The organism is Enterobacter cloacae complex sp. 394I7 (assembly GCF_057320345.1).
Genome location: NZ_JBXWCR010000001.1, coordinates 1,882,188 through 1,997,530 on the forward strand (window position 1 = coordinate 1,882,188; position 115,343 = coordinate 1,997,530).

Below are 115,343 nucleotides of genomic sequence, written 5' to 3' on the forward strand. Positions count from 1 at the left end.
GGTTATGGCCAGTGGGAATATAAAACCTACGCCAATAATACCGAAAGTGCCGGTGATACTTCATTTAACCGTCTGGCGTACGCTGGCCTGAAATATGGCGAATACGGTTCATTCGATTACGGTCGTAATTACGGCGTCGTGTATGATGTTGAAGCCTGGACCGATATGCTGCCCGTATTTGGGGGCGATTCTTATACCTGGACCGACAACTTCATGGTCGGCCGTGCAAACGGTGTGGCGACCTACCGTAATGCCGATTTCTTCGGCCTGGTTGAGGGTCTGAATTTTGCGCTGCAGTATCAGGGGGCAAACGAAGGTCAGGACGCAACAGAAGATCAGGAAGGGACCAAGAACGGTCATAACGACGTGCGTTTCCAGAACGGTGATGGCTTCGGTATGTCCACTAGCTATGATTTCTCCGGCGATCTGTCTGGCCTGACCTTAGGCGCGGCCTACTCCTCTTCTGACCGTACCAATGAGCAGGAAGCGAAGGGTATACAAGACAGCGCACGTTTCGCCGGCGGTAAGACTGCGGAAGCGTGGACCGTTGGCGCGAAATATGATGCCAACAGCGTTTATCTGGCGATGATGTATGCGCAAACCCGTAATATGACGCCATATGGCGATACCGGGATTGCGGATGAGACGCAGAACTTTGAAGCCGTGGCGCAATACCAGTTCGACTTCGGCCTGCGTCCGTCCCTGGCATGGGTTTACTCCAAAGGCAAGGACATGACTTATCCTGGCAATGCGGGTAACCCACAGGGCCAGCATGGCGACATGGATCTGGTTAACTATATCGACGTCGGTATGACCTACAGCTTTAACAAAAACTTCTCCACCTATGTTGATTACAAAATCAACATGCTGGACAACGACGAAAGCTTCTACGAAGCAAACGGCATCTCTACAGATGACATCGTTGGCGTAGGTATGACGTACCAGTTCTAACTTCCCACTATGATAAAAGCCCGCATCGCGGGCTTTTTTTATTCAACAGAGAAATGTTACGGAGCTTCCTGCAGTGCCAAACGAATAAAGCCGTTGTTCTGCGCCAGCAGTTCATGCGCCTTCCAGGCATCCAGCCCTGTCAGCACCATCAGCACCGCTGTTTTACAGTTATGGTTGCAGCTCTCCAGCGCGGCTTTCGCCGCTGACCGGGTGCATCCCCCCGCTTCCATGACGATGGCAATTTGTCGTTCAGACCATTTGGTGTTGCTGGCGTCCAGATCCACGCGCAGGTTGCTGAACACGCGTCCGGTTCGAACCGCCAGGCCGGTGGTTATCATGGTCAGGATCATTTTTTGTGCGATCCCGGCTTTGGTATTGATATAACCCGCGATCGCGTCCGCGCCAAGCTCCGGGGCAATCACCATGCTCGCCAGCTGCGCGGCTTCACTTTGCGCGTCATCCGTAATAGCCGCGACCGGGGAACCCAACGACCACGCATGGCGCATCGCGCCCCAGACCCACGGTGTTTTGCCGCTGACGGTGACCGCCAGCATCATATCCTGTTCACCAAATTTGATGGCCTGCAGGTCAGCGACACCGCGCTCGTAGCTGCCCGCCTCCTCTCCCGCCGTTATGGCGATCACAGGCGTTTTTCCCGGGGCATACTCATCGGCTGCCTGCTGCACGACACGGCCTGACGGACCGGCGCCAACAATGACCAGACGACCACCGTGACTCAGGGTCGCAGCGGCGTTATCCACCACGCGGGCGATCGTTGTTAAACATGGGGTTATTGCAGCGGAGATGAGGGCATCATCCTGATGAATGACTTTCAGCATGTCCAGCGTGGACAATCTATCGATATTCATCGTGCTGGCGTGCCGTCTTTCCTTGACCGAACCGGTAAGCGTAATGCTCATAAACAACCTCCTTATTATGAGTACCCCTACACTATAAAGTGTTTTAGACAGGTGACCTGCGAGGAGGGTCACGAAAAGAGGACCGAATCCATGCCTTTACATGGCTTTAAGAAACGCGCGTCATCGGCGATAATTACCCCTTTCTTAATCATCGCGGAGTTTTGATGAGCGATTTGCAGCCCTTCCCCCTGACGCGCAAGCGCCCCATGAAACTGAACACCCTGGTCACGTTAATGGTGTGCGCGATTATCGGTTCTGTGCTGCTGTTGGTATTTGCGCTCTATTCCGTCCAAATCACCCGCGCCACCCGCGATGATGTTAAGGATACGGCCCTTGGTATCGCGCGAACGCTGGCCGACAGTCCCGAAATTCAACGCGGTCTGATGCAGGCTCCCCAGGCGGATATTATTCAGCCCATCGCCCAGGCGGTCACCAGGCGCAACGACCTGCTCTTCACCGTGGTCACCGACATGCGCGGTATTCGTTACTCGCACCCGAACGAAGCCCTGTTAGGTCTGCACTTTATCGGCGATGACCTGACGCCCGCGCTGGAAGGAAAGGAGCATGTCGCCGTTAACCGGGGTGCCCTCGCGGAAGCGCTTCGCGTCTTTACTCCCGTCTTTGATAGCCAGCACGAGCAGATCGGCGTGGTGGTGGTCGGCATCTCCCTTAAAAAAGTGGAAGATCAGATTGCCCGTGGGCGGCTTAACGCCGTCTGGACCATATTATTCAGTATATTGATGAGCTCGCTGGCCATCTGGGGTCTGGTTCGCGTGCTCAAACGTATCCTGTTCGGCCTTGAGCCGTATGAGATCTCTGCGCTGTTCGAACAGCGGCAGGCGATGCTGCAGTCGCTTCGCGAAGGGGTTCTGGCCGTGGATATTCAGGGGCGGGTGACGATGATTAACCACACCGCCAGAGAAATATTGCTTCTGCCTTCCGGCAAACAGACCGAAAATGCCAGTGCTCCCCTGCTGGCAAGCCTGCGGGAAGTCTCGAAGAGTGGCATTGCACGCAAGGATCAGGAGATCAGCTGCAACGGGCGACTCTTGCTGTGCAACATGGTGCCTGTTAAAAGCCAGGAGCGGGTTATTGGTGCCATCACCACTTTTCGCGATAAAACGGAAATCAGCCAGCTGATGCAGCGTATTGATGGCATGGTCAATTATGTCGATGCCCTGCGCTCCCATACGCACGAGTTTATGAACAAACTGCACGTGATCCTCGGGCTGCTGCATATGAAGCGCTACGACAAACTTGAAGAGTACATCATCCAGACGGCGCATAATTATCAGACCGATATTGGTACCATTCAGAGCAAAGTTAAATCTCCGGTGATAGCCGGGTTCCTGCTGGGTAAAATCAACCGGGCTAAGGAAGCTGGGATCGCCCTGACGCTGGCCGATGAGTGCCAGATACCGGATACCGCCAACGAAGAGCAGGTTGCGGTGCTGATTACCGTGCTGGGTAACCTCATTGAAAACGCGCTCGACGCGATGGCAGGACAGCAGGAAGGCGAAATTGGCCTGCTGCTACATTATCAGAATGGCTGGCTCAGTTGCGAAGTCAGCGACGATGGCCCCGGTATTGATCCGGCTCAGCTCGAGGCTGTTTTTACAAAGGGCTTCTCAACCAAAGGCGAAAATCGCGGCGTTGGGCTGTTCCTTGCTCGTCAGCAGATCCAGAACCTGGGCGGAGATATTACCGTCGAGTCTGAGCCTGGCGTATTTACCCAATTTTTTGTTCACATCCCCTGGGATAGCGAGAGGAATATCGCGTGATAAATGTGTTAATTGTCGATGATGACGCCATGGTGGCCGACCTCAACCGTCTGTATGTCAACCGTGTTGAAGGCTTTAGCTGCTGCGGCGTCGCCTCCACGCTCAACCAGGCCAGGGCCATCATTAACGACCCCAGCCAGCCTGTCGATCTGGTGCTGCTGGATGTCTATATGCAGCAGGATAACGGGCTGGATCTCCTTCCCGTCATCCGTGCCTCAGGCCGGCCGATTGATGTCATTATGATCTCCTCCGCCGCCGATGCCGCCACCATCCAGACCTCCATCCATTACGGTGTGGTGGATTATCTGATTAAACCGTTCCAGTTCCCGCGTTTTGAAGAGGCGCTGAACGGCTGGAAGGCAAAGCACAGCCTGATGGGATCGCATCAGTACTATGAGCAAGCCGACGTCGACAGATTGATCCACGGCGGTGCGCCGGAACTGGCGGACAGTAAAAAACTGCCGAAAGGGTTAACGCCGCAAACGCTGCGTACGATTTGTCAGTGGATTGATGCGCACCCGGAGACGGAGTTTTCCACCGATGATCTGGCAAACGCGGTTAATATCTCGCGCGTGTCCTGTCGCAAATACCTGATCTGGCTGGCGCAAATCAACATTCTGTTCACCAGCATTCACTACGGTGCCACCGGGCGGCCGGTGTATCGCTATCGCCTGCAGCCCGAGCAGACGGCACTGCTCAAGCAGTACTGTCAGTAACGCGGTAGCTGTTATCCAGTAAGGTAAAGCGGAAGTGGTGCGCTGAAGAGAGCACCACTTCTTTTGTTTTGGTCACGAAGATTGCTTCAATGTCGGGTCGTGCACGCAGCGCTGAACAGCCTTTACTGACGCCCATGCCGTACATCAGCGTGGTCCAGATATCACCGTCAATGGAGTTTTTCGAAATGATGGTGACGCTGTCCAGTTCATTATCCAACGGATAGCCGGTGCGCGGGTCAAGTATGTGGTGATAACGCCTGCCGTTCTGCTCAAAAAAGCGTTCGTAGGTACCCGATGTCACCACCGACATGTTCTCTACGTTCATCGTACCGATCAGCGCCTCCCCGGCGAACGGTTTTTTGAGCCCCACGCTCCAGCCCCCTTCCGGTGAACCCAGCGTCTGGATATTACCGCCAAGATTAATAAGCCCCAGTTGAGCGCCCTCTTTACGCAGGTAATCGCGCACTCTGTCGGCGATATAGCCTTTGGCGATGGCCCCCAGATCAATCTCCATGCCCGCCCGGGTCAGGAACACGCTGCTGCTGGCCTCATCAAGGACCACATCCTCAGGACGGGTAATGGCGAGCAACGACGCGATTTCATCGGCAGGCGGAACGCTATCTCCCCGAAAACCGATTTTCCAGCGTTTCACCAGTGGGCCGATGGCCAGGTTGAATGCGCTGTCCTTGAGCTGGCTTGCCGCTTTCGCACAGCGGATAAGCTCAAAAACCGGGCGACTGACGGTGACAGGATGCAGACCAGCAGCATGGTTGATATCCATCACCTGCGAGCTGGCACGGTTGACGGTCAGCAGGTCTTCATACTGTTTAATCAGTCTAAAAACGCGAGAAGCGAGGGCTTCATCATGAGCGAAAAGCTTCAGGAGAATGGGCGATCCCATCAGAACGGCGGAGTAACTGTAGACGCGGTGGTCAGAAGACATGGTGCAAGCTCCCTGGTTGAAATGCCGGATACACGGTGCGTATCCGGCATACCCTTACGGGTGACTTACGCCCTTTTCGCGCGCATCGCCGCCTGATGTCCGGCAAGCGTACCAAAAATAATGATATCTGCCACCGCGTTACCCCCGATGCGGTTACCACCGTGGATACCACCGACCACTTCACCGGCCGCAAATGCCCCTGGCAGCACGTTGTGGTTGCTGTCCAGTACGCAGGTTTCGGTGTTAATGGTCACACCGCCCATGGTGTGGTGCACACCCGGCGCAATCTGAATGGCATAGAATGGCCCTTCGTTGATTGGCGCACGCAGCGCGGTCGTACGGCCAAAATCGTCATCGTGCTGTTTTTCAACAAAGCCGTTGTAACGCTCCAGGGTCGCCAGGAAAGCGTGATAATCCATACCCAGGGCTTCAGCCAGCGCTTTAGGTGAGCTGGCGCTGGTGACAAACCCTTTGGCGATGTACTCATCTGCCGCTTTGTTTTTGGCGCGGACATGCTCATCAAAGACGATGTAAGCGTATTTCTCCGGCAGGGCGATAATTTGTGCAGAGACTTTATCGCGGGTTTCCATCTCGTTGAAGAAACGGTTCCCCTGCTGGTTCACCAGAATCGCCCCGCCACCGCGGATGGATTCGGAAATCAGGTACGAGGTTTTCTGCTCAACGGTTGGGTGGATCTGGATTTCACCCATATCGACCGTACCGGCGCCAATACGCTCCAGCAGCGCGATACCGCCCCCTGTCGCCCCTTTGTGGTTGGTGGTCACGAAACCTTCCAGGTCAGGACGGTACTTCACCACCATCTGGCTATTGGCGCTGAAACCACCGGTAGCCACAATGACGCTTTTGGTTGCTACGGTAAGGGTTTCGTTTTCTTCCGTGGTCAGACGTACGCCGGTGACTTCGCCGTTCTCGAAGAGAATGTCGCTGACCGACGTATCGAGCATGACCTCGATGTTGCGTTTGTTGACGTTACGCACCAGGCCGCTAATCAGATAGCCGCCCACCGCAGAACCGTCTTTTGGACGGTGAGTACGGTCGATGCTCATCCCGCCGGTAGTGGTGATGTCGTTGAGCATAATGCCGCGGGTCGCCAGCCACTCGATCGCCTGTGGGGCATTTTCCACAAAGCGGCGCAACAGTTCCGGGTTGTTCTTGTTTTTACCGCCTTTCAGGCTTTCCTGATAAAACAGCTCTTTGCTGTCCTGAATCCCTTTCACCCGCTGGAAGCGTGTTTCCGCGGCGTTCATCCCCGCAGACGCTTTAATGGTGTTACCGCCGATGGAGGGCATTTTCTCGACAATCAGCACGCTTGCGCCTTCGTCATGCGCCTGGATTGCTGCGGCCAGACCCGCGCCACCGCTACCGACCACCACAACGTCAACGCTTCGGGTCTCGTTCGGGTCGACACCCTCTTCGGCTGCCAGCGCTTTGCTGGATTTCAGCATGGCTTTGGACACCGCTTTTTTGACCGCTTCACTCTGGCTGGTTGCACCGGTAATGGCATCCACGTGCGGGGTGTTTGCATCCAGAATACGGGTGCGGATCTCTTCGAAGCTGGTGACAAACTCAACGTCCTGGGTCGGGCCAGAAGCCAGTTCAATGTCGGCGATGCGGTCGGTCTCCAGGCTGACGTTAATCACCAGTTCGTTGCTATCGTCCCGAACATTCTCAATAAACATGCCCGGTTTAAATTTCGATTCACCCATGCTCATATCGCGGATCATCGCCTCCACCAGCGAGAAACGCCACAGCGGCTCAGGGATGCTTAGCGCTTCGCGTCGGGTGCTGTCCATAAACAGTTCCAGCGTTTCTCCCGCCGCGATGCGGTCTGTCCAGTCCGGATAGGCGATGGTGGCGCGGCCTACGGCGATAAGATCGTAGCCATGTTCCAGCGCCTCGTTCGCATCCGCGGCATTGACCACGCCACCGACGCCCATGACCGGCACCTGCGCCAGCGTGTCAGAACGCATTGCGCGGTATTTTTCGATAAGCGGGGTCGGATCCTGCGTGTCGACAATAGAAGGACGCAGGGTTGCGCCAACGGAGAAGTGCAGGTAATCCACACCGCGCGCGGCCAGCTTTTCCAGCAGGTACATGGTGTCTTCAAAGCGGATGCCCGGCTCTTCCAGCTCTTCAGGGGAGAAGCGATAGCCGATGATAAAGGCGTCATCGGCGTACTGGCGCACCATTTTATGGGTGATGTCGAGCACGGCCAGCGGGAATTTCGCGCGGTTATCGCGGCTGCCACCCCACTCGTCGTCACGCTGGTTAGAGTTTGGAGAGTAGAACTGCTGAATCAAATAGGTGTTGGCCCCATGGATTTCAACGCCATCGAAACCCGCCTGAATCGCACGGCGTACTGCTTCACCGAACTTACCGATCATCCCTTCGACTTCTTCCCCCGTCAGGGCAACCGGCGTGGCGGCGCCGTCACGTGGCGCGGCAACGGCACTTGGCCCCACCGGCGTGCGGCCACCGATCAGTTTCGGATCAACCATGCGGCCGCCGTGGTAGATCTGCAGCAGCGCTTTAGATCCTTTGGACTTAATCGCCTCAGCGATCTTCGCCAGCCCGGCGATTTTCTCGTCGTTATCAATGCCAATCGCACCCGGGAAGGCGAGACCGAGATCGTCAACAAAGCAGCACTCAACAATAATGGTACCAATACTGCCTGAGCGGGCGCGATAGTACTCAACCAGCTCGCTGGTCACCGTACCGTCGTAATAACCGGTACAGGTCGTCATAGGGGCCATTAACAAACGGTTTTTCAGTTCGGTACCATTCGGTAATGTGAAGGGGCTTAGAATACGTTCGTTAGTGCTCATAATAGAAACTCCAAACTTTAAAATTAAGAATTCGTTATCGGGCTCAGTTTTATTTCGATTTTTTATTCCGATGTCATAATACTAATATAATGATTTTTTTAGTTTCTAAAGCTATTACGTTAGTTAAAAAACTATTTAATCCCCTCAATAACATTAATAACACATTGGTGTTAGCAATATTAATTACTCTATTCACAATCCTTTAAACACTGTTAACGTATCAATGACCTTTTCACGATCCCAAGAGACAAAAACAAACCATTAAAAACATATAGTTATATTAAAATGGTTATTTGAAATGTTAACAACATTGAGTAAAATACATATCAAAATAAATAATACCCACATACGCCAGAGTGGTTATTATCAGTTGAACAAAAACACCACCGCAACTCTATTTTCTTGATCGCGATCAAGCATCGAGACAGTCAAAGGCGCAATATATAAATATCATCAATTTTTAATTTAGCGCATCAAAAATGCGTTAAATCGCTATTACTGAAATAGCAAATGCGCACCTTTAGTAACTAAATAAAATAAAAACAAACTAAAGAAAGCAAATGAATATTTCAGCGCATAACCGAATTCCTGACAACTTAAGACGCGAAACTATGAATACAAAAACTGCTGTAACGCCCCTTGGGGCGAGTCACGCATCCAACGGAAAGGCAAAACGTCTGCTAATGATGGCATTGCCCGTTGTCGTTGCCGTGCTGTTACTGTTTGTTCCGGTCCCGGAAGGGCTTCCTCCTTACGCGTGGCACTACTTCGCTATCTTTGTCGGCGTGATTGTCGGTTTGATCTTCGAACCGCTGCCAGGCGCGGTCATTGGCCTGACCGGCGTCGTGGCGATTGCGCTCTGCAGCCAGTGGGTGTTGTTCAGCCCGGAACAGCTGGCTGACCCGAAATTCAAACTGGCGGGTGCCTCCTTTAAATGGGCCGTGAGCGGTTTTGGTAACTCTACCGTATGGCTGATTTTCGGTGCCTTCATGTTTGCCGCAGGCTATGACAAAACCCGCTTCGGCCGCCGTCTGGCACTGATTCTGGTGAAATATCTGGGTCGTCGCAGCCTGACGCTCGGTTACGCTATCACCTTCGCGGACCTGCTGCTGGCACCGTTTACACCTTCCAACACCGCGCGTAGCGGCGGGACCATCTATCCGATTATCGCTAACCTGCCGCCGCTGTATGGTTCGAAACCAAACGATCCAAGCGCGCGTAAAATTGGTTCTTACCTGATGTGGGTGGCGATCACCGCGGCCTGTATTACCAGCTCAATGTTCCTGTCTGCCCTCGCGCCGAACCTGCTGGCGCTGGCGCTGGTGAAAAGCACCGTGGGGATCGACATCTCCTGGGGCACCTGGTTTATCGCATTCCTGCCGCTGGGCGTGCTGCTGATTCTGACCATGCCGCTGCTGGCCTACTGGTTCTACCCGCCTGAAGTTAAAGTGAACAACGAAGTGCCACTGTGGGCGACCCGTGAACTGGAAAAACTGGGCAAACTGTCCCGTAACGAAATCCTGCTGCTGATTTTCGTCTGCTGCGCGCTGCTGATGTGGATCTTCGCCGCCGCGTGGATTGAACCGGCGATGGCTGCACTGTTAATCGTGGGTCTGATGCTGTGGACCGGGGTGCTGGAGTGGAACGATATCACCGGGAATAAAGCCGCCTGGAACACCTTCGTCTGGTTCGCCACCCTGGTTGCGCTGGCGGATGGCCTTTCCTCCACGGGCTTCATTAGCTGGCTGGGTAAAGAAGGCGGTCTGCTGATGAGCGGTATCTCGCCGGGTGTTGCCACCATCGTACTGCTGCTGGCGTTCTACCTGCTGCACTACCTGTTTGCCAGCACCACCGCACACACCACGGCGCTGCTGCCAGCGATGCTGACCATCGCCTCTACCATTCCGGGCATGAATATGGAGGTGTTCGTCCTGCTGATGGTGACCTCCCTGGGGGTCATGGGGATTATCACCCCTTACGGTACCGGCCCTAGCCCTATCTACTACGGTAGCGGCTACCTGCCAACCAAAGACTACTGGCGCCTCGGCACCATCTTTGGTGCCATCTTCCTGGCGGCCCTGCTGCTGATTGGTTATCCGTGGATGTCCATGATGTTCTGATCCCTGACCGCCGGGCTACCTCTCCGGCGGTTTTATTTTTTTGGAGCAATACGCTATGTCAAACAAACCGTTTAACTACCAGAACCCCTTCCCTCTCGCACACGACGATACCGAATACTATCTGCTGACCAAAGAACACGTCTCTGTTGCCGAATTTGAGGGTCAGGAGATCCTGAAAGTGGAACCCGAAGCGCTGACGCTGCTGGCACAGCAGGCCTTCCACGACGCCGCCTTTATGCTGCGCCCTTCGCATCAGAAACAGGTTGCCGCTATTCTTAACGACCCACAAGCCAGCGAAAATGATAAATACGTTGCCCTGCAGTTCCTGCGCAACTCTGAAATCGCGGCCAAAGGCGTGCTGCCCACCTGCCAGGATACCGGCACGGCGATCATCATGGGTAAAAAAGGCCAGCGCGTCTGGACCGGTGGCGGTGACGAAGCCGCGCTGAGTCAGGGTGTCTATAACACCTACATCGAAGATAACCTGCGTTATTCCCAGAATGCCGCGCTGGATATGTATAAAGAGGTCAATACCGGCACTAACCTGCCTGCGCAGATCGATCTCTACAGCGTCGACGGGGACGAGTATAAATTCCTGTGCATGGCAAAAGGCGGCGGTTCCGCGAATAAAACCTATCTCTATCAGGAAACCAAAGCGCTGATTACCCCGGCGAAGCTGAAAAACTACCTGGTTGAGAAAATGCGTACCCTGGGTACCGCGGCCTGCCCGCCTTACCATATTGCCTTCGTGATTGGGGGAACGTCGGCTGAAGCGACGCTGAAAACCGTTAAGCTCGCCTCAACGCGCTATTACGACGCGCTGCCCACCGAAGGCAACGAACACGGTCAGGCGTTCCGTGATGTTCAGCTCGAACAGGAACTGCTTCAGGAAGCACAGAACCTCGGCCTCGGCGCGCAGTTTGGCGGGAAATACTTCGCCCATGATATTCGCGTGATCCGTCTGCCGCGCCACGGTGCCTCCTGCCCCATTGGCATGGGCGTCTCCTGCTCCGCTGACCGCAACATCAAAGCCAAAATCAACCGCGACGGTATCTGGATTGAAAAACTGGAGCACAATCCGGGCCAGTATATTCCTGAATCCCTGCGTCAACAGGGTGAAGGCGACGTGGTCAGCATCAATCTGAATAAGCCGATGAAAGAGATCCTGGCCCAGCTTTCTGCTCATCCGGTCTCTACCCGCCTGTCACTGAATGGCACCATCATCGTGGCGCGCGATATTGCCCACGCGAAGCTGAAAGAGCTGCTCGACAACGGTGAAGAACTGCCGCAGTACGTCAAAGACCATCCAATCTACTACGCAGGCCCGGCCAAGACTCCGGAAGGCTATGCATCAGGCTCTCTCGGCCCAACCACGGCTGGACGGATGGATTCGTACGTCGACCTGCTGCAGTCTCACGGTGCGAGCATGATCATGCTGGCGAAAGGCAACCGTAGCCAGCAGGTGACCGATGCCTGTCATAAGCACGGCGGTTTCTACCTCGGCAGCATCGGCGGCCCGGCGGCGGTACTGGCACAAAACAGCATCAAGCGTCTGGAGTGCGTGGCCTATCCTGAACTGGGTATGGAAGCCATCTGGAAAATCGAAGTGGAAAACTTCCCGGCGTTTATCCTGGTGGATGACAAGGGTAACGACTTCTTCCAGCAGATCCAGAATCAGCAGTGCAATGGGTGTTCACAGCGCTGAGTTTTTCCACAACGCCGGTAACAGCGACAGCGTTTCAGCGATCCTCTCTCGCTTGTCGCTTCCCGGCTTCCAGATGGTCACCATCGTCTGACTTATCCCCTGGCTGCCCACTTCGGTGTGCAGCCTTTTTACCTTTTTCCACCCGGTCGGCTGGAAATGCGTCGGTAAAAATCCCCAGCCGCATCCCTGCTCCAGCAGGCCCCGCAACATCTCCAGCTCGTTGGTAAAAAGGGTGTGCCCCGAAATTTGCAGACGACGTGCCACCGGCTCATCCGAGGCGGCGTGCATAATCACCTGCGGCACCAGCGACAACTCAAGCAGCGACAGCGGCTGCGTGGCTTCAGCGAACAGCGTGTTGCAGGCGTAGAAATCCATATCGATCGCCCCGAGCGCCCGCCACTCCATTTCATTACCCACACTGCGATTACGTGCCTGGCAAATGCCCAGATCCGCCTGCCCGCTGGCCAGCATCGCTTCCGCCTCATCCCGGGAGGCGCTGACCAGGCTCAGACGTAAATGTCGCTTCGCCATCTCGCCAATTAGCGCCTGCAAAAATGGCCTCGAGGTAAAGGGATCGTAAACCAGCGTGATGTCCTGCGTAGCACGCTCCGGTACCGCGCTGGCAAATGCCTCAAAGGCTTTCACCTGGCGCATCAGCAGGTGCGCCTGCCGCTGCAGCTGCTCGCCCTCAGGGGTCAGACGCAGCGTGCGTCCTTCACGCACAAACAGCCTGTACCCTAATCCATCTTCGAGAAAATCAATCAGGTCGCGCAGCGTCGTACGATCTTTCCCGAGCTTCATCGCCGCTTTTGCCAGGCCACCGTATTCCACCACGGCGGTAAACGCTTCCAGTTGGGCAAAGGAATAAATTACCGTCGACACGCCACTCTCCATTCAGTTTTCGGGGGGAATTTCCCCCATTACGCGTTTTTTATTATAAGTCGCGGGTTCTTAAACTGAAGGCGTTCCTAATCACAGCGAGAAAAATGATGAATTATCCTTCACTGAACCGCACGCTGCTGGCGGGCGTTGTAATTAGCCTGTGCAGCGGTCTGTTTGCGCCTGTCGCGCTGGCTGCCTGCGACGGTACTGACCTGAACACCTGCCCTGCTCCGTTCGACAAACAGCTTCCTGACACGCACAAGATGCTCACCTGGAGTCAGGCGGATCGCGTGGTCGGCTTTCGAAATGACTACCGCAACTACGCGGGAGATGTGTTCCATCACGGCAACGCCACGCCGCTGCTCAGCGCAGAGAAACCGCTCACTGACGCCCGCTATCAGGTCAACGGCAAGACCTATAACCTGCAGGACTACCTGAAACGTCAGAACGTGAGCGGCATGCTGGTACTGAAAGACGGCAAAATCGCGTGGAAATATCTCGGTGAAGGCAATACGGATATGACGCTCTGGACCTCCCGTTCGGTCGGGAAATCCGTGGTCTCAACGCTGGTTGGCGTGGCTCTCAAAGAGGGAAAAATTCGCTCACTCGACGACCTGGTCACGCAATACGAGCCAGACCTGAAAGGCACCGCCTGGGACGGCGTGACGTTAAAACAGCTGATCACCCACACCTCCGGCGTGGCATGGAACGAAGACTACACCGATCCCGCCTCCGATTTCGCACAGCTCACCGAGTGTGAAGCGAAACCAGGCACCTATGGCTGCGTGCGTAAACTGGTGTCCGGGCTGAAACGTGAACACCCGGCAGGCCAGCACTGGTCTTACTCCTCCGGTGGCGCCTGGCTGTTGGGTGACGTGCTTGAGCGTGCAACGGGCATGACCCTGGCCGCCTATCTTGAGAAGAGCATCTGGCAGCCGTACGGCATGGCGAGCGACGGTGTATGGCATGCCTACCGTAAAGGTCAGCATGATGTCGGCGCGCATGGCTTTAACGCCACGCTGGAAGACTGGGGACGCTTCGGGGAGTTTATCCTGCATAACGGCACACTACCGAACGGTAAACAGATCCTGCCCGACAACTGGGTGAAAGACGCCTCACGCTGGACGCAGGCTGATGGATCTGTCTCTGACGCACACCCGACCGGCTTGTACGGCTATCAGTGGTGGAACAACGAAGTGCCCGTCACGGCCACGAAGGTGGTGCCCGCGGCAAATGAATCGCTGAAAGGCTCACTCTGGGCGCTGGGGATCTTTGGGCAGATGATCATGGTAAACCAGGCGGAAAATCTGGTGATCGTTCAGTGGTCCACCTGGCCGCAGGCCGAACCGTCGTTTAGCGCACAGCCGCTGGAAGCCTCACTGATGTTCAGTGCGATTGCCAACGCGTTGCGGTAAGTCGCGGTAAGTGATAGTTAACAGCCAGGCATCGCCTGGCTTTTGTATTCTCTGCAAACAAGGATGCCTCTGCGCGATGTCACAAAACGGCAATATCAGTGACTTACCCAAACTGGTGAATAAAAAATCAATTAATTGTTAAGTTGTTGTTACAGCAATCACTCCCGATCGACCACGCGCTATTGATGCGTTAAATGCATCAGTCCATGTATTAATTGCGCTTATAAATTTGGGGTTCTTGATCCAGTTTTCAGAAACAGACGAGCAAAACGTCAACAATAAACTGGAGATAACCATGTTTTCCTCAACCTCACCTGCAACCGTTCGCTCGAAAGCGGGCGCGATACTTCGCGTGACGTCCGGCAACTTTCTCGAGCAATTCGACTTCTTTCTCTTCGGCTTTTATGCGACCTACATCGCGCATACCTTTTTCCCGGCGAGCAGTGAATTTGCTTCCCTGATGATGACGTTTGCCGTCTTCGGCGCAGGATTTTTAATGCGCCCTATCGGGGCAATCGTACTGGGTGCCTATATCGACAAGGTTGGGCGCAGAAAAGGACTCATCGTGACCCTGTCGATTATGGCGGCGGGTACCTTCCTGATCGTGCTTATTCCGTCTTATCACAGCATAGGTCTGTGGGCACCGTTACTGGTTCTGACTGGCCGACTGTTGCAGGGGTTTTCTGCCGGAGCGGAGCTGGGTGGCGTATCGGTCTATCTGGCTGAAATTGCAACGCCCGGCCGCAAAGGTTTTTACACCAGCTGGCAGTCCGGCAGCCAGCAGGTCGCGATTATGGTTGCGGCAGCCATGGGGTTTGCGCTGAATGCGCTGATGGCAGAGAGCGCCATTCGTGAATGGGGCTGGCGTATCCCGTTCCTGGTCGGTTGTTTAATCGTACCGTTTATCTTTTTCCTGCGCCGCAAGCTGGAGGAGACAGAGGAATTCAACGCACGCCGCCATCATCTGGAGATGCATCAGGTCTTTAAAACCCTGCTCGGTAACTGGCAGGTGGTCATTGCCGGCATGCTGATGGTGGCAATGACCACCACGGCCTTTTATCTGATCACCGTTTACGCGCCGACTTTCGGGAAAAAAGTGCTGATGCTCAGCGCTTCGGACAGCCTGCTGGTTACGCTTCTGGTGGCAATTTCCAACTTTATCTGGCTGCCGATAGGCGGTGCGCTGTCGGACCGCTTTGGGCGTAAACCGGTGCTTATCGCCATGACGCTGCTGGCTCTGGCGACGAGCTACCCGGCACTGACGCTGCTGGCGCAGGCACCGAGCTTCTCAATGATGCTGAGCGTCCTGCTGTGGCTCTCTTTCCTCTATGGCCTGTACAACGGTGCGATGATCCCGGCGCTCACGGAGATCATGCCTTCTGAAGTTCGCGTGGCGGGGTTCTCTCTGGCCTACAGTCTGGCAACGGCGGTATTTGGAGGGTTCACGCCGGTAATGTCTACCGCGCTGATTGAATATACCGGTGATAAAGCCTCTCCCGGCTACTGGATGAGTTTCGCCGCGGTGTGCGCCCTGCTGGCAACGCTCTATCTGTACCGTCGTCGTGCAGTGACGCTGCAAAATACCGTGAAATCAGAGGGGGCGGCATGAGACTGATTCCTCGACTGACCACCGGCGCGTTGATACTGACCGTCCTGAGCTTCAGTGCCTCAGCGAAAGAGGTGACGGTCATGATCTCAGGCGGTTTTAAAGCCGCCCTTGAAAAGCTGGCACCGGAATATGAACGCCAGACCGGCGATAACATTGTGCTCATTCCCGGCCCGTCTATGGGAACGACTCCGCAGGCAATTCCTAACCGGCTTGCGCGCGGGGAAAAAGCCGACGTGGTGATCATGGTGGGCGATGCGCTGGCAACACTTGAAAAGGACAACCTGACTCAGCCAGGCTCACGCACGGAACTTGCGGACTCCCCTGTCGGTATGGTGGTAAAAAAAGGCGCTGACGTCCCGGATATCAGTAACGAGGCGAAACTTCGCCATACGCTGCTTCAGGCGGAGTCCATCGCCTACTCCGACAGCGCCAGCGGCAGATACGTCAGCCAGACGCTGTTCAAAACGCTGGGGATTGAAAAAGAGGTGATGGGTAAAGCAACGAAGGTTGAGCGCATCCCCGTCGCCGAAGAAGTGGCGAAAGGGAAATACACGGTAGGTTTCCAGCAGGTCAGCGAACTGCTGCCGATTCCGGGGGTGACGTTTGTTGGCAAACTCCCGGACAACCTGCAATACATCACCCGCTTTGCTGGTGCCGTAACCCGCCACGCCGACCATCCTGGCGAAGGGAAAGCGCTGCTGGATTACCTTTCCTCGACACAGTCCAGCGCCGTGATTCGCGACACGGGGATGAGCCCCGTCACGTCCCGCGGTACTGCTCAGTAATGTGTTTTTCCAGTTCAGCCGCAATGTAAGACTGGATACGCCCCCGGCGTCGAATCAGCCCCACAGTGCGTTTCACCTCCGGTGCCACGAGCGGGACAGACGTCAGTAGCGAGTGCTCTGACGTCGGCATCGACATGGCGGGCACGGCAGCAATGCCGATGCCCGCCTCTACCATACCGAGCATCGTGGTCACATGGCGCGTTTCGCAAACGCTGGGACGCGCAGGCACGATATCCCCCAGCATCCGGTCGAGCAGGTTACGGTTGCCTGACGTTTTGTCGAGGATGATATAGTCCTGCTGATAAAACGCCTGCCACGTCAGGTGAGTCTTTTTTGCCAGCGGGTGATCGCGCCTGCACGCGGCGACATAGCTATCTTCCACAAGGGGGAAAAACTCGATTTCAGAGGGCAAACTCCCGGCGAAACAGATCCCGAAATCCGCCTGGCTACGGGCAACCGCGTCAATGACATTCCCCGCGCTGCTGTCGATGAGCTTAATCCGGACACGCGGATAACGGGACTGAAAGCGACGAATGACATCCGGCATAAAGTAATAGGCCGCAGACGGTACCGTAGCGACGGTAATCAGCCCGGTCCGCTCTTCACTCACTTTATCAATATCAGCCAGCATGGACTCAACGTTATCGAGCAACTGCGCTGAACGTTCAGCAAAGTTCTGCCCGTACAGTGTCAGAGCCACGTGGCGGGTGGTCCGGTCAAACAGCTTCGCTCCCAGCGCCGCCTCCAGTTTTTCAATCCTGCGGCTCAGTGCTGACGGGGACAAACAGATAGATTCAGCAGCAACCCGAAAGTTGCCGTATTCCACTAACGCTCTGAAAGCATAAAGATCGTTAAGGTCAAAATTTACGGGCATAGCGTCTGAATGTCCTGTCTGGCAATACGAACGAAAGTCAAAAATAATAGCGGCTTATTGTCCAGCCGCAACCGGTGAAGCACCGAAATCCCTTAAGGAGTTGGTTTTCACGCTGACCATAATGGGGTAAGTGTCATAAGATTAGGCTTCGACTGAGTTCACAAAATGAAGGTGATACCAGCAAACCGCTATCCACCGTTACGTACGAAGTGATAGTTTATCCAGGCTGGAATTGAAGCAATGACCGAATGTCTGGCATTTTAACAGAACCTTACCTTCCCCTTTTGTTCAAGTGACGAGTTTGCGAGCAAAGCGATGATTAAGTGGCCCTGGAAAACGAATGACGCTGGCCGAAATATGGCGCTGCCGTGGGATGAAGCGCTGGCGATCCCTGTTCTGGCTAATCTTCAGCCGGATGAACAATCAAAACTGGTTCAACTGGCGGATCGCTTTTTGCAGCAAAAACGTCTGGTTCCGCTGCAGGGTTTCGAGCTGGATCCCCTGAAAAACGCGCGTATCGCCCTGCTTTTCTGTCTGCCGGTACTGGAACTCGGTATTGAGTGGCTGGATGGCTTCCATGAAGTACTCATCTACCCAGCACCGTTTGTGGTGGACGATGAATGGCAGGACGATTTCGGCCTGGTGCATAACCAGCGGGTGGTGCAGTCCGGGCAAAGCTGGCAGCAAGGGCCCATCATCCTGAACTGGCTCGATATTCAGGATTCCTTCGACGCATCTGGCTTTAACCTGATCATTCACGAAGTGGCGCATAAGCTGGATACCCGCAATGGGGATCGCGCCAGCGGTGTACCGCTGATCCCGCTTCGTGAGGTTGCAGGTTGGGAACACGATCTGCATGCGGCAATGGATAATATCCAGGATGAGATAGATCTGGTGGGCGAAAGTGCCGCCAGCATCGATGCCTATGCGGCAACCGATCCTGCGGAGTGCTTTGCGGTGCTGTCAGAATATTTCTTTAGCGCGCCTGAGCTTTTCGCCCCCCGTTTCCCGGCCCTCTGGCAACGGTTCTGTCAGTTTTATCAGCAAGACCCTCTGCTGCGTCTGCGGCAAAATGAGGATCCTGCCGGCAATTCATCTCACCAGCTCCATTAAGACGGGTCGACATGGGTACGATTGACCGCCCGTACCCATAGGCTCATCACCAGAAACACCAGCGCCATCACCCAGGCGGCCTGCGTTAAAAATACCTCGCCGAATAAACGCGTGACGACAGGCACCAGCAGCGCACTCAGGCCGTAGCCCAGCGTGTGGCTGGTGGCAATCACTCCCGCCCCTTTTCCGGTGGTCAGCCGTTCATTCAGCAGCAGCTGGTATCCCGGCGTCGCCATGGCGGCTCCCAGCGACGTCATGACAATTCCCACGTAGAACAACACCAGACCGGCAATACACATTAGCCCCAGTCCCGTCACCATCAGTACCGCGGCCAGGCAGAGCAATGTCACCGGGCTGAAATGCTGCGGACGGACCACCAGAAATTGCGCAGCGAGCGTTGCCAGCGCAGCCAGGCTCAGCAGCAGCGCGACATGATGGCTGACCTCTCGCGGGTCACCGTCCAGCAGAGGGCTGAGATGCGGTGACAGGCCAAGCTGCATCAGGCTCACCAGTGCGGCCAGAAGCAACGCCAGCACAAGGTACGGCAGCATTGAAACCTGCACACGCGTCGCCTGATGCGCGACCGGCGGCAGCGGCGGATCGGCGACCTCTCGAAGGACCAGCAGGAGAGCGATAAACGGTGCAATCGCCATCAACCAGAGGGGAGCCACCGGATTGATACTAAGCATCATCGCCGCCAGCGGCGGCCCCAGCAGACGACCACAGCTGAGGCCGGAGCTTATGGTCGCCAGCGCGGCCATGCGTTTATCCAGACCCGCGCGCTGAATGGCCCATGTCTGAGCCGCGGGCACCAGCCCTGAGACGGTCAGGCCGTACAGCGTACGCGAGAGGATCAGGCCCGCCAGCCCCCAGACAGCACTCATCATCCCGCTTGCCATCGCCCAGACCACCAGCGCCATCACGACGAAACTTGCCAGATAGCCACTTAGCGAGGCCAGCATCACGACCTTGCAGCCGTGTCGCTCACTTTGGCGTCCCCACCACGGCGATGCGGGTAAAAAGAGCATGGAGCCGAACATTAACAGCCCCGCCCAGACGGAGAGCGATAACCCGGTCAGGGTGACCAGTTGCGGCAGCATGACCAGCAAACCGTTTTGCCCAATACCTAGCAATCCGGCGCATAACGCCAGTGGCCAGTTCGCTTTCGGGGTGAGGTTTTCCGTCAGTGTTTCAGGGTAAGTGCGCATGAGAATGTGAACATAGTGTCAATAAATGTGTGGAAATCATGAAGTTTATGAAAACAAATATTGCAAAAATAGTTGCGACTGTAAACAGAATGCATATCATAACGATAATTATTATCAATCATGGAATGAGGTACACCTATGCGTACTCTGCCCCGCTCCGCCGGTACAGACGTTGCGGCCCAGTGTTTTTTGAACGCCCTGTTGCGTGAAACGAAGGACTGGCGCTATCTCCCCGCTACCGTTGCGGATGAGCTATCGCAGATTCATATTCCGCTCTCTTCAACCCAGGCCATTCGGGTTCCGGTACGCTATTTCTCTCCGACTCAGCATCATCAGTATCACTTTCCGGCGATGCTTATCCAGCGCGACAGCGACAGCGGTGACGCCGTCACTTTCACGCAACTGGTTGACTTAATTCTGGAAAAACCATCAGTTAAAGGCTCACTCGATACCGAAACGCTGGCGCGCTTTAAGCAACGCGCCCTTGAAAGCCATGCCCACACCTGGCAGGCCATAGATTTGCGCCACAACTGGGCAAACCTGCGTGACAAACCGCTGAATTTTGCGCAAGCAGAACAGGCGCTGCTGGTGGGCCATGCGTTTCACCCGGCCCCCAAATCTCACGAGCCGTTTAACGAAAGTGAAGCGCGCCGCTATTTGCCTGATTTTGCCTCCCGCTTCCCGCTGCGCTGGTTTGCGGTTAAGCGTGAATGGATTGCCGGCGACAGCCTGGGCGTCTCTCTTCGAGAACGCCTGCTGCGCTTCGCAGCGCAGAGTGCCCCTGAGCTCCTCGGTCACTTCACCGACACCTGCTGGCTGCTGCCGATGCATCCGTGGCAGGCCGAGCATTTGCTGGGTCAGGCCTGGTGCCAGCGTCTTGTGGCTAACGGCGACCTGCAGGATTTGGGCGAAGCGGGCGCGCAGTGGCTGCCCACCAGCTCCTCGCGCTCGCTCTACAGCGAAACCAACAGCGACATGATCAAGTTTTCCCTCAGCGTGCGCCTGACCAACTCCGTGCGCACGCTGTCGGTGAAAGAGGTTAAACGCGGTATGCGCCTGGCGCGTCTGGCTAAGACAGCGCGCTGGCAGACCTTACAGGCACGCTACCCGACCCTGCGAGTTATGCAGGAAGACGGCTGGGCTGGGCTGCGTGATGAAAATGGCGTCATCCAGGAAGAGAGCCTGATGGCCCTGCGCGTGAACCTGCTGTTCGGGACGCCAGACAACCAGACCAACGTACTGGTGAGCCTGACGCAGGCGGCACCGGACGGAGGTGACAGTCTGCTGGTTGCGGCGGTACGTCGTCTGAGCCATCGCCTGGATTTACCCCTCGCCGAGGCTGCGCGCTGCTGGGTGCAGGCGTATTGCGATCGCGTCTTACTTCCGCTGTTTAGCGCGGAAGCGGATTACGGCCTGGTTCTGCTGGCGCACCAGCAAAATATCCTCGTTGAGATGCAGCAGGATTTCCCCGTCGGGCTGATCTACCGTGATTGCCAGGGCAGCGCCTGGACTGAAGGGGCCGATGAATGGCTAAAAGAGGCGGGTGAACATGATGTGGAAAACCGTTTTGGCGAAAGCCAGCTGCTGCGCTACTTCCCCTACTACCTGCTGCTGAACTCAACGCTTGCCGTGACTGCCGCCCTCGCCGCCGCCGGTTTCGACAGCGAAGAGAGCCTGATGGCGCAGGTGCGTGACGCACTGGCCGAATTACGCAAAACAGCGAAACAGACCCGCTGCCTCGACTACGTGCTCGACAGCCCAACCTGGAACTGTAAAGGCAACTTTTTCTGCTATCTGCACGATCGCAACGAAAACACCATCGCCGATCCGGCAGTGATCTATTTCGACTTTAGCAACCCGTTTTACAAGGAGAAGGCGTGATGGCAAACGCGAATATCGTCCATTCTGGCTATGGCTTTCGCTGCACCGTAACGGAGAACACTCTGCCCCTGACGTTAGGTCTCGACGGCAGCGCAGTGCTTGAGCGCGTGAGTGGTATGCCAGAAGGCTGGTTAGTCGACGCGCTGGATCAGCTGTTTATCGCCGCGCCGGCTCTGACCGGCGTCACGCTCCCCTGGTCTGCCTGGCAGGATGAACCGCAGGCGCAGGCGCTGTTTACGCTTGCCAGCGGAGATTATCTGGCGCGCGAAACGTTCTGGCAGTTACCCCTGTGGCTGCAGGGAGAACGGCCCCAGAACCACGGCGGCATGCAGTTCGATGAAAGCCGTCAGCTTTACTTCCCGCTGCGCCCTCACCGCCCGCAAGGTGAAGTCTATCGCCGTTACGACCCGCAGATTAAACGCACCCTGAGTTTCCGCGTGGCCGATGTGGCGCAGGACGGCGAACGTTTCACCCGCTGGATGAACACCCCGCGCGTTAACGCCTTCTGGGAGATGGCCGGCCCGCAGGCGGAGCAGGAAAATTACCTGCGCCGTCAGCTCGACTCGACCTATTGTTATCCGCTTATCGGCTGCTTTGATGACCAGCCGTTCGGCTACTTTGAAATTTACTGGGCGGCGGAAGACCGTATTGGCCGTCACTATCGCTGGCATCCGTTTGACCGCGGCCTGCACATGCTGGTTGGGGAAGAAAACTGGCGCGGCGCGCAGTATATCCGCAGCTGGCTGCGCGGTCTGAGCCATTATCTGTGGCTGGATGAGCCACGCACAACACGCATCGTTGCCGAGCCGCGTTTCGACAACCAGCGCCTGTTCCGCCATCTTTCGTCTGCCGGTTTCGAAACCGTGAAAGAGTTCGACTTCCCGCATAAACGCTCGCGCCTCATCATGAACCAGCGTCACCGCTTCTTCAGCGAGGTGGGACTGTGAACGTGTACTGGCAGAAAGTGAACCGCGACATGGTGGCGAAAATCCTCGCCGAGCTGGAATATGAACGCACCCTGAGCGCCCGGCAGCTGGCAGACAATCGCTGGCAAATCACCATGGGCGCGGAGACCTGGCAGTTCCAGGCCACGCGCGGGATCTGGGGCTGGCTGCATATCGACCCCGAGAGCCTGACCACCGTCAGCGGTAAGGCAGTGGACGCAGAAACTGCACTGCTGCAGCTTGCTACGGTACTGGAGATGAGCGACGCGCAGACCGCGGAGCATCTGGAAGATCTCTATGCCACGCTGCGGGGTGATATTCAGCTGTTACAGGCGCGCGAAACGCTGGATGCTGATGCGCTCATTCATCTCGACCCGGACGAATTACAGTGCCTGATGAGCGGCCATCCTAAGTTTATCTTTAACAAGGGACGCCGCGGCTGGGGGCTGGATGCGCTACGCCAGTATGCTCCGGAATACCGTGGCCGTTTTCGCCTGCACTGGGTCGCCGTGCAACGTGCGCACCTGGTCTGGAGCAGCGATGTTGATTGCGATATCAATACCCTGCTGGCGAGCGCCATGGATAACGCCGAGCGCGCCCGGTTTGATGCCCGCTGGCAGGCGCTGGATCTTGATGATAACTGGCTGCCCGTGCCGCTGCATCCGTGGCAGTGGCAACAAAAGATTGCTGTCCATTTCCTGGCGCAACTCGCGCGCGGCGAAATGGTTGCGCTGGGCGAGTTTGGCGACGAGTACCTGGCGCAGCAATCGTTGCGTACCCTCACCAATGCCAGCCGCCGCGCGCCGTTTGACATCAAGCTGCCGCTGACCATTTACAACACCTCCTGCTATCGCGGTATTCCGGGTAAGTACATTGCCGCTGGCCCGCTGGCCTCACGCTGGTTACAGCAGCAGTTCGCCAGCGATGCCACGCTTATTCACTGTGGCGCGCAGGTGCTTGGCGAGCCCGCGGCCGGGTATCTTTCCCACCCGGGTTACGCCGCACTGCCGAAAGCACCTTACCGTTATCAGGAGATGCTGGGGGTTATCTGGCGCGAAAATCCGTCCTGTTATCTTCAGCAGGGTGAAGAGGCGGTGCTGATGGCTGCGTTGATGGAGAGCGATAACGCCGGACGCCCCTTGATTGACGCATGGATTGCCCAATCCGGTTTGACCGCTGAAGCCTGGCTGGAAAAGCTCTTTGACGCGACGGTCATCCCCTTCTATCACCTGCTCTGCCGCTACGGCGTGGCGCTTATCGCCCACGGCCAGAACGTGACGCTGGTGATGAAAGACGCCATCCCGCAACGCATCCTGCTGAAAGATTTCCAGGGGGACATGCGCCTGGTGGATGAAGATTTCCCGCAGGCAGCAAGCCTGCCTGAACAGGTGAAGTCCGTCACGGCGCGCCTGAGTGCGGATTACATCATTCACGATCTGCAAACCGGTAATTTTGTCACGGTGCTGCGGTTTATTTCACGCCTTACCCTGCAAAGCGGCGTCAGCGAAACCCGTTTCTACCAGATCCTGGCCGAGGTATTGCGCCGCTATATGGCCGCGCATCCCGATCTCGCCGAACGCTTTGCGAAGTTTGATCTGTTTAAGCCGCAAATTATTCGCGTGATCCTCAACCCGGTCAAACTGACCTTCTCCGAACACGACGGCGGCAGCCGCATGTTGCCGAACTATGTCACCGATCTTGATAACCCTCTTTTTCTGGTCTCCCAGGAGTCAGCGCAATGAAAACGTATGATTTCATCGGCATTGGTATTGGCCCGTTTAACCTCAGCATCGCCGCACTGGCTGAAGGACTGGACGGTTTTAGTTCGCTGTTTCTTGAACGTAAGCCGCATTTCTCCTGGCACCCTGGCATGATGGTGCCGGACTGCCATATGCAAACCAGCTTCCTGAAAGATCTGGTGAGCGCCGTGGAGCCCACCAATCGCCACAGTTTTCTTAACTATCTGGTGCAGCGTAAAAAGTTCTATCGTTTTTTGACCACCGAGCAGCGTACGGTCTCTCGCGAAGAGTTTGCCGATTACCTGTGCTGGGCCGCGGAAAATCTCACCAACCTGTCCTTCAGCCAGCAGGTACAGCAGGTCAGTTTTGATGAAAAAAACGGTCTGTTCGACGTGGTGACTCAGCGCGATCGCTTCCTGGCGCGTCACGTCTGCGTGGGAATTGGCAAACAGATTAACCTGCCTGACTGCGCTCCGGCGCAGGATGACAGCTGCTTCCACGCCAGCGAGATGATGCTGCGCACGCCGGACTTAGCGGGCAAGCGCGTCACCGTCGTCGGCGGAGGTCAGAGTGGTGCAGATCTGTTTCTGAATATCTTCCGCGGGGAGTGGGGTCAGCCACTGAGCCTGAACTGGGTTTCCCGACGCAACAATTATAACGCGCTGGATGAAGCGGCTTTCGCCAACGAGTATTTCACGCCGGAATATGTAGACAGCTTCTTCACGCTTGGCGAAGAGGCGCGTCGTCAGATGCTGCACGAGCAGAAGATGACCTCCGACGGCATCACTACGGAGTCTCTGCTGGCGATTTATCGCGCCATGTATCACCGCTTCGAAGTGCTGCGGGAAAAACCGTGGGCACACCTGCTGCCCTCTCGCTCGGTCACCGCGATCGCGCAGCAGGAGAACGGTAAGCGCCTGACGTTACAGCATCACCTTGACGGCGGCCGTGAACAACTCGATACCGACGTGGTGATTTTCGCGACCGGCTATCGCACCGTGCAGCCTGCGTTTCTGGCACCGCTCTCCCATCGCCTGCGTCTGGACGCCGACGAAACCTTCTGCATCAACAATGATTTCACCCTTGAATGGGACGGTCCGCAGAGCAACCGCCTGTTCGCCGTGAATGCCGGGATGCACCGTCTTGGCATTGCCGAACCCCAGCTCAGCCTGATGGCCTGGCGCGCCGCGCGTATTCTGAATCGCGCGCACGACGATGAGCCGTTTGAGCTGGCCACCACCCCTGGCGTGATCCACTGGCGAAGCACTCCCCGCCCGGACAGCAGCCAGGTTTATCAATCTTTAGCAAGAACCACCGAGTACTGACACACACATTCAGGAACTACATAACAATGAAACGTTCTCATCTTTGGGTTTTAAATCCTTGCTTGCTTGCAATGCTTTCTACCTCTGCGTGGGCGGAAGAACAAAAGGAAGAAAATATTGTTGTCTCCGCCAGCCGCGCGCACCGCAGCGTGGCGGAGATGGCGCAGACTACCTGGGTTATTGAGCGTGCTGAGATTGAACAGCAGGTTCAGGGTGGAAAAGAGATTAAAGAGGTGCTGGCGCAGTTGATCCCGGGCATGGACGTCAGCAGCCAGGGCCGCACCAACTACGGTATGAACCTGCGCGGTCGTTCCATGATGGTGATGGTGGATGGCGTGCGCCTGAACTCCTCCCGCAGCGACAGCCGCCAGCTCGACTCCATCGATCCGTTCAACATTGACCGTATCGAAGTGATCTCCGGCGCCACGTCCCTCTACGGCGGCGGCAGCACCGGCGGTCTGGTGAACATCGTCACCAAAAAAGGCCAGCCGGATACCGAAGTGGAGTTCCAGACCGGAGCAAAGAGTGGCTTTAACAGCCATAACGATCACGATGAGAACGTATCAGCCGCGGTGAGCGGCGGCAACGACAATGCCTCTGGCCGGCTGTCAGTATCGTATCAGCGCTACGGCGGCTGGTACGACGGCAAAGGCAACGAGGTGATTATTGATAACACCCAGACCGGATTACAGTATTCCGACCGTCTGGATGTGATGGGAACAGGCACCCTCAACATCGACGATCACCAGCAGCTGCAGCTTACGACGCAATACTACAAGAGCGAGTCCGACGGGAAGCATGGCCTTTTCCTCGGGGAAAACTTCTCCGCGGTTACGGGTGATGCCAAAGCCTACAATAAAGGCAACCTCAACTCTGACCGCCTGCCGGGCACAGAGCGGCATCTGATTAACCTGCAGTATTCCAACACCGATTTCTGGGGCCAGGATCTGGTCGCACAGATTTACTATCGTGACGAAAGCCTGACCTACTACCCGTTCCCGACACTGACCAAAGGCGTGGTGAGCAGCATCGGTGCGTCGCAGCAGAAAACCGATTTTTACGGCGGCAAGCTGACGCTGAACAGCAAACCGATGGATGATTTAACGCTGACCTGGGGTGTGGATGCTGACCACGAAACCTTCGACGCCAACCAGCAGTTCTTCAACCTGGACAAAGCGGCAGCAAGCGGCGGTATGGATCTGGAGAACGCCTATAACGTGGGCCGTTACCCGGGTTACAGCATTACCAACCTCGCCCCGTTCCTGCAGGCCAGCTACGACATTGATGCCATTACCCTGAGCGGCGGCGTGCGCTATCAGTACACCGAAAATAAGGTGGATGACTTCGTTGGTTATACCCAGCAACAGGCCATCGCCAACGGGAAAGCCACCTCGGCAGACGCGGTTCCGGGCGGGAAAACCAATTACAACAATTTCCTGTTCAACGCCGGGATCCTTGGCCGTCTGACCGAACAGCAGCAGCTGTGGTTTAACTTCTCCCAGGGCTTCGAAATTCCGGACCTGGCGAAGTACTACGGCTCCGGTACTTACCAGCTTGTCGACGGGCACTATCGCCTGCTGAACAGCGTGAACGTGAACGACTCGACGCTCGACGGCATTAAGGTTAACGCGTATGAGCTGGGCTGGCGCTACACCGGCGACAACCTGCGCACGCAGGTTGCGGCGTATTACTCGCTCTCGGACAAAACCATCACCATCAACAAGACGGACATGACCATCAACCTCGAAGACGACAAGCGTCGTATCTACGGGATTGAAGGCCAGGTGGACTATTTCTTCACCGACAGCGACTGGAGCACCGGCGCGAACTTTAACGCCATTAAGTCTGAAACCCGCGAAAACGGTAAATGGGAGAAGCTGACGGTAGACAGCGCCAGCCCGTCGAAAGCCAGCGCATGGGTCAACTGGGCACCGGGCGACTGGACCCTGCGCGTGCAGAGTACGCAGACCTTTGACGTGTCAGATGCCGACGGTAAGAAGATCGATGGCTATAACACGGTCGACTTCCTGGGCAGCTACGACCTGCCGGTGGGTAAAGTGAGCTTCAGCGTGGAAAACGTGCTGGACAAAGACTACACCACCGCCTGGGGTCAGCGTGCGCCGGGGCTGTATAGCCCAACCTACGGTGCACCAGGTCTGTATACTTATAAAGGCCGTGGCCGTACGTTTGGTCTGAACTACTCCGTACTGTTCTAATCCTGCGCGCCGCCTGCGGGCGGCGCAATTTACTGTGTAATTTCAGCGCGAATTTGCTATAAAATCAGCGATTTGCTGAAATTGTCGGCAAACGAACGAAAAGTGCGTTTTCCCCCTTTGACAAGACGAACTGAGGTCGATACTATGCGCCTCGTTCACACGATTCCTCTGTAGTTCAGTCGGTAGAACGGCGGACTGTTAATCCGTATGTCACTGGTTCGAGTCCAGTCAGAGGAGCCAAATTTGAAAAGCCTGCTTTTATAGCAGGCTTTTTGCTTTTCTGTTAGCCATTACTTTCCACAGCCCCTGTCAACTGACGCCAGGCCGCCACTTCCTCATCAAGCCACTCACTAAAGAGAGCCACCTCTGGTTTCGCTTCCGTTAACTGCGATGTCACCAGCCAGTAAGGCCAGGGATAAGGTGCAGTGAAAGAGGTAAGCTGGACCCGTTCGCCCCGGGTGATGGCATCCTGTACCAGAGAGCGACGCTCCAGCGCGATACCTTTACCGAGTCTGACAGCCTCAAGGACTAAATTTGAGTCGTTAATGCATAACCCGCCGGGCACAATATCTTTTTCCAGTCCCGCATTGAAACACCAGGTTTTCCACGACTCCATGGAGAATATGATTTTACTCTTCGCCACCTCAGTTGGCGTTACCGGGAGGACGCCGCCGTTATAACCGGGTGCTGCAACTACAATCAGTTCATCTGAAAAAAGATAATGGCAGTCGCTTCCTTCCCAATTACCTTTCCCCATGCGTATCGCCACATCTATCCCTTCCTGCTGCATGCGGGTGATCGTCAGACTGGCCTGGATCCGCAGCGTGATGTGTGGATATTTTTCCCGAAACCGCTCCAGACGCGGCAACAACCAGTGACAACCAAAAGACGGCACCATCGCCAGCGTCAGTTCCAGTATTCTCGGTTTCACCTGCACTAACCGGGTGGCATCTGCGATGTGATTCAGCGCTTCGCGCACCTGTAACGCGTAGAGACGCCCCTCTTCGTTGATCTGCACCCCTCGCCCATGACGGATAAACAGCTTCACACCCACCATTTCCTCCAGCACTTTAATCTGCTGGCTGCCTGTCGGGAATGGAACGCGCTGCTGGAAGCCCGTCCGGAAAACGCGGTGGCCGATCAGGTTGCTGTTACCAGTCCGGTTATCTGGACATTTATTCAGTCAATGATCCCTCACGTCGTTAACGCCGGGGATTTTAAAAAGATTCAAGCGGTAGCCGACGTTTTCGAAAAGCAGGCGGCATTTAAAAAATACCCTTTTAGTTAACGCTTCGCTCGGCGTGTTATGGGGCTTTTCAGCCCTTTTTTTGCCGCACGCGAATATTATCCTCATCTAAAAGAATCATATTTCTTTATTCTTATATGTAACCCAATGGAAAATATGAGAAACATTTCAATATAAAACAATCTTATGACGTCACAAGGTATCGTTATTCATCAGGGTATTCTTGAGAACCAGCGGTCAGGAAATTAAACGGTTTCAATAAAAAAGCCTGCTTTAATTGCAGGCTTGTGCTTCTTGTCGACGGGGACGGGTGCTCTAAGGGGCTTAAATCTGATAATCAATCGCCACTTCTTCTGGCTCCATCACCTGACGTTTAATCTCATCCACGGACAGCCCGGCGTTGCAGAGTTCGATAAAGCGCCACACATAGTTGCGCTGCAGTTGTCCACGCTTCAGGCCAAGCCATACGGTATTGGCATCAAAGAGATGACGCGTATCCAGTCGAACGAGGTTCTCCGTCTCGCGTTCACCACCGGACTGTTCCGCCACCAGACCAATGCCCAGCCCCAGCTCGACGTAGGTTTTGATTACATCAGAGTCCTGTGCACTCAGCACCACATCCGGCGTTAAGCCTTTGCGGTTAAAGGCTTCATCAATGCGCGAGCGTCCGGTAATACCCTGCCGGTAGGTAATCAGTGGCCATTTCGCGATATCTTCCAGCGTCAGAGGCGTAACCTGATTCAGCGGATGGTCGACGGGAAGTAACAGACTGTGGTACCAGCGAAACCACGGGAAAGCCACCAGCAGCGGGTCGTTGCTCAACCGTTCACTGGCAATGCCGATATCTGCCCCACCGTTTTGCAACAGCACTTCAATTTCCTGCGGTGTGCCCTGGATAAGCTCCAGACGGACGTCAGGGAAAAGTTCACGGAAGGCTTTAATCACCGGCGGCAGGCTGTAACGCGCCTGGGTGTGGGTGGTGGCGATAGTGAGGACGCCCGAGGCGTCATTGGTAAAGAGATCCGCCAGGCGACGCACATTGCTGGCCTCGTTGAGGATCCGCTCAGCGATGGTCAACAAGGCTTTTCCCGGCTCCGTCATGCCAAGCAGACGCTTGCCGCGACGGATAAAAATCTCTATCCCCAGTTCTTCTTCCAGCTCGCGGATATGGCGACTGACGCCGGACTGAGAGGTATAAAGCATATTGGCGACCTCGGTCAGGTTGTAGTCCCGCCTGGCCGCCTCACGGATAATTTTAAGTTGCTGGAAATTCACGATTCACTCCGGCGCATCTGACATAACGCTATTGTTAGAGTCAGCCGACCTGCAGAACAAATAATAAAAACCAGCATCTTATGCTTTTATGGAATATCAACTCACCAGCTGCAGCTCACGGTTCTCCAGAGACGGTTTGCTGACCAGCGACATCAGAATCTCTTTTACCGCCTGCGCCTGAGGTGACAGCGATCCGCGCGCGGACATATTCAGCGACAGCGGTAAGCTCATCGAAGGCGTGGTGATGCGCGCCATCCAGCCGTTTGCCGCGCTGCACAGCGAACGTGCTGCGGATTCAGGCAGGACGGTCACACCCATACCGCTGGCTATAGCGGCGGTTAGCGTGGAGATGGAATCAATTTCACCGATAATTTTTGCCGTCAGGCGGCGCAGGGAGAACGCTTCATCCACACGCACGCGCACCGCGCTGTAGTCACGTGGCAGGAAAAGATTCATTTCTGCTACGGCCGTCAGATCGACGCTCTGCCCCGGACAGTCGCGGGTGCCCACAAGGTAGAGATCTTCTTTCAGCAGCGGCTGGCTGGTGATCCCGGCCACCGGTGAGCGGTCGTACAGCACCGCCATATCCAGCTGGCCGCTAAGAAGTTTGTCATTCAGCACAGAACCGCTGTTCTCATGCAGGTAAACCAGTACTTCTGGCAGCTCTGCGCGGACGGCCTGCAGCAGCGGCATGGTAATAGAGGACGCGGCCGTTCCCGGAGCCAGCCCAATGGATACGTGGCCGCTCAGCGTCTGGCCCACGTTATTCACCGCCAGCTGCGCCTGTTCGCACTGGCGAAGGATGGTGCGCGCATGGGTATACAGGATTTTGCCTGCTTCCGTTGGCGTCACGCCACGTTTGGTGCGGATCAACAGCTGCTGATCCATCTCGCCTTCCAGAGTAGCCACCTGCTGGCTCAGCGCAGGCTGCGCGATGTGCAGCACTTCCGCCGCTTGAGTCAGGCTGCCGATATCGACGATTTTTACGAAGTATTTCAGTCGTCTTAAGTTCATTTTGCCCCCTGTTCGAAATGCTGTGCCGGTACTGGCTTTTCATTGTTGATAGGGTTTTGCAATATGAATGCCAGTTTTACGAAGAGGTCTGATTTGTCGCTAAGCGGCTGAAAATAAGGAAAGCTAATCATAAGCAGCGGTTTTATTACTGAAACAGCAGTTTATGATCTGCCCCATTAGGGGTATGTGCGCACCATTACGGTGCATTCCGGCGTCAAAAACGCCATTTTGCTGATTTTGTCAGCAAACGATCAAAAGGCGTTGATCCACCCTTTGACAAGGCCGGCTGACGTCGATAATATGCGCCCCGTTCACACGATTCCTCTGTAGTTCAGTCGGTAGAACGGCGGACTGTTAATCCGTATGTCACTGGTTCGAGTCCAGTCAGAGGAGCCAAATTTGAAAAGCCTGCTTTTATAGCAGGCTTTTTGCTTTTCTACGGCAGGTAAAATTGCCCTCAGTTGCCGAGCTTAACCGGCATCCCTGACCGACGTTCCAGTTCCGCGCCCGCCCCCTCGTTGACAAGCTCGGTTCGCAGCGAGGCAGATATCGGCAAAGGCACTTTCCGGGTCGATTCAAATTCCGCCCGGTTCCGTGATAGCGGTTCATGCACCTCTACCCAGCGGCTACCGTCCGGCTCTGTCGTCACTTTAACGGGCTGATCGATAAGCTGCACACGGGTGCCTACCGGGACGTTATCGAAAAGATATTTAATGTCGTTATTGCGCAGACGAATACACCCCTGGCTCACCCGCAGTCCGATGCCAAAATTGGAGTTTGTCCCGTGAATGGCATACAGCCTGCCAATATAAATCGCATACAGTCCCATTGGGTTATCGGGCCCAGCGGGCACGAATGCAGGCAGCGTTTTCCCCTCTGCCGCATAGGCACGGCGCGTATTCGGCGTAGGAGACCAGGTGGGGCCTTCCTGCTTACGTTCTACCGCCGTGACCCAGTTTCGCGGGGTTTCGCGCCCGGCCTGACCAATGCCGATGGGTAACACTTCAACGGTATTGCTGCCTGGTGGGTAATAGTAGAGGCGCATTTCTGCCGCATTAACGATAATTCCCTCGCGGACGGTGTCAGGCAAAATCAGCTGCTGAGGTATCACCAGTTGCGTACCGGATTTAGGCAAAAAAGGATCCACGCCCGGGTTCGCTTCCAGCATATTGCTCAGACCCTGCCCGTATTGCGCGGCAAACGCTTCGAGCGGTAGCGTATTGTGATCCGGCACGGTAATGGTTTGCGAAGTGCCCACCAGCCGACTGCCTGTCGGCGGTAAAGGATAACTTACCGCCTGAACGCTCTGGCTGATAAGTAATGCAGCAAGACAACTCAACACATTTATACGACACATATTCCCTTCCTCAGTCGCACCTCGATTTGCTAAGCATAGCGTAGCCGCTTTGCATTACCCATCAGGAAATAAAATCAGTTTGCACACGCGCCCTGGCGCGGTAGTCTCATACGTTCCGTTTATATGACGGTGGCTATGTGAGTGACCTTTTCTTATACCAATAATTAGAAATACGTGCAGACAGGACAACTATGGACTCCACTCTCACCTCCACACATCCCAACGAGGAGACACCTTCGCTCAATCGTGCCCGCCGCGCAGCCCTCGGCAGCTTCGCGGGTGCCGTCGTCGACTGGTATGATTTTCTGCTTTACGGCATTACTGCCGCGCTGGTGTTTAACCGCGAATTCTTCCCCCAGATTAGCCCGGCAATGGGTACGCTCGCCGCGTTTGCTACCTTTGGCGTCGGCTTCCTGTTTCGTCCACTGGGCGGAGTGATCTTCGGCCACTTCGGTGACCGTCTCGGTCGCAAACGCATGCTGATGCTCACCGTCTGGATGATGGGCATCGCCACCGCGCTGATTGGCGTTCTCCCTTCATTTTCCACCATTGGCTGGTGGGCGCCGGTGCTGCTGGTTACGCTGCGCGCCATTCAGGGCTTCGCGGTAGGCGGCGAATGGGGTGGCGCGGCGCTGTTATCCGTTGAGAGTGCCCCGAAGAACAAGAAAGCGTTTTACAGCAGCGGCGTGCAGGTGGGCTATGGCGTAGGTCTGCTGCTCTCCACCGGACTGGTGTCGCTGATGAGCCACTTCACCACCGATGAACAATTCCTGAGCTGGGGCTGGCGCATTCCGTTTATCTTCAGCATCGTGCTGGTTGTCGCTGCACTGTGGATCCGCAACGGAATGGAGGAATCTGCTGAGTTCGAACAACAGCGGCAAGAACCGCCCGTTGCCAGAAAACGGCTGCCGGTGATGGAGGCGCTTGTCCGGCATCCCGGCGCTTTTCTGAAAATTATCGCCCTGCGCCTGTGCGAACTGCTGACGATGTATATCGTGACCGCGTTTGCCCTCAATTATTCAACGCAAAATCTCGGTCTGCCCCGCGAGCTGTTCCTGAACATTGGCCTGCTGGTCGGCGGGATCAGCTGCCTGACTATCCCCTGCTTCGCCTGGCTGGCGGACAGGTTTGGTCGCCGTCGCGTCTATATCACCGGGGCGCTGATTGGCACCCTCAGCGCCTGGCCGTTCTTCATGGCGCTGGAGGCACAGTCGATCTTCTGGATTGTCTTCTTTGCCATCATGCTCGCTAACATCGCCCACGATATGGTGGTCTGCGTGCAGCAGCCCATGTTTACCGAACTGTTCGGGGCGAGCTATCGCTACAGCGGCGCGGGCGTAGGCTATCAGGTGGCAAGCGTGGTCGGCGGCGGGTTTACGCCATTTATTGCCGCCGCGCTGGTGACCTTCTCCGGCGGCAACTGGCACAGTGTGGCACTTTATCTGCTGGCCGGTTGCCTGCTGTCAGCGGCGACGGCGCTCTTGATGAAAGAGACGAGCCACACCTGATCTCACTTTTGTTTCACAGGCGTGTGACATACTATCGGGTAGAGTCGCACACCTGTGGAACAAGGAGACAGAGATGAATAATAAGGGCTCCAGCCTGACCCCGGCTCAGGCACTGGAAAAACTCGATGCACTGTATGAACAGTCCGTCAACGCGCTGCGCAGCGCCATCAGTGAGTATATCGAAACAGGGAAACTCCCCGACGAAAAGGCCAGAAGTAAGGGCCTTTTTGTTTATCCATCGCTTTCCGTCACCTGGGACGGCAGCGCGACTAACACGCCGAAAACGCGCGCCTACGCACGCTTTACCCACTCCGGCTGCTACAGCACCACCGTCACCCGCCCTGCACTGTTCCGCCCTTATCTTGAAGAGCAACTCACGCTGTTGTATCAGGATTACGGCGCGCACATTGCCGTTGAACCTTCACAGCATGAGATCCCGTATCCGTATGTGATTGACGGTTCGGCATTAACCCTCGACCGCTCCATGAGCGCGGGACTGACGCGCCATTTCCCGACCACCGAGCTGTCGCAGATTGGCGATGAGACGGCGGATGGTATCTACCACCCGGCAGAATTTTCACCGCTGTCGCACTTTGATGCCCGCCGCGTGGATTTCTCTCTGGCGCGCCTGCGTCACTACACCGGGACGCCCGTCGACCATTTCCAGCCCTTTGTACTGTTTACTAACTACACCCGCTATGTCGACGAGTTTGTCCGTTGGGGCTGTAGCCAGATCCTCGACCCGGATAGCCCTTACATCGCGCTGTCCTGCGCCGGCGGGATCTGGATCACCGCGGAAACCGAGGCACCCGAGCAGGCCATCTCCGACCTGGCGTGGAAAAAACACCAGATGCCTGCCTGGCACCTGATCACCGCTGACGGCCAGGGGATCACCTTAATTAACATCGGGGTTGGTCCGTCAAATGCCAAAACCATCTGCGACCATCTGGCGGTATTGCGCCCGGACGTGTGGCTGATGATTGGACACTGCGGCGGCCTGCGTGAAAGCCAGCTGATTGGCGACTACGTGCTGGCCCACGCCTATCTGCGTGATGACCATGTGCTTGACGCTGTGCTTCCACCGGATATTCCTATCCCGAGCATCGCCGAAGTGCAGCGTGCGCTGTATGACGCCACAAAAGAGGTAAGCGGTATGCCGGGTGAAGAGGTTAAACAGCGTCTGCGTACCGGTACGGTAGTGACGACGGATGACCGCAACTGGGAGCTGCGTTACTCCGCCTCCGCGCTGCGTTTCAACCTCAGCCGTGCCGTCGCGATTGATATGGAAAGCGCCACCATCGCCGCACAGGGATATCGCTTCCGCGTCCCTTACGGCACGCTGCTGTGCGTTTCCGACAAACCGCTGCACGGCGAAATTAAGCTTCCGGGTCAGGCCAACCGTTTCTATGAAGGGGCAATCTCCGAACATTTGCAAATCGGCATTCGCGCCATTGATTTGCTGCGTGCGGAAGGTGACAGGCTGCATTCCCGTAAATTACGTACCTTCAACGAGCCGCCATTCCGCTAACCAGAACAAGGAATAACCATGCACACCCCATCACGCTTATCGGCCCTGCGCCGATGGCTACAGGAAAACAATCTTGATGGCATGATCGTGCCGCGCGCGGATGCCTGGCAGAGTGAGTATTGCGCGCCGTACGATGAAAAGCTGGCCTGGCTGACGGGCTTTGATGGCTCCGCAGGTCTGGCGCTGATACTGAAAAACACAGCGTTGCTGTTTGTCGATGGCCGCTATCAGGTTCAGGCTCGCCTTCAGGTCAATATGGATGAAATTGAAATCCACCATTTGCACAATGAACCGCTGGCCGAATGGCTCACAGCCAACGTCGGGGCCGGCATGCGTATTGGGTTTGAAGCACTGCTGATGACCAATACGGAGTTCGGGCAACTGTCTGCAACACCCTGTGAACTGGTTCCGCTTAGTCAGTCGCCATTTGATACCTTATGGCACGATCGCCCTGCCGCGCCGGCGGGACGTATTCGAGAAATGCCGGTGGAGGTCAGTGGCGAAAGCAGCCTCGCCAAACGCCAGCGCGTTGCCGCCGTGCTGGCCGCACACGATGCCGATTATCTGGCCGTGACTCTGCCGGATAACATCGCCTGGCTGTTGAACGTGCGTGGCGCCGACATTCCATCCAGTCCTGTTCCCCTCTCCTTTGCCCTTCTTGACCGTGACGGTAGCGTGGAGTGGTTTGTTAACGACAATAAGCTCAGCGAGCTACCCGAGAGCGTGAGAAACGCGTTCAGAATTGCGCCACAGGATGCCTTTATCGAACGCTGCCAGCGACTGTCACAAGGTAAGCGGGTGATGGTTGATGCCGATTCCGCGCCGGTCGCCCTGCGCTTTGCCATTGAGCCCGAGGGCGAAATAGTCTGGCGAACCGATCCCATCACTCTGATGAAAGCCACTAAAAACCCGGTCGAACTTGCCGGGTACCGCGAGTGTCATCACCAGGACGGTGCTGCCTGGGTGAATTTCCTGGCCTGGCTAAGCCGTGAAGTCCCCCTGCGTGAGGCGGCGGGAAAACCGCTGACGGAGCTGGAAGCGCAGGCGCAGCAGCTTGCATTCCGTAAACAGCAGCCTGGATTTATTGAGCAAAGTTTTGCCACCATCTCCGCCTCCTCCAGTAATGCGGCGATGTGCCACTATCACTCAAGCGAAGCCAGCAATAAGCCCATCGGTCATCATCATTTTTACCTTAATGATTCCGGCGGTCAGTACCATAACGGCACCACTGACGCCACGCGTACGCTGGCATGGGGTAGCGTGCCGCCACAGCAGAAGTTGCACTATACCGCCGTACTGAGAGGGTTTCTGTCGTTGATAACCTTACCGTTCCCCTCCGGCAGCCAGGGCCATCAGCTCGATGCCTTCGCGCGTCGTCCGCTGTGGGAAATGGGGCTGGATTACGATCACGGGACAGGGCATGGGGTAGGACATCAGTTGCTTATTCATGAGAACCCGCATCGTCTCGCCAAAAAGGTTAACCCGTGGCCCCTGGTGGCCGGCACCATCATGACTATCGAGCCTGGATATTATCTGGCGGACAGCCATGGGATCCGCATTGAAAACCAGGTGGAGATTGTCGAAAGCCGTCCGGGATTCTGCACGTTTTCCTCACTGACGCTGATCCCGATCGACCTGAGCCAGGTCGAGTTACAGCTGTTGAACGAACAGGAAAAACAGTGGCTGGATGAGTATCATCAGCAGGTGCGTGATGCCCTGTTACCGTTGGTCGACAGCGACGCGCGGCAATGGTTGCTTGAGGCGACGATGCCGGTTGGGGTTAACCACTAGAAATATCAGGTGGATGCCGGGCGGCGGTTTCGCCTGACCCGGCTGTAAGCCCGTCGCATCGGACCTTTTCAGAACGCAGAAAAGCAAAAAGCCTGCTATAAAAGCAGGCTTTTTAAATTTGGCTCCTCTGACTGGACTCGAACCAGTGACATACGGATTAACAGTCCGCCGTTCTACCGACTGAACTACAGAGGAATCGTGTGAACGGGGCGCATATTATCGATGCTCCCCGATGATGTCAAAGGCAGAATGCATATTTCTGACTGTTTGCCGAATTATTCTCCACTTCGCGCATTTGTCAGGCATTCTGTTGATTCTGTGGTCGTTGGTTCCTGTTTTATTCGCGGGTATTTCCAGAGCCAGCGCCCACTGACCATACGCCAGTAGAACAACGCCCCACGCACCGCCCAGTCAAGGAACATCCCCAGCCAGACGCCGACTACCCCCATGCCAAGCATGACCCCGAGCGTGTAACCCACCACCACACGGCAACCCCACATGCCGAGCATCGACACCCACATCGCGAAGCGTGCATCGCGTGCCCCTTTCAGCCCGGCAGGCAGAACCCATGAAGCCGCCCAGATGGGCATAAAGGCCGCGTTCAGCCAGATCAGGATCTTAACGACCTCTTTGACATCATCTTCGTGGGTATAAAAAGAGGCCATAAGCCCGGCAAAGGGGGCGCTTCCCCAGGCGATCAGCGTCAGGCCAATGGTTGACAGCCAGAAGACGTGCCGCAACTGCCGTTCCGCCTGCCCTATCTGCCCTTTTCCCAGCCGTTTACCGGTGATGATGGTCGACGCCGAACCGAGGGCGTTGCCCGGCAGGTTTATCAGGGAGGCGATGGAGAAGGCGATAAAGTTACCGGCGATAACGTCAGTCCCCATCCCGGCGACAAACATTTGCGTCAGCAGCTTGCCCCCGTTAAACAACACGGATTCAATACTGGCGGGAATACCAATTCCCATCACTTCCCAGATAATGGCGAAGTTAAAGGGGCGGAAATAGCTCTTCAGCGTAAGGCGCAGTGACGGCGTGATCCCCGCCATCAGCACCCCGAGAATGGCGGCCGCACCGATATAACGTGAAATCGTTAACCCCAGCCCGGCACCCACGAACCCGAGCCCGTCCCAGGAAAACACGCCGTAGATCAGCACACTGCTGATAATGATATTCAGGATGTTCATCCCGCCGTTTATCAGCAACGGAATTTTGGTGTTGCCCGCCCCGCGCAGCGCGCCGCTGCCAATCAGCGCGATGGCTGCAGCCGGATAACTCAGGACCGTCATTTCCAGGTAGGTCAGCGCCAGGTCTTTAACTTCATTTGTGGCCTCACCGGCGACAAAATCGATAATTTCCCTGCCGAAATAGTGGATCACCGCCGCCAGCACGATCGAGAAAATGGTCATGATCATCAGCGACTGTCGGGCAGCCTCGCGCGCACGTTTAGGATCGAGCTTACCGAGGCTAAAGGCGACGACAACCGTCGTCCCGAGGTCAATGGCGGCAAAAAAAGAAATAACCACCATGTTAAAGCTGTCCGCCAGCCCGACACCGGCCATCGCCTCTTTACCCAGCCAGCTGACCAGGAAGGTACTCAGCACCCCCATCAACAGAACGCAGGTATTTTCCAGGAAAATAGGCACGGCAAGGGGGGTGATTTCACGCCAGAACAGAACACGATAGCTTTTACGCTTTGCATACCATGGCGTGCGCATAATCGCCTGGCGTAGGGGGGCAGTGACGTTCAAAATGGACCTTAACGAGAAAGTTGAAACTCCATTTCAAATGATGGGGGAGAAATGCTAAACCTGCAAAGTATTTTCCATAAAAAGATGTGTGGATTTACAACAAACTGTCGACAGAATCATCAATCGATCGCTAATCGCTAAGATCAGGTTTGACAAAACTTTTTTCGCCGCTAAGATAAGCCTCCACAACGATTCCTCTGTAGTTCAGTCGGTAGAACGGCGGACTGTTAATCCGTATGTCACTGGTTCGAGTCCAGTCAGAGGAGCCAAATTTAAAAAGCCTGCTTTTATAGCAGGCTTTTTGCTTTGCTGGTGAGGGAAAATGAACGCTCTGTTTGTCTACGGCACGCTACGCCCGGGTCACGCGAATGCACATATTCTTGAAAACATCGGTGGCGAATGGCAGGCCGGTTTTGTCACCGGGACGTTTTACGAACGTGGCTGGGGCGCGGCGGCAGATTTTCCGGGGATAGTGCTGCATCCGGACGGCCCACGCGTGGAGGGCTTTCTGTTTATCTCTGATAGCCTGAGTGCACACTGGCCAATGCTGGACGAATTTGAAGACGGCTACGATCGGGTTGAGGTCAATGTGACCACGCCGCATGGAAAACAGGTCAACGCCTGGATTTATCAGCTACAGCCGCGTACTGCGTAATAAAAAAGGCTCTCTGTCACCAGAGAGCCTTTTTTGTATTCATCGGCGATTACTCGCTTTTGGCTTCACCGTTTTTGATTTCGCCCATTACTTTCAGTTTCTTGGAGATATCACGGCGTTCTTTAGACAGCTCAGCGTTTTTGATGATGTAGTCATCAACGCGGTCTTCGTAGTCGCTCTTCATGCTGGCGATGATGCCCTGAATAGCCTCAACGCTCATGCCTGGCTTGATGTAGTCGCTCAGGTTATCGAGCAGCAGGACACGTTTCTGGTTGTCACGGATCTTCTTCTCAACGTCCTGGATTTCACGCTGCAGTTTGTTTTTGCGGCGGAACAGGCGGACGAATTCCAGAACATCCTGGAACGAAGGCTTGGTAGTTTCCATTTTTACACCCCTGATAATGTGAGATTCGGATTCGTTAAAGCAACCGTTGTAACAATAACCTTACTGACAGCGGCTGCGAATGACAATGAGTATATCGTTTAAAGCTATCATAACCCCAATTGATGCTGAATCGAAGCAGCAGGCGTCACATATGGAGATAGCTGCTCTTTATTTGCGCAGCGCCCGGCAAATGAGATGCGACAGTAGCTCCAGCTGCCGCGCCAGCTCCATACTCAGCCAGACATAACCATGAATAGGCGTTTCCGCAACGTTATCGCTCTGACGCTCATTCATTAACTGCTTCAGCTCCGCAACGATCTCATTCAGACGTTCACTGTTCGCCAGGATGGGCTGCGGGTTACCTTCATAAAGCGCGTGGGCGATGGTCAACAGCGTTTGCTGCGTCATCTGCTGCGTCTCTTTTAAGGTATGGGCGTTGAGCATTAAAAGGTGGCTGGGACGAGAAGCCCAGTGCGCGTTGATTTGCAACTCAAGCATGCATACCAGATTGCGGCTTACCGTCTGAATGGCTTCGAAAATGGATTTCTGGATATGGGTTTCTTTGCTGGCCGGGGTAATCAGCCCGCGCATCCTGACCACATCGTTGAGGATCGTTTGCAGGTGTTTTTCCAGCCGGGGACGTTCAACCAGGTTAGGGGAAAATCCGGCCTGATAGACACGGTTGAATGCGGTGACATAGTTAGCCATCTGAATACGCCAGTGCAGAAAAGCACGCTGTGGCCAGATGCCGGTAAAGAGCATAGCCAGCAGTGAGCCGAGGATAACGTCCCCGCTTCGCCACAGGGCAGTCGTCATATCCCCCGCCGGTGCACCGACCACCACCGACAGCGTGATACCAATCAGCAGCGCCTGATAGGGCCTTTTGCCTAAAGCCAGCCAGCCGCAAAGGAACATCGCGGCACCGCACCAGATCAACATAACCGGAAACGAGATAAGCTCAAGCTTCAGCGCGATAAGCCCCAGGGCAGAGCCTAAAACGGTACCGCCAATGCGCTCGAAGGCGCGTGGAACAACGTTCCCCCAGAACGAAATAGGCCCCATCACGACCACCAGCGTGATAAGCGGCCATGTTCCCTCAGGAACATCCAGCAAACGAACCAGCACAAACGTCAACACAAAGGCCAGCGCGATACGGCACCCATGTACCACGCGGTAGTGTTTGTACAGACGAATTTCAAAAGGGGTTAATGATTTGTCGGGACGCACACCCGCTCTCCAGCTACAGGGCAAATCACAATTGTACTGTGTTTTCAGCCGGGCGGATCACACCCGGCTGAAAAACCCTGTAATAACCAGGCTTAACCGGCTTTGTGCTCTACACCAATATACATTTCGATGTCCCAGTAACCGTCCGCGTTACCATCATTAAGGTAGCGCTCGAAGCAGGGTTTAGGGGCCATCTGGTAGCTGTTGTCCTGCAAGAGGGAATTAAAGAACTGGTTCCATGGGGTCGCGAAGTCATGGTTTTCAACGCGCGCCGTCGCCACCGCATACTCTCCAGCGGCGATTTCCGTCATCATGACGCCTTCGCTGTTTTCAGGAATGACAAAATCGTCCGGTACCGTTACGGCCGTGTCACAGCGCAATTTTTCTGCCGGGACCTCGTCCGGATTATCGTAGTAAACCGCAACCCACTCCAGCGGCTGAATGTGACGTCCATCCACCCACATGACTAACTGTTCGAAGCCCTGTTTTACCGTTTTGTCCCACGGCCCGACCAGATGAAAGCCGGCGATTTTACGTTTCTGTTGCTGCTTGATGCTGTAGTCCATGCTGCCTCCTTTTATTACTGTATATTTATACACTATAAAGCAGGTTTTAACTGTTCAGCAAACGAGGAGTGTTTATTATGTGAGCAGACTCGCAACCGCGCCAGTCTGCTCATGAGCTTTAACGCAGGCCGTTACAGCGTGTGATGCAGATAATCGCTCAGACGGGAGAAGAGGCCGCCTTTATTCACCGCTTCGAGCGTCACCAGCGGCCAGTGCGCCACGACTTTGTCACGATCGTAAAGCTGGATTTCCCCTACCCGCTGATGAGCCGCAATCGGCGCTTCCAGCTCTTTTTTATCCAGCACGTACTTGGCTTTGATGTTAGGAACTTCTGTTTTAGGCAAGGCCAGCCAGAAATCCTGGTCGGTGCCCAGTTCCACCTGCTCTTTATCGCCGTACCAGATACGCTCTGTTCCCACTTTTTTGCCGTTATGCAGGATCTGCACCGTATCAAAGTTCTGCTGCCCCCAGTGCAGCAGCTTCCGGGCCTGTTCCTCACGCCCTTTCGGGCTGTCAGCGCCCATCACCACCGCGATTAAACGACGCTGACCGTCAACCGCTGACGCAATCAGGTTAAAGCCCGCTCCCGACGTGTGCCCCGTTTTCAGGCCATCAACGTTCATGGTTTTATCCCACAGCAGGCCGTTACGGTTTTGCTGGGTGATCCCGTTCCAGGTAAGGCTCTTTTCGCTGTACATATGGTAGAACTCTGGCTCGCCGTGAATGATAGCCCGGGAGAGCACGGCCAGGTCATAGGCAGAGCTGTGCTGGCCCGGCGCGTCCAGACCGTGGACGGTTTCAAAGTGGGTATCGCGCAGGTTCAGCTTTTGTACATAGTCGTTCATCATCTTCACAAACTGCGGCTGACCACCCGCTACGTGATCCGCCAGCGCCACGCAGGCGTCGTTACCGGAATCCACAATCAGTCCACGGCTCAGGTCACGCACCGAGACGCGATCGCCCTCTTTCAGGAACATCAGCGACGATCCTTCAAACACCGGGTTCCCTTTTGCCCACGCGTCGCGGCCAACGGTAACGATGTCATCCGGGGTAATGCGGTGGCTGTCGATGGCCCGATCGACAACGTAGCCCGTCATCAGCTTGGTCAGGCTCGCCGGATTACGTTGTTGATGTTCGTTGCCCGCCGTTAAGATCTGACCAGTCGTGTAATCCATTAGCACCCAGGAGCCCGCCTGAATGGCCGGAGGCTGCGGCGAAAAATCCAGCGGATCGGCCGCGAAGGCAGAAGAGACACTCGAAGCGAGTAAAGAAACAGCAATAAACAGACGGCGTTTCAACGGTATATCCTCAGGTCATTAAAAATCGATGACCTTTTTACGGGAGTTCTGTTGTCGTTACCTGGCTTAATTGCAAAAAAATGTGACAGAAAGCAGATTTTACGCTGAAGCGGCCTCGCAAATTTGCACGGTGATGGCGCTTTTTATTCGGACTGACCTGCACGATCGTTTACCATAGAGACGTCATTTTTTAACAGGATGGTATTACTGGTGTCTGATTCAGCCGCGCGCCCTACATTTTTGTTCCACGACTACGAAACCTTTGGCACCCACCCGGCGCTGGATAGACCGGCACAGTTTGCGGCCATCCGTACCGACGATGAATTCAACATCATTGGCGAGCCTGAGGTCTTTTACTGTAAGCCGGCCGATGACTACCTGCCCCAGCCCGGCGCGGTAATGGTCACCGGGATCACCCCACAGGAAGCCCGGGACAAAGGCGTGAACGAGGCCGCATTCGCCCGGCGCATTCACGACCTGTTCACCGTCCCGAATACCTGCGTGGTCGGTTACAACAACATCCGTTTCGATGACGAAGTGACGCGCAATATCTTCTACCGCAACTTCTACGATCCTTATGCCTGGAGCTGGCAGAACCGCAACTCGCGCTGGGATTTGCTCGACATTATGCGTGCCTGCTATGCGCTGCGCCCGGAAGGCATCAACTGGCCTGAGAATGATGAAGGGCTGCCGAGCTTCAGACTGGAACACCTGACGCGTGCAAACGGTATTGAGCACAGTAATGCCCACGATGCGATGGCCGATGTCTACGCCACCATTGCTATGGCAAAGCTGGTAAAAGCCGCTCAGCCACGGCTGTTTGACTATCTGCTGACCCACCGCAGCAAGCAGAAACTCACCACGCTGATTGATGTGCCGCAGATGAAACCGCTGGTGCATATCTCCGGTATGTTTGGCGCCTGGCGCGGCAATACCAGTTGGGTCGCACCGCTGGCCTGGCATCCGGATAACCGTAATGCCGTGATTATGGTGGATTTAGCCGGTGATATTACACCGCTGCTCGATCTCGACAGCGATACGCTGCGCGAACGGCTCTATACCCCGAAAGATGAACTCGGCGATCTGCCCGCGGTGCCGGTCAAACTGGTCCATATCAATAAATGTCCGGTCCTGGCCCAGGCCAATACGCTGCGCGCAGAGGATGCCGACAGGCTGGGGATTAACCGTCAGCGTTGCCTGGATAACCTCAAGGTGCTGCGTGAAAACCCGCAGGTGCGTGAGAAAGCGGTGGCGATCTTTGCCGAAGCCGAACCCTTTGTTCCGTCAGACAACGTCGATGCGCAGCTGTACAACGGCTTTTTCAGCGACGCAGACCGTGCGGCAATGAATATTGTTCTGCAAACCGAACCGCGTAACTTACCCGCGCTGGATATTACCTTCGCGGACGCACGTATCGAAAAACTGATGTTTAATTATCGCGCGCGCAACTATCCTGGAACGCTGGATGAAACCGAACAGGCGCGCTGGCTTCAGCATCGTCGTCATGTGTTTACACCGGAGTTTCTGCAGAGCTACGCGCAGGAGCTGGAGATGCTGTATAGCCAGTATGAAGGAAATGCTGAAAAGCAGGCGCTGTTAAAAGCGCTGTATCAGTATGCGCAGGAAATCGTCTGACAGATTTTGGGCGAAAAAAAACCGGAGGCGATGGTCTCCGGTTTTTTTTTACTTAGTTCTTACGCAACGTCTTCGTACTGAGGAACCGGGTTACGGAAGCTCTTCGTGACGCACGCCAGGTAAACCAGGCCGATACCCGCCCAAATCAGGCCAAGCACCATGGAACTCTCTTCCAGGTTAACCCACAGCGCACCCACGGTCAGCGCACCACACATCGGCAGGAACAGATACTGGAAGTGGTCTTTCAGCGTTTTATTACGCTTTTCACGGATCCAGAACTGAGAAATAACCGACAGGTTAACAAAGGTGAACGCCACCAGCGCACCGAAGTTAATCAGCGCAGTTGCCATCACCAGGTCAAAGTTAATCGCCAGCAGAGCAATAGCGCCGACCAGGATGATGTTCATCGCCGGCGTACGCCAGGTTGGGTGAACGTAGCCGAAGAAGCTTTTCGGGAATACGCCGTCACGACCCATTACATACATCAGACGTGCAACGCCTGCGTGCGCGGCCATGCCGGATGCCAGTACCGTGATGGTGGAGAAGATCAACGCGCCAACCTGGAACGCTTTACCCGCCACGTAGAGCATAATTTCTGGCTGAGAGGCATCCGGATCCTTAAAGCGAGAGATATCCGGGAAGTACAGCTGCAGGAAGTAGGTCGCAAAGATAAAGATCAGACCACCAATCAGCGCCGTCAGGAAGATAGCACGCGGGATAACACGCTCTGCGTCCTTGGTCTCTTCAGACAGGTTGCTGATGCCGTCAAAACCGGTAAAGGAGAAGCACAGAATGGTTGCCCCGGTAATCATCGGGATCACATGCGCATCACCAGACCAGAAAGGCTTGCTGCTCGCCAGGGTACCTGCGCCTTCACCGTGGAAGACACCAAAGATAACCATGCCCAGAATCACGGCAATCAGGATGACCTGAAGCACAACAATAACGGAGTTAAAGTTCGCAACGGACTTGATGCTGCGCAGGTTGAACGCCGTCATAAAGGCCACCAGCGCCACGACGAACATCCACGAAGGGATCGACGGCACCAGTGCTTCAAAATAAATTTTAGCCAGCAGAATGTTGATCATCGGCGCGAACAGATAGTCGAGCAGCGAAGACCAGCCCACCATAAAGCCAACGGTCGGGCTGATGGATTTCTGGGCGTAGGTGTAGGCGGAACCGGCAGACGGATAGCGACGGACCAGTTTACCGTAGCTCAGCGCGGTAAAGAGGATCGCAATCAGTGCGAAGGCGTAAGCCGTCGGCACATGACCGTCTGTGAGGCCTGATACGATACCGAATGTATCGAACAGCGTCATTGGCTGCATATAGGCAAGGCCCATCATAACAACCGGAACTAACGTAAGGGTTTTACGTAATTCCACGCGAGAGGTGTTTGGAGTTGCGTTATGCGACATAGTTATTCTCCTTTACGGTGATAACCGCCACGTAAGCGAAAAATTGCCCCATTTCTGTATTCCTCAGCGACAACAACTGTCGGATTTTAGTAAATATCTATCCGGTACGAAGCCCGGCCTCTTGGTTTTTAGTTTCGTTTCATACGTGCAAAAAAAAATAACCGACGCCTTTTATATCGTCGATTATTCATTTGGTTGCAGCGGCGCATTTTGCCCCACATCGGATACAAAAGGCAATACTTTGCAACGCCCGGGGCGATTTTCTTTTTTCTAACTGGCTGATTTCTCGACGCTGCTTTGCGAGTAAACGGCAGCAATAGCACTATTTGCTAAAATTTCGTCCCGCCACCAGGCACTTGCCAGCCCCGCAGTTTGTTCATTCCAGCCGACCCACACCGATTCATTGCTGCTTTGTGCAAGCACCTGTTTTTCAACAAGCGCACCGCTGTCTAAAAACCGCTGTGCCAGATAGCGGGGTAAATAGCCGCACCCCAGGCCACTGATTTGCAGCTCCAGCTTGGTTTTATAGTCGAACACCGTGATCGCCTCCTGCTCATCAAGCAACTGCGTGGAGGCCGCACAGTCGGGACGCGAGCTGTCACCGACCACAATGGCGCGGTAGCCTTTAATCGTGCGCCGGTTAAGGGGTTCCGGCTCCTGCGCGAGCGGATGGTGTGGCGCGACGGCGAAAACCTGCTCCAGCACACCCAGCCGGGCGAAACCGAAATCGCTTAACTGGGGCGGTTCATGCAGCGCACCGACAAAAATATCTGCCCTGCCCTGAGTTAAGGCATCCCATGAATCGCCCAGCACGCCATTAATGAAGATTAATCGGGTTACGCTGTGGTGCTGATAGAACGCCTCAATCAGCGGCGTCAGAAGAGAAAACGGAAAAGTATCATCAACGCCGATGACCAGTTCATTCTCCCATCCCTGGTGCAGTTTGACGGCCTGTTTTTCCAGTTCGCGAACGGTATGCAGGACGTCGCGCCCCTTCTCCAGCAGCATCTGCCCGGTACGGGTAAAACGGGCGCGGTGACCAGAGCGATCGAGGATCTGGATATTAAGATCGCTTTCCAGTTTATGAACGGTATAGCTCAGCGCCGACGGGGTTTTGAAGAGCTTTGCCGAAGCAGCGGCAAAGCTCCCCTCTTTTTCCAGTGCATCCAGAATAATAAGAACATCCAGCAGCGGTTTCATGTTCGCCCCCTTCCGGTGTGCGATCGTTTCCGCTGAGAAACTTATTCCATCGGCATCACCAGCGGATCGGGATATTGATACTCAAACCCCAGTTCATGACAAATGCGATTGCCATCAACAATTTTGCCTTTACTTTCGTCCTTTGCTTCACCAAAAACAGGCGGAACCAGACCCAGCTGGCGTGCCATCAGCGGGTAAAACGTGCTCCGCGCTGGATGAGAAGGCGCACATATATTATAGATGTGCCCACCTTTTGGAGCCTGTAAGAGTAGTTCTATTGCGGCAATTACGTCATCAAGATGCACAAGATTGACGCCATGTTGTCCGTCTGGCGCGGATTTTCCCGCGAAGAAGCGCCCTGGATGTCGCCCGGGGCCAACCAGACCTGCCAGCCGTACGATATCGACCTGGGTGCCGGGAAGATGATGCAGCCAGTCTTCCAGCTCTTTCAGCATTTTACCGCTCGCGGTAACGGGATGACGCTCAGAGGTCTCTTTCACCACGCCGTCAACATCGCCGTAGACCGAGGTTGAGCTGGTAAAAATAATGCGTGGGACGTGATGCGCCAGCGCGCTGTCGACAATCTCCTGCATCGCCTGCAGATAAAATGATTCGCCCGGGCCACTGCGCCGTGCCGGTAACGTAATCACCAGCGCATCGACGTTCATCAGCGTGTCCAGATCGTCAGCATCACACACCAGTTCAGGTTCCAGACGCAGCTCGACGCCGTCAATACCGCACATGCGCGCCGCTTCTACCCCATCCGCCGTGGTTTTGCTTCCGGTCACCTGCCAGCCTTTTGCGGCTAATGACATCGCCAGCGGCATTCCCAGCCAACCTAAACCGACAATTGCGACCTTTTTCATGCGAATTCTCCTGACTTTTACTCGTCTTTCTTAAGGCTACGCCAGCCCGACAGAACACACAATTCATAGCGTCAATATGAAATGAATTAATGATCAAAAAAAGCCCTTGCAATCAGTCATACAACTGGTTTAGGTTAAAAGACATCAAATGAATAAGCATTCATCGAGAATTTTATGACACGCGTTCAATTTAAACACCACCATCATCACCATCATCCTGACTAGTCTTTCAGGCGATGTGTGCTGGAAGACGTTTGGATCTTCCAGTGGTGCATGAACGCATGAAAAAGCCCCCGGAAGATCTTCTTCCGGGGGCTTTTTTTTGGACCAAATTCAGACAGGTTAAAACAGGTTAACGAGGAAAACAGAATGTTAGATAACTCACGTTTACGCATAGCTATTCAAAAATCAGGCCGTTTGAGTGATGATTCACGCGAACTGCTCGCCCGCTGCGGGATTAAAATCAACCTGCACACCCAGCGCCTGATTGCCCTGGCTGAAAATATGCCCATCGACATTCTGCGCGTGCGTGATGACGATATTCCCGGCCTTGTGATGGATGGCGTTGTTGACCTCGGCATCATCGGTGAAAACGTGCTGGAAGAAGAACTCCTGACCCGCCGTGCCCAGGGTGAAGATCCACGCTATTTTACCCTGCGTCGTCTGGACTTCGGCGGCTGCCGCCTGTCGCTGGCCACGCCTGTCGATGAAGCCTGGGACGGCCCGGCCGCGCTGAACGGCAAGCGTATCGCCACCTCCTACCCTCACCTGTTAAAACGTTACCTGGATCAGAAAGGCGTACAGTTTAAATCCTGCCTGCTGAACGGCTCTGTTGAGGTGGCGCCGCGCGCGGGTCTGGCTGACGCCATCTGTGACCTCGTCTCTACGGGCGCCACGCTGGAAGCGAACGGTCTGCGCGAAGTGGAAGTGATTTACCGCTCCAAAGCGTGCCTTATCCAGCGCGACGGCGAAATGGCCGATGCGAAACAGCAGCTGATCGACAAACTGCTGACCCGTATTCAGGGCGTGATTCAGGCCCGTGAATCGAAATACATCATGATGCACGCGCCAACCGAACGTCTTGATGAGGTCATAGCCCTGCTGCCAGGCGCAGAGCGCCCGACCATCCTGCCTCTGGCCGGTGATCAGCAGCGCGTCGCCATGCACATGGTCAGTAGCGAAACCCTGTTCTGGGAGACCATGGAAAAACTGAAGGCGCTGGGCGCAAGCTCAATTCTGGTGCTGCCAATTGAGAAGATGATGGAGTGATGGCCATGAGCTTTAACACAATCATCAACTGGAACGATTGTTCGCAAGAACAACAGCGCGCGCTGCTGATGCGTCCGGCGATTTCCGCCTCAGAAAGCATTACCCGCACCGTGGCCGAGATCCTTGATAACGTCAAAGCCCGTGGCGACGATGCGCTGCGGGAATACAGCGCAAAGTTTGATAAAACCGAGGTTGGCGCTTTAAAGGTAACTGAACAGGAAATCACGGACGCGGAAAACCGCCTCGGTGACGAGATCAAACAGGCGATGGCCGTCGCGGTGAAAAACATTGATAGCTTCCACACCGCGCAGATATTACAGGCGGTCGATGTGGAAACCGTGCCCGGCGTACGCTGCCAGCAGGTCACGCGTCCGGTAGCGTCGGTGGGGCTTTACATCCCCGGCGGTTCCGCCCCGCTGTTCTCTACCGTGTTAATGCTGGCAACCCCGGCACGCATCGCCGGTTGTCAGAAAGTTGTACTGTGCTCGCCGCCTCCGATTGCCGATGAAATTCTCTATGCGGCAAAACTGTGTGGCGTACAGGCGGTGTATAAAGTGGGGGGTGCACAGGCAATTTCCGCGCTGGCGTTTGGTACCGAATCCATTCCTAAAGTGGACAAAATTTTTGGCCCGGGCAACGCGTATGTGACCGAAGCCAAGCGTCAGGTCAGCCAGCGTCTGGACGGTGCCGCAATTGATATGCCTGCCGGTCCTTCTGAGGTGCTGGTGATTGCCGACAGCGGTGCAACGCCGGACTTCGTCGCCTCCGATCTGTTATCTCAGGCAGAACATGGCCCGGACTCACAGGTTATTTTGCTGACGCCGGATGCGGATATGGCAAGACGCGTGGGTGAAGCCGTTGAACGTCAGCTTGCCGACCTGCCGCGCGCCGACACGGCACGCCAGGCACTCTCAGCAAGCCGCCTGATTGTGGCGCGCGATCTGGCGCAGTGCATTGCCATCTCCAACCAGTACGGCCCGGAACACCTGATTATCCAGACCCGCAATGCGCGCGATCTGGTTGACAGCATTACCAGCGCAGGTTCGGTCTTCCTTGGCGACTGGTCACCGGAATCCGCCGGCGATTACGCTTCCGGCACCAACCACGTTCTGCCAACCTACGGATATACATCAACCTGTTCGAGCCTCGGGCTGGCGGATTTCCAGAAACGCATGACCGTACAGGAGCTGTCCCGCGAGGGGTTTGCCTCTCTGGCCTCCACCATTGAGACCCTGGCCGCCGCCGAACGTCTGACCGCCCACAAAAACGCCGTTACGCTGCGCGTTGCAGCCCTGAAGGAGCAAGCATGAGCATTGAAGAATTAGCCCGCGAAAATGTCCGTCGCCTGACGCCTTATCAGTCTGCTCGTCGTCTGGGTGGCAACGGTGATGTCTGGCTGAACGCTAACGAATACCCAACGGCCGTACAGTTCGAGCTGTCGCAGCAAACGCTGAACCGCTATCCGGAATGCCAGCCGAAAGCGGTTATCGAAAATTACGCCCGGTACGCAGGCGTAAAGCCTGAGCAGGTGCTGGTCAGCCGGGGTGCAGATGAAGGCATTGAACTGCTGATCCGAGCCTTCTGCGAACCGGGTAAAGACGCGGTGATGTACTGCCAGCCAACCTACGGAATGTACAGCGTCAGCGCAGAAACCTTTGGCGTGGCGTGCCGTAACGTGCTTTCGCTGGAAGACTGGCAGCTCGATCTGCAAGGGATTGCCGACAATCTTGACGGCGTGAAAGTGGTGTTCGTCTGCAGTCCAAATAACCCGACCGGGCAGATTATCAACCCGCAGGACATTCGAACCCTGCTGGAGATGACGCGCGGTAAAGCGCTGGTGGTGGCTGACGAAGCCTATATTGAGTTCTGCCCGCAGGCGACGCTGGCTGGCTGGCTCGAGGAGTACCCGCACCTGGTTGTACTGCGTACGCTGTCAAAAGCTTTCGCCCTCGCTGGCCTGCGCTGCGGCTTTACGCTGGCCAATAAAGAAGTCATCGACCTGCTGATGAAAGTGATTGCGCCATATCCACTCTCTACGCCGGTTGCCGACATTGCGGCGCAGGCTTTGGCCCCTCAGGGGATCAAGGCAATGCGCGGACGCGTGGCACAAATTCTTGAAGAACGGCAGTATCTGGTCACTGCCCTGAAAGATATTCCCTGCGTGGAGCAGGTATTCGACTCTGAAACCAACTACATCCTGGTACGCTTTACCGCGTCGAGTGCCGTATTTAAATCTTTATGGGATCAGGGCATTATCTTACGAGACCAAAATAAACAACCATCCTTAAGCGGCTGTTTGCGTATTACCGTAGGCACCCGTGCAGAGAGTCAGCGCGTGATTGACGCCCTGAAAGCGGAGAAAGTATGAGCCAGAAGACCCTCTTTATCGATCGTGACGGTACCCTTATTTCGGAGCCGCCAACCGATTTTCAGGTCGATCGTTTCGACAAACTGGCTTTTGAACCCGATGTAATCCCGGTGCTGCTCAAGCTGCAGAAAGCCGGCTATAAGCTGGTGATGATCACGAACCAGGACGGACTGGGTACCGACAGTTTCCCGCAAGCGGATTTTGACGGCCCGCATAACCTGATGATGCAGGTGCTGACCTCTCAGGGCGTTAAATTTGATGAGGTGCTGATCTGCCCACACCTGCCTGCCGATGAATGTGACTGCCGCAAGCCGAAGGTAAAGCTGGTCGAACGCTACCTGGCGGATGACGTGCTGGATAAAGCCAATAGCTATGTCATTGGCGATCGCATGACCGATATTACGCTGGCGGAGAACATGGGTATCTCCGGGCTGCGCTATGACCGTTCCACCCTTAACTGGGCAAAAATTGGTGAGCAGTTGACCCAGCGTGACCGCTACTCGCACGTTGAGCGCAACACCAAAGAGACGCAAATCGACGTTAAGGTCTGGTTGGATCGCGAAGGCGGCAGCAAGATCCACACCGGTGTGGGTTTCTTTGACCATATGCTGGACCAGATCGCGACCCACGGTGGTTTCCGCATGGAGATCGCCGTGAAAGGCGATTTGTATATCGACGATCACCACACCGTGGAAGATACCGGCCTGGCGCTGGGTGAAGCGCTGAAGCTGGCACTCGGCGACAAACGCGGCATCAACCGTTTTGGTTTTGTGCTGCCGATGGACGAGTGCCTGGCGCGCTGCGCAATGGATATCTCCGGGCGCCCACACCTGGAATACAAAGCGGATTTCACCTACCAGCGCGTGGGCGACCTCAGCACCGAAATGGTTGAACACTTCTTCCGTTCATTGTCCTACACCATGGGCCTGACGTTGCACCTCAAGACCAAGGGCAAGAACGACCACCACCGCGTGGAAAGCCTGTTCAAGGCCTTTGGCCGTACCCTTCGCCAGGCGATTCGTGTGGAAGGTGACGCCCTGCCCTCATCGAAAGGAGTGCTGTAATGAATGTGGTGATTCTGGATACCGGATGCGCCAACCTTAACTCCGTAAAATCGGCAATTGCCCGTCACGGCTATGCACCGGACGTGAGTCGCGACCCGGACGTCGTACTGCGCGCCGATAAACTTTTTCTGCCCGGCGTAGGGACAGCGCAGGCGGCGATGGATCAGATCCACGAGCGTGAGCTGGTGAGTCTCATCAAAGCCTGTACTCAACCGGTGCTGGGAATTTGTCTGGGCATGCAACTCTTGGGCCGACGCAGTGAAGAGAGCAACGGCGTTGATCTGCTCGGGATTATCGACGAAGACGTGCCGAAAATGACCGATCACGGTCTGCCTCTGCCGCACATGGGCTGGAACCGTGTTTATGCCAAAGCCGGTGACAGACTGTTTCGCGGCATTGAAGACGGGGCCTATTTTTACTTCGTGCACAGCTACGCCATGCCGGTAAATCCGTACACCATTGCCCAGTGCAATTACGGCGAAGCATTTACCGCGGCGGTGCAGAAAGATAACTTCTTCGGCGTGCAGTTTCACCCGGAACGTTCGGGTGCCGCAGGCGCACAGTTGCTGAAAAACTTCCTGGAGATGTAATGATTATTCCCGCTTTAGATTTAATCGACGGCACGGTTGTCCGTCTCCATCAGGGCGATTACGGGCAGCAACGCGACTACGGTAACGACCCCTTGCCACGTTTGCAGGATTACGCCGCCCAGGGCGCGCAGGTGCTGCACCTTGTGGATTTGACAGGCGCAAAAGATCCGACAAAACGTCAAATCCCACTTCTTAAAAAACTGGTGGCCGGCGTAGATGTGCCCGTCCAGGTAGGCGGTGGCGTGCGTACGGAAGATGACGTTGCGGCGCTGCTGGACGCTGGCGTGGCGCGCGTGGTCGTCGGCTCGACTGCCGTTAACGATCCTGAAAAGGTTAAAGCCTGGTTCCGCCGCTTTGGCGCTGACGCGCTGGTGCTGGCGCTGGATGTTCGTATCGACGAACAGGGTAACAAGCAGGTTGCAGTCAGCGGCTGGCAGGAAAATTCCGGGGTGACGCTGGAAGAGCTGGTCGAGAGGTATCTGCCCGTTGGCCTGAAGCACGTGCTGTGCACCGATATCTCCCGCGACGGCACGCTGGCAGGCTCTAACGTTTCTTTATATCAAGAAATCTGCGCGCGTTATCCGCAGGTGGCCTTCCAGTCGTCGGGCGGTATTGGTGATATCGCTGATATTGCCGCGTTGCGCGGAACGGGTGTACAGGGCGTGATTGTGGGCCGGGCCCTGCTGGAAGGTAAATTTACTGTGACGGAGGCGATTCAATGCTGGCAAAACGGATAATCCCTTGCCTGGACGTACGTGACGGCCAGGTAGTGAAAGGCGTGCAGTTCCGCAACCACGAAATCATTGGCGATATCGTCCCGCTGGCAAAACGCTACGCTGAAGAAGGCGCAGATGAGCTGGTGTTTTACGATATCACCGCCTCCAGCGATGGCCGCGTCGTGGATAAAAGCTGGGTGGCGCGCGTGGCAGAAGTGATTGATATTCCCTTCTGCGTGGCAGGCGGGATTAAATCTGCGGAAGACGCGGCAAAAATCCTCTCCTTTGGTGCCGATAAGATTTCCATTAACTCCCCTGCTTTGGCAGACCCGGAGCTGATTACCCGTCTGGCCGATCGCTTTGGCGTACAGTGTATTGTCGTGGGGATTGACACCTGGTATGACGCCGCAACGGGTAAATACCATGTCAACCAGTACACCGGCGACGAAAGCCGGACCCGCGTAACCCAATGGGAGACGCTGGACTGGGTGCAGGAAGTCCAGAAACGTGGCGCAGGCGAAATTGTGCTGAACATGATGAACCAGGACGGCGTGCGTAACGGTTACGACCTGGAGCAGCTGAAAAAAGTCCGCGCGGTCTGCCACGTACCGCTGATTGCTTCCGGCGGTGCAGGCACCATGGAACACTTCCTCGAAGCCTTCCGCGATGCAAACGTTGACGGTGCGCTGGCGGCCTCCGTGTTCCACAAACAGATTATTAATATTGGTGAGTTAAAAACGTACCTGGCCGACCAGGGCGTGGAGATCAGGGTATGTTAACAGAGCAACAACAGGCACAACTGGACTGGGAAAAAACTGACGGATTACTGCCGGTGGTTGTACAGCATGCCGTCTCAGGTGAAGTACTGATGCTGGGATATATGAACCAGGATGCATTAACCAAAACCATCGACAGCGGCAAGGTCACCTTTTTCTCGCGCACCAAACAGCGCCTGTGGACCAAAGGGGAAACCTCTGGCCATTTCCTGAATGTGGTCAACATTACGCCGGACTGCGATAACGATACGCTTCTGGTACTGGCGAATCCGATCGGCCCAACCTGCCACAAGGGCACCAGCAGCTGCTTCGGCGACGCAAGCCACCAGTGGCTGTTCCTGTATCAACTGGAACAGTTACTCGCTGAGCGTAAAACGGCGGATCCTGAAAGTTCGTATACGGCGAAACTCTACGCCAGCGGAACCAAACGTATCGCGCAAAAGGTGGGGGAAGAAGGCGTTGAGACAGCGCTGGCCGCGACCGTGCATGACCGCGAGGAGTTGACCAACGAGGCGTCGGATTTGATGTATCACTTGCTGGTACTGCTGCAGGATCAGGAGCTGGATTTGACGGCGGTGATTGAGAATCTACGTAAGAGACATAAATAAAAAACCGGGGAATTTCCCCGGTTTTTTATCTGATGAGAATCACGCTTTTGGTTTGTAGTTCCGCAACGCGTTGCGACCCAACACCACACCTGAACCGATAATCCCGCCAAGGAGTACGGCAAGGATTAGAGTGATGGCCTTTTTCGGACTGTCACGTTTGATCGGTAAATCTGGCTTCATCACATAACGGTAGACGTGGATAGTGTCAGGGTTAACGTTCAGCTTTTCGATATCCAACAAGTTCTGCTTGGTCTGGTAGTACGCTCCTGAGAACACCAGCGGACGAGACGCTTCGTTTTCAATCATCGATTTTAACGCTTCGCTGCCCAGCAGGAACATGGTTTCCTGCGTCACGTCCTGAGTTTGCTGAATCTGTGGAGAGGTGATTTTCGCTGCTTCTGCGTTCTTCAGCGCTTCCGTAATCTGTTTGATACGCAAATCTTTTTGCTCCTGAGAGACTTTCTCCTGGTTCTCCAGGGAGTCATTCAGGGTTGTGATCTGCTGCTTAATGTTATCTTTAAGGTCTACTGTTAACTCTTTCGCGGTTTGCTCGTCAACCTGTTGAATATACTGGGCTAGCTGCTTTTGAGCTGCTTCAGCAGATTCACCAACATAGCTGACAGTCAATGGAAATGCTTGTCCCTTAACCGTGGTATCGATGGTCAGCTTTTCCGGAATTTCCTGATTTTCAAGCGCCTGCGCTAATGCTGAAAAAGATGAATTAAAACGACTAATTGCACGAGTTTGGATATCCAGAATCGATGGTGCGGCTCCACCATAAAGGATATTCAACGCGTTTGCATACGTTGCAATCTGCGCGGCATCCGGCTGGGCTATGATGGCGGACGATGTCCATTTCTCTTTTGCTACACTGATGTAGATCCCAGCCAATATGATAAATACAGCAACAAAAGCTCCAACAACCCACTTCCCACGCCACAATTGCAGCACTAAATCAAGTAAATCAATTTGCTCCGGGTCATTACTTCTGCTGACCAGGTTATTGTTGTTCTGCGTCATACAATCCCTAACAGATGATAAAGGGCAAAATTAAACATGTTCACATAGTGTATCTTTTGCTACGGATTTTTCTATAAGAATCCGATGAGTTAAATCGGAAAGATGGGTTATGTAACTGACATCCGCCGCGCTATGATAGACGCAATGTGATGCGTGATGGCATCAGTAAGAACACATGTTTATGAGGGAAGATATGAAATTTCTGGTAACGGGTGCAGCAGGCTTTATCGGCGCAAATGTCAGCAAACGACTCCTGGATGCCGGTCATCAGGTCATCGGTATTGATAACCTGAATGACTACTATGATGTCAATCTTAAGCTGGCACGTCTGGATCTGCTGACATCTGACAATTTCGCCTTCCACAAACTGGACCTGGCCGACCGTAAAGGCATGGCCACACTGTTCGCCAGTGAGAAATTTGATCGCGTCATCCATCTGGCCGCACAGGCAGGCGTACGCTACTCGCTTGAAAATCCTCACGCCTATGCAGATGCCAACCTGGTAGGGCACCTCAACGTGCTGGAAGGCTGTCGCCATCACAAGGTACAACATCTTCTATATGCATCTTCCAGCTCCGTTTACGGTCTGAATCGCAAGATGCCTTTTTCGACTGACGATTCGGTCGATCACCCTGTCTCACTTTATGCCGCGACCAAAAAAGCCAATGAACTGATGTCGCATACCTATTCCCACCTGTACAACCTGCCCACAACGGGCCTGCGTTTCTTTACCGTGTACGGTCCGTGGGGTCGTCCGGATATGGCGCTGTTTAAGTTCACCAAAGCGATGATTGAAGGCAAAAGCATTGATGTCTACAACTACGGTAAGATGAAGCGCGACTTCACTTACATTGATGATATCGCCGAAGCCATTATCCGTCTGCAGGATGTTATCCCTCAGGCCGATGCAAACTGGACCGTTGAAACCGGTTCACCGGCAACCAGCTCTGCGCCTTATCGCGTCTATAACATCGGAAACAGCTCTCCGGTTGAACTGATGGATTACATTACGGCTCTTGAAGAAGCGCTCGGGATAGAGGCAGAGAAGAATATGATGCCAATCCAGCCGGGTGACGTACTGGAAACCAGCGCAGATACTAAAGCGCTGTATGACGTTATTGGCTTCAAACCGCAGACTTCCGTTAAAGAAGGCGTGAAGAATTTCGTTGACTGGTATCGCGACTTCTACAAAGTATAAAAGTAAAAGACCACCTTCTTAGAAGGTGGCTTTTGAGAATGCCCCCTGTAAGGGGGGCTACTATCACTTTCCACTAACTACTCTAACAATTCCATCTGCTGTTCATGTGTCTGTTCCGTTTTCTCCTGATGCCGCACATATCGTCTGATTATTTCTTCATTTACCCCCACCGTATCTACAAAGTATCCGCGGGACCAAAAATGATTGCCCCATAGCTTCTTTCTTATGTGCGGAAAACGATTGTAGAGCCTGATAGCGCTGCGGCCTTTCAGATGCCCCATCAGAGTGGATATAGAAATTTTCGGTGGGACAATGACAACGAGATAAACATGATCTGGCTGAACATTTAGCTCCAGAACCTCACAATCTTTGATTCCGCAGAGAATGTAGATTGTCCTGTAAAGTTCTTTACCCAGCTTATCTTTCAGGATCCTGAAACGGTACTTCGGCGTCCAGACTATGTGGTATTTGCAACGCCAATATACATGTGATGAACTCCTGTAAAGCCCCATGTCGGTTTGTCTCCTCTTACTTGTGGTGAGTAAGCAAAGATATTTCGACATGGGCATTCTTCAGGCTAGAGCCTTACAGGAACAATCACCACCTCCCCAGGAGGTGGTTTAGGGATGACAACAAAAAAACCGGCAAGTGCCGGTTTTTTTATGCGCCTTAAGCAGAGACTCAGTCGCTACCAAACAAATCGCGGGTATACACTTTATCCGCCACGTCGGCCAGTTCTTCCGCCATACGGTTAGAGATAATCACATCCGCTTCCTGTTTGAATGCATCCAGGTCACGAATCACACGGGAATGGAAGAAATCATCTTCCTGCATCGCTGGCTCATAAATAATCACCTGAACGCCTTTAGCCTTAATACGCTTCATGATCCCCTGAATGGAAGAGGCGCGGAAGTTATCAGAACCGCTCTTCATGATCAGGCGATATACACCCACCACTTTCGGCTGACGCGCGAGAATGGAATCAGAAATGAAGTCTTTACGCGTACGGTTTGCATCAACAATCGCTGAAATCAAATTGTTTGGCACAGCCTGATAGTTCGCCAGCAGCTGTTTGGTATCTTTTGGCAGGCAGTAGCCGCCGTAACCAAACGACGGGTTGTTGTAATGGTTGCCGATACGCGGGTCGAGGCAAACACCTTCGATGATCTGACGGGTGTTCAGGCCCAGACTCTCGGCATAGCTGTCCAGCTCGTTGAAGTAAGCCACGCGCATTGCCAGGTAGGTATTCGCGAACAGTTTGATCGCTTCGGCTTCAGTGGAGTCGGTAAACAGCACCGGGATATCTTTCTTGATTGCGCCTTCCTGAAGGAGAGCAGCAAAACGCTCCGCACGCTCAGAGCGCTCACCGATCACGATACGGGATGGGTGCAGGTTATCGTATAACGCCCTGCCCTCGCGCAGAAACTCTGGCGAGAAGAAGACATTATCAATACCCAACTCTTCTTTGATTGATGTAGTGAAACCGACCGGAATGGTCGACTTAATGATCATCACTGCATTCGGATTAATCGCGATAACGTCTTTGATCACCGCTTCAACCGTCGAAGTGTTGAAATAGTTGGTTTGTGGATCGTAGTCTGTTGGGGTCGCAATGATGACAAAGTCCGCATCACGATAAGCATCTTCTTTATCGGTGGTAGCACGGAAATTCAGCGGTTTGTTCGAAAGGTAATCCTGGATTTCTTTGTCTACAATCGGCGATTTCTTCTGATTCAGCATATCCACTTTGGACTGTACGATGTCCAGCGCAACCACTTCATGGTTCTGCGCAATCAAGATACCGTTTGAAAGGCCAACATAGCCTGTTCCGGAAATGGTTATTTTCATTCGTTTGGCTTCTTCAGTATGAGTTTCTGGTGACATCTAAGGGTCACCACAATGAATAACTGGTGGTTTTTTATCGCTAATGCTAATTCACTGTCAAGGTGCATGCCTGGCTGAAGAATACGTTGACTCCACAGATATCGTTATCACAACAGAGCATGAAGTACCGGATTTCCAGCAATAGTGGGGCACTTAACGCTTATAGACCCATAAAATGGATAAATAGCGGACTGACTCAAATCAGACTAATCCCTTGGTAAGGTTAAGCAGATATTGACCATATCCCGTCTTTTTAAGTGGCTCTGCAAGCAGCAGAAGTTGTTCCGCATTAATAAATCCCCTACGAAAAGCGATTTCCTCTGGGCAAGAAACCTTTAGTCCCTGTCGCTCCTCTATCGTTGCGATAAAATTACTCGCCTCAATCATACTTTGGTGTGTTCCGGTGTCCAGCCAGGCGTATCCTCGTCTCATCATTGCAACAGACAATCTGCCCTGTTGCATATAAAGACGGTTGATATCGGTGATTTCCAATTCACCCCTATCCGATGGGCTCAAACTTTTAGCCATCTCAATGACATCATTGTCATAAAAATAAAGACCGGTTATGGCGTAATTACTTTTTGGTTGTTGAGGTTTCTCCTCAAGGCCAATTACGGTCCCTTCTTTGTCAAATTCAACAACACCATAACGTTCCGGATCGCTGACATGATAGGCAAAAACGGTCGCCCCTCCTTCCTGACTTGCAGCCCCTTCAAGGAGTCGCGGAAGGTCATGTCCATAGAAAATGTTATCCCCTAACACCAGAGCACAGTTGTCGTTTCCGATAAACTCTTCGCCAAGGATAAAGGCCTGAGCAAGCCCGTCGGGGCTCGGTTGCACTTTATACTGCAGACGCAGCCCCCACTGGCTACCATCACCCAGCAGTTGCTCAAAACGCGGCGTATCCTGTGGCGTGCTGATAATAAGGATGTCCCTGATGCCAGCAAGCATCAGTGTTGATAGCGGATAATAGATCATCGGCTTATCGTAAATCGGCAACAATTGTTTACTTACCGCCATCGTGACGGGGTAAAGACGTGTGCCAGATCCGCCAGCTAAAATGATACCTTTACGCTTAATCATTACTTACGTTCCCCATAATTCTGATCAATCCAGCTTTTATAGGCGCCACTTTTAACATTAGAAACCCATTTCTGATTGTTCAAATACCACTCAACGGTTTTGCGAATACCACTTTCAAAGGTTTCAAGCGGTTTCCAGCCCAGTTCGGCACTGATTTTGTGAGCGTCGATCGCGTAACGGCGGTCGTGCCCTGGACGGTCAGTAACATAAGTAATTTGTTCCCGATAGGATCGTTCCTTGGGCACGATTTCATCCAGCAGATCGCATATGGTGTGTACAACCTCGATATTTTTCTTCTCGTTGTACCCTCCAATATTATACGTTTGCCCCACGACACCCGTTGTCAGAACGGTATAAAGTGCACGCGCATGATCTTCCACGTATAACCAGTCGCGGATCTGATCGCCCTTACCGTAAATGGGTAAGGGTTTACTTTCCAGAGCATTCAGGATGACAAGTGGAATGAGTTTTTCCGGAAAATGGTAAGGCCCATAGTTATTGGAACAGTTTGTCACAATTCCCGGCAGGCCGTAGGTACGTATCCACGCGCGCACTAAATGATCGCTGGAAGCTTTTGATGCTGAGTAAGGGCTACTTGGTGCATATGCCGTTTTTTCAGTAAAGAGTGGCAACGGAGTAGCTTCATGATATTCGTCTGGATGAGGCAAATCACCATAGACTTCATCAGTTGAAATGTGATGAAAACGAAATGCAGCTCTTGCTGCTCCGTTCAGTGACGACCAGTAAGAACGGCTGACCTCTAACAAAACATAGGTGCCAACAATATTGGTTTCAATGAATTCAGCCGGTCCAGTAATAGAACGGTCAACATGGCTTTCAGCCGCCAAATGCATCACCGCGTCAGGCTGATGAGTGGAAAATATACGTTCTATGGCATTTTTATCGCATATATCAGCATGCTCAAAAACGTAACGTTCACTATCACTTACTTCACGCAAGGATTCCAGGTTACCGGCATAGGTTAATTTATCAACGTTAACAACGCTATCCTGAGTATTGCTAATAATATGTCGTATAACCGCGGAGCCAATAAACCCGGCACCGCCAGTAACTAGAATTTTCACGCAGTCTATTCCGTTAAAGTGAGTTGAGTGGATTTTACAAGATAAAAAAGCCCGGTATCGCTACCGGGCTTTATGGAATGGCAGAATCAGATTAATCCAACCATTCTGTGTGGAACACGCCTTCTTTATCAGTGCGCTTGTAGGTATGCGCGCCAAAATAGTCGCGCTGCGCCTGAATCAGGTTCGCAGGCAGAACGGCAGCGCGGTAGCTGTCGTAGTACGCCACTGCTGCGGAGAAGGTTGGTACTGGAATACCGTTCTGAACGGCATAAGCAACCACATCGCGCAGCGCCTGCTGGTATTCGTCGGCAATCTTCTTGAAGTATGGCGCCAGCAGAAGGTTAGCAATACCCGAGTTTTCCGCATAAGCATCGGTGATTTTCTGCAGGAATTGTGCACGAATGATGCAACCTGCGCGGAAGATCTTCGCGATCTCACCGTAGTTCAGATCCCAGTTGTTCTCGTCTGACGCGGCACGCAGCTGAGAGAAGCCCTGCGCGTAGGAGACGATTTTACCCAGGTACAGAGCGCGGCGAACTTTCTCGACGAATTCAGCTTTGTCACCCGCGGGTTTAGCCTGTGGGCCAGACAGCACTTTGGATGCCGCAACACGCTGCTCTTTCAGGGAAGAGATGTAACGCGCAAATACGGATTCGGTGATCAGAGACAGCGGTTCACCCAGATCCAGAGAGCTCTGGCTGGTCCATTTACCGGTACCTTTGTTCGCAGCTTCGTCCAGAATCACATCAACCAGGTATTTACCCTCTTCATCTTTCTTGGTGAAGATATCTTTGGTGATGTCAATCAGGTAGCTGTTCAGCTCACCTTTGTTCCACTCGGTAAAGGTTTCAGCCAGCTCTTCGTTAGAGAGGTTCAGGCCGCCTTTCAGCAGGGAGTAAGCTTCTGCGATGAGCTGCATGTCGCCGTATTCGATGCCATTGTGAACCATCTTCACATAATGGCCTGCACCGTCTGGACCAATATAGGTCACACACGGCTCGCCATCTTCCGCAACAGCAGCGATTTTGGTCAAGATTGGCGCAACCAGTTCGTATGCCTCTTTCTGACCACCAGGCATGATAGATGGGCCTTTCAGTGCGCCCTCTTCACCACCGGAAACACCGGTACCGATGAAGTTGAAACCTTCAGCAGAAAGCTCACGGTTACGACGAATGGTGTCCTGGAAGAAGGTGTTACCGCCATCAATGATGATGTCGCCTTTTTCGAGGTAAGGTTTCAGAGAGTCGATAGCAGCATCGGTACCTGCGCCCGCTTTCACCATTAACAGGATACGACGAGGCGTTTCCAGAGACTCAACAAACTCTTTCACCGTATAGAAAGGAACCAGTTTCTTGCCCGGATTCTCGGCAATCACTTCTTCGGTCTTATCACGGGAGCGGTTGAATACGGAGACGGTATAACCACGGCTTTCGATGTTGAGCGCCAGGTTGCGCCCCATCACTGCCATACCGACAACGCCGATCTGTTGTTTGGACATTACATACTCCTGTCAGGTGTGGTCACCGCGACTTATGCGCGGCTTGAAATGTATGCCTGATGTTAATCTATGAATATCATTTTAACCAGTGGTTAAGACATGAAAAACGCACACAATGGAAAATATAGGCATGTGACAAGATGACTATTTCCTGAGCGCCTTATATACAAGACCTAATAATGGGGTAGGTAATAATCGAGGAACTATTCTCATGACTGAACAAACAAAAATATTGAAAATATTATCAATTTTTAATTCGTATTTTAATTTTGCAAGGCGAATCTCGCTTTTAACGTAAGTCAGTCCCCTTCTACGACTAATCATGTTTTGACCAGCACGAACATTCACGAGTACTTTATTCAAATTAAGGGTTTCATGCCCAGCAGCAATTACTCTCAACCATAAATTATAATCTTCCATTAAAAAATGATGCTGATAGCCACCGACGCTTTGAATGACATCTTTTTTAAAGGCAACAGTCATATGGTTAAATGGGCTTCTTTTTTTGGCATATTCTTTTATTTGCTCATGACTACATACTGAAAAACGGATCCCTTGAGAACATGTCATATCCTCACTGAATTCACTAATGGCTCCTCCAGATAAAGCAACGTTCGGATGTTGTGTCATAAGAGAAACTTGATGTTCAAAACGATCCGGCAGGCAAACATCGTCAGTATCCATTCGTAAAACTAAATTATTCTGACAAAAATTCATTCCATGATTAAGAGCCTTGCCCAACCCAACATTTTCAGGCAATTCAACAATATTTATATTAAGTAGTGGAATAAATTCATTCACAACTGCTGAAAGATCTTCACCAACCGGACCGTCGTAAACTATAACAACTTGGTCAGGTTCAAGTGTATTATTATTAATGCTTTGTAAACACTGATAAAGATACTCTGGTTTTTCTTTATAGTATAAAGAAAGTAGCACTGTGAATTTCATATTATGACACATCCGGATAAATATTCATGGCTGATAGTTAATTAAAACACATCAGCACATGTAATTAAAAAGCAAAAAAACTAGGCATCCATTTCCAAGATGTCAGCAATCCTTTTGCTCGCAAATCCATCGCCATATGGATTACTCGCTTTACTCATATTATTATATTCATTCTTATCATCAAGTAATTTTCTGAACGCGTTATAAATAACATCTTCATTAGTACCTACTAATTTCAGCGTACCTGCATCAATACCCTCAGGTCGTTCGGTAGTATCGCGCATGACAAGAACAGGCTTGCCCAGACTTGGGGCTTCTTCCTGAATGCCGCCACTGTCAGTTAAGATGATGAACGATCGCGAGAGGAAATTATGGAAGTCAAAGACTTCGAGTGGTTCGATTATTCTGACACGATCGCAGTCACCAAGGATCTCTTGTGCCGCTTTTCTGACGTTCGGATTCAAATGAATCGGATAAATAGCTTTAATATCAGAGGTTTCGTCAATAATGCGTTTAATTGCGCGGAACATATTACGCATTGGTTCACCCAAATTCTCTCTGCGGTGTGCCGTAATCATAATAAGCCGGCTATCGGACGCCCATTCCAGATGTTCATGTGTATAGCTATCTTTAACAGTAGTCTTTAGGGCATCGATAGCTGTGTTACCTGTCACATGAATTGAAGAAGCTTTTTTCCCTTCCTGCAACAAGTTTTCCCGCGAAGTATTGGTAGGTGCAAAATGATATTTCGCTACAATCCCAACAGCCTGTCTATTAAACTCCTCCGGGAATGGGGAATCAATATTATAAGTTCTTAATCCAGCTTCAACGTGTCCAACTGGAATTTGCAGATAGAAACAAGCGAGTGCAGTTGCAAAGGTGGTTGTCGTATCCCCATGAACCAAAACAATGTCAGGTCTAACCTCAGCTAAAATAACCTTCATTTTATCAAGGATATTTGCGGTTACATCGAACAAAGTTTGCTGATCTTTCATTATAGAAAGATCATAATCCGGGACAATTTTGAACGCACTTAGAACCTGATCAAGCATCTGACGATGCTGTCCAGTAACACAAACAATCGTTTCAATTTTATTTCTTGTTTTTAATTCCTTAACCAAGGGGCACATTTTAATTGCTTCAGGTCTGGTGCCAAAGACAACCATTACTTTTTTCATTATTTTCCCTTAAAACTTTTAAGCAAACGCTTTATATACCCACTGATTTTTGGGCCCAGAAAAACAGCGATTCTGTGTTTTAATTTATCAGATTTAGAATACCAAGAAGCGGAAAAATGATGAATTGTATGCGTATTTTCAGTTACGACAATTTCACCTGTCCGCCATTGCTTAGCACAAAATACATCAAATGGATAAATAGCTAACCCTTCACTGAGATGCTGGAGTTCATTTTTAGGCTTCCAGCCAAAATCGCGAATAGTTAAGTCTGTTATTACACCTGTATTAGGTGTTTTATCAAAGTTTCCATCAGGTAAGATAAACGCTCTGGTATCATAACCGGATAAAAGATCGCCAATCCATTTATGACCTTTCACTGAAGCCATTGTGCCAGTTACACACATCATGTCATCTTCACAACCGGTAAATGCATCATGCATCAAGAAAGGATCCAATGATTTTACCACTTCAACATCGGTATCCATGTAGATGCCACCATGATGATAAAGCGCATAAAGCCGTACATAATCTGTAACGAAAGCAAACTTTCTCGATTCATAGGCCTCTTTGACATACCTGTTGCTATTTATGTCAAACGAATCTTCATTCCATTCTACGATCTCGTAATCAGGAAGTTTTTCTTTCCATGACTTAATACAATTTAAAGCCAACTCAGGCATTTGCCCACGCCCAAACCAACAATAATGAATTTTTTTAGGAATCACACAAAACCTCATAATAAAATTTTAGTATATGCATATATAATAAAAATCACAATTCACTAAGCAATATTTTATTTTTTATCAAACTGGAATTAATCGCTGTAGAATTATAAGTTAGCCCAACATCAAACTGAATATTATAGATTGCCAATAATTCAAAGGGGAATTTTCCATTAATGCGGTGAACACCTTCTTTAATATAGATATCTTCTTTTTCTCTGGGGTGTAATTTCAAATAAACATCAAAATTATTTTCTTTGAGTTTTATTATCTGTTCGTTGAAAAGGGCCGCTAGTTCTTCTTTAGAATGCATACCATAAAGATAAGTTGGCTGAGTTAAAACGATAGCTTTTTTAGACTTATCAGATGAGAAATCATAATCAAAATCCTTGAAGAATATAGCTTTAATTATATTCTTATCATAATCAGATAAATTTTTAATGGCTTGAATATCATTAATTTCTTTAATTGGGAATTTATATGTAAAATCTTTCTTTTCCGAAAATATTTTTTTTAGACGTTTTTCATCTCTGACATAAAAACCCGAAATGTCATTAATAGAATTTTTCGGGACAGAGAGTGTTTTTTTTATGAAGGTATTTATAATGCTTTTTAATTGTGGCTTTGTTTTTTTTTCAAAAAGCACATCATCGCAATATGTACTTTCCCCTTCCTCATAAAAGAAAATTTTATCCGGCCGACCTAAATTTGATAAGATTAAGGGATAGTAACCAACAAAACCATCAAGATAAAAATTAATGCTATGGTTATTCTTTCTAAAAGGGTAAAGAGATATTCTTTTTAAGACATTGAAGAAATATTCAGTTACATTATTCTTGAAGAGAATTACATCAGTAATCTTATCTAACCTCCTAAGTTCAAGCAAGCTTGCATAGAGGTCATTACAATCCTGAGTATTGATTACTAGTATATTTCTCTCATCTTTGCTCATCAATGAGTATACAAAAGGAAATTTATTATAATTCCATAAAAAGAAATAGTTTACATTCATTATCTATTTATCCCAACCACTGCTTTTTTCATAAGGCTGTAAGCCATATAGGCAATAAATATTGCATAAGTTCTTGGTTCAAAGAAAAGATTTATATCGCCCTGGGCTACGACTCGAATGATTAACTCAAGGATAGGCCCTAAAAAAAGAAATGAAAGAACATCACCACTTTCAAATGATGCAAGGATATCCCTTTTTATGGCTATAATAATGCTGCCAAAGATAACCAAGAATATTGTGACGCCTGTATATCCAAAGTAATAATATCCTATAGCTGGGAACCCATTTGCAAGACTTCTCCCACGGTCCTCTGTTGAGCGCCATTCGTCTAGCGTTTTAGGCGGAACCACAACATTCATAAGCTCATTCATTCCCTGATCAAATTTATTATTTCCAGCAGAAAAGTTTTGCGTGAATTTATCCCAACGAATTTTTTCAGGTACCTGACTATGGTCATTAATTACCCACCAAACTTGCCCAGCAGCTTCAATACGCTTTTGAATTTTTTGGATTGCTGATGTACCGCTGTCGTAATTTTCGACCGTTTGATAGTTGATAAATATTACTGAAAAAATACCGACTACGAAAAATAATAATGTCGTCCGTATTTTTTTATAAAGCTTTTGCTTCTCGGCTTCTGCATACCTTGTTGCATAATGAAGGGTAATAGGCAAATAAAAACAGTACAGGATTATTAATAACTCGCCACCCTTGATCGAACATAAGATATGGTAAAGAACGATAAGCACAAAGTAGATTAAATAACGTTTGTATTTAGTATTAAAGTAATACATACCCAGAGCCAAGCAAACGAAACTTAATCTCCCCTTGATCAAATTGACATAGCCGGGCACTATAGAACTAAAATATACAGTTCGGTGAGTACCATTAAAAAGAGGCACGCCTGTTTTCAGAAATGTTGCATATAATATGACGATACATGTAATAATTATTATCTCTATATAAAACCGATTAATTTTCAAAACTAATTTGGAATGATTGGGCGCAAAATTTACCAACAAAAACTCGATAAAAATCATTGAAAAAAACAAATTAACTATAAATGTGCCATTCCAATAGCTATATGCGTTTATTTCAAAAAGATAAGTTCCACTTTCAATCAAAGCCCCGCCAATTAGCATGGCTATAAGGATAACAAAAAAAATCAAATTATTGGCAAATTCAATTGGACGATAATAAAATACGACGAATAAATAAATGAGTAAAACAATAACCCCTGCTATATTTACATCTTGTCCAAAAGCGTTAATTAGGGCAAGAATACCTGTCAAAGACAGCAAAATCATTCTGTAAAACAAGAATACGCTTATATTCACCAGGTATATCCTTAAATATAGTAAAGGTGTATTATGGTGTTTTAAAAAAGTTTTTATAAAAGGCAATACAACAATTCAGTATGTATGTAGCATTACGCCTTTTTAAAGATGTTCCATGATACAAGTTTTAATTGCCAAACAAGAGTCCATGTAGCAATAAATCTTATACACATTGATATTGAAAAAGCCATAGCAACACCAATTATCCCATTGGTTTTCATCATTATGAGTAAAAGCACAATGTTAAATACCCCACAACTAATCGTAATGATCGATAAGCGGCCGGTCTTTTTTGCATAAAACAGATAGTTTGTAACCATCAAATACATTCCGTTAAACGCTTGTCCAAGACAGAGCCATCCTATTACGCTCGTTGCTTTCTGGTATTGAGGGCCTGCGAATAAACTTACGACAAACGGGCCAATCCAAAAAGATAAAATTCCAAGAAAAGATAAAAGAACAAAATAGCAATATGAAAATTTAACCAGTTTTCTTAGTTTAACTACATCATTAACGGACAGGATTCTAAAGAGCCATGGAACCAAAGCCTTGTTAATTGCATCAAATACTACGACCATTCCAAGACTTAATTGAACCCCCAGCATGTAAACCCCGGCTTCCTCTATGCCAAGCTTACCGCTAATCAGTATTCGGTCAATCGCGCTTAGAAAGAAAATTCCAACAATATGAGGAACGAGAGGTATACCAAACTTCAGTGCATCTTTAATATAAGAGATATTGAAGGTCGTAATTGTCAATAGATGCTCTTTAAAGAGAGTGAATAAAGAGACCAGAACATAGACTAACGTGCCAAAGAGCAAAGCATTGATTCGACTAACTGCGCCTTGCTTAACCAAGAAAAGAAGAACTAATGTTAATACGAAAATTAAGATACTTTGTGTTACTTGCAGAAAACCATAACTCCAGGCTCTCTCACGAATTTGCCATTGCGCTAATCGTAACTGAATTATAAATGTTCCTGCTGAAACAATTATCGCTAAGTAAATCCAATAGGATGGTATATTTAACAAATCACTTAATTGCGTGCTGAATAATGCCGCAACTAAAAAAAGTATTATCGAGCTTAACAGAAGTACGTGTATACATGCCCCATTGTAGATACTAAGTTCCTCTTGAGTCTGGACATCATAAAAACGGCGATTTGCAGCACCGATCGTATTGAGTCCTGTTAGGGCTGCCAGTCCACTTACAAGAGTCTGAAACATAGCAATCTGACCATAATCTCCCGGATTGAGATTATGTGTTAAAATTGGTAGCAACAGGAAAGGTACTAACGCATTTAATATATTCGAGGATAAATATATCGTTGAATTCCTGACCAAACTCATTTTCGAGGACCAACGTTTAGAATAAAGTTATAGATCATAAAAGTCCTTGTATTCTGAACTTTGATTTCTCATGAAATCTTTTATGACTGTCAATGCTGCTTTCAAAACATCATTTTTATAATAAGGATTTTTTGCCGTTTTAATTTTCTCAAGGAAATCACTTCCTTGACTTGCATTGATCGCTTGAATAATTTCTTCGGTATTGCATAAGCAATCAATGACGCTCTCTCCACGGACCCTCCCTTTTTGGCGATCGCCAATATTGATGGTTGGGATATGTAAAGACGGAATTTCAATCAAGCCGGATGAAGAGTTACCTATAAGGCCCTGTGAATATTTATTCAGCGCAAGATAATCTTCAGGTTTTACAGAGGTAAAAATCCTTGAATGCGTAGAATGACAAAACGCGGTTATTTTTGCCATTATTTCCTCTGAACCAGTATCTGAGTTTGACCCTATAAATATATAATCATAGTTATTGCTAAATTTTTGTAATGCATTGAGTAGCTGCGTAACTTGATAACCTGGTGAAACTGAATTTAAAGTTTCAGGATGGAAGACAACTACAAAATAAGGTCTGTTCAAAGAACCGAAATTCTCTTCAAGTTCAACTTTTGAAGGCAAATTCATGGAAAGCGCATTTTCTGCCCCAAGTGCTCCAACATTAATCACACTTTCAGGATGCTCTCCCATCTGAATTATTCTATTCCGGTACTCCTCAGTAGAGGCCAAATGAAGACGAGCCATTTTGGTTATAGCATGCCGTATAAATTCATCATAATTTCCTAAGGTTTTTTCTCCACCATGAAGATGAATAATAGGCATATTATGCATAGCGGCTGCTACCGCGACAGAGAAAATCTCATAACGGTCTCCAAGAATCATCACCGCATCAAATTTGTTATCTTGAAAATATAAACCAAATTCTTCTTGGCAGACAGACATTGCGCTAATGACATCAGCGTTAGTTGAATTAATAATGTTGATATTAATAAGTTTGTTAACAACCAACCCATCATTTTCAATATTTTTATAGGTCAAGCCATATTTTTCATCGCAATGCATTCCAGTCGCAACGATTGTTAATTCTATATCTTCGTCATCTCTCAGAGCCAAAAGAAGGCGCTTCATGATACCATATTCGGCTCGTGAGCCAGTAACATACAGAATTTTCTTTTTCATTCTAAATAACTCAAAATTAATTTTTCAAGGCACTCATACGCTTTATTACTAAAATGCAATCCGTCATATGTAAATTCAATATTTAGATTGCCGTAGGCATCATAAAATTCTTGGCTTAACTGAAGCCATTTAATATTGTGTTTACTTTCAATACCGGTTTTGAGAACTTTGTTCAGATTTTTTATGGTATTGTTATTGCGTTCTATTCTACCAATGACGGGTGGGACGCTAAGCACATAGATTTGAACGTTTGGATTTAAATTCAATAAATAGTGGATAGTCTCTTTAACCCAATGCACGGTATCATAAGGACTCCATCCATCGATAACAATATCGTTGGTACCAGCCATAATAAACGCGACATTACCAACAGTATCGATTAATCCATTTTTCAATACCAAGTTATAATATTGCTCTGACGTAATTCCAGCTATACCGAAATTACTTACCTTTTTGTTAGCTAAAAGATCAATATCCCAAAAATCGAAAATTGAATGACCAATTAATGTCACTGGTTTGCAATGTTTAAACGCGTCTTTCTTTTCATGTATACGCCTGTTTACTGAATTTAATAAGAGTTTGTCTTTAACTCTTTTATTCATCAGCATAATTGCAACATCAAAATCAAGCCTATCATCAATATCAACAGAATCCTCTTTCGACATAATATATGCTATGCTGTCAGCGCCAAAAAAATGCTTCTGTCGGAGGTAATCGTCATTATAACCAATAAATATGGCTCCATTAGGAGTATATTGTTTGTAATTCTGACGTCTGTAATTACTAAAATCTAAATCAAAATTGGCCATGCTTAACGATTCGGATATCGGCTTTATTAAATCAATACTTTTACTGCTTTCGACAACCGATGAAAGAAATTTAGCATGCGTTGCTTTTTCAAAGAGATTCACAGCCTCACTAATATGTTCGGCTGTGCGGAAAGGGGATGTTGGTTGTAATAATACAAAGTAATCAAAGCCTTTATATTTTTGCAGTACATCTTCTACAACCATAAAAGAGGTAGCTGCATCAGAAGATAATTCCTCACCGCGCATCACAACCTCTGCTCCATAATACTCGGCGATGGCTTTATATTCATAAGAATCAGTCGAAACGATGATATGTTCGAATAATTCAGATTTTTTTGCCGCTTCAATAGTATAAGCTATTAATGGTCGATCTATCAACATTAATATATTTTTATTAACTAATCCTTTAGATCCAGAGCGTGCAGGAATGATTGCTATCTTCTTTAACATTCCAAACTATACCTCTTGTTCTTTAAAACCAGAATGTACAATCAACTGATCTTCTTCAAAATCTGTTTCTGCGGTTTGGCCTAATAAATCATACCAATACATAGGGCTAATTCCATTCCCAGGACGTTTTGTTGTAACATTTTCGGTAGAGAATACTTCACCTTTTTTGATTTTGCAGTTTGCAACAATAGACTTCCTTGCTACTATTTTATTTTTTCTTTCTGAAGGCGTTACTAATTTTTCAAAACTGCCTAAGGACTGTTCAACCGCTCGAATTCCTTCACATAATAATTTCAATTCGTCTGGAGTGACCGATGCCTTGTGATCTGGGCCTTCGAAATCTTTATTAAGAGTAAAGTGTTTCTCAATGAAAGTGATGCCATATGGAACAGATGCGATACCCGCAAAATATCCAGGAGAATGATCGGAGAAACCGATATTATAATTACTGAAGATTTTTTTAAATCCTGCGATAGTGTTCAGGTTCACATCTTCAAAAGGTGTTGGATATTCCGTGTTACAATGAAGTATTGTAATATCCGAAGATGGGATGCCATTATCACCAAGCACCTTAAGTGCCATTTTAACTTCTTCAGTAGTTGCCATCCCCGTAGAAATGACTATTTTTTTATCTTCGATGGGCAGCCGTGCAATTTTTTCCAGATATGGTAAATTAAGCAATTCACCAGAAGGAATTTTCCAAATCTTTTGAAGCCTTGACGCGAGGAAATCAATAGAATCAAAATCGAAGGGAGTAGAGAAAACATCCAGGCCTAATGATTTGGCATAATCTTCAAGCTTAATAAACTCATCATACGGCAGTTCCAGCTTCCTTGTCATATCCAACTGTGATTCATCATTACCGGTAACTTTAATTTGATATTCAGCTTTCGGTGCATATTTCGAAATCAGTTGATCAGCTTTGAAAGTTTGAAACTTTACAGCATCAACGCCTGCCTTCTTTGCTTCATCAACCATTTGCTTAGCTAATTTAAAATCACCATTGTGATTGCAACCGATTTCAGCGACAATATAAATATTAGCCATTTTTATTCCTTTGTTTTAATAATCGAGTTGGGGACCCAGCGACAACCACATTATTGGGTATATCACGTATAACAACCGAACCTGAGCCAACTATGGTTGAGTTTCCGATAGTTAATTGTCCATTAACGACTGTACAACTACCGATAAATGTTTTTTCACCCACACGAACATCACCATTGAGGACGACATTTGTGGAAATATTTGAGCAGTAGGAAATATGGTTGCCGTGTTCAACCAAGGCGCGTGTATTTATAACAACTCCGTCTTCGAGGTAAGAGTCGCAATTTACAATGGCCATTTTTCCGATATATATACAGGTTCCCAGAGTGGAGCGAGAAGATACGATAGACGTTTCATCTATTACATTGATTGTTTCAAGCTCAGCATCTTTAATTTTCTGGAACCATAATGCCCTGTCATCGGGATCCCCGATTGCAATAAAATACTTATAATCTTTACACTGCTGAATATCATCCAACGAATGCCCCAAAATCGGATATCCTTGATGGGTTCCCGTCTTCATGCTGTCCAAAAAACCTTCTAAAGCGAACTGATTATGATCCAGGCTATCAATTACAGCTTTAGCAAATCCCCCAGCCCCAATAATGATCAATTTATTTTTCATTTAGCACCATTATATAGATAAACCCGGGCCAAATCAGAAGGTGATATGGATAAAATCCATGCTACCGCCCCTGGCTTTACAGCTACCAGTGCACTGAACCGCTTACGGGCATATGTCATAACGCATGAAACCGAATCTAACCAAAAACAAGATTCGATTGTGATCCTAAGGCGCAACAGATACAAGTGAAAACATGCTTTCTATCGCACAGAAATTAGACATAGAATGCAGTTGCTATACGTAACAAATGACAACAAATATTCTTATGTAATATACACTTATAGAATATCCGTTGTCATTCAGTTAGTTTAGATTTGTACTGGGGAAGTTAATCTTTTACCAGCAACTTCTCAATCCGGCTTCTGAACTTCTGACCTTCCTTCAGGTTACGCAGGCCATACTTCACAAATGCCTGCATATAGCCCAGTTTCTTACCGCAGTCGTAGCTGTCACCGGTCATCAGCATCGCATCAACAGACTGCTTCTTAGCCAGTTCAGCAATCGCATCGGTCAACTGGATACGGTCCCAGGCACCCGGCTCGGTTTTTTCCAGCTCGGCCCAGATATCCGCGTTGAGAACATAACGGCCAACGGCCATCAGGTCAGAATCCAGCGTCTGCGGCTGATCCGGTTTCTCGATAAACTCAACGATACGGCTCACCTGCCCTTCCGTCTCCAGCGGTTCTTTAGTCTGGATAACAGAGTACTCGGAGAGATCGCCTTTCATGCGCTTAGCAAGCACCTGGCTGCGGCCCGTTTCGTTGAAGCGCGCCACCATTGCCGCCAGGTTGTAACGCAGCGGATCGGCAGATGCGCTGTCGATAATGATATCCGGCAGAACAACGATGAACGGGTTGTCACCCACGACCGGGCGTGCGCAAAGAATGGAGTGGCCCAGACCCAGCGGCTGTGCCTGACGCACGTTCATGATGGTTACGCCAGGAGGGCAGATAGACTGCACTTCAGCCAGCAGCTGGCGTTTTACGCGCTGCTCAAGCAACGCTTCGAGTTCGTAAGAGGTGTCGAAGTGGTTTTCTACCGCATTCTTGGAGGAGTGCGTAACCAGGACGATTTCTTTGATCCCTGCAGCAACAATTTCATCGACAATGTATTGAATCATCGGTTTGTCGACAATCGGCAGCATCTCTTTAGGAATGGCTTTTGTGGCTGGCAACATATGCATGCCCAGGCCTGCTACCGGAATGACTGCTTTCAAATTAATCATTATTTCTTCCACCTTAAAATGGTTGACGAATTATAGCTCTTTAACCTGTTTTCGCCAGCATGATTTGCCGTGATTCTTATATGATGTTAGGGGACCACATCACAAAAAACAGTAGTTGTAATCTGAATAGATCGCGTTTCTGTGCCAGGAATAGTCGCAAAAAAAGACAATTGTCGATTATCTGTGCGGGAGCGCAAAATTCAGCCGCTCCGTATTCACCACCTGCTGGTCCACGCGGTCAATATCCACGGAGCTCTGCCCTTTCTCATTCACAGCCTTGATGTTCGCCAGCGACAGTAAGGTCTCATCTTTAGCCATAAACTTGCCTCGCACATCCTTACGCAGGTCGAAATTCATCTTCAGCGCCGGGCCGACGGCAGCTTCCTGCATCACGTTGATATTACGCAAGAAGAGGTGTTGCGGTTTGTTGTGCAACTCAAGCGTTGCCCGCTGCATCTCAACGTTGGTGATGGCCACAAAGGAGGTGGCGTTGCCGGATGAAATTTGTATTCCGCGCAGTTTGTACGCAAGCTGGCGATTATCCAGGCGAATGTCGTTCAGCTTAAAGTTCTGAGGTATCGAGAGATAGTCACCTTTTATTACACCGTAGCCGATCAGCATGCCAGCACTATTGACCATATCGACATTATCAATAATGAAATTATCACAGCCATAAATGGCTACCGTGGCGTTGTCTATTCCCGCCTTCTTGCTGAAGTCAGGAGTGATATTCTTGGCCTTAATATTGCGAATAATAAAGTGCTTACCGTTTTCGACGTGGACTAACTGACGACAGTTGCTACCGGTGATATTTGCCACCACGAAGTTCTTCACGGTTTGCTTTTCCGGATAATCGTTGTCGTAGGTGCTGCCGGCGAGACCAATGCCGATGCCCCAGTTGATCTTGCCGTTTGTACAGTTAATGTTGTCAATCACATGATCGGAGATCAGGATGTTACGGTCATTAATGGCGACGTTCCACTCAATCGCGTCGCCCTGCAAATGGCTGAATTTACTGTTGGTGATGCGCGCGCCATCTATCTGATTATGGAATCCCTGGCGCAGGATGGCGTAGTTAGCCTGGCTTACGCTGATGTTATCAATCAGCAGGTTGCGCATGACGCGAGGCTTTTTGCCGCCAATGTAGATCTGCGTCACCGGTCCAAAGCCGCTCATTGCCAGCCCTTTGATCACACAGTCTGAACCGCGAATGTCCAGCGTAATGTTCTCCGTGCGGCCGTCACCTTCACCAATCACTTTACTGCCTTCCTGCAGCACAAAGCGTCCGCGACCATTTCCCGTTAACGCACCGCGGATCAACAGCGTTTTACCGTCAGGAATGAAAATGCCCGTATTGATGTTTTTACAGGTGAGCCCGGCAGGGACAACAACGGTGTCGCCTTCGTTAAATGCCTGCTTAAAGGCGGCGATCCAGTCGTTGTTGTTGTACTGGTTAACAGAGACCGTCTTTCCGGTTGCCGCCCGCGCAATGCGGGACGACAGCAGCGGCGTAGCCGCCAGGACGGATAAAGAAGAGACAAAGGTGCGTCGGGTAATCTTTTTCAGCATACAACCTCGGCGTTACAACGTTTGCAGCAGGCTCGCTAACTGGCGATTAATCACCTGCTGGTTAAAATCTGCTTCAACTTTTTGTCGGGCGTTGTGGATAACGGGCTCCAGCGCCTGTTGGTCGATGCCGCTAAATTCGGCTAAACGATCCGCAAGGGCCATCGCATTATTCTCCGGTACCAGCCAGCCGGAGTAATCAGACTTGATTAACTCCGGGATCCCGCTGTGCAGGGTCGACACCACCGGAATACCGACGGCCATCGCCTCCATTAACGCAACCGGGATCCCCTCCATATCGCCATCGGCGCCGGTGACGGAAGGCAGCAGGAATACATCCGCCTCATCCAGCATGGCCTTCACCTCGTGGCTTGGCTTAAAGCCTGGCATCTCCACATAATCTTCCAGCTGATACTGTTCGATAAGCGTGCGAAGACGACGCTCCCACGGGCCAATACCGAGAATGCGATAGCGGAAATCCACGCCGCGCGCTCGCAGCTGGCGGCAGGCTTCGATGGCCACGTGCAGACCTTTTTTCTCCGTCAGACGCGCAACAGAGATTATCTGCAGCGGTTTTCCCGGTACCTTGACCGGGCGGCGGGTAAAGCGCTCTAAATCCACGCCCATACGCGAAACGGTGATTTTTTCCTGCGGACAGCCCATGTTTTTCAGACGCCCGGCCCACAGGTCGCTGATGGGCAGCATCATGTCGCCACGGCGGAAAAGCTGCTGATACTCCGGCGTGTAGTGGTTCAATACCTCGCGGCTGGAGATGTCGATACCGTGGAAGATGGTCGCAATCTTACCGTCAATCACCCCCAGCTCACGCAGTTTGGCGGCGGTCACGCCCGCCGGGCCAAAGTGAGCAATAAACACATCGGCGCGGTACGGCTGCGCCGTTTGACCACAAATGGCAGACAGGATCAGGTTGCGAGATTCCGCGCCATAGCGGGAAACATTCAGCGCGCGCCAGGTCGACGCACGATGGATCCCGCGTAAGGTCTGGCTGGCCCGGTGGCGCAGCTTATTTACTCTTCCTGAGGGCTCGTCCTGCAGCCAGCGGGTTTTCGCCTCCAGCCCATACTGCGTATACGCCGCATGGGTATTTTGTGTATCGCCCTTTTGCAGGGCGATGATCTCCACGTCGTATCCCATATCGATAAACGCGGTGATTTGGTTCAGCACAAAGGTTTCAGACGACAGCGGAAATTTCAGTAAGAAGAAACCAACCTTCATTTCCCCTCCCGGACGCGGTCGAGCACCGATTTCACCATCCCAATTCCCTTCTCGCGCTCGGCTTTCACCGCGACGGCCAGGCGTTCATTGATGGCAGGCAATTGCCCCAGGGTATCGCCCACCATCGCGCCAAGCGAACCATCCAGCAGATGACGAATATCAACGGCCATTTCAGGCATGCCAAGCTGCTGCATAATGCCGGCTGACTTGTGCTCGTAGTTAATCGCAATGGCCGGCGTGCCAAAGTTCATCGAAATGATCGCCGAGTGCAGACGCGTGCCCACGGTGAGGTCACAGGCTGAGAGCAATTTGCCCATCTCGAGATCGTTCAGTTCGTCCATCACCACGTGATAACGGGACGGATCGTTTACCAGGTTGCGCAGGTTCAGCGCCACCATGCGGTCATCTTTGTTATAGCTGTCGATGCCGGTACAGGTTGAAAGCGCCAGCACCTGGTATCCGCTGTCCAGCACACGGTTCACTACGTCAGCAAACGCTTTCTCATACGCCGCCTGGGTGGTGCCTAAACGTTTATCAAACGGTGCGAGTTCGCGCAGGGTGATGGCGACCGTTTTCTGTTTCGCCGCCACGTCCAGCCAGTGCTGCACTGCGTAGCTCGCCTGGAAACTGTCGTCCTGATGATCCACCAGCCAGGCGGTGTCCACCCCGTGTTCCACTTTAGAGGTGTCAATCTCACTGCGTTTCATCATATCGAGGCTTACCGACTCACGCAGGATCAGAGCATCGCAGTGGCCGAAGACATAGTTTGCCAGCTGGTTAAACTGCGGATCCTGGAACGGCCCGACGCTGTGACCAATCATAAACAGCGGTTTTTTCGCCATGAATGTGCAAAGTGCGTGCTCAAACTGAGGCACACCGTAAAGATCGACGAAGAACGATCCGCCGACCTGAATAATGGCGTCGTAGCCCGACAGCAGTCGAACGAAATCCGTGAAGCCCTGAGCAATGGCGATGTTACGCAGCTTGCCGGTATCAGTTACACGGGACAGCAACACCTGGTGCTGATAGCGACGGCGCAGAACTTTCTTCACGCGTCCCATCACGCCGGCAGCGTTGTTGTGCTGCTTCATCTGGCTGTAGAGCGGGTCGCCCATTACCGGGCGGTTCAATAACCAGGAAGAGCTGACCGGATAACGGCTCATCACGTCCACTTCAGTCTCAGGCTTAAGGGTGTTAATCGCATCCAATAAACCGCGCAGAATGGCGCTGTCGCCACGGTTGCCGCAGGTATGGTTGCCAAGAATAAGTAATTTCATAATGGCCTCTTAAATAACTAGCCTGCGCGAAGCAGCGTTTTCATTTTTTCGTTACGGCAAAACTGGCGCTTCATCTCCACCACCAGCGCATTACGTGACAGCACAATCATCACGCCAAACGCCAGTGCACCTGCTGCGACCTGTATTGCCAGCATGGCCGCGAGCGGCAGATGGCCAGTGAGCACGATGCCCAGGCCATAGCTCACCGCAAGGGTAGGCAGTGACAGATAAAACGGCAGCCACAGGCTCAGAATGTACTGCCGGTAGCTGGAGCCCAGCACCGGCTTGATCATCACGAAGTAGCTCAGAACGGTGTTGATGATCTGCACCAGCAGAAAACCAAGCGTGACCCCAATGGCGCCGGCCATATGTCCACCGACGATAATCGCCGGAATAAACAGGAACGTTTTAAACACGTTGAATTTGAAGCTGATATCAACCCGCGCTTTAGCCATCAGCAATGAGCCAATCGGGTTGCCAACGGATCGCAGCAGCCCCACCACGCACAGCAGCTGCAGGATCGGGATAATGCTGTTCCACTTCTCGCCAAACACCAGCGGCACGAAGTTGCTCGAGACAACCATCAGCCCCAGCAAAACCGGGAAATTGATAATGCCCACCACAGAGAGCAGCTTGTAAAAATTGACGCGCAGCTTCTCGGTGTCGTCCTGAATTTTGGCGAACGCCGGGAACAGTACGCGGGTGATAATCGGGTTGAGCTTCATTGGTGGTACTACCGCGACGTTATATGCCAGGTTGTACCCCCCTGCGACGCTCGCCCCGAGGATGCGTGCCAGCACCAGCGTGGAGAGGTTGGTGTTGACATAGTTGATGATGCTGTCGGCGGTGAGCCACGCGCCAAAACGCAGGTTGGATGACACCGAAGCGAGAGAGAAATGCAGCCCAGGACGGTAAATCTTGCGGCCAAAGTAGCCGAACAGCAGCGTACGCACGGCAGAGTTAACCAGATACCCGAGGATAGCGGTCATGGCCAGCGGCCAGAAATGGGCGCTGACCACGGTAAAGGTAAACCCTGCGAGAACGGCGCTGGTCTCGATCATCCCAATCTTGTTGAATTCCAGCTCTTTCTGCATCAGCGCGCGGAACTGTTGCCCGTGCGGGATCACCACAAAAGCAAACGAGAGCGTACGCATCAGCGGTGCCAGATCGGGGTTGTGCAGCACGCTGGCGATGGTATCGCTCAACAGGAACACCAGCACGAAAACGAACACCCCCAGCCCAACGTTCAGCCAGTAGAGCGTGGTCAATTCCAGATGGCTGATCTCTTTGCGCTGGATAATCGAGTTAGCAATGCCGAAGTCAGACAACGTATCGGCCAGCGCGATAATCACCAGCGAGACGGTCAGCAGACCGAACTGGTGGTTATCGATAATGCGCGCCAGCACCGTCATCTGCACCAGGCCGAGGCCAATGATGACAATGGTCGCCATCGCTGACCATTTGGCGCCGCTGATGGTTTTTTCACGTAAGCTCATCTTAGTACGCCGCTTTGTTCACGAAACCTTTGAAGATGGTCAGAAAGACGATCTTGATATCGAACCAGAGGCTCCATTCACGAATGTACTCCAGGTCGAATTCGATGCGTTTTTCCATTTTTTCCAGCGTGTCGGTCTCGCCGCGCCAGCCGTTGATCTGCGCCCAGCCGGTAATGCCTGGCTTCACTTTATGGCGCAACATGTAGCCTTCAATCAGCGAGCGGTACTGTTCGTTGTGAGCCACGGCATGGGGACGGGGTCCGACAATCGACATGCCACCGGTAAAGACGTTGATAAACTGCGGCAGCTCATCCAGCGAGGTACGGCGCAGGAAGTTCCCCACCCGCGTCACACGTGGATCGTTCTGCGTCGCCTGGGTCACGACCTTATCGTTCTCCATCACCTTCATTGAGCGGAATTTCCACACCATGATGGGCTTACCGTCCATGCCGTAGCGGGTCTGACGGAAGATAACCGGGCCCGGGGAGCTCAGCTTCACCGCCAGAGCAATGCAGCACAGCACCGGGGAGATCAGCAGTAAGATCAGTGAAGAGAGCACGATATCTTCCAGGCGCTTGAGCACGCGATTGATACCCGACAGCGGGGTGTCATACAGCGGCACGACCGGCACGCCGTTCACTTCTTCAATACGGGAGTGGAGGATGTTAAAGGTAAAGACGTCCGGGATCAGGATCACCGAACAGGTGGTATCGGCCAGTTCACGCATCAGTTTCTTGATGCGGGATTCATCTTTCATCTGCATCGCGATGTAGACGTTATGAATTTTGCCGGCTTTCGCGTCCTCAATAAGCTGTTCGTAATTACCGGCCCAGTCTGAAGGCACGCCGCCAGGCTTCGCGTCGTGATAAATCCCGACCACTTCAAAACCTAACCATGGCTCTTTGCGGAAGCTATCGAGAAGCACCTTCCCTACCGGCAAATCCCCCGCCACGGCGACAAAGCGACGGTTATAACCGCGGTTACGCAGCCAGCCGGCGCCAAAACGGATCAGGGTGCGGCATACGACCATGCCGACGCTGGTAATCAGGTACCAGCACAGATACGTCACCAGGCGATTATCAAAATCATGGCTGAATGCCACCAGCCCTGCGCTGAAGATCAGGCTTAATGTCCAGTTCTGCAGCAACAGCATCAGTTCGGTGGTCATTTTCACACCACGCCACGAACGGTAGAAGTCGGTCATCCCCCCGATCATCTGGAACACAACCAGCGCAATCAGCGCCATGAGCAGATGCATGTAGAAGAAGGATTGCCCGCTTACCCAACTCACCACCCATAATCCGCCGACCATGATGGTGATATCAGAAAAACGCTGCACCATGGAGATTAACGATGCATTCGTTCTCGCTCGTTCGCGTTTTTTTAGATTCGTCATCGTTGTTCCTTTAGTTCAACACCTGCCCCCTCACCCCACATCAGGGTGAGAGGGAAAGCTATTTACTGATTCAACAGCGCCAGAATGTCCTTCGTTCGCGCTTCCATCAACGCGGTATCCGCGCGGGATTCCACGTTCAGGCGCACCACCGGCTCGGTATTTGAAGAGCGCAGGTTAAAACGCCACTGCGGGAACGCCATGCTGATGCCGTCGGTACGGTCAATTTCCAGCGCATGGAGGGCAAAATGCTGCTCCACGCGGGCAATGGCCTCGGCCGGCTGCGCCAGTTTGCTGTTGATTTCGCCACTTGCCGGGAAGGCCGCCATGCGGTCGCGTACCAGCTCGCCAAGGGTCTGCCCTTTCAGACACAGCAGCTCGGTCACCAGCAGCCACGGGATCATCCCGCTGTCGCAGTAGGCAAAATCACGGAAATAGTGGTGGGCGCTCATCTCGCCGCCATAAATGGCGTCTTCTTCGCGCATACGCTCTTTGATGAAGGCATGACCGGTTTTGGACATCACCGGCTGGCCGCCCGCGGCGTTCACCACATCCACGGTGTTCCAGGACAGACGCGGATCGTGAATGATCTTCGCGCCCGGGTTCTTCTCGAGGAACGCTTCCGCCAGCAGACCGACAATGTAGTAGCCTTCGATGAACTGGCCTTTTTCGTCGAACAGGAAGCAGCGGTCGAAATCGCCGTCAAAGGCGATACCCATATCGGCACCGTGTTCGATGACCGCGTTACGGGTGTCGTCGCGGCACTCCGGCAGCAGCGGGTTCGGGATACCGTTCGGGAAGTTGCCGTCCGGGGTGTTATGGACCTTAACGAAGGTTACCGGCACGTTCAGGGCCTTAAAGCGGGCTTCGAGCGCATCCACCACCGGGCCGGCCGCGCCGTTACCGGAGTTGATCACCAGCTTCAGCGGTTTCAGGTTTGCAACGTTGATGTAGCCCAGCAGGTGGTCGATGTACGCTTTACGCAGGTCGATCTGCTTATAGCTGCCGCGTTTCGCTTCATTCACCGGCGGGAAATCGTTAGCTTCGGCGAGACGCTGCACGTCACGCAGACCGGTATCGCCGCTGATAGGACGCGCGCCCTTGCGCACCAGCTTCATACCGTTGTAGTCCATTGGGTTATGGCTGGCTGTCACTTCGATACCGCCGTCCACGCCGAGGTGGAAGGTGGCAAAGTAAATCTCTTCGGTGCCGGACAAGCCGATATCCAGCACGTCCACTCCCGCATCCTGCAGCCCTTTTGCCAGCGCCAGCTTCAGGGACTCACTGGTCAGGCGTACATCGCCGCCCAGGACAATCGTTTGTGGCTTAAGATATTCGCCGTATGCGCGGCCAATGCGCCACGCAATGTCTTCATTCAGCTCTTCGCCCAGCTTGCCGCGAATATCGTAGGCTTTAAAACAGGTTAATTTTTCCATGATGACCCCTTTTTCAGGCAACAGTTGGCCCGCCCGATTAACAGGCAAATTTGTTTTTATTCATTCGCAGGCCGGATGCGCGAAACGCTATCCGGCTTTAGAGACGGCGCTATACCCGCCCGTAACGGTCCTGGAAACGGACAATATCGTCTTCTTCCAGGTACGAACCGGAGCGCACTTCAATTAAGTCGAGAGGAATTTTCCCCGGGTTTTCCAGACAGTGCGTGGCTCCCAGCGGAATATAGATTGACTCGTTTTCGCCCAGCAGTTTCACTTCGCCATCAATCGTGACTTTGGCGGTACCCGCCACCACGACCCAGTGCTCGGCACGGTGGTGGTGCATCTGTACCGACAACCCCTCACCCGGTTTCACGGTGATGCGTTTCACCTGGTAACGTTCACCGGCATCGATGGAGTCATATTTGCCCCACGGACGATACACTTCGCGGTGGATATGGTGTTCATGGCGACCATCGGCCTTGATCTTCTCCACCACTTTTTTAACGTCCTGCACGGCATTACGGTCAGCAATCAGCACGGCGTCTTTCGTCTGTACGACCACCAGATCCTTCACGCCAACTGTGGTCACCAGACCGGACTCGGCGTAGACATAGCTGTTTTCCGTTTTGTGGCTGATAACATCACCGTGGTGGACGTTACCCTCCGGGGTATGGGCGCTGATCTCCCACAGGGAGGACCAGGAGCCAACATCACTCCAGCCCGCATCCATCGGTACCACAACGGCATCGGCCGTGCGTTCCATTACCGCATAGTCAATTGACTCTTCCGGGCAGGCGAGGAAAGACGCTTCGTCAACGCGGATAAAATCGAGATCCGGATCCACTACCGCCATCGCTTTCTCGCAGGCGTCCAGAATATCCGGGCGATATTTGCGCAGCTCTTCCAGGTAGCGGCCAGCGCGGAACAGGAACATCCCGCTGTTCCAGTAATATTCACCGCTGGCCACATACGCCTGCGCGGTTTCAAGATTCGGTTTTTCGACAAACTGCGCCACGTCAAACGCTACGCTGTCGCCTTCGCCCGGGGTCACATTGCCACGACGAATATACCCGTAGCCGGTTTCCGGAAGGTCCGGCACGATGCCGAAAGTCACCAGTTTGCCGTTTTCGGCGTAAGGAATAGCCGCGCGTACCGCCTCGCGGAACGACTCTTCCTGTTGAATAACATGGTCTGCCGCCAGAACCAGCATCAGCGGATCGCAATCCGGGCTGCTGCGTTTGGCCGCCAGCGCCGCCAGCGCAATCGCGGGGGCGGTGTTACGTCCGGCAGGCTCCAGAATGATATTTTCTGTGAGTTTGTTCAGCTGGCGCAGCTGCTCGGCGACAATAAAGCGGTGTTGTTCGTTACAAATCACCACCGGGCTTTCACACTCCACACCCTGCAGGCGGTTAACCGTCGTCTGCAGCATGGTGAGCTCCCCTTTCAGGCAGAGGAACTGTTTTGGATAGAGCACGCGGGACAGCGGCCACAACCGGCTACCAGAGCCACCTGCCATCACAACCGGATACAAAGTGGTTTGACTCATGATTTATCCCCGTATATCTGCAATAAATTGGCTCAGCACGTTCTCTTTCTCGAGCGTGCGTTCGGCATATTCACGTGCCACCGTGTTCGTTTTTGGCATGGCAAGTGCCCGTTCAATGCCAGTGACCAGCGCCGGGACCGATTCCGGTTCCACGCAAACGGCGATCCCCGGATAGCTGTCGCACAGCTGGCCTAATTCTGTTTCGGCTTCCGCCGTGATCACCGCGTTACCGCCCACTGCCAGAATGTTGGTCAGCTTGGACGGCAGCACCGCGTCTGCCGCGCCGCGCTTTTGTACCACCAGATGGCAGTCGCCCATCTTCAGCAACGCAGGCAGTGCCTCGTAAGACTGAAGCGGGAAAAATTTCACGTTCGTCAGGCCGCGTTCGTTGGCCATTTTTTCAAGTCGCGCTTTTCCGCCGCCCTGCCCGACGATGACAAACATCCAGGGTTGATGGCTCAGTTGCTGTGCGGCGTCGATGACGCTCTCAAGCCCCTGCTTCTCGCCGATGTTGCCTGAGTAAAGAATAATTTTTTGGTCGTCAGGCAAACCGAGCTGAGCGCGTAGCGCCTGAGCGTCACTGTCTGTCACGTCGCGAAAACGCGCCACTTCAGACCAGTTGGGGAAAAAGATCACTTTTTCCGCCGGTACGCCCTTCTCCTGCGCTTTGTTCATCATTGAGCGCGAGATGGTCGAGACATAATCCACGTTATGCAGGCCGCTGCGCTCGAAGGCGCTGGCGAGTTTCGCCACCTTCCCGCTCTTACCTTTGCCGGCCATTCCCAGGCCGAGCATGGCGTCCACTTCATAATCCTGAATGTGAAGCAGCGTGCGCGCGCCGGAGAGTTTGCCCAGCAGGCGCATACCTGGGGTGCAGAACAGCGTTGGCACCACACCGATAATGCGATCCGGCTTCCAGCGACGTTGCGCCATCAGCGGGAAGAAACTGCTCAGGGCAAAGCTGCCCAGATGAAGTAACCGCTTCAGCGTTGAGGGCTGTTTCGGCACGTACAGCGGGCAACGCCAGACGGTCGCGGCACCCTCTTCGCGACGGTAGCGCCAGCCTGAATAGCGCTCACCTACTTTCCATTCCGGGTAGTATGGCGGCGCGGTAATGACCCGCACGTCATGTCCCTGGCTCGCCATCCACTCGACCATTTCGCCGGTGTATTTACCGATTCCGGTTAACTCCGGCGAATAGTTGATTCCGTACACCAGAATTTTCATAAGCCCGGCACTCCGGACTGACGATCGGCCAGGAAATAGGCACGACTGTTGTCATGCACATTGTCACTGGCCAGCAACGCCTCTGGCGTCTGCCAGCGGTAGTCGTCATGCTGAGAATCAGGCAGACGCAGGTCTGCCTCACTCACCTTCAGGCGAAAACCGAGCACCACATAGTGCGTGGTGAAACCGGTGCCCGAAAAGTTATCGTCATAGAAGTGCTGCCAGACCCCGTAAAACTGGCCTGCCGCCATCGGCAGTTGCAGGCCCAGTTCCGCCAGAGTGAGACGCTCAAAAGCATTTTCCAGCGTCTCATCCTTCTGCACGCGCCCGCCGGGCACGAACCAAAAGCCCTGTGCAGGACGGTTGGTTCGTTTTCCCAGCAAGAACTCGCCGCGTTCGTTCTCCACCACCAAATCAATTGAGATGAGCGGAGTGGAACGCACTACCGTGGCAAAATCTTCCTGACTTAAAAACATCATTACCCCCGGAAGCGGTGCTGGTTTTCAAGGAACCACTGGTAGGTGCTTGCCAGCCCCTGCTCCAGAGATACCTCGTGATACCAGCCCAGCTGATGCAGACGGGTCACGTCCAGCAGTTTGCGCGGCGTGCCGTCCGGTTTGGTGGCGTCAAAGACCACGCGGCCTTTGTAACCCACCACCTGCGCGATGGTTTGCGCCAGCTCACGAATGGTGCAATCCACGCCAGTACCGACGTTAATGTGCGACAGCATCGGTTCGGTGTTTTCCTGCCACACCTCACGATCCAGCTCCATTACGTGGATGCTGGCAGCCGCCATGTCATCCACATGCAGGAATTCACGCATTGGCGTACCGCTGCCCCACACCACCACATCCGGTGCATTTTCGGCCGTTGCCTCGTGGAAACGACGCAGCAGCGCCGGGATCACGTGCGAATTGCTCGGGTGGAAGTTGTCATGCGGTCCGTACAGGTTGGTCGGCATCACCGAACGATAGTCGCGGTTATACTGACGGTTGTAGGATTCGCACAGCTTGATCCCGGCAATCTTGGCAATCGCATACGGCTCGTTGGTTGCTTCCAGCGTGCCCTGCAGCAGTTCGCTCTCAGCGATCGGCTGCTTCGCCATTTTCGGGTAGATACAGGATGAGCCGAGGAACAACAGCTTATTCACGTTGTGCAGATGCGCTGCGTGAATGATGTTGCTCTCAATCATCATGTTCTCGTAGATGAAATCCGCCGGATACGTGTTGTTGGCAACAATGCCGCCCACTTTCGCCGCCGCCAGATACACCTGGTCAATACGTTCACTGGCGAAGAAGTCCTGTACCGCTTTGCTGTCGAGCAGGTTCAACTCGTCACGGGTACGGACAATCACATCGACATCACCGCGCTGTTCAAGCTGGCGAACAATCGCGGAACCCACCATTCCGCGATGACCCGCGACAAAAATACGTTGTTTTGTCATTCTCAGGACTCCAGCGCGATGGCAACCTCGTAGCCATGAGACTTGAGCAGGGAGTGTTTTTTCGCTGCTTCAAGATCTTTGGCAACCATCTCGGAAACCATCTCCTGCAGAGTCGTTTCTGGTTTCCAGCCCAGTGTTTCGTGTGCTTTGGTTGGGTCGCCCAGCAGGGTTTCCACTTCAGCAGGACGGAAGTAACGTGGGTCAACCTGTACAATCACGTCGCCCGGTTTCACGCCCGGTGCGTCATGGCCGGTTACGGAAACCACGATGCCTTTCTCTTCCACGCCGGTACCTTCGAAGCGCAGTTTGATACCCAGCTGAGCGGCAGCCATCTCAACAAACTGACGTACGGAGTACTGCACGCCGGTTGCGATGACGAAGTCTTCTGGTTTTTCCTGCTGCAGCATCATCCACTGCATTTTTACGTAGTCTTTGGCATGGCCCCAGTCACGCAGGGAATCCATGTTGCCGAGGTGCAGGCAAGATTCCAGACCCTGTGCGATGTTAGCGATAGCGCGGGTGATTTTACGGGTAACGAAAGTTTCACCACGACGTGGGGATTCGTGGTTGAACAGAATGCCGTTACAGGCATACATGCCGTAGGATTCACGGTAGTTCACGGTGATCCAGTACGCGTACAATTTCGCCACGGCGTACGGAGAACGTGGGTAGAACGGGGTCGTCTCTTTCTGAGGAATTTCCTGCACCAGACCGTACAGCTCAGAGGTGGATGCCTGGTAGAAACGGGTTTTCTTCTCAAGGCCGAGGAAGCGAATCGCTTCCAGCAGACGCAGCGTACCCATTGCGTCAACGTCAGCGGTGTATTCCGGAGATTCGAAGGAGACCGCAACGTGGCTCATCGCGCCCAGGTTGTACACTTCATCCGGCTGCACTTCCTGCAGAATACGGGTCAGGTTGGAAGTATCGGTCAGGTCGCCGTAGTGCAGATGGAATTTCGGGTTCGCCGCATGAGGATCCTGATAAATGTGATCCACACGTTCGGTGTTGAATGAAGAAGCACGACGCTTAATACCGTGTACTTCATAACCTTTTTCCAGCAGCAGTTCTGCCAGGTAAGAACCATCCTGTCCGGTAACGCCGGTGATGAGAGCGACTTTAGACATGTTTATATTCCTCTACTTATGAATTTAATCAGTTTCAACGCGTTCGCGTATCACCACTGCGGGGTTGCCACGGCAAATTTTATTTGCCGGTAGCGATTTAAAAACGCTGCTGCGGGCACCGACTACCGTGCCATCGCCAACAGAAACACCAGGTGCAACAAAAACATCTGTCGCCAGCCAGCATTTTTCGCCAATCACAATCGGAGTGGCGGTAATATCAAAATGCTGACTCATAAAATCGTGACTGCCGGTGCACAAATAACACTTCTGTGAAACCACTGAATTTGCACCAATCGTAATATCGCCAAGGGTATATAACACCGCGTCATCCCCTACCCACGCATAATCCCCAAGCGTTAATTTCCACGGGTAGGTAATTTTTACCGACGGGCGAATGACTACGTTTTTTCCTATTTTTGCGCCAAACAGACGCAATAAAAAAGCTCGCCAGCGGTACAGTATTTGCGGTGACCAGGCAAATAAGGTGGCCTGTACGGTCCACCACAACTGCACTTTAATACCGCTCCCGCCCCGAAAGCCTTTCGGCACGGAGAAACCTTTAAGATCCTGCATTACGTTTCCTTATATTCAGGCTTTGTTATATAAGGTTTTCGTTTTACCCGTGGTACGCAGACGTAATAAATAAGATAATTCCGCCCAGAACCCCGGCACGCCTAATATTTTACGCTGCACATTTCTGGCATCCTGGCACAGTTCCAGATTATTAGACGTTGACACGCCGCCCATTGAAAATTCAGATACCAGCCCTTTAATTCGACGGAACGGGTAACCTGATTTATACAGGCTGGCAGTCAGCGCATAATCTGAAGAAACTTTATACTGCAGATCGTAAGGCTGTTTTTTCAGACCTTTTACCGGGAAGAAAATGGCCTGATGGCTGGCAGGCAAACTGTGGTAGATATACCAGCCGGGTTTCGCACTGCGGCAAACTTTATGGCCATCGCCAAAATCGAGCAGCGCGTCGCCAATGTACATCGCATCCTCTTTCTGGCGCGCCAGCTGACGGGCAAATAACGCCACATCCTCATGGAATACGTCACCGGAATTCAGGAAGATGGCATAACGGCCTTGCGCCATGTCGATGCCTTTATTCATCGCATCGTAGATGCCTTTATCTTTCTCGCTGATGAAACGTAAGTTGAACTCACCGTTGAGTTTTTCCAGAAACTCTGCCGTACCATCGTTCGAGCCGCCATCGACCACAATCCACTCAAAGGTGAGGCTTGGATCGCGCGCCAGGTTGCGCAGCGAGCGCCAGGTTTTTACCACCCCTTCGTAATTACGAAAAGCGACAGTAATGACGCTAAGAAACATAAATCACCTCATTTCGTCATACGTTCGTAATATTAAGCGCTTTGCGCAGAATAAACGGACAGACAATCAAGAAAGCATATTCCGGGCTAAATATTGACCCGGTAAAAAACAACGACACCGGTGTAAACAGATAAAGCTGAACGCGAAAGTTCTGGTTATCACCAAACGCGTTAATCATCATTTTGAAAACTTTAAACAGATACCACAGTGTCAACAGTACGGCGAACCACGAAAAATAGATAATTAACAGATACAGGCCATTGTCTATGGTTTTACCGACATCCGCACCGTTAAAGATTCCGAATGATGCAACATATTCGTAAAGTGAGCCGAATCTTACTACACCATCGATATGGGTTAAGGAATAACCCACCATCACCAGTGGACCAATGATACGATAATAGGATGACGAGCCTTCGGTTCCCAAATCTCCCAGGCGTTCTGAGATGTATGGGAAGGCAAATATCACGCCAACCATAAATACTGTCAGAGAGATAATCGCCAGCGGCAGTTTTTTCTTAATCGCATCTTTGTTCAGGTACTGGAACGCCCACTCCAGCAGGTAAAACAGGATAAATGTCATTACCCCTGAGAACGATCCTGACAGAACAATTCCTGCAAGAATCATAGCATCGGTCTTAGGGGTTTTGATACCAAACTGTTTGATGCTGAGCCAAATTGAGATTAGTGCCAGAGCAAAAAACGCCGGTTCAAAATAGAGGGCTGTCGTACGCTTTCCGCCAAACTTGATGAAGTTCAATACATAGCTGTTACTGTAAATGAGATATTTCGAAATTATCTCCATCAGGCTACTGCCACCGGTCAAAATAATTTGCGCCATTTCCAGTGCAGCAAGCATAACAATTAACGCAACGGCAATATAAAAGAACCTAAGGATTTTCCGATAATTGTGTGGCGAAATAACCTTGAAACGAATACTCCAGACCATGCCAATAATAATGACGATATAAACAAACAGCATGGTGGAGGTGACGTATTTACTGGCATCCAGAGACTGACCAAAGATGTAGTTAAATAGCGTCAGACCCACGCCCAGCCCTAAGGCCATCATCAGCTTCTTGAGGTTGATTTTGTCGACATACAGCAGAAGCAGAACGGGCAAGAAGGTCACTATGGTTATCGGGAAGCTTTCGCCAAGCTGGGCAATTTTGACGTTGACCAGCAGGTAAATCAGCGGCAGCAGCAGATAACTACAGACTCTGATAGAACGAGACATATTCCTCCAGCATCTGTTGTCCACTGTAGGCCTTGCGGCTGCGGTTGCGGAACGATTCCAGGTCGGTACCAAAAACGGCCTGCGCGATCTGCGCCTTCGGCAGTTGCACCAGAGGCAGCACCTCATGCTCCGCAAACGTGGTCCCGCCCGATTTTTCCAGCACTTCACGTGCCGCATCGCTGTGGGTGGCAATCACCGGCACACCGATGGAGAGCGCTTCGCACAGGATCAGCGGGTAGTTATCCACGCGCGAACTGAATACCAGCGCATCCATCCCATTGAGGGCGCTCATCAGTTTGCGCTTGTCTGTTTCAAACCCGTGATTCACCACGTTAGCCCCTTCGAACGGCGAGAACTTGCCGAAGGTGTGCAGTTCAATCTTGTCACCCAGCGCCATCATGTCGCGCACCAGCTGCTGATTGGTTTTGCCGTCGTAACGCAGGTCATGCGCAACGATAGCGATTTTTGGTTTACCCGGGGTTTCTGCAACCGGGGTAAGTTCGGCCAGAATCGCTTCCGTCGCCACGTCGATACCGTTATTGATGATCTGACAGCGCCCTGCCCCATACAGACTGTTAAAGGCATCGGCCACGTGCTGGCTTGGAGAGATAAACGTACAGCCGAGCGAGAGCATGTCGCGGAACAGCTGGCGCTTTCCGGCCACCAGCTGATGGGCACGATCCACTTTCACCGGCGGATAGTTGCTCAGCGTCGGGCACTTCTGGCAGTTGCTTTTCCAACCTTCACACCCGTCGGTAAAGGCGCAGCGACCGGTCACGCTCCAGTGATCGTGCAGCGTCCAGACGAAGCGGGTATCCGGTTTGTGGGCCTGCACCTTCTGGCAAAACGCCACCACCTCTTCCAGATTCAGCCAGTAGCTGTGAAGCACGTGGAAATGCAGCACAACCGGCCCCTGGGAGCGCGTCACGGTGCGATAAAGGGTATTAAGATTGCCAAACAGATCGCGATTAAACAGGCGGAACAAGGCAATGTTGGCCACGGAAGTCAGGCGCGGCGTGTGCTTATGTACCTGCGGGTAGTTATCGTGGCTGACGCTTTTCTTACCGCCTTTGCCATAACCGTAAATAAAACGAGACTGAAGTCCTTTTTGCAGCGCGCGCTGGTGAAGATCCAGCGCCACACCGGCCGCCCCGCCCTCTGCGAGACGGACGTTAAATTGCAGAATGTTCATTTGATCACCTTCACGCGGGCTTTCTCACCCACCACCAGCGCGTTATCCGGAATACTGTCCAGCACCACGCTGCCTGCGCCTATCGTGACGTTGTTACCAATCGTGATGTCGCCAATGATGACCACGTTCGCGCCCAGCTCGACGTTATTGCCAATCACCGGGCAGGCCAGGCTGTCGGGCCCACGGTTACCGATGGTGACCGCGTGGCGAATAGTGAAATCATCACCGGCTACAACGAATTTGTTGATCACCACGGCATAACCGTGATGAATGGTAAAACGGCGACCAATGGTGGCAGCGGCCTGAATTTCATAACCAAAAAAACATTCAGTAATGATGCGGTACAGCACCAGCACCGGTGCTGCCCAGAGATTGTTTAAAACATTTTTCTTGCGCCACACCGAGCAAAAATGCGCGATGCGGTACGCCAGAACCATGCAGCACGGGCGCAGGCTCCAGCTGTTAGCGCGGCAATCTTCCAGAAACATTATTTCCCCCGAAGTCCATCAGCCAGACGCTTGCCGTTACGCACGGACAACAACGTGAGCAGCGTGCGCCAGTTCATGCGCTTATTGCGGATCTGATAGAGGGTAAACAGCTGATACTTCCGGCTGGCACGGTCGAACTTGTCCTTGTGCTTGCGGTAAAAGTGGAAGTAACCAGAGAATTTCTTCGGCGACGAGGTGATTTGCATCTCCCCGTGATTGATATGCAGGATCTGCGTCGCCTCTTCCACCTTCCACGGCTCGCCATACTCCATCACCATGCGCAGGAAGATGTCGTAATCCTGCGCAGCCTTCAGCTCGGTATCGAACAGGCACTCCTTAAAGCGCCACGCCCAGGTAAAGACCTGATTACCAATGATGTTGCGTTTAAAGAACAGGCGGCGTGAGTAAGGCGATTTCGGGTACAACGGCAGGCTGGCAGGCTGCGAGTAAACTTCACCCTGACAGACATAGTCGTTGGCATACAAAAACGCATGCGTCACCAGCTGTGCTTTGTGCGACAGGAAGATCGACAGACGGTTCGGCGTCCATTCGTCATCGTCGTCGATGCCGGTCAGATACTGTCCTTTAGCCTGCATAATCGCCTGGTTACGCACCGCGCACGCACCGGAGTTAATCTCGTTGTGCGTGTAAACCACGCGCGGGTCGTTAAGGTCAGTCACAAACTTTTGCAGCTGTTCGTACGAGGAAGAACAGTCATCAACGATGATCAGTTCCCAGTTATCGTAATCCTGTCGCAGCACAGATTTTATTGCGCGGATCGCCAGCTGCTGACGATTCCATGTCGGCATATAAATAGAAACTAAAGGGCGTTGTGTAGTCATGGTCTTCCCCGAAAGCTAACGATTAGTGACTGTCAGACTTGTATTCGTACTCGTAGTAACCGTAGTCCTGGTAACCGGTCGCACGACGGAAGATGGAGTTCAGGATCACCCCTTTCACTTCAATTCCGTTTTGCTCGAAGCGGCTCAGGCTGGTTTCCACTTCCTTCAGCGTGTTCACCGCGTAACGCGCCACCATCAGCGTGGTGCCCGCATGGCGGCCCACAATGGCGGCATCGGTCACCGCCAGAATTGGTGGGGTATCAATCAACACCAGGTCATAGTTTTTGCTCGCCCACTCCACCAGCTCGCTAAAACGTTCACTCATCAGCAGCTCTGATGGGTTTGGCGGCACCTGACCACGCGGAATAAGGTCAAACTTCGGCACCGTCGTCGGTTTTGCACTCTGGCTAATCTCACCTTTGCCCAGCAGGATTTCCGACAGCCCGTTGACGTTATTGGTACCCAGCAGTTCGTGGGTATAGCCCTTACGCATATCGCAGTCGATCAGCAGCACCCGTTTATTGGTCTGGCTCACCACCGCCGCCAGGTTGGCACAGACAAAGGTCTTACCAATTGACGGGCTGACACCGGTCAGCATCAGAACATTGTTTTTGGCCTGCATCATGGCGAAGTGCAGACTGGTACGCAGACTACGAATTGCTTCGATGGCCAGATCGGTTGGGTTACCCACGGCCAGCAACTGACTTTGTTTGTAACGCTTAACGCCTTTGGTGGTTTTGACGCTGTCACGCGATTTTTGCCACTCCGACAGCGGGATGCTGGCGTAGACGTTGATACCGCTCTCTTCCAGTGCCTGCGGGCTTTCGATTCCACGGTTGAACAGCGAGCGAAGCAGCACGCCAACGATGGAGAGGATAAGACCCAGAATAATGCTGCCGAGAATGATGAGGGCTTTCTTCGGCTTCAGCACCCCAGGCTGGGTGATGGCCGGGTCAACGATGCGCACATCACCAACGGTACTGGCTTCGGTGATTTTCAGCTCCTGCTGTTTATTCAGCAGTTGCATGTACACCTGCTGTCCGGATTCCACATCGCGGGTCAGACGTACGATTTCCTGCTGCGTTTTAGGCATCGCAGTGACGCGGTCGTTGAGTTTCGCCTTCTCTTCTTCCAGCGTGCGGCGTTTCTCAAGCAGCGTACGGTAGGCCGGGTGACGCTTGGTATAAAGCTTGGAAATCTCCGCCTCTTTGAAGGTCAGCTCGTTAAGCTGCGCATCAATGTTAACCATCGAGTCGAGAACGGATTTCGCTTCCAGCGGCAGGTCGACAGAGTCTTTATCCTGACGATAGGCGTTCAGCTTGTTCTCGGCATCATCCAGACGGGCGCGGACCTCCGGAAGCTGTTTGGCGAGGAATGCCAGGCTTTTCGCTGCTTCAGCCGATTTACGCTCAACGTTCTGCTCAAGATAGTTACGGGTGATGCTGTTGAGGATGTCGCGGATCTGATCCTTATCTTCACCGGTAAAGGTCATGCTCAGGACACCGGTGTCCTTGCCGTTTTCAGTGACGGTCAGGTTGTTCTGCAGATTGTTAATCATTCCCAGCGTGGAGAATTTGGTCACGGTAAATTCACCGCCCTCCTGGGCGTGGATCGCGCTGACCATCATGCTGACACCCTCTTTCGTCAGCATCTGCCCCACCTCACCGCGCGCGCTAAAGCCCGCATCGCTGGTCAACTGGTACTGTTTCGGGCCTAACACCGTCAGGGTAAAGGTCTGATCCGCGCTTCCTTTTGGCAGCACAAAGTCAGTCACTTTGACCGTGTCGTTGCTGCGTCCCATCAGACGGTCCCAGCCGGCACCAAAGATCGGGAAGGTATTTTTGGTGACGGAGATATCAAGGCCGAGGTCGTGAACGGTTTTACCCAGAACCAGGCGCGACTGGATCAGCTGAATTTCCGCATCGGAGGCCGGCGGTTTGTTCGCCAGTGCGGAGCCAATGTCCTGCACCAGCGAGTTACCGGTATTTTGCTCAATCTGCACCAGCGCATCGGCACTGTAGATTGGCGTCGCAAACAGCGTATAGACGACGGCCGCCGCGGCAAACACGGCGGTGATCCCAAGCACCCACCACTTTGCCTCTACGACGGTGCCGACCAGGCGACCAATATCGATTTCATCACTGCCCGAAGTCGGGGCGGCAGAAGGTTTTGTTTTTTCTGTCATTGTTATCCCTGCTGAACTTTCAGTGCCTGCGCCCACTGACGGGCAGACTGGTCAAGTAAGGTGTATACCGCCTCGAAGGCCTCATGGCTTTTGCGATATGGATCGGGGATTTCGCGTTCATTGTCCCAGTGACCAAACAGCATCACCTTGCCGCGCATCTCCGGTGCGATATCACACAGCGCATGGATATGGCGTTTTTCCATCGTCAGGATCAGGTCATACTCCCGGCACATACGGCCGGTGACCTGACGGGCGATGTGCCCGTCGAGCGAAAGGTTATGATCGCGGGCCACGCTCGTTGCGCGCTCATCGGCACCTTTACCGACCAGCGCACCCAGCCCTGCGGATTCAACGGTCAGTTCGGGCTGGTAGAGTTTCAGCAGCCGTTCAGCCGTAGGGGAACGGCAAATGTTCCCCACGCATACCACCAGAATTTTGTTAAACATCGCGGATTACCAGGTATGAATGTCGCGCGCCGTATCCGTCATGTAGCGAACGCCACTGATGGTTGGCAGCAACTGGTTGATCAGACGGTTCCAGCGGGCAACCGGTGCGGTGGTGACATACACCACATCGTATGGCTGGAGACGGAACTCCGTTGCCATCACCAGAGACGTCGCATCGGACATATCCAGCTGGTAGATGTTGGCAATCTTGCCTTTCGCACTGCCCTCACCTTTCAGCGGACGGATCACGAAGATACCGGTGGCGTTGGAGGTGGTCAGATCAATACCCTCTGCATTACCCAGCGCTTCGGTCAGGGTCATGCCGCTGAAGTCCATTTTGAGGGTGCTCTGTTTCTTAACTTCGCCCATCACGAACACTTTCAGATCGTCATTGCGCGGTACGTAGAGAATGTCGCCCGGATAGAGCAGACGGTTCTGAGTCAGGTCACCGTTTTGCATCAGCGCCTGCAGCGAAATGCGCTGCTCTTTGCCGTTGTGCGTCAGAACCACGTTGCGCCAGTCGGCACCGTCGGTTAAACCGCCGGCGGCGTTAATGGCATCCAGAACGGTCAGCGGTACGTTGGTGATGGCCTGTTGACCGGATTTATTCACCTGTCCGGAGATATAGGCTTTTTGCGAGCGGAATGCGGCGATATTAACGTCCACCTGCGGGTCGGCGATGTACTGCGCTAAGCGGCCGGTAATATCACTGCGGATTTCGGCGAGCGTTTTCCCGGCAACGTGTACCTTGCCAATATAGGGATAGAACATGGTGCCGTCTGACTGTACCCAGTTACCGGTGTCGCTTGAGCTACGGTACTGGCCCGCTGGTGTGGTCAGTTCAGGGTGGTCCCAGACGGTGACGTTGATGACATCACCCGGCCCCACGCGGTACTGGTAGGAGGCAATCTCCTGATCCAGAGACATATTCGGCTGAGCAACATTCGGACGTGGGCGTAATTGTTCGACCAGACGTGGCGTGAGTGGATAAACATTCACCATTTTGTCGAGATCAAAATCGGCATCCTGCTGCTTGATCACATCCTTACCCATTGTTGACATATTGCTGCCGGGAAAGACCGTACAACCACTCATCAAGGTCACAGACACCAATAATGGCATCAATTTCATTTTGGATTTCATCATTGATTATTTATCACTTTGGCAGAGTAATTATCCTGTGCAATTTAAAATAAGCCGGGTCGTATTGGGTTTCAGCATGCAGTTAATCAAATAGAAATATAACTGGCATCAGTCCTAAAAAAAGCTTATTCATCCATTGGCTATTGACAGAATAATCGAGGCTGATTCACACGCTTTCAGGCACGCTACCGCCCTTGGCTTTCAGTTACCAATCCACTGACTAAACAATGTGTTATGGATAGACACCCTCTTGAACAAGGTCTTCTGGAAATATATCAGCCGCAAAAACGCCCGACGGATAATCAATAACCATTCCTGAAGACCGAAACAATAATAGCAACAAGGAGATTTAACATTTGATGCTGGAGGAATTGTTGCAGCTAACCTAATAGCAGGCAAGGAGACAACTGTCCTAATAACTGTTTTTAAGATTAATATTAAGAGCAAAGTTTTGACCTTTTAGGATTTTCTTTATATTGACAAAGCAACAATAAAAACCATTAATTGCGATATATCCTAAAATGTACTGTGCGTAATAAAATATACGTAATTACCTTATTTACAGCGCCAGCGTATTGCTCTCTTTTTGTTCGGCCTTATTAAGAGAAATCTCAGCCCGGCATTGCAATTTCCCGCCGCTTTATCCATGATCGAAGTGTGACATTCGTCATATAACAGAAGGTATTGCTATTACTATGGAATGGATTGCCGATCCATCAATCTGGGCCGGACTGGTGACGCTGGTTGTCATCGAATTGGTGCTCGGTATTGATAATCTGGTCTTTATCGCCATCCTCGCCGAAAAACTGCCCCCTTCTCAGCGTGACCGCGCTCGCGTAACGGGCCTGCTTTTGGCGATGGTGATGCGGTTGCTGCTGCTGGCCTCTATCTCCTGGCTGGTCACGCTGACACAGCCTCTGTTCTCCGTTCACGGCCTGAGCTTCAGCGCCCGTGACCTGATCATGCTCTTCGGTGGCTTGTTCCTGCTGTTTAAAGCGACAGTTGAACTTAATGAGCGGCTCGAAGGCAAAGACAGTGAAAACCCGACCCAGCGACGCGGGGCAAAATTCTGGCCTGTGGTGGCGCAAATCGTGGTGCTGGACGCCGTCTTCTCACTGGACTCGGTGATCACCGCCGTCGGGATGGTTGACCACCTGGCCGTGATGATGGCCGCAGTGATCATTGCCATTACGCTGATGGTGATGGCGAGTAAAGCCCTGACCCGGTTCGTTAACAGCCACCCGACCATTGTTATTCTCTGCCTGAGTTTCCTGCTGATGATTGGCTTTAGCCTGGTGGCAGACGGGTTTGGATTCCACATTCCGAAAGGCTATCTGTATGCCGCCATTGGTTTCTCAGTAATGATTGAAGCGCTGAACCAGCTGGCGATATTCAACCGTCGCCGTTTCCTCTCAGCGAATCAGACGTTACGTCAACGCACGGCCGACACGGTCATGCGCCTGCTGAGCGGGAAAAAAGAGGATGCGGAACTGGATGCGGAATCCGCCGCGATGCTTGCCGATCACAGTGACGGGCTGATCTTTAATCCGCAGGAGCGACTGATGATTGAGCGAGTGCTCAATCTTAATCAGCGGACGGTCAGCAGCATCATGACATCACGGCATGACATTGAGCATATCGACCTGACGGCACCGGAGGAGCACATTCGCGCCCTGCTGGATAAAAACCAGCACACCCGCGTGGTTGTCACCGGTGGTGAAGAGGAAGAGGAGTTACTGGGCGTGGTGCACGTCATCGACCTGCTGCAACAGCAGCTGCACGGTGAAGCACTCAATCTGCGCGCTCTGGTGCGCCAGCCGCTGGTCTTCCCTGAAGGACTGCAGCTGCTTTCTGCCCTTGAGCAGTTCCGTAACGCGCGCACTCACTTTGCCTTTGTGGTGGATGAATTCGGTTCCGTTGAAGGACTGGTCACGCTCAGCGACGTCATGGAAACCATCGCCGGTAATTTGCCCAACGAGGTGGATGAGATTGATGCGCGCCACGACATCCAGAAAAATGCCGACGGGTCGTGGACGGCGAACGGCCATATGCCGCTGGAAGACCTGGTGCAATATGTGCCGCTGCCGCTGGATGAAAAACGCGAATACCACACTATTGCCGGTCTGCTGATGGAATATTTGCAGCGTATCCCGCAACCGGGAGAAGAGGTTCAGGTGGGCGACTATCTGCTTAAAACGTTGCAGGTTGAGAGCCACCGTGTACAGAAGGTGCAGCTCATTCCACTGCGGGATGAAGAAGAACTGGACTATGAGGTTTAGTGAGTTGTTTTGCCCGGTAGCATGTGCGCTACCGGGCGCCCGGGCATCAAAGCTTATCTAACAGCTTCTTCACATCCTTCCCTGACTGTGAATCTTTATTCCGATCCGCCCAGTCGTTCAGACGACGTTTCGCTTCGTCCTGCAGATGTTTGCGCAGGATCTGATCCACCTGAAGGCTGTAATTCAGCGCCTGCCATTTGCCATAGACAGTGAGTGGAACCGGCGTCTCTTTAAGGAAGTCGATCAGTTTACTTTCACCCTGCCAGCCGGAAAGTACCCGCACGTTAAATCGGGTATCCGCCGTCTCTTTCACCAGATCCAGCTTACCTTCACCGGTTAACGACAGGAGTGAAGAGGTCCCCTGCATTCCGTTGAGAGTGAGCTGCCCGTTGTCCAGCGTCAGGTCAGTGGTAAAGCTGTCGAGGCGCGTTGCGCTGTCGTAGTTTTCCTGGGCTTTGACATCACTACTGCGCTCCACCGCCTGCTGCACCAGCTGCTGGAAGTTAAGCCCTTCCATACGGGAATCTTTCAGATCAAGATGGGCCTGCCCCTGCCATTCGCGGCGGAAAGCCTCAGCATCAATCTTCGTCCCCGAGAAGTCACCCGCCAGCGTCAATTGGCCCGTTAAGGAGATCGGGTAATTAAAGGCTTTAAGGATGGTACCAATCTCAACGTTGTCGAGACGCGGCTGGAATTCGGCGCTGGCCGTCTCTTTACGCACGTCCAGCGTGCCCGGCAGAGAAAGATGTCCGGCGCCCATTTTGCCGCTCAGTTCGGAGATCACCAGCAAACCGTTATGGTTAAACATCTGGCTGCTCACGTCGGTAAAATCGATACCGCGCCAGCGCAGGCTGTTAGCTTTCAGTAAGATATCGGCCGTGAATCCACGAAGACCGTTATAGTCTGGCTGATCAAGACTCGAGGAGATGACCGGACGCGGCTTGGACGGCTGGCTTTGCCCATTCTGAGCGGCGTTACCGTCGGTTGCACCCGCTGGCTGAGGCGGAAGTAAGTTCTCCAGATTGAGCTTGTCAAACTGCAGATTCATTACCCACTTCGGCTTCTCCTCAAGCGTGACGCTCGCCTGCCCTGTCAGACTGCTGTCATTCGCCTGCAGATTGAGGTTATCCAGCTCAAGCTGTTTTTGCTCTTCGCGCCACACGGCCTGCAGCGTTCCCTGACCGGTGATCCCCTGGGCAGGAAGATCGGCTCCCATCAGTTGCCAGTTCAGTTGCTGAATATCCGCCGTGAGCTGATGGGGGTAATCCGAGGCATTCACGTTGGCGTTCAGCGACAGATTCAGATCGCGCTGATCGCGGTTCAGCCTTCCGCTAAACTCCAGCGAGGCAATATGATGGGCGTCCTGCTCCATCTTCAGGTTGATGTTACGGACGGTTACCTGCTCGTCGGACTCATGCTGGAAAACCAGCACGCTGTCGGCGACTTTCAGTTTGGCTATATCAAATGACCAGCCCGTATCCGTCGGCTCGTCGGGCAGCGTATTTTCCCGCGGGGCGACCGGTGCATCCGAGTCACGCACGGCTTCAGTTTGCGGAGTCAGCTGAATCACCGCCCCTTTCAGCATCACCTGGTCGACCTGCAACTGGTGTGAAAAGAGCGGGATCAACGCCACATCAAGACGCATGTTATCGGCAGAGACCAGCGGCTGGGAGGCACCCGGCGCGGTTAACGACATGCGGCCTGAGAGAATGCTGAGTTGCGGCCAGACGTGCCAGCGCAGCGGCCCATCAAGCTTCAGTTGATAACCACTACGCGCTTCGACCTGCCGCACCATGTAAGCACGGAAATCATTAGGGTTAACAAGCAGGACTAACGCCGAAAGGCCAGCAACCAGAACCACCAGCAAAATCATCAGCGTTGTCAGAACTCTTCTCATAGCATCCTCAGTGGACTAACGATCAGTCTTTATCAATACGGCTCGCGACCGCACCCTGCTGGTCGCGATATTTAGCGTCCTGACGGCGGTTATAAGGACGATCTGCCGGACCGGTTAGCGGTTCAAAGCTCAGCGCACCGATCATCATCCCTGGACGCAGTGCCAGAGGCAGTTTACCGGCATTGAAGAACTCGAGCACGATACGGCCCGACCAGCCTGGATCGATACGGTGCGCGGTCACGTGAACCATCAGCCCCAGTCGCGCCAGAGAAGAACGGCCATCGAGCCAGCCGACCAGGTCCGCAGGCAGCGTCACGGATTCATAGGTCACCGCCAGCGCCAGTTCACCCGGATGCAGATAAAAGGCTTCGCCCTCGTCAATAACGATTTCATCACTCATCACGCGATCAAGCGCGGCGCTGACTTCATCCTTCGGCCCGCTAAGGTCGATGAACGGTGCGGTATGGCCGCTAAAGGTGCGGAATTTATTTCCCAGGCGCACATCAACAGTCACACCATTGATACGCTCCACGGGTGGACGTGGTGTAATAGACAGACGGCCTTCATCCAGCCAGGCTTCAATATCGCGATCACAAAGACGCATCGCACTTTCTCCTTTCATGCATCGTACCCTGAAGCCATAAAGACTCAGGGCAAAACCAGGTTATCCCTGAACGGTACACAATTCGCGCGGCTTATTCAAAAAACTGGCTGATTTTCGCTTTTAAGATATCAATGGCTATGCGGTTTTTACCGCCGCGAGGCACGATGATATCGGCGTATTGCTTGGATGGTTCAATGAATTGCAGGAACATCGGGCGGACAGTTTTCTGGTATTGCGCCATCACGGAGTCCATCGAACGTCCACGCTCATTCACGTCACGCTTAATGCGGCGCATCAGGCAGATATCCAACGGCGTATCGACGAAAATCGAGAAGTTCATTGATTCACGCAGACGGGAGTCGGTCAGAAGCAAAATACCTTCAAGGATAATGACCTTCTTCGGTTCGATACGGATCGTTTCCTGCGTACGGGTATGTTCTACATAACTATAGACGGGAAGTTCAATTGCATGGCCGCTTTTAAGTGCTTCTAAATGCTGGAACAGTAAGCTGTGATCCATCGCATTAGGATGGTCATAGTTAGTTTTTACGCGTTCTTCCATCGACAGATGGGATTGATCTTTGTAATAGCTGTCTTCGGGAATGACGCCGATATGCTCATCACCAACTTGTTCACGCAGTTCGCGGTAAAGCGTACTGGCAATAAGACTTTTACCTGAAGCCGATGCGCCGGCGATGCCTATAATGACGCACTGATGAGACTTATCAGTCATAAATTTAGCGACCTGATTAACCTGGATGTTAAGGAAGGACGACGCCGGAGCGTCAAACGCGGCAATTATAGGGATTTCGCGGGCATGATACCAGTCGAAAGCGCAGGTTCTGCGAGACAGGGTGAAAAGCGACGAAATGATCCCTTTGTGAAATTTAAACGCACGTTTTTTCAGCGTTTGTCGGGGATTTTTTACCGAGTAACTATTTAATAAGTCTATGATGTCAAATTATGAGCAGTCGCCATATGAATTGTAAATTGTTTGTACTAGCATAAACCAAATTATCAAATTCACTCGTCCGGACTTCTCTCCTGACGGCATGGCGTCTCTGGATAAAGCGGTAATGAATAAACAATACCAGCGGGTTTTGATTACCACCCCACATCCTTTATTGCGACTTGTCTGTCTGGGCCTGGTCACCTTTATCTTTACCTTATTTTCGCTGGAGCTGACCCGCTTCGGCACCCTGCTCGCCCCGCTCTGGTTCCCTACCGCCATCATGATGGTGGCCTTTTACCGTCATGCAGGAAAGATGTGGCCGGGTATCGCCCTGGCCTGCTCGTTTGGCAATATCCTGGCCGCGTGGATGCTTTTCTCCTGGTCGTCGATCAACCCGATCTATACCGCTATCAACGTGGTTGAGGCCGTGATTGGCGCGGTGTTACTGCGTAAACTGCTCCCGTGGTATAACCCCCTGCAGAATCTGAATGACTGGGTCCGTCTGTCCATCGGCAGTGCGCTGGTGCCACCGCTGGTTGGCGGGGTGCTGGTGTATCTTCTGGTGCCGGGTCCGGAGCCGCTGCGTAATTTCCTCGTCTGGGTGTTATCAGAAGCCATTGGCGCGCTGGCGCTGGTGCCGTTAGGGTTACTGTTTAAACCTCATTATCTGCTGCGTCACCGCAACCCAAAATTGCTGCTGGAAACGCTCGCCACCATGGCCGTGACGCTTGCTCTCAGTTGGATGGCGATTACCTGGCTGCCGTGGCCCTTCACCTGCGTTATCGTTCTGCTTATGTGGAGCGCCGTGCGCCTGCCACGAATGGAGGCGTTTCTGGTGTTTCTGGTCACCGTGATGATGGTCTCGCTGATCATGACGCGTAACCCTGCATCCATGACGCCGCAAAACCTGCTGGTGACGCTAAACGCGCCCTGGCTGCCCTTTTTGATGATGCTGTTGCCGGCCAATATTATGACCATGGTGATGTATGCCTTTCGCGCCGAACGCAAACATATCACCGAAAGTGAAGCGCGTTTTCGTAACGCAATGGAGTATTCCGCCATCGGCATGGCGCTGGTCAGCATTGAGGGGCAGTGGCTTCAGGCCAATAAAGCCCTGTGTAACTTCCTGGGATACAGCCAGACGGAGCTTCAGGCCCTCACCTTCCAGCAGTTAACCTGGCCGGAAGATTTGAATACCGATCTCGAACAGCTGGAGCAGCTGGTCAACGGCGACATCAACACCTACACCCTTGAGAAGCGTTACTACACCCGCCATGGTGAAGTGGTCTGGGCCCTGCTTGCCGTCTCCGTGGTGCGCCACACCGACGGTTCACCGCTCTATTTTATCGCCCAGATTGAAGATATTAACGACCTGAAGCAGACCGAGTGGGTCAATAAACGCCTGATGGAGCGCATCACCCTCGCCAACGAAGCGGGCGGTATCGGCATCTGGGAGTGGGATCTGGAGCCAGACATTATCAGCTGGGATAAGCGGATGTTTGAGCTGTATGAGATCCCACCGCACATCAAGCCCACCTGGCAGCTCTGGCACGAAACAATGCTCCCGGAAGACCGCGCTCACGCTGAAAAGGTGCTCCGGGATTCCCTCATTTCACGTTTGCCGTTTAAGCTTGAATTCCGCATTCGTGTTAAAGAAGGCGTGCGCCATATACGCTCTCTGGCGAACCGGGTACTGAACAAACAGGGTGAAGTCGAACGCCTGCTCGGCATCAACATGGACATGACCGAGGTGAAGCAGCTCAACGAAGCGCTGTTCCAGGAAAAAGAGCGTTTGCACATTACCCTCGATTCCATCGGTGAAGCGGTGTTGTGTACCGATATCGACATGAACGTCACCTTTATGAACCCGGTTGCCGAGAAAATGAGCGGCTGGCTGCAGACCGAGGCTATCGGGCAGCCTGTCCTGAAAGTGTTGCACATCACCTTTGGTGAAAAGGGACCGCTGATGGAGAATATTCACAGCGGCGATATGTCTCGTTCCGATATAGACCAGGACGTGGTGCTGAACTGCCGTACCGGCGGCAACTACGATATCCACTACAGCATTACCCCGCTCAGTACGCTGGACGGGCAAAACATTGGCTCCGTGATCGTGATTCAGGACGTGACGGAATCGCGCAAAATGCTGCGTCAGCTCAGTTACAGTGCCTCGCACGATGCCCTCACCCACCTCGCAAACCGGGTCAGTTTCGAAAACCACCTCAAACGGCTCTTACAGACCGTACAGGAGACACGCCAGCGTCATGCGCTGGTGTTTATCGATCTCGATCGTTTTAAAGCCGTCAACGACACTGCAGGCCATGCGGCGGGTGATGCTCTGCTGCGGGAGCTTTCGTCATTAATGTTGACCATGCTCCGCTCCAGCGACGTGCTGGCTCGTCTCGGCGGGGACGAATTCGGGTTGTTGCTCCCGGACTGCAATATCGAAAGCGCGCGTTATATTACCGGCCGCCTGATTAACACCATCAATGACTATCACTTTATGTGGGAAGGACGTCTGCACCGGATCGGCGCCAGCGCGGGTATCACTCTGATTGATGAAAATAACCATCAGGCTTCAGAAATCATGTCGCAGGCGGATATCGCCTGTTACGCCTCGAAAAACAGCGGACGCGGCGTCGTCACGGTTTATGAACCCCAGCAGGAACGGGACCACGGCATGCGCAGCATGATGTCGCTTGATGAGCAGTGGCACATGATTAAAGACAATCACCTGATGATGATTGCCCGCAGCGTCGCGTCTCCACGGATACCGGAAAGCTGCAACTTCTGGCTGATTTCATTACGCCTGTGGACCAGCCAGGGCGAAGTGCAGGAAGAGCATGCGTTCCGCTCCGGACTTGCGGAGCCTGAACTGTTGCACGCCCTTGACAGACGTATCTTCAACGAGTTTTTCCGCACCTCCGCCGCACAGGTCGCCCACAAAGGCATGGGGGTCGGGCTTCCGCTGTCTGAAGCGGGTTTAGCAAGCGTCACGCTGGTTGATGAACTTGTCGACCTGCTGGAGAAGAGCCCCATGCCGGGCCGTCTGCTGCATCTGGTTATCGCTGCCGACGTGGTATGTAACCCGGATGAGAACCTGCAGCAGGGCCTGCAAAAGCTTCGCCATGCTGGCTGCCGCGTCGTGCTCAGCCAGGTGGGACGCGATATGAACGTCTTTAGCCACCTTAGCGCCAATATGGCCGATTATCTGATGCTTGATACGGAAATGGTGACGAATGTTTATGGCAACCTGATGGATGAGATGATGGTGACGATCGTTCAGGGGCACGCCCAGCGCCTGGGCATGAAAACCATCGCCGGTCCGTGTAACCAGCCCATCATGATGGACACGCTCTCCGGCATCGGCATTGATTTTATTTACGGCGACACCATCGCTGAGCCGCAGCCGTTGGATCTACTGCTTAATACCAGCTATTTCGCCATCAACTGATGGCGCCCAGCCGTCGGTATACCAGATGTGCAGCAACGCATACGAGCGCCAGGGCTGCCAGCGCTGGGCGTAGCGCCGAATTTGCGCAGGCGTCATCCCGGCAAAACGTTGCTTAATCAGATAATCATCCGGCAGAAAAACATCCTTCGCCTGCCAGCCGCGCAGGGCCAGGTAGTTTGCCGTCCAGCGTCCTATCCCGGGCCGCTGCTGTAAGGCCTTCATTCCCGCCTCAATATCCGCAGGAGGGGAAAGCGGAAACGTCCCGTCCACCACAGACTGAGCCAGATGAACGATCGACTCCGCCCGCTTTACCGGCATTCCAAGCGCTTTCAACGCCAGCGGGTCCGCTGCGGCCAGCGCGTGCGGGGTCGGGAAGCAGAGATAACCCGGGGCGTCTTCAACCGGCTCCCCGCACAGGGCGACAACGCGGGAAGCCAATTTTGCCGCCATCGCCACGCTAACCAGTTGCCCGAGTATCGCCCGCACACCCTGCTCCCAGGCATCCATCGCCCCCGGCAACCGTAAGCCTGGCCGTGCGGCCCCCAGATCCCCCAGTGTCGAGCGGATCGCCTGAGGATCGCAGTCAAGATCGAAAAGTCGCCCGATACGCTCAAGACAGCTCTGCGCAACCGGAATCAAGCCCGGGCTGAGCGTCACGGTAAGCGTAGGGGTTTGGCTGTCAGGCGTAACGCGAAATATCCCCTGATGCCCCTTGCAGGCGAAACTGCGCTCGTAATAGTGGTCCGTGACGGTCTCTACGCCCGCTACCGCACGTGCGCCAAGGAAACCAAACATCCATTGCCAGTCGTAAGGGGGTTGCCAGGTCAGGGTATACATCATCGCTCCTTTTTTGTTCCCCTCAGCATAAACCGAAAGGCCTTGTTTCGCCTTGCTTTCATATTCCTGTTGTCGCCAGGCAGACATTTCGCTAAAGTCTCGCCCCTTCTCACTGGCATGGGGATTAATCGTGTTTATTGGATTTGACTACGGTACGGCAAACTGTTCGGTTGCCATTATGCAAAACGGGCAACCACAGCTCCTGAAGATGGAAAACGAGAGCACGCTGCTGCCATCAATGCTCTGCGCACCCACTCGCGAAGCGGTCAGCGAATGGCTGTTCCGTCATCATCAGGTTCCCGCTACCGCGGCGGAAACCCAGGCGCTGCTGCGCCGTGCGGTCAGTTTTAACCGCGACGAAGATATCGACGTGACCCCTTCCAGCGTGCAGTTTGGCCTCTCATCGCTGGGCCATTACATTGACGATCCGGAAGAGGTTTACTTCGTTAAATCCCCGAAGTCGTTTCTGGGCGCCAGCGGGTTAAAACCACAGCAGGTGGCGATGTTCGAAGACCTGGTGTGCGCAATGATGCTGCACATCCGTAACCAGGCGCAGACCCAGGTACCCGATCCCATCACGCAGGCCGTTATTGGTCGCCCGATCAACTTCCAGGGTCTGGGCGGTGAAGAGGCTAACCAGCAAGCGCAGGGGATCCTCGAGCGCGCCGCACACCGAGCCGGTTTCCGTGACGTGGTCTTCCAGTATGAGCCGGTAGCGGCAGGACTGGATTTTGAAGCTACATTAACGCAAGAGCAACGCGTGCTCGTTGTGGATATCGGCGGGGGCACCACCGACTGCTCTTTACTGCTGATGGGGCCACAATGGCATCAGCGTCGTGACCGCGAAACCAGCCTGTTGGGCCACAGCGGCTGCCGCGTAGGCGGTAACGACCTGGATATTGCTCTGGCATTTAAAAGCCTGATGCCGCTGCTCGGCATGGGCGGACAAACCGAAAAAGGCATTGCCCTGCCAATTCTGCCCTGGTGGAACGCCATCGCCATCAACGACGTTCCGGCGCAGAGTGATTTTTACAGCACCGCGAACGGGCGCTTCCTGAACGATCTGGTACGCGACGCGCAGGACGCGGATAAAGTCGCCCTGCTCTATAAAGTGTGGCGTCAGCGTCTCAGCTATCGCGTAGTGCGTACCGCTGAAGAGAGCAAAATCGCCCTCTCTGACCGTGCTGAACACGCTGTCTCATTACCTTTTATCAGTGATGAGCTGGCGACCGCGATATCGCAGGAAGGGCTGGAAACGGCACTCGCCCAGCCGCTGCAGCGGATCCTCGAGCAGGTGCAACTGGCGCTGGAGAATGGCAAAGAGAAGCCGGATATGATTTACCTGACCGGCGGTAGCGCCCGTTCACCGCTTATCAAGAAAGCGCTGGCGGAACAGCTTCCGGGTATTCCGATTGCCGGTGGCGATGACTTTGGCTCCGTAACGGCAGGTCTGGCCCGCTGGGCACAGGTGATGTTCCGTTAAGCCCCGACGGAAGCCCTCGAAATGCGCAGGGCTTCCGTCGTTTACAGCGCGTTAAAACGCACATTTTCCTTTTTACCTGGCAGCACGCTGCCCTTTTTGCATGCCGCTTCTCTTGTCGTCGGCTGGCTTTGCTCGACAAATCGCCGGAAATCAGCGAACGGCACCGGGGGCAGGAAATGATACCCCTGCAGGTAATCCACCTGTTTGCTGATAAGCCACTCTCGCTGATAAGCGTACTCCACCCCTTCCGCCACGGTACGCAGCCCAAGAATCATCGCCAGATTAATAATCGATTCCAGCATCGGCAGCGGTTGGTTATCAGCCTGGATAGCGTTGATAAAGGTCTTATCAATTTTTATGACATCCAGTTCGAGTTCATTCAGATAGCATAAATTCGCGTATCCTGTACCAAAGTCATCCAGCGCAAACATCACCCCGCGATTACGCAGTGAACGTATCAGTTCTTTTATTGCAGGCGTCACGGCCAGCGTTTGATTTTCGGTGATCTCAATCATGAGCTTCACCGGTAACGATTCTGTCAGCTCTAAAAAATTGAGGCACTCCCAATAAAACACCGGGTTACTTAACGTGGTTGGACTGACATTAAACGCCACAAACAGCGGTGTATTTAACCCGTTATTCTTTTGCTTTAAGTCACTGGCAACTTTATGCATTAAATAGCTGGTGAGTTCATTAATCAGGCCACAGCCTTCTGCCAGCGGAATAAATTCTCGCTGCGAAATCGTGTAATTATGCCCTAATGGCCAGCGGGCCAAAATCTCTATACCACACAGCTCACCACCTGCACCGACAACGGGTTGATAATAAGGTAAAATTTCATCATTTTTGAGTGCCAGACTCAGACGCCCCGCATCATTATTATCATAACTACGCCCGGTGGATTTGCGCATTAACGTACTGTTCTGCCCCACATCTCTTTCAGTCAGGAAACCATTGCGGATAAGAAAAATAATAGATTCAATAAAATTTTTAAAACCAAGCCTGTGCGTTATTTTATCCCGGTAGCGATACAGGGATTTTGTGGTCAATGAATTTGCCCGGCAGAATTCGGCCTGCCCCTCTTTCGTCATCATGGCATTAAGCATGTCTGCCTCAAATTCGGTTAACGCGAAAACGTCCAGCTCATCTGATTTTACGCGTGATTCCGGTTGCGGGGTGGTCATCAGTATACGCGTGAGTATATCGATGACGGTCGTATAATGCAGTGTTACATCAATTGAGGTACTGTATTCATAGCCTCGATTAATACACTCATTTTCGCTCAACCTGAGAACAACGCTGTTTACCATGATAAACTGGCTACTGTTACGATGTAGCCATTTCTTCACCAGGAAAAAGGGCATCCGGTTATCAACAATTAACAGACAGGAGTTGTATTGCTGAAAAGAAAGGTCTGACTCTGATATAAATGTCTGACTGTCGACCAGTACCAGATTAGGCAAAAAGCCCTAAGCCCGGCGAAAAGATAAATGTCATAACTGAGCAGGAAGACCTTTTTCTTATTCATAATAATCACCATCACGTTTTCATTGTAAAACGCAGCCTTCCCGAACAGGAAAGTGTATTCACAATTGACCTGGTATTCACATAGACTTAAGGTAAAACAAATAAAATGCCTTTAGATTGCATAGTGTGTAGTAGCTCATCCCCCTTGCAATAAAACTGAGCGCAGGGGAAATGATAAGAATATTCTTGCTGTATCGGTAGCGAATTCTGAGGTCCGAAATGAGTACAAACTTATGCGCTTATATTCACATTCGGACAAACTTTAGTGATAATAAACACTATTTTAACAGAATAAAAAACCATAAATGATGCGACACATAGGTTATTATTTCAGAATAAGACGATACCCTATTCTGAGGATTACGCTGCCCGACACACCAACAGGGTGCGTCGCAAATCGCGTATACCGTACACATTGTGCGCAATATGCATTATTTTATAATAGAAGTTGTGTTGCTTAGACATAATTAATCCCGTGATCTCATCAGGCAAATCATCATTATCATTTTTGATCACAGAAACCCGTTGGGTACGTATGTAGCCGTCACTATCATTACCTAAAAATTTAAGCATCGTGGAACGGTTAATGGCGTAGCTTTTCCCATTAACATTAATCACGCCCACTTGTGACAATACCCCCTCTTCAGCAGATGATATCCTGAAAACCAGCAATACCTCCCCTTCGATGTGCATACCTGTTTTTTGCGTATTGAGCACAAGATGGTTCTTCGCTGAGCATACCAGCGCTGCCGGAACCTCATGACGTTTAAATAAAAACAAAAAAATGATAACAAGCGCTACGGCAAGACTAAAATACATAATTTTCGCACGCATGTGCAACTCCCCGGGAGCCTAACGTACAAATACTGAAAAATGATTCCTTTAGTTTATTACCTGCAGACAATCCATTGTCATCATAAAACACAATGACCTTATTTCTTCCCTTACAGATAGATTTGAATTGCTGCCATCGGGATGAATTCAAAAAAGTGGATATTTTCTCAACTGAATTATCATCTGTCGTAAATATTTCACAGGAACCGGATTTTTGTACATGCACGACACCATCGGTATCTCGTAATAATTTTGGCAGAAGGACAAAGCCAGATATCACCAGGCTGATGCCTAACATTCCGCCAACGATCGTTTTACCGTATCGCCTTAACCCGGGTTTGGTGGCGGAGGTTAATGCAGTGATGCTATGCGGCAACGCATCTTCTTTTACGTTTTCGATCTGCGCCTGAAAAACAAATCCTTCTCGGGGGATAGTTGCGATCAGATTATCCATTCCCAGTTCTGCTAACGTTTTGCGCAAAATACTGACATTTTTATTCAGACTGTGACCTGATGGGATCAACCCATACCTTCCCCACACTTCTTCTATAATCAGATCCCGATGTAATTGTTTGCGGTTATTCGCAATAAAGAGCTCCAGTAATCTTGCCGTTGCAGCGGACAGAACCACTCTTTCTCCCTGTACACTTAGCGCTCTGGTCTCTGAATCGTATACAATATGATCATTGATTATCTTTTTCATCCGGGAACTCTTTTATTATCGGCGGCAATGCCAGCACGCAGTACAGAATATATTCCCAGAGTTCAGTTAGCAATATAAGAACTGTTTCTTTAAACTTTAACTGTTATTTTTAAAACAACCATCGCCTATCGGTATATATTTTTTCAACGCAACGATGAATTTTTTATTTTTAGTGTTTAACGCGCTGCTTCGGTAGGTCTCTCCAGGCAGCAGGTAGCGCATCGTCGCCTCGTCATCGGTTGACTGGCATCCCTTGTGTACGATGATCCTGAAAAACGTATTGCCGGTATTTGTCAGCGCCCCTTTTTGCTCATCCAGAGTATAACCTAGCGTCAGCTTTCTGGGCCTGACCACCAGTATCGTATCCAATGCAATAGCGGGCACAGCTTCACTTGCTTTGCCTGAATGACGTTCAGCAAACAGCGTTACCGGCATCTCGTGAAACTGAATCCGGTAGTAACGCTCTTTGTCATCCTCGGGCCCGCGATAGAAGATCTTAAAATACTCCCCGGCGTCCGGGGCGAGCGAAAACGTGAGCGGTGTAAACAGCAACTCCCCGTCCTCTATTGGCAGACGCTTTTCCCCACCCGGGCCTGGACGGTCGATTTTAATCGCCGAAATGCTGTACACATTCTGTTTGTGGCTGTCGTTGTAAATACGTTTGCTAATGAACGACCGCTCTGCGGGGATATCATAGATCGTGGAGTCCAGATACAGCGCGTGGGCAGAAAGCGTGTAAAGCGCAATGCAGAGTCCCACCACACCCTCCGCGACCTTCCGCCAGCGCATCATTTTGTTACTCCCAGCCAGTTCGCGGTGACTTTGATTTCACCACTGGCGCTGACCACGCCTTCCCAGTCAGCGCCAGCCACCGTCAGTGCTGAGCGGGAATCATTCATCGGGAACAGCAGCGTTAAGTTGGTGCTGAAAAAGCTGCCATCATCCGTGTTGTTGGCATCCCATGGCACCTGTTGCCATAACGCATCGTTCAGACTAATGGCATTTTCACTGCAGCTGTTCCTCACCTGAGTAGGGCTTCCCGACGCGGTGTTGTATTGCAGATAGGCAGGGACAGGCACGTTTATCCCCCCCTGGGCCGACGTAAACAGGCAGTAAGGGGTATCGTTGATTGTCGTGCTGTCCCCGATAACCTGGGCCGTAATACTGTCAGCCTGACGGGGTCCCGATACGGTGACGACGTAATCCATCTCGATCGGCGCGTCATCTCCGATGGTGCCGCTTCCACTGGCAGAGGCCGTATTATTCGATGAGACAATGCTAATCCCATACTCCTTCGGCACAATATTGAGCTGCAAAGAGGGGGTAAACTGGTAATAGCCTGACTCCGGGGTTAATGCATTCGTAAACGCAAACGTAAAGGGCTGGCTGTTGGTAATACTGACGCCTGCATCCACCAGATTCTTAAGGAATGTTTTCGACAAAAAGACATAGATATACTGGCCAGATGTCGAAAAGACGTTGTAATACGCCGTCGAGGCGCTGAAGTTATACCATGTCGAGCCATTTCCTGAATATTTCACGGTGGTTGCGGAAGGGGTAAAACCCAACGCAGCAGAATCGATATACGCTCTAAACGTCAACGATGCCGTCAAATTTTGTGTCTGCTCAAGGTTGTATTTGACCATTTTACAAATTACGCCATCAACGTTACTGACAACACCCAGCTCACAGGATCCGGAATCATTTGTGATGCTTGGGGTTCCATCACTGGCGATCCACAGCTCCTGAAAGGCACTTGTTGATTCCAGCGCCAGATGTCCCCGCTTGTTTAACGTGTAATTGATGTAATTCCAGCGACCTGTTGTCTGATCCTTACAGCGTTGTCCTGAGGCGTAATCATAGTTAACCGAGGTATAGCAGCGGTTAAAAACATAGGTTTCGCTGCCACCCGTCGGCATATTACGAAAATACTCATAGGCTGAGTTGCTCAGCGAAGCAAAGCCATACGCTCCGCCAATAACCCCCGCCACGGATCCAACCTGCGCGTGGTAAAAACCATTGTTATCCACCCCCTGCCCGGCAATGTAGCCCGTCGTCGGACACTGCGAACCTCGGTAGCAGCGTATTCCTGTGAAAGGAGCATCAATGGGCGAATTATCAATCCACATATCCTGATAATTATTGGCCGGCGCAGTCCAAATGACATAACCCAGGTAACCGAGGCTGACCTGGGAGGTACCGTATTTAACCCAGGTATTTGAGCCGCTGAAACGGGGATCTAACGCGGACGGCGTAATGAAATACTCACCGTCAATGTCGTTCTCGATAAATAAAAACGTGTTGTTGATCGCCCCTGACGATGAGGCGGTCAGTGCCCTTGCGGAGAAGGGAATTAACCCCGCCAAAAACAGGAGCGAAATAAAAACGGAAGCACTTTTTTTCATAGCATTATCTCTGCGC

At 52.3% G+C, this 115,343-nt stretch carries 96 protein-coding genes, 4 tRNA genes, 3 pseudogenes and 1 other annotated feature (2 of these 104 cut by a window edge); of the genes and pseudogenes, 36 read left to right on the forward strand and 67 right to left on the reverse strand.

What is annotated here, in order from left to right:
- Window positions 1-951: the 3' portion of a porin OmpC gene (ompC, locus tag AC2FAP_RS09215; RefSeq protein ID WP_063156600.1), read on the forward strand. 216 nt of this gene lie to the left of the window's left edge; the window shows 951 of its 1,167 coding nt (coding positions 217-1,167); its start codon lies beyond the left edge, outside the window; it ends in the stop codon at window positions 949-951.
- A 56-nt stretch (window positions 952-1,007) separates the two neighbouring features.
- Here the strand turns inward: ompC and AC2FAP_RS09220 are convergent, their stop codons facing one another.
- Entirely contained in the window at window positions 1,008-1,871 is an 864-nt protein-coding gene (locus AC2FAP_RS09220; protein WP_044858313.1) for an N-acetylmuramic acid 6-phosphate etherase, read from the reverse strand.
- A 164-nt stretch (window positions 1,872-2,035) separates the two neighbouring features.
- Between AC2FAP_RS09220 and AC2FAP_RS09225 the strand changes: the two genes are divergently transcribed.
- Window positions 2,036-3,652, forward strand: coding sequence for a sensor histidine kinase (locus tag AC2FAP_RS09225; protein ID WP_328704438.1), 1,617 nt, complete (start codon window positions 2,036-2,038; stop codon window positions 3,650-3,652).
- Window positions 3,649-4,368, forward strand: a complete 720-nt coding sequence (dcuR, locus tag AC2FAP_RS09230; RefSeq protein WP_014170753.1) for a two-component system response regulator DcuR — start codon at window positions 3,649-3,651, stop codon at window positions 4,366-4,368. The genes AC2FAP_RS09225 and dcuR overlap by 4 nt, the downstream gene beginning before the upstream one ends.
- Here the strand turns inward: dcuR and AC2FAP_RS09235 are convergent.
- Both AC2FAP_RS09235 and AC2FAP_RS09240 read right to left on the reverse strand, forming a co-directional pair.
- Window positions 4,349-5,311 carry an FAD:protein FMN transferase gene (locus tag AC2FAP_RS09235; RefSeq protein WP_449541774.1) on the reverse strand — a complete coding sequence of 321 codons (963 nt, stop codon included), beginning with the start codon at window positions 5,309-5,311 and terminating at the stop codon, window positions 4,349-4,351. The genes dcuR and AC2FAP_RS09235 overlap by 20 nt on opposite strands.
- Window positions 5,312-5,376: 65 nt before the next feature.
- A complete protein-coding gene (locus AC2FAP_RS09240; protein WP_014170755.1) occupies window positions 5,377-8,157 on the reverse strand; it encodes a flavocytochrome c in 2,781 nt (926 codons plus the stop codon).
- A gap of 611 nt (window positions 8,158-8,768) precedes the next feature.
- Here AC2FAP_RS09240 and AC2FAP_RS09245 point away from each other — a divergent pair.
- Together AC2FAP_RS09245 and fumA are read left to right on the forward strand one after the other, a co-directional pair.
- Complete coding sequence (locus tag AC2FAP_RS09245) at window positions 8,769-10,277, forward strand: anion permease (protein ID WP_072255835.1); 1,509 nt, start codon at window positions 8,769-8,771, stop codon at window positions 10,275-10,277.
- Window positions 10,278-10,332: 55 nt separating this feature from the next.
- A complete protein-coding gene (gene fumA, locus AC2FAP_RS09250; RefSeq protein ID WP_479435847.1) occupies window positions 10,333-11,982 on the forward strand; it encodes a class I fumarate hydratase FumA in 1,650 nt (549 codons plus the stop codon).
- Here the strand turns inward: fumA and AC2FAP_RS09255 are convergent.
- The gene (locus AC2FAP_RS09255) at window positions 11,971-12,876 is read right to left on the reverse strand and encodes a LysR family transcriptional regulator (protein WP_078774567.1); all 906 of its coding nucleotides are present in this window, start codon (window positions 12,874-12,876) and stop codon (window positions 11,971-11,973) included. The genes fumA and AC2FAP_RS09255 overlap by 12 nt on opposite strands.
- Window positions 12,877-12,971: 95 nt before the next feature.
- Between AC2FAP_RS09255 and AC2FAP_RS09260 the strand changes: the two genes are divergently transcribed.
- The 3 genes from AC2FAP_RS09260 to AC2FAP_RS09270 all read left to right on the forward strand — a co-directional run bounded on the left by AC2FAP_RS09260 (window position 12,972) and on the right by AC2FAP_RS09270 (window position 16,673).
- Complete coding sequence (locus AC2FAP_RS09260; RefSeq protein ID WP_333060973.1) at window positions 12,972-14,279, forward strand: serine hydrolase domain-containing protein; 1,308 nt, start codon at window positions 12,972-12,974, stop codon at window positions 14,277-14,279.
- 295 nt (window positions 14,280-14,574) lie between these two features.
- Window positions 14,575-15,888, forward strand: coding sequence for an MFS transporter (gene tcuC / locus AC2FAP_RS09265; RefSeq protein WP_020883317.1), 1,314 nt, complete (start codon window positions 14,575-14,577; stop codon window positions 15,886-15,888).
- Window positions 15,885-16,673, forward strand: a complete 789-nt coding sequence (locus AC2FAP_RS09270) for a substrate-binding domain-containing protein (RefSeq protein WP_333060721.1) — start codon at window positions 15,885-15,887, stop codon at window positions 16,671-16,673. Before tcuC ends, AC2FAP_RS09270 begins: the two co-directional genes overlap by 4 nt.
- Here the strand turns inward: AC2FAP_RS09270 and psrA are convergent.
- Window positions 16,648-17,547 carry an L-proline-binding transcription factor PsrA gene (gene psrA / locus AC2FAP_RS09275; protein WP_014170763.1) on the reverse strand — a complete coding sequence of 300 codons (900 nt, stop codon included), beginning with the start codon at window positions 17,545-17,547 and terminating at the stop codon, window positions 16,648-16,650. The genes AC2FAP_RS09270 and psrA overlap by 26 nt on opposite strands.
- Window positions 17,548-17,862: 315 nt before the next feature.
- Between psrA and mtfA the strand changes: the two genes are divergently transcribed.
- Window positions 17,863-18,660, forward strand: coding sequence for a DgsA anti-repressor MtfA (mtfA, locus tag AC2FAP_RS09280; RefSeq protein ID WP_014170764.1), 798 nt, complete (start codon window positions 17,863-17,865; stop codon window positions 18,658-18,660).
- Here the strand turns inward: mtfA and AC2FAP_RS09285 are convergent.
- A complete protein-coding gene (locus AC2FAP_RS09285) occupies window positions 18,657-19,868 on the reverse strand; it encodes an MFS transporter (RefSeq protein WP_333060722.1) in 1,212 nt (403 codons plus the stop codon). The two genes, mtfA and AC2FAP_RS09285, sit on opposite strands and share 4 nt — an antisense overlap.
- A gap of 138 nt (window positions 19,869-20,006) precedes the next feature.
- Here AC2FAP_RS09285 and AC2FAP_RS09290 point away from each other — a divergent pair, with 138 nt between their 5' ends.
- From AC2FAP_RS09290 to AC2FAP_RS09315, 6 genes are all read left to right on the forward strand, one after another.
- A complete protein-coding gene (locus AC2FAP_RS09290; protein ID WP_333060724.1) occupies window positions 20,007-21,749 on the forward strand; it encodes an IucA/IucC family protein in 1,743 nt (580 codons plus the stop codon).
- Window positions 21,749-22,696, forward strand: a complete 948-nt coding sequence (locus AC2FAP_RS09295; protein WP_333060726.1) for a GNAT family N-acetyltransferase — start codon at window positions 21,749-21,751, stop codon at window positions 22,694-22,696. The genes AC2FAP_RS09290 and AC2FAP_RS09295 overlap by 1 nt, the downstream gene beginning before the upstream one ends.
- Window positions 22,693-24,435 (forward strand): aerobactin synthase IucC, encoded by a 1,743-nt coding sequence (iucC, locus tag AC2FAP_RS09300; protein ID WP_333060728.1) that lies wholly within the window; start codon window positions 22,693-22,695, stop codon window positions 24,433-24,435. Before AC2FAP_RS09295 ends, iucC begins: the two co-directional genes overlap by 4 nt.
- Window positions 24,432-25,757 (forward strand): lysine N(6)-hydroxylase/L-ornithine N(5)-oxygenase family protein, encoded by a 1,326-nt coding sequence (locus AC2FAP_RS09305; RefSeq protein ID WP_449541776.1) that lies wholly within the window; start codon window positions 24,432-24,434, stop codon window positions 25,755-25,757. Before iucC ends, AC2FAP_RS09305 begins: the two co-directional genes overlap by 4 nt.
- A 26-nt stretch (window positions 25,758-25,783) precedes the next feature.
- Window positions 25,784-27,973, forward strand: a complete 2,190-nt coding sequence (locus AC2FAP_RS09310) for a TonB-dependent siderophore receptor (RefSeq protein ID WP_014170770.1) — start codon at window positions 25,784-25,786, stop codon at window positions 27,971-27,973.
- A 164-nt stretch (window positions 27,974-28,137) separates the two neighbouring features.
- Window positions 28,138-28,213 (forward strand) — tRNA-Asn (locus tag AC2FAP_RS09315).
- A 43-nt stretch (window positions 28,214-28,256) separates the two neighbouring features.
- Here AC2FAP_RS09315 and AC2FAP_RS09320 read toward each other — a convergent pair.
- Window positions 28,257-29,057 (reverse strand): annotated as a pseudogene (locus tag AC2FAP_RS09320) (LysR substrate-binding domain-containing protein); the annotation flags it as partial.
- Between AC2FAP_RS09320 and AC2FAP_RS09325 the strand changes: the two are divergent.
- Window positions 29,049-29,261, forward strand: a pseudogene (locus AC2FAP_RS09325) (glutathione S-transferase); the annotation flags it as partial. The pseudogenes AC2FAP_RS09320 and AC2FAP_RS09325 sit on opposite strands and share 9 nt — an antisense overlap.
- A gap of 282 nt (window positions 29,262-29,543) precedes the next feature.
- Here AC2FAP_RS09325 and cbl read toward each other — a convergent pair.
- Together cbl and nac are read right to left on the reverse strand one after the other, a co-directional pair.
- On the reverse strand, window positions 29,544-30,494 hold the full coding sequence (gene cbl / locus AC2FAP_RS09330) for an HTH-type transcriptional regulator Cbl (protein ID WP_014170772.1): 951 nt from the start codon (window positions 30,492-30,494) through the stop codon (window positions 29,544-29,546).
- A 96-nt stretch (window positions 30,495-30,590) separates the two neighbouring features.
- Window positions 30,591-31,508 carry a nitrogen assimilation transcriptional regulator NAC gene (gene nac, locus AC2FAP_RS09335; RefSeq protein WP_014170773.1) on the reverse strand — a complete coding sequence of 306 codons (918 nt, stop codon included), beginning with the start codon at window positions 31,506-31,508 and terminating at the stop codon, window positions 30,591-30,593.
- A 320-nt stretch (window positions 31,509-31,828) separates the two neighbouring features.
- Here nac and AC2FAP_RS09340 point away from each other — a divergent pair.
- Window positions 31,829-31,904 (forward strand) — tRNA-Asn (locus AC2FAP_RS09340).
- Window positions 31,905-31,965: 61 nt separating this feature from the next.
- Here the strand turns inward: AC2FAP_RS09340 and ldtA are convergent.
- Entirely contained in the window at window positions 31,966-32,865 is a 900-nt protein-coding gene (gene ldtA, locus AC2FAP_RS09345) for a L,D-transpeptidase (RefSeq protein WP_040017923.1), read from the reverse strand.
- Between the two features lie 191 nt (window positions 32,866-33,056).
- Here ldtA and shiA point away from each other — a divergent pair, with 191 nt between their 5' ends.
- The 3 genes from shiA to AC2FAP_RS09360 all read left to right on the forward strand — a co-directional run bounded on the left by shiA (window position 33,057) and on the right by AC2FAP_RS09360 (window position 37,692).
- Window positions 33,057-34,373: a shikimate transporter gene (gene shiA, locus AC2FAP_RS09350; RefSeq protein WP_032680659.1), complete on the forward strand. Its 1,317-nt coding sequence runs from the start codon at window positions 33,057-33,059 to the stop codon at window positions 34,371-34,373.
- Window positions 34,374-34,446: 73 nt separating this feature from the next.
- Window positions 34,447-35,901 (forward strand): AMP nucleosidase, encoded by a 1,455-nt coding sequence (locus AC2FAP_RS09355; RefSeq protein ID WP_014170778.1) that lies wholly within the window; start codon window positions 34,447-34,449, stop codon window positions 35,899-35,901.
- A gap of 18 nt (window positions 35,902-35,919) precedes the next feature.
- Window positions 35,920-37,692: an aminopeptidase P family protein gene (locus AC2FAP_RS09360; RefSeq protein ID WP_333097854.1), complete on the forward strand. Its 1,773-nt coding sequence runs from the start codon at window positions 35,920-35,922 to the stop codon at window positions 37,690-37,692.
- 119 nt (window positions 37,693-37,811) lie between these two features.
- Here AC2FAP_RS09360 and AC2FAP_RS09365 read toward each other — a convergent pair.
- A tRNA-Asn gene (locus AC2FAP_RS09365) sits at window positions 37,812-37,887 on the reverse strand.
- Between the two features lie 80 nt (window positions 37,888-37,967).
- The gene (gene emmdR, locus AC2FAP_RS09370) at window positions 37,968-39,446 is read right to left on the reverse strand and encodes a multidrug efflux MATE transporter EmmdR (RefSeq protein ID WP_425462589.1); all 1,479 of its coding nucleotides are present in this window, start codon (window positions 39,444-39,446) and stop codon (window positions 37,968-37,970) included.
- Between the two features lie 190 nt (window positions 39,447-39,636).
- Here emmdR and AC2FAP_RS09375 point away from each other — a divergent pair.
- Both AC2FAP_RS09375 and AC2FAP_RS09380 read left to right on the forward strand, forming a co-directional pair.
- Window positions 39,637-39,712, forward strand: a tRNA-Asn gene (locus tag AC2FAP_RS09375).
- Window positions 39,713-39,765: 53 nt separating this feature from the next.
- Window positions 39,766-40,098 (forward strand): gamma-glutamylcyclotransferase family protein, encoded by a 333-nt coding sequence (locus tag AC2FAP_RS09380; RefSeq protein ID WP_063858300.1) that lies wholly within the window; start codon window positions 39,766-39,768, stop codon window positions 40,096-40,098.
- Window positions 40,099-40,147: 49 nt separating this feature from the next.
- Here the strand turns inward: AC2FAP_RS09380 and AC2FAP_RS09385 are convergent, their stop codons facing one another.
- From AC2FAP_RS09385 to dacD, 4 genes are all read right to left on the reverse strand, one after another.
- Entirely contained in the window at window positions 40,148-40,483 is a 336-nt protein-coding gene (locus AC2FAP_RS09385) for a DUF496 family protein (protein WP_008499467.1), read from the reverse strand.
- A 168-nt stretch (window positions 40,484-40,651) separates the two neighbouring features.
- Complete coding sequence (locus AC2FAP_RS09390) at window positions 40,652-41,710, reverse strand: FUSC family protein (protein WP_020883296.1); 1,059 nt, start codon at window positions 41,708-41,710, stop codon at window positions 40,652-40,654.
- A gap of 92 nt (window positions 41,711-41,802) precedes the next feature.
- Entirely contained in the window at window positions 41,803-42,276 is a 474-nt protein-coding gene (gene sbmC / locus AC2FAP_RS09395; protein WP_032678501.1) for a DNA gyrase inhibitor SbmC, read from the reverse strand.
- A 131-nt stretch (window positions 42,277-42,407) separates the two neighbouring features.
- Window positions 42,408-43,574 carry a serine-type D-Ala-D-Ala carboxypeptidase DacD gene (dacD, locus tag AC2FAP_RS09400; RefSeq protein WP_014170783.1) on the reverse strand — a complete coding sequence of 389 codons (1,167 nt, stop codon included), beginning with the start codon at window positions 43,572-43,574 and terminating at the stop codon, window positions 42,408-42,410.
- 198 nt (window positions 43,575-43,772) lie between these two features.
- Here dacD and sbcB point away from each other — a divergent pair, with 198 nt between their 5' ends.
- A complete protein-coding gene (gene sbcB, locus AC2FAP_RS09405) occupies window positions 43,773-45,209 on the forward strand; it encodes an exodeoxyribonuclease I (RefSeq protein WP_153852495.1) in 1,437 nt (478 codons plus the stop codon).
- Window positions 45,210-45,268: 59 nt separating this feature from the next.
- Here sbcB and plaP read toward each other — a convergent pair whose 3' ends face one another.
- The 4 genes from plaP to AC2FAP_RS09425 all read right to left on the reverse strand — a co-directional run bounded on the left by plaP (window position 45,269) and on the right by AC2FAP_RS09425 (window position 48,693).
- Entirely contained in the window at window positions 45,269-46,627 is a 1,359-nt protein-coding gene (gene plaP / locus AC2FAP_RS09410; RefSeq protein ID WP_014170786.1) for a putrescine/proton symporter PlaP, read from the reverse strand.
- Window positions 46,617-46,679 (reverse strand): membrane protein YoeI, encoded by a 63-nt coding sequence (yoeI, locus tag AC2FAP_RS09415; RefSeq protein WP_099458931.1) that lies wholly within the window; start codon window positions 46,677-46,679, stop codon window positions 46,617-46,619. The genes plaP and yoeI overlap by 11 nt, the downstream gene beginning before the upstream one ends.
- 218 nt (window positions 46,680-46,897) lie before the next feature.
- Window positions 46,898-47,827 (reverse strand): LysR substrate-binding domain-containing protein, encoded by a 930-nt coding sequence (locus tag AC2FAP_RS09420; protein ID WP_014170787.1) that lies wholly within the window; start codon window positions 47,825-47,827, stop codon window positions 46,898-46,900.
- A 41-nt stretch (window positions 47,828-47,868) separates the two neighbouring features.
- Window positions 47,869-48,693: an SDR family oxidoreductase gene (locus AC2FAP_RS09425; RefSeq protein WP_449541471.1), complete on the reverse strand. Its 825-nt coding sequence runs from the start codon at window positions 48,691-48,693 to the stop codon at window positions 47,869-47,871.
- A 174-nt stretch (window positions 48,694-48,867) separates the two neighbouring features.
- On the opposite strand from AC2FAP_RS09425, the gene hisL reads away from it, so the two are divergent.
- The 9 genes from hisL to hisIE all read left to right on the forward strand — a co-directional run bounded on the left by hisL (window position 48,868) and on the right by hisIE (window position 56,084).
- Window positions 48,868-48,918 (forward strand): his operon leader peptide, encoded by a 51-nt coding sequence (gene hisL / locus AC2FAP_RS09430; protein ID WP_001364200.1) that lies wholly within the window; start codon window positions 48,868-48,870, stop codon window positions 48,916-48,918.
- Window positions 48,894-49,017: a sequence feature (His leader region), on the forward strand. (Overlaps the previous gene by 25 nt.)
- Window positions 49,018-49,062: 45 nt before the next feature.
- Window positions 49,063-49,962, forward strand: a complete 900-nt coding sequence (gene hisG, locus AC2FAP_RS09435) for an ATP phosphoribosyltransferase (protein WP_000886595.1) — start codon at window positions 49,063-49,065, stop codon at window positions 49,960-49,962.
- 5 nt (window positions 49,963-49,967) lie between these two features.
- Window positions 49,968-51,272, forward strand: coding sequence for a histidinol dehydrogenase (gene hisD, locus AC2FAP_RS09440; protein WP_426020951.1), 1,305 nt, complete (start codon window positions 49,968-49,970; stop codon window positions 51,270-51,272).
- Window positions 51,269-52,330: a histidinol-phosphate transaminase gene (hisC, locus tag AC2FAP_RS09445; protein ID WP_228176595.1), complete on the forward strand. Its 1,062-nt coding sequence runs from the start codon at window positions 51,269-51,271 to the stop codon at window positions 52,328-52,330. The genes hisD and hisC overlap by 4 nt, the downstream gene beginning before the upstream one ends.
- The gene (gene hisB, locus AC2FAP_RS09450; protein ID WP_025203709.1) at window positions 52,327-53,394 is read left to right on the forward strand and encodes a bifunctional histidinol-phosphatase/imidazoleglycerol-phosphate dehydratase HisB; all 1,068 of its coding nucleotides are present in this window, start codon (window positions 52,327-52,329) and stop codon (window positions 53,392-53,394) included. Before hisC ends, hisB begins: the two co-directional genes overlap by 4 nt.
- Window positions 53,394-53,984 carry an imidazole glycerol phosphate synthase subunit HisH gene (gene hisH, locus AC2FAP_RS09455; RefSeq protein WP_020883288.1) on the forward strand — a complete coding sequence of 197 codons (591 nt, stop codon included), beginning with the start codon at window positions 53,394-53,396 and terminating at the stop codon, window positions 53,982-53,984. The genes hisB and hisH overlap by 1 nt, the downstream gene beginning before the upstream one ends.
- The gene (gene hisA / locus AC2FAP_RS09460) at window positions 53,984-54,721 is read left to right on the forward strand and encodes a 1-(5-phosphoribosyl)-5-[(5-phosphoribosylamino)methylideneamino]imidazole-4-carboxamide isomerase (RefSeq protein ID WP_423403089.1); all 738 of its coding nucleotides are present in this window, start codon (window positions 53,984-53,986) and stop codon (window positions 54,719-54,721) included. Before hisH ends, hisA begins: the two co-directional genes overlap by 1 nt.
- Window positions 54,703-55,479 carry an imidazole glycerol phosphate synthase subunit HisF gene (gene hisF / locus AC2FAP_RS09465; protein ID WP_014170794.1) on the forward strand — a complete coding sequence of 259 codons (777 nt, stop codon included), beginning with the start codon at window positions 54,703-54,705 and terminating at the stop codon, window positions 55,477-55,479. Before hisA ends, hisF begins: the two co-directional genes overlap by 19 nt.
- Window positions 55,473-56,084, forward strand: a complete 612-nt coding sequence (gene hisIE, locus AC2FAP_RS09470) for a bifunctional phosphoribosyl-AMP cyclohydrolase/phosphoribosyl-ATP diphosphatase HisIE (RefSeq protein WP_449541469.1) — start codon at window positions 55,473-55,475, stop codon at window positions 56,082-56,084. The genes hisF and hisIE overlap by 7 nt, the downstream gene beginning before the upstream one ends.
- A 39-nt stretch (window positions 56,085-56,123) precedes the next feature.
- Here the strand turns inward: hisIE and wzzB are convergent, their stop codons facing one another.
- Complete coding sequence (gene wzzB / locus AC2FAP_RS09475; protein ID WP_449541468.1) at window positions 56,124-57,104, reverse strand: LPS O-antigen chain length determinant protein WzzB; 981 nt, start codon at window positions 57,102-57,104, stop codon at window positions 56,124-56,126.
- Window positions 57,105-57,297: 193 nt separating this feature from the next.
- Between wzzB and AC2FAP_RS09480 the strand changes: the two genes are divergently transcribed.
- Window positions 57,298-58,302, forward strand: a complete 1,005-nt coding sequence (locus AC2FAP_RS09480) for an NAD-dependent epimerase (protein ID WP_449541467.1) — start codon at window positions 57,298-57,300, stop codon at window positions 58,300-58,302.
- 77 nt (window positions 58,303-58,379) lie between these two features.
- On the opposite strand, the gene tnpA is transcribed toward AC2FAP_RS09480, so the two are convergent.
- The 36 genes from tnpA to AC2FAP_RS09660 form a co-directional block, all read right to left on the reverse strand.
- Window positions 58,380-58,814, reverse strand: coding sequence for an IS200/IS605 family transposase (tnpA, locus tag AC2FAP_RS09485; protein ID WP_479435917.1), 435 nt, complete (start codon window positions 58,812-58,814; stop codon window positions 58,380-58,382).
- A 169-nt stretch (window positions 58,815-58,983) separates the two neighbouring features.
- The gene (gene ugd / locus AC2FAP_RS09490; protein ID WP_449541860.1) at window positions 58,984-60,150 is read right to left on the reverse strand and encodes a UDP-glucose 6-dehydrogenase; all 1,167 of its coding nucleotides are present in this window, start codon (window positions 60,148-60,150) and stop codon (window positions 58,984-58,986) included.
- Window positions 60,151-60,387: 237 nt separating this feature from the next.
- On the reverse strand, window positions 60,388-61,269 hold the full coding sequence (gene rfbA, locus AC2FAP_RS09495) for a glucose-1-phosphate thymidylyltransferase RfbA (RefSeq protein WP_434679716.1): 882 nt from the start codon (window positions 61,267-61,269) through the stop codon (window positions 60,388-60,390).
- Window positions 61,269-62,354, reverse strand: coding sequence for a dTDP-glucose 4,6-dehydratase (gene rfbB, locus AC2FAP_RS09500; RefSeq protein WP_193162432.1), 1,086 nt, complete (start codon window positions 62,352-62,354; stop codon window positions 61,269-61,271). Before rfbB ends, rfbA begins: the two co-directional genes overlap by 1 nt.
- 91 nt (window positions 62,355-62,445) lie before the next feature.
- A complete protein-coding gene (gndA, locus tag AC2FAP_RS09505) occupies window positions 62,446-63,852 on the reverse strand; it encodes an NADP-dependent phosphogluconate dehydrogenase (protein ID WP_023294784.1) in 1,407 nt (468 codons plus the stop codon).
- 144 nt (window positions 63,853-63,996) lie between these two features.
- On the reverse strand, window positions 63,997-64,803 hold the full coding sequence (locus AC2FAP_RS09510) for a glycosyltransferase (protein ID WP_449541859.1): 807 nt from the start codon (window positions 64,801-64,803) through the stop codon (window positions 63,997-63,999).
- Between the two features lie 80 nt (window positions 64,804-64,883).
- Window positions 64,884-65,981, reverse strand: coding sequence for a non-hydrolyzing UDP-N-acetylglucosamine 2-epimerase (wecB, locus tag AC2FAP_RS09515; protein WP_032680643.1), 1,098 nt, complete (start codon window positions 65,979-65,981; stop codon window positions 64,884-64,886).
- Window positions 65,981-66,706: a glycosyltransferase family 32 protein gene (locus AC2FAP_RS09520; protein WP_449541858.1), complete on the reverse strand. Its 726-nt coding sequence runs from the start codon at window positions 66,704-66,706 to the stop codon at window positions 65,981-65,983. Before AC2FAP_RS09520 ends, wecB begins: the two co-directional genes overlap by 1 nt.
- A gap of 46 nt (window positions 66,707-66,752) precedes the next feature.
- Window positions 66,753-67,715, reverse strand: a complete 963-nt coding sequence (locus AC2FAP_RS09525) for a polysialyltransferase family glycosyltransferase (protein ID WP_449541857.1) — start codon at window positions 67,713-67,715, stop codon at window positions 66,753-66,755.
- The gene (locus tag AC2FAP_RS09530) at window positions 67,715-69,052 is read right to left on the reverse strand and encodes a DUF6418 domain-containing protein (RefSeq protein WP_449541856.1); all 1,338 of its coding nucleotides are present in this window, start codon (window positions 69,050-69,052) and stop codon (window positions 67,715-67,717) included. Before AC2FAP_RS09530 ends, AC2FAP_RS09525 begins: the two co-directional genes overlap by 1 nt.
- Window positions 69,053-69,144: 92 nt before the next feature.
- Window positions 69,145-70,401: a lipopolysaccharide biosynthesis protein gene (locus AC2FAP_RS09535; protein WP_032680637.1), complete on the reverse strand. Its 1,257-nt coding sequence runs from the start codon at window positions 70,399-70,401 to the stop codon at window positions 69,145-69,147.
- Window positions 70,402-70,428: 27 nt separating this feature from the next.
- Window positions 70,429-71,583, reverse strand: a complete 1,155-nt coding sequence (neuC, locus tag AC2FAP_RS09540; RefSeq protein WP_449541855.1) for a UDP-N-acetylglucosamine 2-epimerase — start codon at window positions 71,581-71,583, stop codon at window positions 70,429-70,431.
- Window positions 71,580-72,842 carry a cytidylyltransferase domain-containing protein gene (locus AC2FAP_RS09545; protein WP_449541854.1) on the reverse strand — a complete coding sequence of 421 codons (1,263 nt, stop codon included), beginning with the start codon at window positions 72,840-72,842 and terminating at the stop codon, window positions 71,580-71,582. Before AC2FAP_RS09545 ends, neuC begins: the two co-directional genes overlap by 4 nt.
- 6 nt (window positions 72,843-72,848) lie before the next feature.
- The gene (neuB, locus tag AC2FAP_RS09550) at window positions 72,849-73,889 is read right to left on the reverse strand and encodes an N-acetylneuraminate synthase (RefSeq protein WP_449541853.1); all 1,041 of its coding nucleotides are present in this window, start codon (window positions 73,887-73,889) and stop codon (window positions 72,849-72,851) included.
- Window positions 73,882-74,514, reverse strand: coding sequence for an acetyltransferase (locus AC2FAP_RS09555; protein ID WP_449541852.1), 633 nt, complete (start codon window positions 74,512-74,514; stop codon window positions 73,882-73,884). The genes neuB and AC2FAP_RS09555 overlap by 8 nt, the downstream gene beginning before the upstream one ends.
- A 328-nt stretch (window positions 74,515-74,842) precedes the next feature.
- Window positions 74,843-75,739, reverse strand: coding sequence for a GalU regulator GalF (gene galF, locus AC2FAP_RS09560; protein ID WP_449541851.1), 897 nt, complete (start codon window positions 75,737-75,739; stop codon window positions 74,843-74,845).
- 177 nt (window positions 75,740-75,916) lie between these two features.
- Window positions 75,917-77,308, reverse strand: a complete 1,392-nt coding sequence (gene wcaM, locus AC2FAP_RS09565) for a colanic acid biosynthesis protein WcaM (protein WP_025203690.1) — start codon at window positions 77,306-77,308, stop codon at window positions 75,917-75,919.
- 12 nt (window positions 77,309-77,320) lie between these two features.
- Entirely contained in the window at window positions 77,321-78,541 is a 1,221-nt protein-coding gene (gene wcaL, locus AC2FAP_RS09570) for a colanic acid biosynthesis glycosyltransferase WcaL (RefSeq protein ID WP_014170810.1), read from the reverse strand.
- Window positions 78,538-79,818, reverse strand: coding sequence for a colanic acid biosynthesis pyruvyl transferase WcaK (wcaK, locus tag AC2FAP_RS09575; RefSeq protein WP_024908095.1), 1,281 nt, complete (start codon window positions 79,816-79,818; stop codon window positions 78,538-78,540). Before wcaK ends, wcaL begins: the two co-directional genes overlap by 4 nt.
- A 17-nt stretch (window positions 79,819-79,835) precedes the next feature.
- Window positions 79,836-81,314 carry a colanic acid undecaprenyl disphosphate flippase WzxC gene (wzxC, locus tag AC2FAP_RS09580; RefSeq protein ID WP_014170812.1) on the reverse strand — a complete coding sequence of 493 codons (1,479 nt, stop codon included), beginning with the start codon at window positions 81,312-81,314 and terminating at the stop codon, window positions 79,836-79,838.
- A 1-nt stretch (window position 81,315) separates the two neighbouring features.
- Window positions 81,316-82,710, reverse strand: coding sequence for an undecaprenyl-phosphate glucose phosphotransferase (wcaJ, locus tag AC2FAP_RS09585; protein ID WP_014170813.1), 1,395 nt, complete (start codon window positions 82,708-82,710; stop codon window positions 81,316-81,318).
- Window positions 82,711-82,772: 62 nt separating this feature from the next.
- The gene (gene cpsG, locus AC2FAP_RS09590; protein ID WP_032680630.1) at window positions 82,773-84,143 is read right to left on the reverse strand and encodes a colanic acid biosynthesis phosphomannomutase CpsG; all 1,371 of its coding nucleotides are present in this window, start codon (window positions 84,141-84,143) and stop codon (window positions 82,773-82,775) included.
- 109 nt (window positions 84,144-84,252) lie between these two features.
- Complete coding sequence (gene cpsB, locus AC2FAP_RS09595) at window positions 84,253-85,689, reverse strand: mannose-1-phosphate guanyltransferase (RefSeq protein WP_014170815.1); 1,437 nt, start codon at window positions 85,687-85,689, stop codon at window positions 84,253-84,255.
- A 3-nt stretch (window positions 85,690-85,692) separates the two neighbouring features.
- On the reverse strand, window positions 85,693-86,916 hold the full coding sequence (gene wcaI, locus AC2FAP_RS09600; RefSeq protein ID WP_014170816.1) for a colanic acid biosynthesis fucosyltransferase WcaI: 1,224 nt from the start codon (window positions 86,914-86,916) through the stop codon (window positions 85,693-85,695).
- Window positions 86,913-87,392: a GDP-mannose mannosyl hydrolase gene (locus AC2FAP_RS09605; RefSeq protein ID WP_072126435.1), complete on the reverse strand. Its 480-nt coding sequence runs from the start codon at window positions 87,390-87,392 to the stop codon at window positions 86,913-86,915. Before AC2FAP_RS09605 ends, wcaI begins: the two co-directional genes overlap by 4 nt.
- A 2-nt stretch (window positions 87,393-87,394) precedes the next feature.
- On the reverse strand, window positions 87,395-88,360 hold the full coding sequence (gene fcl, locus AC2FAP_RS09610; protein ID WP_014170818.1) for a GDP-L-fucose synthase: 966 nt from the start codon (window positions 88,358-88,360) through the stop codon (window positions 87,395-87,397).
- A gap of 2 nt (window positions 88,361-88,362) precedes the next feature.
- Entirely contained in the window at window positions 88,363-89,484 is a 1,122-nt protein-coding gene (gene gmd / locus AC2FAP_RS09615) for a GDP-mannose 4,6-dehydratase (RefSeq protein ID WP_014170819.1), read from the reverse strand.
- Window positions 89,485-89,508: 24 nt separating this feature from the next.
- Window positions 89,509-90,057 carry a colanic acid biosynthesis acetyltransferase WcaF gene (gene wcaF, locus AC2FAP_RS09620; protein ID WP_449541850.1) on the reverse strand — a complete coding sequence of 183 codons (549 nt, stop codon included), beginning with the start codon at window positions 90,055-90,057 and terminating at the stop codon, window positions 89,509-89,511.
- Between the two features lie 15 nt (window positions 90,058-90,072).
- Window positions 90,073-90,819: a colanic acid biosynthesis glycosyltransferase WcaE gene (gene wcaE / locus AC2FAP_RS09625; RefSeq protein WP_014170821.1), complete on the reverse strand. Its 747-nt coding sequence runs from the start codon at window positions 90,817-90,819 to the stop codon at window positions 90,073-90,075.
- Between the two features lie 16 nt (window positions 90,820-90,835).
- Window positions 90,836-92,056, reverse strand: a complete 1,221-nt coding sequence (gene wcaD / locus AC2FAP_RS09630; protein WP_020883262.1) for a colanic acid polymerase WcaD — start codon at window positions 92,054-92,056, stop codon at window positions 90,836-90,838.
- A complete protein-coding gene (wcaC, locus tag AC2FAP_RS09635; protein WP_014170823.1) occupies window positions 92,031-93,248 on the reverse strand; it encodes a colanic acid biosynthesis glycosyltransferase WcaC in 1,218 nt (405 codons plus the stop codon). The genes wcaD and wcaC overlap by 26 nt, the downstream gene beginning before the upstream one ends.
- Window positions 93,245-93,736, reverse strand: coding sequence for a colanic acid biosynthesis acetyltransferase WcaB (gene wcaB / locus AC2FAP_RS09640; RefSeq protein WP_014170825.1), 492 nt, complete (start codon window positions 93,734-93,736; stop codon window positions 93,245-93,247). The genes wcaC and wcaB overlap by 4 nt, the downstream gene beginning before the upstream one ends.
- Entirely contained in the window at window positions 93,736-94,578 is an 843-nt protein-coding gene (wcaA, locus tag AC2FAP_RS09645) for a colanic acid biosynthesis glycosyltransferase WcaA (protein ID WP_032680629.1), read from the reverse strand. Before wcaA ends, wcaB begins: the two co-directional genes overlap by 1 nt.
- A gap of 22 nt (window positions 94,579-94,600) precedes the next feature.
- Window positions 94,601-96,763: a tyrosine-protein kinase Wzc gene (gene wzc, locus AC2FAP_RS09650; protein ID WP_032680628.1), complete on the reverse strand. Its 2,163-nt coding sequence runs from the start codon at window positions 96,761-96,763 to the stop codon at window positions 94,601-94,603.
- A 2-nt stretch (window positions 96,764-96,765) separates the two neighbouring features.
- On the reverse strand, window positions 96,766-97,209 hold the full coding sequence (wzb, locus tag AC2FAP_RS09655; RefSeq protein WP_032678535.1) for a low molecular weight protein-tyrosine-phosphatase Wzb: 444 nt from the start codon (window positions 97,207-97,209) through the stop codon (window positions 96,766-96,768).
- Between the two features lie 6 nt (window positions 97,210-97,215).
- Window positions 97,216-98,355 carry a polysaccharide export protein gene (locus AC2FAP_RS09660; protein WP_014170829.1) on the reverse strand — a complete coding sequence of 380 codons (1,140 nt, stop codon included), beginning with the start codon at window positions 98,353-98,355 and terminating at the stop codon, window positions 97,216-97,218.
- 692 nt (window positions 98,356-99,047) lie between these two features.
- Between AC2FAP_RS09660 and AC2FAP_RS09665 the strand changes: the two genes are divergently transcribed.
- Complete coding sequence (locus tag AC2FAP_RS09665) at window positions 99,048-100,631, forward strand: TerC family protein (RefSeq protein WP_020883259.1); 1,584 nt, start codon at window positions 99,048-99,050, stop codon at window positions 100,629-100,631.
- A gap of 46 nt (window positions 100,632-100,677) precedes the next feature.
- On the opposite strand, the gene asmA is transcribed toward AC2FAP_RS09665, so the two are convergent.
- The 3 genes from asmA to udk form a co-directional block, all read right to left on the reverse strand.
- The gene (gene asmA, locus AC2FAP_RS09670; RefSeq protein WP_449541848.1) at window positions 100,678-102,528 is read right to left on the reverse strand and encodes an outer membrane assembly protein AsmA; all 1,851 of its coding nucleotides are present in this window, start codon (window positions 102,526-102,528) and stop codon (window positions 100,678-100,680) included.
- Between the two features lie 22 nt (window positions 102,529-102,550).
- Window positions 102,551-103,132 carry a dCTP deaminase gene (gene dcd, locus AC2FAP_RS09675; protein ID WP_020883257.1) on the reverse strand — a complete coding sequence of 194 codons (582 nt, stop codon included), beginning with the start codon at window positions 103,130-103,132 and terminating at the stop codon, window positions 102,551-102,553.
- A gap of 91 nt (window positions 103,133-103,223) precedes the next feature.
- Window positions 103,224-103,865 (reverse strand): uridine kinase, encoded by a 642-nt coding sequence (udk, locus tag AC2FAP_RS09680; protein ID WP_449541847.1) that lies wholly within the window; start codon window positions 103,863-103,865, stop codon window positions 103,224-103,226.
- Between the two features lie 343 nt (window positions 103,866-104,208).
- Between udk and AC2FAP_RS09685 the strand changes: the two genes are divergently transcribed.
- Window positions 104,209-107,538 carry a diguanylate cyclase gene (locus AC2FAP_RS09685; protein ID WP_449541846.1) on the forward strand — a complete coding sequence of 1,110 codons (3,330 nt, stop codon included), beginning with the start codon at window positions 104,209-104,211 and terminating at the stop codon, window positions 107,536-107,538.
- Here AC2FAP_RS09685 and alkA read toward each other — a convergent pair.
- Window positions 107,503-108,375: a DNA-3-methyladenine glycosylase 2 gene (alkA, locus tag AC2FAP_RS09690; protein ID WP_410375165.1), complete on the reverse strand. Its 873-nt coding sequence runs from the start codon at window positions 108,373-108,375 to the stop codon at window positions 107,503-107,505. The two genes, AC2FAP_RS09685 and alkA, sit on opposite strands and share 36 nt — an antisense overlap.
- A 130-nt stretch (window positions 108,376-108,505) precedes the next feature.
- On the opposite strand from alkA, the gene yegD reads away from it, so the two are divergent.
- Window positions 108,506-109,858 (forward strand): molecular chaperone, encoded by a 1,353-nt coding sequence (gene yegD / locus AC2FAP_RS09695; protein ID WP_449541845.1) that lies wholly within the window; start codon window positions 108,506-108,508, stop codon window positions 109,856-109,858.
- A 41-nt stretch (window positions 109,859-109,899) separates the two neighbouring features.
- On the opposite strand, the pseudogene AC2FAP_RS09700 reads toward yegD, so the two are convergent.
- From AC2FAP_RS09700 to AC2FAP_RS09725, 6 genes and pseudogenes are all read right to left on the reverse strand, one after another.
- Window positions 109,900-111,386: pseudogene (locus AC2FAP_RS09700) on the reverse strand (EAL domain-containing protein).
- A gap of 359 nt (window positions 111,387-111,745) precedes the next feature.
- On the reverse strand, window positions 111,746-112,219 hold the full coding sequence (locus AC2FAP_RS09705; protein ID WP_020883251.1) for a hypothetical protein: 474 nt from the start codon (window positions 112,217-112,219) through the stop codon (window positions 111,746-111,748).
- On the reverse strand, window positions 112,194-112,922 hold the full coding sequence (locus AC2FAP_RS09710) for a winged helix-turn-helix domain-containing protein (protein ID WP_014170839.1): 729 nt from the start codon (window positions 112,920-112,922) through the stop codon (window positions 112,194-112,196). The genes AC2FAP_RS09705 and AC2FAP_RS09710 overlap by 26 nt, the downstream gene beginning before the upstream one ends.
- 96 nt (window positions 112,923-113,018) lie before the next feature.
- Window positions 113,019-113,711: a fimbrial biogenesis chaperone gene (locus AC2FAP_RS09715; protein WP_485452931.1), complete on the reverse strand. Its 693-nt coding sequence runs from the start codon at window positions 113,709-113,711 to the stop codon at window positions 113,019-113,021.
- Complete coding sequence (locus AC2FAP_RS09720) at window positions 113,711-115,327, reverse strand: fimbrial protein (protein ID WP_072255707.1); 1,617 nt, start codon at window positions 115,325-115,327, stop codon at window positions 113,711-113,713. Before AC2FAP_RS09720 ends, AC2FAP_RS09715 begins: the two co-directional genes overlap by 1 nt.
- A 4-nt stretch (window positions 115,328-115,331) precedes the next feature.
- On the reverse strand, window positions 115,332-115,343 hold the end of the coding sequence (locus tag AC2FAP_RS09725) for a TcfC E-set like domain-containing protein (RefSeq protein ID WP_449541843.1). 2,481 nt of this gene lie beyond the right edge of the window; only the last 12 of its 2,493 coding nucleotides appear in the window; its start codon lies off the right edge, out of view; the stop codon is at window positions 115,332-115,334.

Bases quoted from the DNA above. Each gene is read 5' to 3' on its own strand.
- AC2FAP_RS09220 (WP_044858313.1), bottom strand. From the start codon at position 1,871: ATGAGCATTACGCTTACCGGTTCGGTCAAGGAAAGACGGCACGCCAGC.
- AC2FAP_RS09225 (WP_328704438.1), top strand. From the start codon at position 2,036: ATGAGCGATTTGCAGCCCTTCCCCCTGACGCGCAAGCGCCCCATGAAA.
- AC2FAP_RS09235 (WP_449541774.1), bottom strand. From the start codon at position 5,311: ATGTCTTCTGACCACCGCGTCTACAGTTACTCCGCCGTTCTGATGGGA.
- AC2FAP_RS09240 (WP_014170755.1), bottom strand. From the start codon at position 8,157: ATGAGCACTAACGAACGTATTCTAAGCCCCTTCACATTACCGAATGGT.
- AC2FAP_RS09245 (WP_072255835.1), top strand. From the start codon at position 8,769: ATGAATACAAAAACTGCTGTAACGCCCCTTGGGGCGAGTCACGCATCC.
- fumA (WP_479435847.1), top strand. From the start codon at position 10,333: ATGTCAAACAAACCGTTTAACTACCAGAACCCCTTCCCTCTCGCACAC.
- AC2FAP_RS09255 (WP_078774567.1), bottom strand. From the start codon at position 12,876: ATGGAGAGTGGCGTGTCGACGGTAATTTATTCCTTTGCCCAACTGGAA.
- AC2FAP_RS09260 (WP_333060973.1), top strand. From the start codon at position 12,972: ATGAATTATCCTTCACTGAACCGCACGCTGCTGGCGGGCGTTGTAATT.
- tcuC (WP_020883317.1), top strand. From the start codon at position 14,575: ATGTTTTCCTCAACCTCACCTGCAACCGTTCGCTCGAAAGCGGGCGCG.
- AC2FAP_RS09270 (WP_333060721.1), top strand. From the start codon at position 15,885: ATGAGACTGATTCCTCGACTGACCACCGGCGCGTTGATACTGACCGTC.
- psrA (WP_014170763.1), bottom strand. From the start codon at position 17,547: ATGCCCGTAAATTTTGACCTTAACGATCTTTATGCTTTCAGAGCGTTA.
- mtfA (WP_014170764.1), top strand. From the start codon at position 17,863: ATGATTAAGTGGCCCTGGAAAACGAATGACGCTGGCCGAAATATGGCG.
- AC2FAP_RS09285 (WP_333060722.1), bottom strand. From the start codon at position 19,868: ATGCGCACTTACCCTGAAACACTGACGGAAAACCTCACCCCGAAAGCG.
- AC2FAP_RS09290 (WP_333060724.1), top strand. From the start codon at position 20,007: ATGCGTACTCTGCCCCGCTCCGCCGGTACAGACGTTGCGGCCCAGTGT.
- AC2FAP_RS09295 (WP_333060726.1), top strand. From the start codon at position 21,749: ATGGCAAACGCGAATATCGTCCATTCTGGCTATGGCTTTCGCTGCACC.
- AC2FAP_RS09305 (WP_449541776.1), top strand. From the start codon at position 24,432: ATGAAAACGTATGATTTCATCGGCATTGGTATTGGCCCGTTTAACCTC.
- AC2FAP_RS09310 (WP_014170770.1), top strand. From the start codon at position 25,784: ATGAAACGTTCTCATCTTTGGGTTTTAAATCCTTGCTTGCTTGCAATG.
- nac (WP_014170773.1), bottom strand. From the start codon at position 31,508: ATGAACTTAAGACGACTGAAATACTTCGTAAAAATCGTCGATATCGGC.
- ldtA (WP_040017923.1), bottom strand. From the start codon at position 32,865: ATGTGTCGTATAAATGTGTTGAGTTGTCTTGCTGCATTACTTATCAGC.
- shiA (WP_032680659.1), top strand. From the start codon at position 33,057: ATGGACTCCACTCTCACCTCCACACATCCCAACGAGGAGACACCTTCG.
- AC2FAP_RS09355 (WP_014170778.1), top strand. From the start codon at position 34,447: ATGAATAATAAGGGCTCCAGCCTGACCCCGGCTCAGGCACTGGAAAAA.
- AC2FAP_RS09360 (WP_333097854.1), top strand. From the start codon at position 35,920: ATGCACACCCCATCACGCTTATCGGCCCTGCGCCGATGGCTACAGGAA.
- AC2FAP_RS09380 (WP_063858300.1), top strand. From the start codon at position 39,766: ATGAACGCTCTGTTTGTCTACGGCACGCTACGCCCGGGTCACGCGAAT.
- AC2FAP_RS09385 (WP_008499467.1), bottom strand. From the start codon at position 40,483: ATGGAAACTACCAAGCCTTCGTTCCAGGATGTTCTGGAATTCGTCCGC.
- sbmC (WP_032678501.1), bottom strand. From the start codon at position 42,276: ATGGACTACAGCATCAAGCAGCAACAGAAACGTAAAATCGCCGGCTTT.
- sbcB (WP_153852495.1), top strand. From the start codon at position 43,773: ATGGTATTACTGGTGTCTGATTCAGCCGCGCGCCCTACATTTTTGTTC.
- plaP (WP_014170786.1), bottom strand. From the start codon at position 46,627: ATGTCGCATAACGCAACTCCAAACACCTCTCGCGTGGAATTACGTAAA.
- AC2FAP_RS09420 (WP_014170787.1), bottom strand. From the start codon at position 47,827: ATGAAACCGCTGCTGGATGTTCTTATTATTCTGGATGCACTGGAAAAA.
- AC2FAP_RS09425 (WP_449541471.1), bottom strand. From the start codon at position 48,693: ATGAAAAAGGTCGCAATTGTCGGTTTAGGTTGGCTGGGAATGCCGCTG.
- hisG (WP_000886595.1), top strand. From the start codon at position 49,063: ATGTTAGATAACTCACGTTTACGCATAGCTATTCAAAAATCAGGCCGT.
- hisD (WP_426020951.1), top strand. From the start codon at position 49,968: ATGAGCTTTAACACAATCATCAACTGGAACGATTGTTCGCAAGAACAA.
- hisC (WP_228176595.1), top strand. From the start codon at position 51,269: ATGAGCATTGAAGAATTAGCCCGCGAAAATGTCCGTCGCCTGACGCCT.
- hisB (WP_025203709.1), top strand. From the start codon at position 52,327: ATGAGCCAGAAGACCCTCTTTATCGATCGTGACGGTACCCTTATTTCG.
- hisH (WP_020883288.1), top strand. From the start codon at position 53,394: ATGAATGTGGTGATTCTGGATACCGGATGCGCCAACCTTAACTCCGTA.
- hisA (WP_423403089.1), top strand. From the start codon at position 53,984: ATGATTATTCCCGCTTTAGATTTAATCGACGGCACGGTTGTCCGTCTC.
- hisF (WP_014170794.1), top strand. From the start codon at position 54,703: ATGCTGGCAAAACGGATAATCCCTTGCCTGGACGTACGTGACGGCCAG.
- hisIE (WP_449541469.1), top strand. From the start codon at position 55,473: ATGTTAACAGAGCAACAACAGGCACAACTGGACTGGGAAAAAACTGAC.
- wzzB (WP_449541468.1), bottom strand. From the start codon at position 57,104: ATGACGCAGAACAACAATAACCTGGTCAGCAGAAGTAATGACCCGGAG.
- AC2FAP_RS09480 (WP_449541467.1), top strand. From the start codon at position 57,298: ATGAAATTTCTGGTAACGGGTGCAGCAGGCTTTATCGGCGCAAATGTC.
- tnpA (WP_479435917.1), bottom strand. From the start codon at position 58,814: ATGGGGCTTTACAGGAGTTCATCACATGTATATTGGCGTTGCAAATAC.
- ugd (WP_449541860.1), bottom strand. From the start codon at position 60,150: ATGAAAATAACCATTTCCGGAACAGGCTATGTTGGCCTTTCAAACGGT.
- rfbA (WP_434679716.1), bottom strand. From the start codon at position 61,269: ATGATTAAGCGTAAAGGTATCATTTTAGCTGGCGGATCTGGCACACGT.
- gndA (WP_023294784.1), bottom strand. From the start codon at position 63,852: ATGTCCAAACAACAGATCGGCGTTGTCGGTATGGCAGTGATGGGGCGC.
- AC2FAP_RS09510 (WP_449541859.1), bottom strand. From the start codon at position 64,803: ATGAAATTCACAGTGCTACTTTCTTTATACTATAAAGAAAAACCAGAG.
- wecB (WP_032680643.1), bottom strand. From the start codon at position 65,981: ATGAAAAAAGTAATGGTTGTCTTTGGCACCAGACCTGAAGCAATTAAA.
- AC2FAP_RS09525 (WP_449541857.1), bottom strand. From the start codon at position 67,715: ATGAATGTAAACTATTTCTTTTTATGGAATTATAATAAATTTCCTTTT.
- AC2FAP_RS09535 (WP_032680637.1), bottom strand. From the start codon at position 70,401: ATGAGTTTGGTCAGGAATTCAACGATATATTTATCCTCGAATATATTA.
- neuC (WP_449541855.1), bottom strand. From the start codon at position 71,583: ATGAAAAAGAAAATTCTGTATGTTACTGGCTCACGAGCCGAATATGGT.
- AC2FAP_RS09545 (WP_449541854.1), bottom strand. From the start codon at position 72,842: ATGTTAAAGAAGATAGCAATCATTCCTGCACGCTCTGGATCTAAAGGA.
- neuB (WP_449541853.1), bottom strand. From the start codon at position 73,889: ATGGCTAATATTTATATTGTCGCTGAAATCGGTTGCAATCACAATGGT.
- AC2FAP_RS09555 (WP_449541852.1), bottom strand. From the start codon at position 74,514: ATGAAAAATAAATTGATCATTATTGGGGCTGGGGGATTTGCTAAAGCT.
- galF (WP_449541851.1), bottom strand. From the start codon at position 75,739: ATGATTAATTTGAAAGCAGTCATTCCGGTAGCAGGCCTGGGCATGCAT.
- wcaM (WP_025203690.1), bottom strand. From the start codon at position 77,308: ATGCTGAAAAAGATTACCCGACGCACCTTTGTCTCTTCTTTATCCGTC.
- wcaL (WP_014170810.1), bottom strand. From the start codon at position 78,541: ATGAAGGTTGGTTTCTTCTTACTGAAATTTCCGCTGTCGTCTGAAACC.
- wcaK (WP_024908095.1), bottom strand. From the start codon at position 79,818: ATGAAATTACTTATTCTTGGCAACCATACCTGCGGCAACCGTGGCGAC.
- wzxC (WP_014170812.1), bottom strand. From the start codon at position 81,314: ATGAGCTTACGTGAAAAAACCATCAGCGGCGCCAAATGGTCAGCGATG.
- wcaJ (WP_014170813.1), bottom strand. From the start codon at position 82,710: ATGACGAATCTAAAAAAACGCGAACGAGCGAGAACGAATGCATCGTTA.
- cpsG (WP_032680630.1), bottom strand. From the start codon at position 84,143: ATGGAAAAATTAACCTGTTTTAAAGCCTACGATATTCGCGGCAAGCTG.
- cpsB (WP_014170815.1), bottom strand. From the start codon at position 85,689: ATGAGTCAAACCACTTTGTATCCGGTTGTGATGGCAGGTGGCTCTGGT.
- wcaI (WP_014170816.1), bottom strand. From the start codon at position 86,916: ATGAAAATTCTGGTGTACGGAATCAACTATTCGCCGGAGTTAACCGGA.
- AC2FAP_RS09605 (WP_072126435.1), bottom strand. From the start codon at position 87,392: ATGTTTTTAAGTCAGGAAGATTTTGCCACGGTAGTGCGTTCCACTCCG.
- fcl (WP_014170818.1), bottom strand. From the start codon at position 88,360: ATGACAAAACAACGTATTTTTGTCGCGGGTCATCGCGGAATGGTGGGT.
- gmd (WP_014170819.1), bottom strand. From the start codon at position 89,484: ATGTCTAAAGTCGCTCTCATCACCGGCGTTACCGGACAGGATGGTTCT.
- wcaF (WP_449541850.1), bottom strand. From the start codon at position 90,057: ATGCAGGATCTTAAAGGTTTCTCCGTGCCGAAAGGCTTTCGGGGCGGG.
- wcaE (WP_014170821.1), bottom strand. From the start codon at position 90,819: ATGTTTCTTAGCGTCATTACTGTCGCTTTTCGTAATTACGAAGGGGTG.
- wcaD (WP_020883262.1), bottom strand. From the start codon at position 92,056: ATGTCTCGTTCTATCAGAGTCTGTAGTTATCTGCTGCTGCCGCTGATT.
- wcaC (WP_014170823.1), bottom strand. From the start codon at position 93,248: ATGAACATTCTGCAATTTAACGTCCGTCTCGCAGAGGGCGGGGCGGCC.
- wcaB (WP_014170825.1), bottom strand. From the start codon at position 93,736: ATGTTTCTGGAAGATTGCCGCGCTAACAGCTGGAGCCTGCGCCCGTGC.
- wcaA (WP_032680629.1), bottom strand. From the start codon at position 94,578: ATGACTACACAACGCCCTTTAGTTTCTATTTATATGCCGACATGGAAT.
- wzc (WP_032680628.1), bottom strand. From the start codon at position 96,763: ATGACAGAAAAAACAAAACCTTCTGCCGCCCCGACTTCGGGCAGTGAT.
- wzb (WP_032678535.1), bottom strand. From the start codon at position 97,209: ATGTTTAACAAAATTCTGGTGGTATGCGTGGGGAACATTTGCCGTTCC.
- AC2FAP_RS09660 (WP_014170829.1), bottom strand. From the start codon at position 98,355: ATGATGAAATCCAAAATGAAATTGATGCCATTATTGGTGTCTGTGACC.
- AC2FAP_RS09665 (WP_020883259.1), top strand. From the start codon at position 99,048: ATGGAATGGATTGCCGATCCATCAATCTGGGCCGGACTGGTGACGCTG.
- asmA (WP_449541848.1), bottom strand. From the start codon at position 102,528: ATGAGAAGAGTTCTGACAACGCTGATGATTTTGCTGGTGGTTCTGGTT.
- dcd (WP_020883257.1), bottom strand. From the start codon at position 103,132: ATGCGTCTTTGTGATCGCGATATTGAAGCCTGGCTGGATGAAGGCCGT.
- udk (WP_449541847.1), bottom strand. From the start codon at position 103,865: ATGACTGATAAGTCTCATCAGTGCGTCATTATAGGCATCGCCGGCGCA.
- AC2FAP_RS09685 (WP_449541846.1), top strand. From the start codon at position 104,209: ATGAATAAACAATACCAGCGGGTTTTGATTACCACCCCACATCCTTTA.
- alkA (WP_410375165.1), bottom strand. From the start codon at position 108,375: ATGTATACCCTGACCTGGCAACCCCCTTACGACTGGCAATGGATGTTT.
- AC2FAP_RS09705 (WP_020883251.1), bottom strand. From the start codon at position 112,219: ATGCGTGCGAAAATTATGTATTTTAGTCTTGCCGTAGCGCTTGTTATC.
- AC2FAP_RS09710 (WP_014170839.1), bottom strand. From the start codon at position 112,922: ATGAAAAAGATAATCAATGATCATATTGTATACGATTCAGAGACCAGA.
- AC2FAP_RS09715 (WP_485452931.1), bottom strand. From the start codon at position 113,711: ATGCGCTGGCGGAAGGTCGCGGAGGGTGTGGTGGGACTCTGCATTGCG.
- AC2FAP_RS09720 (WP_072255707.1), bottom strand. From the start codon at position 115,327: ATGAAAAAAAGTGCTTCCGTTTTTATTTCGCTCCTGTTTTTGGCGGGG.